The following is a 113,340-nucleotide window of genomic DNA, read 5'->3' as shown; positions in this document are numbered from 1 at the left end:
AATGACGACTTCCTGCAGGCCGCGCCCCCGCCCAGCGGCATCACTGAAGACTATCTGGGGCGGGTGATCGTTGGCATGTCCAACGATGCCTTCAGTCAGCGCCAACAGGAGATCGTCCTCAAGGCGGGCATCCTGGCGCTATTCGCCCTGCTCTTTACCTTCCTCCTGGCCCGGCGCCTGGCCGCCAGCCTGTCGGAACCCATCAGTGCCATGGGCAACGCGGTGAAGGCCATCCAACAAGGCGACTACAGCACCCCGCTGCCGATCGTCGACGATGCGGAGTTGGGCAGCCTGTCGCGGCATATCAACAACCTGGCCGATGGCCTGGAGCACGCCAGCCGTGAACAGCAGCAGGCCATGGCGCAACTGATCCAGACCCGTGAAGAGGCGGAGAAGGCCAACAGCGCCAAATCCGACTTCCTGGCGATGATGAGCCACGAACTGCGCACCCCCATGAATGGCGTGCTGGGCATGTTGCAGCTTCTGGAAACCACCCAGATGACCGACGAGCAAGTCGAGTACGCCGCATTGGCGTCGGAGTCCACCGAGCATTTGCTCAAGGTGATCAACGACATTCTGGATTTCTCGCGCATCGAACGAGCCCCCCTGGAACTGGAGCACATCCCGTTCAACCTCGCCGACCTGATCAACAGTTGCGCCCAGGCGTTCGCCCACAGTGCGCAGCAACGCGGCCTGAACCTGCAGCTGCAATTGGCCGACGGCATGCAGGCCCTGAACGTGCAGGGCGACCCGACACGTATCCGGCAGATCCTGGTCAACCTGATCGGCAATGCCCTGAAATTCACCGAGCACGGCCAGGTGTCAATCCAGGCGCAGTGGCAGTCGCTGGACCACGAACTGCTGTGGTTTACCTGCACGGTGCGCGACAGCGGTATCGGCATCTCCCCGGACAACCTGGAGCAGATGTTCAACGCCTTCCAGCAGGCCGACAGTTCGATTTCAAGGCGTTATGGCGGTACCGGCCTGGGACTGCCGATCGCCCGCACCCTGGCCGAACGCATGGGCGGCACCCTGCGCGCGCAAAGCGTGGAAGGCCAGGGCTCGGTCTTTACCCTGGAAATGCCCCTGGCCTTGTCGCGCCAGACCTTGCCCACACCGGCGCCTGCCGCGCGGGTGCCGAGCGGCAATGGCGAAGGGCGCAATGTGTTGCTGGTGGAGGACAACCCGGTCAACCAGACCGTGATCGAGGCCATGCTACGCAGCCTGGGCTTCACCGTCAGCGTCGCCACCGACGGCGCGCAGGCGGTTCGCAGCGCCGAAAGCCTGATTTTCGAGGCGATCCTGATGGATTGCCGGCTGCCGATCATCGACGGCTACGAAGCCACGCGGCAGATCCGACAACTGCCCGGCTGCAGCGAAGTACCGATCATCGCCCTGACGGCCAACGCCTTGCAGGGTGACCGCGAGGCCTGCCTGGCGGCGGGAATGAACGATTACCTGGCCAAGCCTTTCAAACGTACTGATCTGCAGCAAATTCTCCAGCGTTGGCTGCAGTAGTACCGCCTAATCGAGCATCTGCGACTGGCGCGAAAACCGAAAGTGCGGCAGTCTTAGTCACCTCGACAGGCTCGATTTTGGGCTTGAATAATAATTTCAGTGCACAAGTGTACATTCATGTCCCTTGTCCTGTGACTTTCACCACAACGCAATAGTCTATGAGTAGGCTGCCGGTTCAAGGCATGAATGCTTTGATCGGCCGGGAAGATTTGCCCCACCTGCCGCATGGGACTATTGAGGAGCTCGCATGACCAAACAAAACGCCTTTACTCGGGAAGACCTGCTGCGCTGCAGTCGCGGTGAGCTGTTCGGCCCAGGTAACGCGCAACTGCCCGCCCCGAACATGTTGATGGTGGATCGCATCACCCATATCAGCGAAGAGGGTGGCAAGTACGGCAAAGGTGAATTGGTCGCAGAGCTGGATATCACTCCGGACCTGTGGTTCTTCGCCTGCCACTTCGAAGGTGATCCGGTGATGCCGGGCTGCCTGGGCCTCGACGCCATGTGGCAACTGGTCGGCTTCTTCCTCGGCTGGCAAGGCCTGCCAGGCCGCGGCCGTGCCCTGGGTTCGGGCGAAGTGAAGTTCTTTGGCCAGGTCCTGCCGACCGCCAAGAAAGTCACCTACAACATTCAGATCAAGCGTGTACTCAAAGGCAAACTGAACCTGGCCATCGCCGATGGTTCGGTCAGCGTTGACGGCCGCGAGATCTACACCGCCGAAGGCCTTCGGGTCGGCGTTTTCACCTCCACTGACAACTTCTAAGGGTTATCCGCATGCGCCGCGTCGTTATCACTGGTCTGGGCATCGTTTCGTGCCTGGGCAATGACAAAGAGACCGTCTCCGCTAACCTGCGTGCAAGCCGCCCTGGCATCCGGTTCAACCCGGAATATGCCGAAATGGGTCTGCGTAGCCAGGTTTCCGGCTCCATTGACCTGCCCCTCGAAGAACTGATCGATCGCAAGATCTATCGCTTCGTCGGCCACGCGGCGGCTTACGCCTACCTGGCCATGAAAGACGCCATCACTGACTCCGGCCTGACCGAAGAGCAAGTGTCCAACCCGCGTACCGGCCTGATCGCCGGCTCCGGTGGCGCATCGACCCTGAACCAGATGGAAGCGCTGGATATCCTGCGCGAGAAAGGCGTCAAGCGCGTCGGCCCATACCGCGTGACGCGGACCATGAGCAGCACCGTTTCCGCGTGCCTGGCCACTCCGTTCAAGATCAAGGGCCTGAACTACTCCATCGCTTCTGCCTGCGCCACCAGTGCTCACTGCATCGGTACCGCCATGGAACAGATCCAGATGGGCAAGCAGGACATCGTGTTCGCCGGCGGCGGTGAAGAAGAGCATTGGAGCCAATCGTTCCTGTTCGACGCCATGGGCGCACTGTCCAGCCAGTACAACGAAACCCCGGAAAAAGCCTCCCGTGCCTACGACGCCAAGCGTGACGGTTTTGTCATCGCTGGCGGTGGCGGCATGGTGGTGGTTGAAGAGCTGGAACACGCTCTGGCCCGTGGCGCGAAGATCTACGCGGAAATCGTCGGCTACGGCGCGACTTCCGACGGCTACGACATGGTCGCACCAAGCGGCGAAGGCGCTATCCGCTGCATGCAGATGGCGATGTCCACCGTTGATGCACCGATCGACTACCTGAACACCCACGGCACCTCGACTCCGGTCGGCGACGTCATGGAAATGAAAGGTGTGCGTGAAGTGTTCGGCGCCAAGGCACCGGCCATCAGCTCCACCAAGAGCCTGTCGGGTCACTCCCTGGGCGCCGCCGGCGTTCACGAAGCGATCTACTGCATGCTGATGATGGAAGGCAACTTCATGGCCGGTTCGGCCAACATCGACGAGCTGGATCCGGAAGTGGCCGACATGCCAATCCTGACCAAGACCCGTGAAGACGTAGCCTTCAACACCGTGATGAGCAACAGCTTCGGCTTCGGCGGCACCAACGCCACCCTGGTCCTGCAGCGCTGGCAGGGTAAGTAATACCCCGCCGCACCGCCGCATAAAAAACGCCCCGACTGGTTCGGGGCGTTTTTTTGTCTGCGATTGCGGCTTAGCGCACGGTGAAGCTTTGCTGCGTCAGCAAACGATCACCCTGGAACACCATGAAGCGCCATTCGCCCGGCACCACTTCGTGGCTCTCGGTGAATTCATAGGCCATCACATCCTGCGGGGCACCCGGCAGCAGCTTCTGGACCACCTCCAGCTTGTCGTGACGCACGCCGTCGGGGGTGCGAATGCCCGGAGTGAAGTACAGCAACGTCAGCGGCTGCCCCTCGACCGCCTTGCCGGCCAACTGATAGCGGATACCGAACTTGGTGCCCAGCTTGGCCGGCACCGTTTCCGTCTGGCGGATCGACTCGTTGCTGCGCCGCAACACCCGCTCCCCCGACTGCAGATCAGCCTTGGCCCCTTCGAACACACCATATTCCACTGGACCTTGCACGCTGACCTCGGCGCTGGCCAGGCCGCTGAGCAGCATCAGCGCCGCCAATGCAGATAAACGAGTGAGGGACATATCGCGCTCCTTGATTGAGATGGGCGCGAGGGTATGACACCCGGGTGACAGGCTGATGACAAACCGCCACTCAGCGCGCCCCTTGCGTCACCGTACGCGGCAGGACCGCCAGGAAGTTGTCTCGCGCCACCCGACGCGCGACCTCGGGCGGCAAGGCATCAAGAAAGGGGGTAAAGCCGTGCATCTGTTTGCCCAGGGTCTTGAAGCGCCCGACCACGTCGGAACCCAGCATGAAACGCTCAGGGAAGCGCGTCACCAGGCTTACCCATTCCGGGCGAGGTTGCCCCGCCTCATCCAGCAGATAAGGCGTGAGCACGCTCCAGGACAGGTCGATGAACAGATTGGGGTACGCTTCGAGCAGCCGCGTCAGGGTCGGCAGCAGGAAATCCAGCTGGGTTTGATGCCGATGGATTTCCAGGCTGGTGCCAGCGTGCGCCCAGATAAACCGGGTATGGGGATGATTGCGCAGCGGCTCTTCGATCTCGGCCAGGTACAGCGGGTTTTTCTCGCGCTTGGAAGTGATGTTGGAATGCACCAGCACCGGCAAGTCGTTCTCCGCCGCCAAGTGGTAAATCCGCGTCATGGCCTCGTTGTTCGCTCGCGGCGTGTCGCCGGAGGTCAGTGCGGTCAAGTCGTCATGCCGGGTAAACACCTCGCCTATGCCCTGCCACAAGCCGGGATTGAGGTCGAGCATGCGTTGGATATGCGCTGCAGAGTTCTTGTCGTTGGGGTTGAAACCTGAGAGGAACGGATGAAACTGTTGGCGCTGCTCGGGGCTCAGCTTGTTCACCGCGGCGGCGACAATCACATCAGTGGCGCTGTACCAGTAGGCATCGGCATCATCCCCGGCGTAATAACGCGGGCGCTTGGGCTCGTCTTCATGCCACTTCTTCGCCACCGGGACCCCGGAAATCATCACATGCTCGATGCGATTGTCCGCCATCGCCTTGAGCAGTTTCGGCATGCCGGCGGTTTCCTGGAAAAAATCCACATAGTGCAGGTGTGCATCGCTATAGGCGTACTCACGGGCGTCCGCCAGCCCGCTGAGCAGCACCAGCAGCCAGGCAGTATTCCAGGGTTTCAAAGACACGCGCGCACTCCCCAACAGATGAACAGGATAGACCCCGCGCCACGCCCAAGGGTTCAGCCATAAAGAAAGTGGAACGCCTGATTGCGCGAATGCTCTATAACTGCAAGGTGTTTTTCCGTCGTCTCCCACTGCCAGAGAGGTAACCCATGACCATTACCGTCAATACTGAATCCAGTGAAGGTTTTCGCCACAGCGTGCAGATCGATGAGCATGAACTGTTTGCCGATGTCCCGGTATCCGCAGGCGGCGAAGGCTCCGCGCCTGAGCCCCACGACTACTTCGACGCCGCTCTCGGGGCGTGCAAGGCGCTGACCCTGAAGCTGTACGCGCAGAAAAAAGGCATCCCGCTGACCGGCGTCACGGTCGAGGTCAAGCACGACAACAGCGAAGAGCAGAAAGGCAAGTACGCCCTGCACGTCAAACTGACCCTCAAGGGCGTGCTCACCGATGCCCAGCGTGACGAACTGCACCGGGTGGCCGATCGCTGCCCGATCCACAAGCTGATGACCACCAGCGAAGTGAGCATCGAAACCCACCTTTCCGAAGGCGCCTTCAGCCAATAGCGGCAAGTGCCGGCTGTGCGGGTTATGCTCAACGGCATCTTTCGTACAGCCTGGAATACCCCATGACCGCTCCGCTCGTGATCCGCCCGCGCCCCGAAGAGGTCGAAGGCCAGCCGATCCTGCGCCCGCTGCCCTCGGCCAAATGCCGCAGTGTCGGGCCCTTCGTGTTTTTCGACCACATGCTCCACACCCGCTACCCGGCCGGCCACGGCATGAACATCCGCCAACACCCGCACATCGGTCTGTCGACCCTGACCTACCTGTTCGAAGGCCAACTCCTGCACAAGGACAGCCTGGGCTCCGAGCAACTCGTCCAGGCCGGTGACGTCAGCTGGATGACCGCCGGCAGCGCCATCGCCCACGTCGAACGCACGCCCGCCGAGCTGTGGGACCAGGACTTCACCATGCACGGCCTGCAAATCTGGCTGGCCTCGCCCAAGGAACACGAACAAGGCCCAGGCCACTACAGCCACCACCCGGCCGCCAGTCTGCCGGTCAGCGATAACCTGGGAGTAAAAATCCGCATGATCGCCGGCACCGGCTTCTGCCTTGAGTCCCCGGTCCCCGTACTCTCCCCGACCCTGTACGCGGAACTGCAACTGCAAACCGCGACCACCCTGCTGATCCCCACCGAACACACAGAACGCGCGCTCTACGTCCTCAGCGGCGACGCCCAGCTCAACGACCAGCCCATCGAACCCCACACGCTGGTGAACCTGCCAAGCGGCGAAACAATGACCCTGTTCGCCGATAGCGACTGTCACGCCATCCTCTTCGGCGGCGCCCCCATGGACGGCCCACGCCGGATCAACTGGAACTTCGTTGCCAGCGACCCGAGCGCCATCGAAGAAGCGCGCCGGCGCTGGGCAGCAGGTGACTGGCCAAGTGTTCCGGGGGAAAGCGAGAGAATTGAATTACCCAAAGGCAAAGGCTGAAGCAGGCAGGTTTTTTTGTGGGATGCACTGCGAGGACTGCGTCCTCGAACGCAGCCTCGCGGGCTCGGCAGCTGCGAGAGGATTGGGGGGTTACACCGAGAGCTTTGGTGTGGAGCAAGCCGCCATCGCGGGCAAGCCCGCTCCCACAGAGATATTCCAGCGCAGGAAAGCAGGCCGACGGGTAGGTCGCCGTGCCCTGGCTTTTGATCTTGATCCACCCGGAGGGCGATGCCCCCAATCCCCTACCCCGCAAACACCTCATCCAACAAATCATGCATCGACCTAAACGCCCGCCCCGCCACCTTGGCGTCATACATCATCATCCCCGGCACATTGGCATGCCGATCGGTAAACGAGTGAAAGGCCCCGCCATAACTCAACAACTGCCAATCCACACCCGCCGCATTCATCTCAGCCTCGAAGGCCGGCAACTGCTCCTTGGGCACTAACGGGTCAGACGCTCCATGCAGCACCAACACCGAGCCCTTGATGTTCTTCGCATCGCTGGCATCCGGCGTATCCAGCGTACCGTGGAACGACACAGCCGCCTTCACCGGCGCCCCCGTGCGGGCAAACTCCAACGCACAGCAGCCGCCAAAGCAGAAACCGAACGTCGCCAGCCGAGAGACATCGACCGCCGCCTCACCCTGGCCCTGCAACTGCTCGAACGCCACCTGCATACGCTTGCGCAGCAACGGCCGGTCATTCTTCAGCGGCATCATCGCCGCCCCCGCCTGATCGTTGTCCTGCGGTCGAACCGCCTGACCATAGAGGTCGGCAATCAGCACCACATAGCCCTTGGCCGCGACCGCCTTGGCAATCTCCTCGGCACCCGCACCAACGCCCATCCAGTTCGGCGCCATCAACAGGCCCGGACGCGGACCTGAGTGAGCGGCATCGAACGCCAGGCGACTTTCGTATGGCTGGCCATCAATCTGATAGACCACGGAACGCACAGTGATTTGACTCATGACTCACTCCCGTCAATAAACGCCAGAATGAAAAAACCCGCCGAAGCGGGTTTTTCTACAACCTGTTTACACCGACAGCTCAACCAGCAGCTTGTTCAGCCGGCGCACATAAGCGGCCGGATCCTTGAGACTGTCGCCGGCCGCCAGGGCCGCCTGATCGAACAGGATGTGCGACAGATCACCGAACCGCTCGTCACTCTGCTCCGCGTCGAGCTTCTCGATCAGCGGGTGAGCCGGGTTGAATTCGAAGATCGGCTTGGAGTCCGGAACCTTCTGCCCGCTGGCTTCAAGGATCTGACGCATCTGCAGGCCCAGGTCCTGCTCACCGATGGCCAGGATCGCCGGCGAATCGGTCAGGCGATGGGAAACCCGCACCTCGGCAACAGCGTCACCCAGCGCAGTTTTCAGACGCTCAACCAGGCCTTCCTTGGACTTGGCGACTTCTTCCGCCGCTTGCTTGTCCTCGGCCGAATCCAGGTTACCCAGGTCCAGGTCGCCACGCGCCACGTCGACAAAGCTCTTGCCGTCGAAATCGCTGAGGTAGCTCATCAACCACTCGTCGATGCGATCGGTCAGCAGCAGCACTTCGATGCCTTTCTTGCGGAAGACTTCCAGGTGCGGGCTGTTCTTGACCTGTGCGTAGGTTTCGCCGGTCAGGTAGTAGATCTTGTCCTGGCCTTCCTTGGCGCGTGCCAGGTACTCGGCCAGGGAAACCACTTGCTCGCCCTCTTCACCCTGGGTAGAGGCAAAGCGCAGCAGGCCAGCGATCTTCTCTTTGTTGGCGAAATCTTCGGCCGGGCCTTCTTTCATCACCTGGCCGAAGTTTTTCCAGAAGCCTTTGTATTGCTCAGGATCGTTCTTCGCCAGTTTTTCCAGCATATCCAGCACGCGCTTGGTCAGCGCCGACTTCATCGAATCGATGATCGGGTCTTTCTGCAGGATTTCCCGCGACACGTTCAGCGACAGGTCGTTGGAATCGACCACACCCTTGACGAAACGCAGGTACAGCGGCAGGAACGACTCCGCCTGGTCCATGACGAACACCCGCTGCACGTACAGCTTCAGGCCTTTAGGCGCTTCACGCTGGTACAGGTCGAACGGAGCACGGGCCGGCACGTAGAGCAACGAGCTGTATTCCAGCTTGCCTTCGACCTTGTTGTGGCTCCAGCTCAGCGGATTCTCGAAATCGTGGGCGATGTGTTTGTAGAACTCCTGGTATTCCTCGTCCTTAATCTCGGTACGCGGACGTGTCCACAGCGCGCTGGCACGGTTGATGGTTTCCCATTCAACCGCAGGCGGCTCTTCACCTTCGGCCGCCGTGACTTCCTTCGGCAGTTCGATCGGCAGCGCGATGTGGTCGGAGTACTTCTTGATGATGTTGCGCAGGCGCCAGCCATCGGCGAACTCGTCTTCAGCGGATTTCAGGTGCAGGACGATACGGGTACCGCGATCGGCTTTTTCAATGGTCGCGACTTCAAAATCGCCTTCGCCCTTGGACGACCAGTGCACGCCTTCGCTCGCGGCGAGGCCGGCACGACGGCTGAACACTTCAACCTGGTCGGCAACGATGAACGCGGAGTAGAAACCCACGCCGAATTGACCGATCAGGTGCGAATCTTTCTTCTGGTCGCCCGTCAGGTGTTTCATGAAATCAGCAGTGCCGGACTTGGCGATGGTGCCCAGATGCGTGATCGCATCTTCGCGGCTCATACCGATGCCGTTGTCTTCGAGGGTGACGGTCTTGGCGTCTTTGTCGAAGCTCACACGGATTTTCAGTTCCGCGCCGCCTTCCAGCAACTCAGGCTTGGACAGGGCTTCGAAACGTAATTTGTCGACAGCGTCAGAGGCGTTGGAGATGAGTTCGCGAAGGAAAATTTCCTTGTTGGAGTACAGCGAATGGATCATCAGGTGCAGCAGTTGCTTTACCTCGGTCTGGAAGCCCAGGGTTTCCTTTTGAGTTTCCACGCTCATGGTCATCAAACTCCGATTGGATGGCAGTGGCCGCGCCCTGAAGGGTGGCGGCGGGATGTCATTCAAGTTGGGGGCGCCACCGAGGATTTCAAGGGCTGGGTGTTTCCTCGATCTTGAAATGCGCCCGCGCCGTGGCAATCGGTTCGGCTTCAGTGCTCTGCCACGCGGTTATCGCCACGTTGGCGACGCGCCGCCCCTGCCGACACACCTGGCATTTGGCATAGGTATCGCGAAACTGCCCGGCACGCAGGTAGTCGAGGGAAAAGTCGATGATCTTCGGCACTCCCGGCGAGCCGGTGAACACCACCAGGTGCAGGGCTGCAGCCAGCTCCATGAAACCTGCAATCACCCCGCCGTGAATTGCCGGCAATAGCGGGTTGCCAATGTTGTCCTTGTTCGCCGGCAGGCGAAACAGCAACTCATCGCCCAGGCGCGAGCATTCGACGCCAATCAGCTTGGCGTACGGGATCAGGTGCAGCAGCGAGGCATAGTCGCCACGCTCGTGGGCCTGCTGCAATTGGGTCTTGAAGTCATCGTTCATTGTTGCCCACCACTCATCGAACCGCCGAAGCCCTTGGTACCCTTGATCCCTTTGCCCATGCGCATGAACGTCCCGACTACATGGGCGATTGGCTGCTGCGGATCGTCCTGATAGGCAAAGCCGCGGGTAAAGATCACATCGGTGGTCACCCGGTAGCACTGGGCAAAGCCGTACACATCCTTGTGGGGTTCGGCCGGGTGCATGTAGTCGATGCGCAGGTCGAGGGTCGGACACACTTCGAACTCCGGCAGCACACACAGGGTGGCCATGCCGCAGGCGGTGTCCATCAGGGAGGTAATGGCGCCACCGTGAATCACCCCGGTCTGCGGATTACCGACGATTTGCGGGCTGTAGGGCAAGGTGATGGTCATCCCTTCCTGGCTGGCGCTGTGCACATGCAAACCGAGGACCTGACAATGACGCAGGGCCGATAAAAAGCGCATCGCACGCTCAAAAATGGGGTTATCCGACATTCGCTATAGGCTCTGATTAGTGTTGTTGCTTAGCTGTTATGGACGTAAGGAAAAGTTCCCACAAGAATAAACTTATATATCTGTGGGAAACATGGAACTTAACCCCTCAGGCTGTGCTCGAAAGGCCAAGTAGATATTTTCCATAAGGAGAAACACCCCATGCGTAAGACTTTAGCTATTGCCTTGATGTTGACCGCTTCCCTCGGTCTCGCTGCCTGCGATAAAAAATCCGAGGACAAAGCTCAAGATGCTACCAAACATGCCGAGCAAGCTCAGCAGGACATGAGCAAAGCTCAGGATAAAGTGAACGACGCTGCGAAAGAAAACGCCGAAGCTGCCAAAGCTCAGGCTGAATCGAACAAAGCCGCTGCCGAAGAAGCCGCTCCAAAAACCAATTAATGGTTTTAGCGCTGCACAATAAAGCCCGCCAAGTGCGGGCTTTATTGTGCGCGTTGCAAACGTATTAGAGCAGCACGCTCTTGAATGTCGGGCTGAGCATCAGCAGCAATGAACAGACCAGGCCGATACACCACACCAGGCTGCGCTGCCAGGGAAGGTCCGCCCAGTAGCACAGCAAATAGATCACCCGGGCAATCACGAAGACCATTGCCAGCCCGTCGATCAGCCATCCCGCCGTCTGCGTGGTGTGCGCCATCAACACCCCCACCGCAAACAGGATGAACGCCTCAAAACTGTTCTGGTGGGCCGCCAGCGACCGGGCACCCAAGCCGCTCAACTGCGCCTGTTGCTGGCGCGGCAGGTGATTGTTGTAGCCGCCCTGCTCTTTCATGGCCTTGGTCACCGGCACACGCGCGACAAAAATCAGCAAGGCACTGATCAATACGCACCAGAACGCAATACTCATCAGCTCACCTCTTTATTGGCCTCGGGCAATGGCGCCTCAGTAGGGGTATAGACCATGACCTCTAGAACGTCGGAATGAAACTCCCGGCGATACAACACAAACACCACCCCGGCACTCATCGACATGAACAACCAGGGGCTGACAAACCAGGCCAGCATGGTCATGCCGAAGTAGTAAGAACGCAGGCCGAAGTTGAACTGGTTGGCGGCCATCGAAATCACCCGCGCCGCCCGCGCGGCAAATGCCTTGCGCTCCTGCTCCGAGACATGGCGCTCACCAACCATGGGCGCCGAGCCCACCAGGATCGCGGCGAAGTTGTACTGGCGCATGCACCAACTGAACGTGAAGAAGGCATAGACAAATACCAGCGCCAGGCACAGCAACTTGATCTCCGACATGCCCTGGGAGGCCTGCTGCACCATCGGAATATCTGCCAGCAACGACACCGCGCGCTCGGATGCGCCGAGTACCGTGAGAATACCGGCGAGAATAATCAGGGTGCTGGAGGCAAAGAACGACGCGTTGCGCTCCAGATTGCCAATCACGCTGGCGTCGGCAATGCGGTTGTCGCGCAGCAGCATGCGGCGCATCCAGTCTTCACGGTACAGGTGCAATACGCTGGCCAGGCACGCCGTGTCGCGCCCCTTCCAGCTGGCATAACGGGTGTAGCCACCCCAGCAGATGACAAACCAGAGCGCGGCCAGCAGATGGATCAGATTGGCATGGATGAACGACATGTAATTCCCTGGAGACGTTGATTAAACCCGCAGGAGCATGGTTTGCCCGCGATGCCGTCCTGGAGATCGTCATCGCGGGCATGCCATGTTCCTGCAAGTTAGATGTTCGACGTTAACTCAGGGAAAAAGGCACGGCTATGCGCCCATAAAAAATGCCCCGCATCGATCGATACGGGGCATTTCGGTGTTTCGCGCCAGCCCGCTTGTGACGGGCGGCGTCAGTTACGCCAGGGCTTCGTCGCGCTTGCCCAACAGGCGGTCGCAGGCCACCGCTACCACCAGGGTGAAGACGCACGGCACCAGCCATGCCAGGCCTTGCTCGGCCAGCGGCAAGTGGGTCAGTTGAGTCGGCATCCAGTCAGCCAGGCCAGCGCCCTTGAGCGCGTCGATCAGGCCGAACAGGAACGACACCAGCATCACCGGACCGAGGATGCGGCTGTGCTCGTGCCAGAAGTCTTTGCAGAAGCTCAGGGCCACCAGCACGATGCACGGCGGGTAGATCGCGGTCAGGACCGGGATCGAGAACGCAATCAACTTGGTCAGGCCCAGGTTGGACACCAGCAGGGAGAATGCCGCGAGGATGATCACCAGGGTCTTGTAGGACAGTGGCAGGACACGGCTGAAGTACTCGGCACAGGCACAGGTCAGGCCGACCGCGGTCACCAGGCACGCCAGCGAAATCAGCACCGCCAGGAAACCACTGCCCAGCGAACCGAAGGTGTGCTGCACGTAAGCGTGCAATACCGCCGCGCCATTGGTCGCGCCGACAGCCACTTCATGACTGCCGGAACCGAGACGGAACAGGCTGACATACACCAGGGCCAGGCCCACGCCGGCAATCAGCCCGGCAATGATCGCGTACCGGGTAATCAGCGCAGGCGACTCGACGCCACGGGAGCGAATGGCATTGACGATAACGATGCCGAACACCAGGGCGCCCAGGGTATCCATGGTCAGGTAACCATTGATGAAGCCCTGGGAGAACGGTGCCGCCACGTATTCTGGCGTGCCGTGCCCGATATCCCCGGCCGGCAAGGCGAACGCGGCGATCCCGAGCACTGCCAGGGCAATGATCTTCAGGGGGGCGAGGAAACGACCCACGGTGTCCAGCAGGCGACCCGGGTACAGGGAAATGAAGAACACCAGCAGGAAGTACACCGAGCTGTAGAGGAACAGTGCCAGCGGGCTTTCGCCGGTCAGTGGCGCCAGGCCCACTTCAAAGGACACGGTGGCGGTACGCGGGGTGGCAAACAGCGGGCCCACGGCGAGGTAGCAGGCAGCCGCCAGTATGCCACCAGCGACTTTACCGATCGGACTGCTCAGGGCGTCCATCGCCCCCCCGACCTTGGCCAGCGCGACAACGGTGATCACCGGCAAACCTACCGCGGTAATCAGAAAACCCAGCGCCGCCATCCAGACATGTGGTCCGGCCTGCAAACCGACGATAGGCGGGAAGATGATGTTGCCGGCCCCGACGAACAGGGCAAACGTCATAAAACCAAGTGCCAGAATGTCCTGGCCTTTCAACACTTTCATTAAGGAAATACCACACTACTGAATCGGAATTTAGAGAGGGATTTCCCTGATGGGTGAGGGAAATGCTGTCGGTCCGTATAAGACCAACCCTTTTAGCGCGTTGCCGCCTTGTGGGCAGCGGACGCAAAAATGGCACGTAGCCTAACGAATTTTGACCAGAAACGCACTGTTAGAGGGCGAACATTCCGATCTACGACATTTTCGTGTCGCGTTTTTGCATATAAATGGTTGGTGCCTGTAAGTCCGTCATCGCGAGCAAGCTCGCTCCCACAGTTTTTGCGGTGTGAATCAAATCGAATGTGCACTACAAATCCCTGTGGGAGCGAGCTTGCTCGCGATGGCGTCCGCACGGTCAACACAAATCCCGGAAATGACAAAGGCCACCCGAAGGTGGCCTTTGTCTGGTAAAGCGTCAGCTAAGCGCGAGGCTTACTTGACAGCCCAACCGGTCAGCTCGGACAAAGCCTTGCCGATGTCTGCCAGCGAACGCACGGTTTTCACGCCTGCGTCTTCCAGGGCAGCAAACTTCTCGTCTGCAGTGCCTTTGCCGCCAGAGATGATTGCGCCAGCATGGCCCATGCGCTTGCCCGGAGGAGCAGTCACACCAGCGATGTAGGAAACAACCGGCTTGGTCACGTGTGCCTTGATGTAGGCAGCCGCTTCTTCTTCAGCCGAACCGCCGATCTCGCCGATCATCACGATCGCTTCGGTCTTCGGGTCTTCCTGGAACAGCTTCAGGATGTCGATGAAGTTCGAACCCGGGATCGGGTCACCACCGATGCCGACGCAAGTCGACTGACCGAAACCGGCGTCAGTAGTCTGCTTCACAGCTTCGTAGGTCAGGGTGCCGGAACGGGAAACGATACCGACTTTGCCTGGCAAGTGAATGTGACCTGGCATGATGCCGATCTTGCATTCGCCTGGGGTGATCACGCCTGGGCAGTTAGGGCCGATCAGGACTACGCCCAGCTCGTCGCACTTAACTTTAGCGTCCAGCATGTCCAGGGTAGGAATGCCTTCGGTGATGCACACGATCAGCTTGATGCCGCCGAAAGCAGCTTCCAGGATCGAGTCCTTGCAGAAAGGAGCCGGAACGTAGATCACGCTGGCGGTAGCGCCAGTGGCAGCTACGGCGTCTTTCACGGTGTTGAACACTGGCAGACCCAGGTGCTCGGTGCCGCCTTTGCCTGGAGTTACACCACCAACCATCTTGGTGCCGTACTCGATGGCTTGCTGGGTGTGGAAACTACCTTGCGAACCGGTAATACCCTGGCAGATAACTTTGGTGTCTTTATTGATCAGGACGCTCATTACTTGCCCTCCGCAGCTTTGACAACTTGTTGAGCAGCGTCGGTCAGGCTGGTAGCAGCGATGATGTTCAAACCGCTTTCTGCCAGTACTTTAGCGCCCAGCTCAGCGTTGTTGCCTTCAAGGCGAACAACAACCGGGATTTTCACGCCGACTTCTTTCACAGCGCCGATGATGCCTTCGGCAATCATGTCGCAACGAACGATGCCGCCGAAGATGTTGACCAGTACTGCAGCGACGTTAGTGTCGGACAGGATGATCTTGAACGCTTCGGTAACGCGTTCTTTAGTAGCACCGCCGCCCACGTCGAGGAAGTTGGCTGGTTTGCCGCCATGCAGGTTGACGATGTCCATGGTACCCATGGCCAGGCCAGCACCGTTGACCATGCAACCGATGTTGCCTTCCAGCGCTACGTAGTTCAGTTCGAACTTGGCAGCGTGCGCTTCGCGCGGATCGTCTTGCGACGGATCGTGGAAAGTCTTCAGCTTAGGCTGACGGTACATGGCGTTGGCGTCGATGTTGATCTTCGCGTCCAGGCAGTGCAGATCGCCGTCAGCTTTGATCACCAGCGGGTTCACTTCCAGCAGAGCCAGGTCGTGATCCTTGAACAGTTTGGCCAGACCTACGAAGATCTTGGCAAACTGAGCAACTTGCTTGCCTTCCAGGCCCAGCTGGAATGCCAGCTCGCGACCCTGGAATGGCTGAGCGCCAACCAGTGGATCGATAGTGGCTTTCAGAATTTTTTCTGGAGTGTCGTGAGCGATTTTCTCGATGTCCACGCCACCTTCGGTGGAAGCCATGAACACGATGCGACGGCTCGAACGGTCAACGACAGCGCCCAGGTACAGCTCTTTAGCGATATCAGTGCACGATTCAACCAGGATCTTGGTGACTGGCTGACCATTGGCGTCAGTCTGGTAAGTCACCAGACGCTTGCCCAGCCACTGCTGTGCGAATGCCTTAGCGTCTTCTTTGCTGCGAACCAGCTTTACGCCGCCCGCTTTACCGCGACCACCGGCGTGGACCTGGGCTTTGACAACCCACTCGCTGCCGCCGATTTTGTCGCAAGCTTCTGCTGCTGCTTCCGGGGTGTCTACCGCGTAACCGGTGGATACTGGCAGGCCGTACTCAGCGAACAGCTGCTTACCCTGATACTCGTGAAGATTCATGCTTATTACCGTCTTCGTTAGGTACTGCGCATTCGGTGCTGCACTGTTGAGTGCCGCACCACCTGTGACTGCTGCTTGCGTAGCCTAGGCTACGCAAGACTGCGTCCAGCGGATATTCCGCGGTGAGTCTTGCATGCAAGGCTCACGACGGGCCATACCGCCGTGGTTTCTTATTGTCTTAACGCTTCTTGCGGTTGGCGATGTGAATGGCGCCGCCATTCACTGCCAGAGCTGCTTCGTGCAAGGCTTCGGACAGGGTCGGATGGGAGAAGACCATCATGCCCAGGTCTTCAGCGCTGGTGCCGAATTCCATGCCGATTGCGCCCTGCTGGACCAGTTCTGCAGCGCTTGGGCCAATCACGTGGACGCCCAATACGCGGTCAGTCTTGGCATCGGCGATCACTTTGACGAAACCGCCGGTATCGTTGGCTGCCATGGCACGGCCACTGGCTGCGAACGGGAAAGTGCCGACGTTAACTTCAACGCCTTCAGCTTTCAAGGCCTGCTCGGTTTTACCGACCCATGCAATTTCCGGGTGAGTATAAATAACCGAAGGGATCAGGTCATAGTTCATCTGGGCTTTGTGGCCCTTGATGCGCTCGACAACCATGATGCCCTCTTCCGAGGCCTTGTGAGCCAGCATCATGCCGCGAACCACGTCGCCGATCGCGTATACGCCCGGTACGGTGGTCGCGCAGTGATCGTCGACGTGCACAAAACCGCGCTCGTCGAGGGTCACGCCGCAATCAGCGGAAAGCAGATCAGTGGTCACCGGACGGCGACCAACGGCTACGATCAGCTTGTCGAAGGTGATGGTCTGTTCGCCTTTGGCGTCGGTGTAGGTCACGACTACTTCTTCGCCGTTGACCTTGGAACCGGTTACGCGAGCGCCCAGCTTGATGTCCAGACCTTGTTTGGTCAGGGTTTTCAGTGCTTCCTTGGAAACGGCGGCGTCAGCAGCCATCAGGAAGGTGTCCAGGGCTTCCAGGACAGTCACTTCAGCGCCCAGGCGCGACCATACAGAACCCAGTTCCAGGCCGATCACGCCAGCGCCGATCACGCCCAGACGTTTTGGCACAGCTTGGAATTCCAGGGCGCCAGTCGAATCGACGATCACGTTCTGGTCAACCGGAGCCGGTGGAATGTCGATTGGACGCGAACCTGGAGCCAGGATCACGTTCTCGGCTTCGATGATTTCTACCGAACCGTCAGGCTTGGTGACTTCGACTTTTTTGCCAGCCAGCAGTTTGCCGTGGCCCTGGATCGAGGTCACGCCGTTGGCCTTGAACAGGGTGGCAACACCCGAGGTCAGGCCTTTGACGATGTTGGCTTTACGGCCGACCATTGCTGGAACGTCCATGGTCACGCCAGCGTGGTTGATACCGTGGATCGCGAAGCCGTCTTGTGCTTCGTGGAATTTCCAGGAGCTGTCCAGCAGCGCCTTGGATGGAATGCAGCCGACGTTCAGGCAAGTACCGCCCAGAGCCAGTTTGCCTTCCTTGTCGGTGTACTTCTCGATGCAGGCCGTCGAAAGACCCAGTTGAGCGGCCTTGATAGCTGCTACATAGCCGCCAGGGCCGGCACCGATCACTACTACGTCAAATTTCTGCGACATTGAAAAAAATCCTCTTTAGCGAAAAGCCTGAAGCCGCGGGCCACAAGCCAGACTGCCGTTAACCAGCAGCCTGAAGCCTGCAGCTCGCGGCTGCTTCTATCAGATATCCAGCAACAGACGAGCCGGGTCTTCCAGCAGGTTCTTGATGGTCACCAGGAAAGTCACAGCTTCTTTGCCATCGATCAGACGGTGATCGTAGGACAGAGCCAGGTACATCATCGGACGGATTACCACTTGACCGTTGATCGCCATAGGACGCTGCAGGATGTTGTGCATGCCCAGGATCGCTGCTTGCGGCGGGTTGACGATCGGAGTCGACATCATCGAACCGAAAGTACCACCGTTGGTGATGGTGAACGTACCACCGGTCATTTCGTCCATCGACAGTTTGCCGTCACGGGCTTTCTTGCCGAAGGTGGCGATGCCGCCTTCGATTTCAGCCAGGCTCATCAGTTCGGCGTTACGCAGAACCGGAACCACCAGGCCGCGGTCGCTGGAAACAGCAACACCGACGTCGGCGTAGCCGTGGTAAACGATGTCTGCACCGTCGATCGAAGCGTTGACAGCCGGGAAGCGTTTCAGCGCTTCGGTAGCCGCTTTCACGAAGAACGACATGAAGCCCAGGCGTACGCCGTTGTGGGACTTCTCGAACAGATCCTTGTACTTCGAACGCAGTGCCATGACTTCGGTCATGTCGACTTCGTTGAAAGTAGTCAGCATCGCCATGTTCGACTGAGCTTCAACCAGACGCTTGGCCACGGTGGCACGCACGCGGGTCATTGGAACGCGCTTCTCGATGCGATCGCCAGCAGCGAATACAGGAGCAGCGGCGGCCGGAGCAGCAGCCTTGGCAGGCGCGGCAGCCGGAGCGGCTTTCTTGGCAGCAACGGCTGCAACCACGTCTTCCTTGGTCACACGACCGCCTTTGCCAGTACCGGCAACGGAAGCGATGTTGATGCCGTTCTCTTCAGCCAGCTTGCGCGCAGCTGGAGCAGCAACAGGATCGTCTTCGCCAGCAGCAGCCGGGGCAGCGGCTTGAGCGGCAGCAGCAGGAGCCGCGGCAGGAGCGGCAGCAACGCCGCCCGCTTCGATGGAGCCCAGGATTTCGTCGGACAGAACGGTGTCGCCTTCGTTCTTGACGATAGCGCCCAGTACGCCATCAGCGGTAGCCAACACTTCCAGTACGACTTTATCGGTTTCGATGTCGACGATCAGGTCGTCGCGCTTGACCGCGTCGCCCGGTTGCTTGTGCCAGGTGGCAACGGTGCCATCGGCAACCGATTCCGGGAAAGTGGGGGCTTTGATCTCGATAGCCATTGTCTGTGGTTCCTTAAATTCGGTTTCAGGTGCGCGAAGGCGTTAAACAGTAAAGGCGTCTTGCAGCAGTTTTTCCTGCTGCTCAGCGTGCATCGATGCATAACCACAAGCCGGTGCAGCGGAGGCCTCACGACCGGCGTACTCGAGGACGAGTGCCTTGTTGTGATTGCCAACGATGCGACGCATGTGGTGCTGGCTGCAGTACCAGGCACCCTGGTTCATCGGCTCTTCCTGACACCAAACGATATGCTTGAGGTTGGTGTAAGGCGCCAGGACTTCGTTCAAGTCGTCCTCAGGGAATGGATACAGCTGCTCGAGACGCACGACGGCGATATCGTCACGGCCTTCGGCACGGCGTTTTTCCAGCAGGTCGTAGTAGACCTTGCCGCTACACAGAACAATGCGCTCGACCTTTTTCGGGTCTTGGGCATCGATTTCCGGGATAACGGTCTGGAACGAACCTTCGGCCAGGTCTTCCAGGGTCGAGATGGCCAGCTTGTGACGCAACAGCGACTTCGGTGTCAGTACGATCAATGGCTTGCGCAGCGGGCGAATCACCTGACGGCGCAGCAAGTGGTAGATCTGAGCCGGCGTAGTCGGTACAGCTACCTGAATGTTGTGCTCGGCGCACAGTTGCAGGTAACGCTCCAGACGTGCCGAGGAGTGCTCAGGACCCTGACCTTCATAACCGTGTGGCAGCAGCATGGTCAGACCGCACAGACGGCCCCACTTGTGCTCGCCACTGGTGATGAACTGGTCGATAACCACCTGGGCACCGTTGGCGAAGTCGCCGAACTGGGCTTCCCAGATCACCAGCGCGTCAGGCGTGGTGGTCGAGTAACCGTATTCGAACGCCAGTACGGCTTCCTCGGACAGGAACGAATCGTACAGGTCGAAACGTGGCTGGCCTTCGTACAGGTTCTGCAGCGGGATGTAGGTCCCCGCGTCTTTCTGGTTGTGCAAGACAGCGTGACGGTGCGAGAACGTACCGCGACCGATGTCCTGACCCGTCATGCGGATCGGGTGACCTTCGAACGCCAGGGTCGCGTACGCCATGGTTTCGGCGTAACCCCAGTTGATCGGCAGGCCGCCGGCTTGCATCTTCTGACGGTCTTCGTAGATTTTCGCAACCTGGCGCTGAACCACGAAGCCTTCTGGAATTTCCAGCAGCTTGGCGGACAGTTCCTGCAGGGTCTTGAGGTCGAAGCGAGTGTCGTGACGCGCAGTCCAGGCATGGCCCAGATACGGACGCCAGTCCACGAACAGCTCTTTGTTCGGCTCTTTGACCAGGCTTTTTACAACATGCAGGCCGTTGTCCAGTGCGTTGCGGTATTCGTCGATTTTCGACTGCACACGCTCTGCGTCCAGCACACCGCTTTGAGTCAGGCGATCGGCATACAGCTCACGGGTGGTGCGCTGCTTGGTGATCTGCTGATACATGATCGGCTGGGTGCCGCTTGGCTCGTCGGCCTCGTTGTGGCCGCGACGACGGTAGCAGACCAGGTCGATCACCACGTCACGCTTGAACTGCATGCGGTAGTCGATGGCCAACTGGGTCACGAACAATACGGCTTCCGGATCATCACCATTCACATGGAGGATCGGCGCCTGGATCATTTTCGCAACGTCGGTAGCGTACTCGGTGGAACGCGAGTCCAGCGGGTTGCTGATGGTGAAACCGACCTGGTTGTTGATCACGATGTGCACGGTGCCGCCGGTCTTGAAACCGCGGGTCTGCGACATCTGGAAGGTTTCCATCACCACGCCTTGACCGGCGAATGCCGCATCACCGTGGATCGAGATCGGCAGAACCTTCTCACCGGTTGGGTCGTTGCGACGATCCTGACGGGCGCGAACCGAACCCTCGACCACCGGGGAAACGATTTCCAGGTGGGACGGGTTGAACGCCATGGCCAGGTGAACTTCACCGCCGGTGGTCATCACGTTGGACGAGAAGCCCTGGTGGTATTTAACGTCACCGGAACCCAGCTCGACCTTCTTCTTGCCTTCGAACTCGTCGAACAGCTCGCGCGGGTTCTTGCCGAAGGTGTTGACCAGCACGTTCAGACGGCCACGGTGGGCCATGCCAATGACGATTTCCTTGGTGCCGTAGGAACCGGAACGCTGGATCAGCTCGTCGAGCATCGGGATCAGGCTTTCGCCGCCTTCCAGACCGAAACGCTTGGTACCCGGGTATTTGGTGCCCAGGTATTTTTCCAGGCCTTCACCGGCGGTCACGCGCTCGAGCAGGTGGCCCTTGATGTCCGCGGAATAAGTCGGACGGCCACGCACGCTTTCCAGACGCTGCTGGAACCACTGGCGCTGCTCGGAATCGGTGATGTGCGTAAATTCAGCGCCGATGGTGCGGCAATATGTCTGCTGCAACGCTTCGTGAATTTCGCGTAGGCTCGCTTCCTCTTTGCCGATGAACAGGTCGCCGGCACGGAAGGTCGTATCAAGATCGGCATTGGTCAAGCCGTAATGATTGATCGACAGGTCTGCAGGTGCAGGACGCTGCCACAGCCCCAGCGGGTCAAGCTGGGCTGCCTGGTGGCCACGCATACGGTAGGCCTGGATCAATCGCAGCACTTCAACTTGCTTCTTCTCGTGCTCACTGCTCACGCTGCCGGCGGAAACCGGTTGGGCGCGGCGCTGGTTCTTTGCCAGCAGCACAAAATGGTCGCGAATTGTGGAGTGCGAAACATCGATGGCAGAGTTGCCGTCTGTCGGCAACTTCTGAAAGTAGGTGCGCCACTCTTCTGGCACAGCGTTAGGGTCGTGCAGGTAGAGCTCGTAGAGCTCTTCCACATAGGCAGCGTTACTACCGGATAGGTAGGCGCTGTTCCACATGCGCTGCATCACGCTTTCTTGCATGCTTGGTCACCCTCGGTTAGGGGAACACCATCGGCGAAGACACCGAGCGAGCTTGCAGAAGTCCGAGTGCAGCGACCAAAACAAGCCACTTAGGATCACGCTGATAGTCCGGGTACCAGCCCGGATGCCCCTGCTTGTCTCATTTCTTCAAAATAAGAGCTGCAGCTTTATGGGCTACTGCTCTGGTTATAGCCAGGGCGCGGGTTGAAGCCCGCGCCTTGGCCTCTACGGGTACAGCGGTCCTGCATTTACTACTGCTGAATCACACGCCGCTTTGCAGAAGCATGTTACGAATGTGACCGATGGCCTTAGTCGGGTTCAGGCCTTTCGGACAAACGTTGACGCAGTTCATGATGCCGCGGCAGCGGAATACGCTGAACGGATCATCCAGTGAAGCCAGACGCTCGGACGTCTTGGTGTCGCGGCTGTCTGCCAGGAAGCGGTACGCTTGCAGCAGGGCAGCTGGACCCAGGAACTTGTCCGGGTTCCACCAGAAGGACGGGCACGAAGTCGAGCAGCAAGCGCACAGGATGCACTCGTACAGACCGTCGAGCTTTTCACGCTCTTCAGGGGACTGCAGACGCTCGATGGCCGGAGCCGGCGTATCGTTCTGCAGGTAAGGCTTAACCTTCTCGTATTGCTTGTAGAAGATGCTCATATCGACGACCAGGTCACGGATAACCGGCAAACCTGGCAGAGGACGAACGATCAACTTGTTACCTTTTACGACAGCGGACAGCGGCGTAACGCACGCCAGGCCGTTTTTGCCGTTGATGTTCATGCCGTCGGAACCGCAAACACCTTCACGGCAAGAGCGACGATAGGAGAAACCCTCGTCCTGCTCTTTGATCAGGGCCAGCACGTCCAGCACCATCAGATCTTTACCACCGGTATCGACCGAAAATTCCTGCATGAACGGCGCGGCGTCCTGATCAGGGTTGTAACGATAAACGCTGACTTTCAACATGGCGGCCACCCTTAATAAGTCCGAATCTTAGGTTCAAAAGTCGGAACAGTCTTCGGCGAGAAGTTCACAGCACGCTTGGTCACGCGCTTGTCACCCGGGAAGTAGAGGGTGTGGCACAGCCAGTTTTCGTCGTCACGGTCTTCGAAGTCTTCACGGGCGTGAGCACCGCGGGACTCTTTACGTACTTCGGCAGCGATGGCGGTGGCTTCAGCCACTTCCAGCAGGTTCTGCAGTTCCAGAGCTTCGATCCGCGCAGTGTTGAACGCCTGCGACTTGTCGTTGATCTTGACGTTGGCGATGCGCACGCGCAGGTCAGCCAGCTGGGCAATACCCTTCTGCATGTATTCGCCGGTACGGAACACACCGAAGTAGTTCTGCATGCAGCTTTGCAGCTCGCGACGCAGGGTTGCCACGTCTTCGCCATCAGTACGCTCGTTCAGAGCGGACAGGCGCGCCAGGGCAGTTTCGATGTTGGCGTCGGTGGCCTCATCGTATTCGATGCCGTCGGTCAGTGCTTTTTCCAGGTGCAGGCCAGCAGCGCGGCCGAATACCACCAGGTCGAGCAGCGAGTTGCCGCCCAGGCGGTTGGCACCGTGAACCGATACGCAAGCTACTTCACCTACAGCGAACAGACCTGGAATGATCTGATCCACGCCTTCGTCGTTCTGGGTGATCGCCTGGCCGTGAATGTTGGTCGGAACGCCGCCCATCATATAGTGGCAAGTCGGAACAACCGGAACCGGAGCAACAACCGGGTCAACGTGGGCAAACGTCTTCGACAGTTCGCAGATGCCTGGCAGACGGCTGTGCAGCACTTCCTCGCCCAGGTGGTCGAGTTTGAGCATTACGTGGTCGCCATTCGGACCGCAACCGTTGCCAGCGATGATTTCCTTGACCATCGAGCGAGCAACCACGTCACGACCGGCAAGGTCCTTGGCGTTCGGAGCATAACGCTCCATGAAACGCTCGCCGTGCTTGTTGATCAGGTAACCACCTTCACCACGGCAACCTTCGGTCACCAGTACACCGGCGCCGGCGATGCCGGTCGGGTGGAACTGCCACATTTCGATGTCTTGTACCGGAACACCAGCACGCAGAGCCATGCCAACGCCGTCACCGGTGTTGATCAGGGCGTTGGTGGTGGACGCGTAGATACGACCTGCACCGCCGGTAGCCAGAACGGTGGCCTTGGCACGGATGTAGGTGGTTTCGCCGGTTTCGATGCAGATAGCGATTACGCCGACGAACTCGCCTTGACCATTCTTTACCAGGTCAACAGCGTAGTACTCGTTCAGGAACACGGTACCGGCTTTCAGGTTGCCCTGATAAAGGGTGTGCAGCAGCGCGTGACCGGTACGGTCGGAAGCGGCGCACGTACGGGCAGCCTGCCCGCCTTTGCCGTAATCCTTGGACTGACCGCCGAATGGACGCTGGTAGATACGACCCTGTTCAGTACGGGAGAACGGCATACCCATGTGGTCCAGCTCGTAGACAGCGGCCGGGCCTTCCTGACACATGTATTCGATAGCGTCCTGGTCACCGATGTAGTCGGAACCCTTGACGGTATCGTACATGTGCCAGCGCCAGTCATCGTTCGGATCCGCAGAAGCGATGGCGCAGGTGATGCCACCCTGGGCCGATACAGTGTGCGAACGCGTCGGGAAAACCTTGGTGATCACGGCAGTCTTGTGACCGCCTTGTGCCAGTTGCAGCGCTGCGCGCATGCCAGCACCGCCGCCACCAATGATGATGGCGTCGAAAGAAATCGTTGGAATGTTAGCCATGAATCAGATACCCCAGAGAATCTGCACACCCCAGACGAAGTAAGCGAACATCGCAACGCCGCATACTGCCTGGAAAAGGAAACGTACTGCAGTCGCGGACTTGCCCAGCGCCATTGGCGTCAGGTAGTCGGTCGCGATGGTCCACATGCCGACCCAGGCGTGAGCGCCCAGGGCCACCAGGGCCAACAGACTGAAGATACGCATCCAGTTGCTTGCGAACAGCTCGTGCCATTGGGCGTAGCCAATGCCAGGGTTCGCGACGAGGTACCCGATCAGGAAAATGAAATAAGCCGCGAGAACGACCGCAGACACACGTTGTGCCATCCAGTCATAGAGGCCCGAACGCGAAAGGTTCGTAACGCTGGTTACCATATCCAAACTCCTGCCAGAACGATCAACACCACGGAAACGGCGATGATAATTTTCGAGCCCAGGCGGCCGCCTTCCAGCGTCTCACCGATGCCCATATCCATGATCAAGTGGCGCACACCGGCTACCAGGTGATACAGCAGAGCGGACAGGAGGCCCCATGCTACGAACTTGGCCAGCGGGCTGGTCAAGCATGCCTTCACCTCGGCGAAACCTTCCTCGGAACCCAGGGATTTGCCCAATGCATACAGCATGAAGCCAAGGCCCAGGAAGAGGATGATGCCGGAAACACGGTGAAGAAACGACGTAACGCCGGTGATGGGGAGTTTGATGGTCCTTAGGTCTAGGTTTACAGGTCGTTGGCTATTCACGGCTTTTTTTTCACACTGAAGAGCCCCTAACAATCAGGGCAAAGTTGTTGGGGAGTGCACTGGTCAGGTAACCACCACCCAGGGATGCGACCCCCATCAAAACAGGCCCAAAAGCCCTTGGCGGTCGGCTGCCGAGTATAGACAGTTAGGTTACTAATGACAACGCAAACACCTTCCCCTAATAGCTGATTGCGCAAGCAGGATAAAAGGCGTAAATGGCAGGCAATTTCGAGGAAAAAGTGTGGTTAAAGCCTTCTGGGGCAAGACTTTAGGCAAATTGACATTCGAATTTATCTCACTATAGTGGTGCGGGCCCTGCGTGGGGGGTCTGTCTGATGATTTCAAGCATAAATAGGAGGCCACATGGCTGACAAAAAAGCGCAGTTGATCATCGAGGGCGCAGCCCCCGTCGAGCTGCCCATTTTAACCGGCACCGTTGGTCCCGATGTTATCGACGTCCGGGGCTTGACCGCCACGGGCCGCTTCACCTTTGACCCGGGTTTCATGTCGACCGCTTCTTGCGAGTCGAAGATTACCTATATTGACGGCGATAACGGCATCCTGCTGCACCGCGGCTACCCGATCGAACAACTGGCTGAAAAGTCGGACTACCTGGAAACCTGCTACCTGCTGCTCAACGGCGAACTGCCGACCGCAGAGCAAAAGGCCCAGTTCGTCGGCACCGTGAAGAACCACACCATGGTTCACGAGCAGCTGAAGACCTTCTTCAACGGCTTCCGTCGCGACGCCCACCCGATGGCGGTCATGTGCGGCGTAGTCGGCGCTCTTTCGGCCTTCTACCACGACTCCCTGGACATCAATAACCCGCAGCATCGCGAAATCTCCGCGATCCGCCTGGTTGCCAAGATGCCAACCCTGGCAGCGATGGTTTACAAGTACTCCATGGGCCAACCCATGATGTACCCGCGCAACGACCTGTCGTACGCGGAAAACTTCCTGCACATGATGTTCAACACCCCGTGCGAGATCAAACCGATCAGCCCGGTACTCGCCAAGGCCATGGACCGGATCTTCATCCTCCACGCCGACCACGAGCAGAACGCATCGACTTCCACCGTCCGCCTGGCAGGCTCCTCGGGTGCCAACCCGTTTGCCTGTATCGCTGCCGGCATCGCCGCACTCTGGGGCCCGGCTCACGGCGGCGCCAACGAAGCGGTACTGACCATGCTTGACGAAATTGGCGATGTCTCGAACATCGACAAGTTCATCGCCAAGGCCAAGGACAAGAACGATCCGTTCAAACTGATGGGCTTCGGTCACCGCGTTTACAAGAACCGCGATCCTCGCGCGACTGTAATGAAGCAGACCTGCGACGAAGTACTGAAGGAACTGGGGATCAACAACGATCCGCAACTCGAACTGGCCATGCGCCTGGAAGAGATCGCCCTGACCGACCCGTACTTCATCGAACGCTCGCTGTACCCGAACGTCGACTTCTACTCGGGGATCATCCTCAAGGCGATCGGCATTCCAACCAGCATGTTCACCGTGATCTTCGCCCTGGCACGTACTGTCGGCTGGATCTCGCACTGGAAAGAAATGCTCTCCAGCCCGTACAAGATTGGCCGCCCGCGCCAGTTGTACACCGGCTACGAGTCGCGTGACATTACCAAGCTGGAAGACCGCAAATAAGACCTGTCTTGCGATAGTGTCTTAAGTTGCACCGGGAACGGCCTCTATTTATATAGAGGCCGTTTTTGTTTGTGCACTTCCCGAGCTTTTTTGGTCGTGCCTCGCTAATGCTCGGCATGCCCTCGATGTGGCAAGAAAATCAAAAACCAAAGCGATGCGGCCTTAAAGCCGACCTGATTGCAGATCTGTCCGCGATCCAATTGTGGGAGCGAGCCTGCTCGCGATGAAAGTCCAGACAATGCGTTCATCCAGACAGCCAACGTTATCGTTGACGTCCATCGCGAGCAGGCCGCAAGCGGGCACTCGCTCCTAAAGGGGTACGAGTGCACCCACAAAAAATGCCCCGATCTTTCGACCGGGGCATTTCGTATAACGCAGCTTATGTGTAGTTCACTGAAGCCTTAGTGCGAAACCGCCCCACTCGCCCCCAGCCCAGTCTGCGACCGCACAAATTGCGGGAAGAACAGCGCCCGCTCATTGTCCGCAGCCGCCGACTTATCAGTGATCGAGAAGAACCAGATCCCGACAAACGCAATAATCATCGAGAACAACGCCGGGTACTCGTAAGGGAAGATCGCCTTCTCGTGATGCAGGATCTGCACCCAGATGGTCGGCCCAAGCACCATCAAGCCAACGGCACTGATCAGACCCAACCAGCCACCAATCATCGCCCCACGAGTCGTCAGCTTCTTCCAGTACATGGAAAGCAGCAGCACCGGGAAGTTACAGCTGGCCGCAATGGAGAAGGCCAGGCCCACCATGAACGCAATGTTCTGGCTTTCGAACAGAATACCCAGGCCAATCGCCAGCACCGCCAAAGCGATAGTGGTGATCTTCGAAACACGAATCTCATCCTTCTCGTTGGCCTTGCCCTTCTTGATCACACTGGCATACAGGTCATGGGACACCGCCGAAGCACCGGCCAGGGTCAGACCCGCCACAACCGCCAGAATGGTCGCGAACGCCACTGCCGAGATGAAGCCCAGGAAGATGCTACCGCCAACCGCGTTGGCCAAATGCACCGCCGCCATGTTGTTGCCGCCCAACAGCGCGCCAGCAGCGTCTTTGAAGGCCGGGTTGGTGCTCACCAGCAAGATCGCGCCGAAGCCGATGATGAAGGTCAGGATGTAGAAGTAACCAATGAAGCCAGTCGCGTACAGCACGCTCTTACGCGCTTCTTTTGCGTCGCTCACTGTGAAGAAACGCATCAGGATGTGCGGCAGGCCAGCAGTACCGAACATCAGAGCCAGACCCAGCGAGAACGCCGAAATCGGATCTTTCACCAGGCCGCCCGGGCTCATGATCGCTTCACCTTTAGGGTGAACCTTGATCGCCTCGGAGAACAGCATGTTGAAGTCGAAGTTGACGTGTTTCATCACCATCAGCGCCATAAATGAGGCACCGGACAGCAGTAGCACCGCCTTGATGATCTGCACCCAGGTAGTCGCCAGCATGCCGCCGAACAGCACGTACATACACATCAGCACACCGACCAGGATCACCGCAACGTGGTAGTCCAGGCCGAACAGCAACTGGATCAGCTTACCGGCACCGACCATCTGTGCGATCAGGTAGAACGCCACCACCACCAGCGAACCGCAGGCAGACAGGGTGCGGATCTGGGTTTGCCCAAGGCGGTAGGACGCCACGTCGGCAAACGTGTACTTACCCAGGTTACGCAGACGCTCGGCGATCAGGAACAGAATGATCGGCCAGCCCACCAGGAAGCCGATCGAATAGATCAGGCCGTCGTAGCCGGAGGTGAACACCAGCGCGGAAATCCCCAGGAAGGACGCTGCCGACATGTAGTCGCCGGCAATCGCCAGGCCGTTCTGAAAACCGGTGATCTTGCCGCCCGCCGCATAGTAGTCGGCCGCCGAGTTGTTTTTCTTCGAGGCCCAGTAGGTGATGCACAACGTAGCGCCGACAAAGGCCACGAACATCAGGATTGCGGGAATGTTCAGCGGCTGTTTGGCCACCTCACCGGTCAGGGCGTCAGCCGCCCAGGCACCCGGCGCGAACGCTGCAATGCTCAATAGAGCCAATAGACGCCGGATCATTGCTTGGCCTCCTTCAGAATTGCATTGTTCAGATCGTCGAACTCGCCGTTGGCGCGTCGCACGTAGATACCGGTCAGGATGAAGGCCGACACAATCAGCCCCACACCAATCGGAATGCCCCAGGTGATCGACGACTCAGGGCTGATTTTTGCCCCCAGTACGTGCGGCCCGTAAGCGATCAGAAGAATGAATCCGGAGTACAGCCCAAGCATGATCGCCGAGAGAATCCAGGCGAACTTTTCTCGTTTGCGAACCAGCTCCTTGAAGCGCGGGCTGTTTTGAATCGAGAGGTAAATGCTGTCGTTCATTGTTTTTATCCTCGCAGCACAGATTTTAGTTGGAACGTTATCCACTCTATGCGGCTCAAGGAGAGGTTCCAGACGACCTTAGTCTTAGAACCAGATGTCGCTTTCGCCAATTTGCCCCGCAGATAAAAACCACTGCTTTAGCGCCAGAAACACAAAGGCCCGCTTGGCAAAAATGCCAAACGGGCCTGGAAGATGCTGACTAGACGCGTCGAATCAAATCACTTGATCCACTCGGCGACGCGCTCAGGGTGTTTCGCGACCCAGTCCTTGGCCGCTGCGTCAGGCTTGGCACCATCCTGAATCGCCAACATTACTTCACCAATTTCGTCCTTCGAAGCCCATTGGAAGTTGTGCAGGAACTTGGCCACTTCCGGCGCCTTGGCTTCCAGGCCTTTGCTGCCGATGCTGTTGACGGTTTCCGCCGCGCCATACACGCCTTTTGGATCTTCAAGGAAACGCAGTTTCCACTTGGCGAACATCCAGTGCGGCACCCAGCCGGTCACGGCAATCGAGTCTTTCTTGTCTTCGGCGCGAGTCAGCTCGGCAATCATTGCGGCGCCGGAACTGGCTTGCAGTTTGTAATCGAGGCCGTAGTCCTTGATGGCCTGGTCGGTCTTGAGCATTACCCCTGAACCGGCATCGATGCCCACGATCTTGTTCTTGAAGGTAGTGTCGGTCTTGAGGTCGGCAATCGAGACAGCCTTGACGTACTCCGGCACGATCAGGCCGATTTTCGCGTCCTTGAAGTTGGGGCCGTAGTCGACCACCTTGTCCTTGTTCTTGGCCCAGTACTCACCATGGGTCACTGGCAACCAGGCCGAGAGCATGGCATCGAGCTTGCCGGTGGCCACACCCTGCCACATGATCCCGGTCGCCACGGCCTGCAGTTTCACGTCGTAGCCCAGCTTCTGCTTGATCACTTCCGCCGCCACATGGGTGGTCGCCACGCTGTCGGACCAACCGTCGACATAGCCGATGCTCAGGGTTTTGCTGTCGGCTGTCGCCAGAGTAGAGCCCATCGCCAATGCCAGAACGGCACCGGCGCCTAAGAGTCGTCGCATCTTCATCGTTACTTCCCCGAAAGTGCTGCGCCCGACGGATGCCGAGCGGCGTCAACGTATTGTTATGGTGCACTGCGCCCCCATCACGCTTCACCGCAAACTCGTTCGAACATCAGCGGAGTACTGATGCTTCGATCATCAACCTCGCGCCCAAGGGGACCTGCTCTGTCAGCGACCTCAAGGCAGCGAGAAACGACATCAGAAAGCCAGTAACGACAGCCATCGGTAAAACCCCGGCCGATCCCGCCCGAACCTTGCATGGCAAAACCACCTAACGCCCAGACCGCCGGTAAATGCAGGTAAGATGCGCGGCTTTGCTCCCAGACGGTCTGACCATGCCCGCCACCGCGCGTTTTCCTTTTTTAGCTTATGCATTTGCCTGCCTGCTCGGCCTGTTTGCCCTTGGCGGCTACTGGTACGGCCTTGGCCAACCGGTGCTGCTGCCGGACGTTGCCAGCGCCACGCACAAACTGCAGTGCGCCTCCTATACCCCCTTCGACAAGGACCAGTCGCCGTTCGACCAGCCGTTCAACCTGCGCCCCGAGCGCATGGACGCCGACCTGGCCCTGCTGGCAACCCGCTTCGAATGCATCCGTACCTACTCGGTGACCGGCCTGGAAGCACTGCCGGCACTGGCGCGCAAACATGGCCTGAAGCTAATGATCGGCGCCTGGGTCAACAGCAACCCGGTGGACACCGCCAAGGAAATCGAGCTGCTGATTGCCGAGGCCAATGCCAACCCGGACGTGGTTTCGGCGGTGATCGTCGGTAACGAAGCGCTGCTGCGCAAGGAAATCACCGGCCCGCAACTGGCCAAGCTGATCAAGCACGTCAAGCAGAACGTCAAGCAACCGGTGACCTACGCCGACGTCTGGGAATTCTGGCTCCAGCACCCGCAGATCGCCCCCGAAGTGGATTTTCTGACTATCCACTTGCTGCCGTACTGGGAAGATGACCCTTCCAATATCGATGCCGCCTTGCAGCATGTTGCCCAAGTGCGCCAGGTGTTCGGCAACCGCTTCGCGCCCAAGGACGTGATGATCGGCGAAACCGGCTGGCCCAGCGAAGGTCGCCAGCGTGAGACTGCCCTGCCCAGCCGCGTCAACGAAGCGCGCTTCATCCGCGGTTTTGTCGCCATGGCCGAGCAGCAAGGCTGGCACTACAACCTGATCGAAGCCTTCGACCAGCCGTGGAAACGTGGCAGCGAAGGCGCGGTGGGCGGCTATTGGGGTCTGTTCGATGCTGATCGCCAGGACAAGAATGTCCTCGCAGGCCCAGTCAGCAACCTGCCACTCTGGCCACAATGGCTGGCGGTGGGCGGGCTGATCTTCCTCGCCACGCTGTTGCTCGGTGGTCGCGTACGCAGCACCCGTGCAGCCTTGGTGCTGCCGCTGCTGGGCGCCGTGGCGGCCTGTTCTATCGGTACCTGGGGGGAACTGGCGCGAGTCACCAGCCGCTCGCTCGATGAATGGCTGTGGGCCGGTCTGCTGGTCGCGCTGAACCTGCTGGTCCTGGCCCACGCGGCGCTGAGCCTGAGCACCCGCACCGGTTGGCGCGAGCGCGCGTTTGAGGCACTGCAACGACGTGCTGGCTGGTTGCTGGCTGCTACCGGCTTTGCGGGCGCGGTAATGATGCTGGGGCTGGTGTTCGAACCCCGCTATCGCAGCTTCCCCAGCGCCGCCTTGCTGTTGCCGGCACTGGTCTACCTGATTCGCCCGGTGAGCGCACCGCGCCGCGAAATCGCCTTGCTGGCGTTCATCATCGGTGCTGGCATCGCCCCACAGCTGTACCGTGAAGGCCTGCTCAACCAGCAGGCCTGGGGCTGGGCGCTGGTCAGCGGCTTGCTGGTGGCTGCACTGTGGCGCAGCCTGCGGGTACGCCGCGGTTGATTTTCAGCAGTCCTGTGCCCGCGATTCGATTAGTCAGGCGCCACGCGGCGCCCTGACCAACCGCAACCCCGCAATCACCACCGCAAACACCGCCAGGCCGGTGTTGTACAAGGCCAATGCGGGAAAGCCCAGTACCAGCGCCAACACCGCCAGCCACCAGCCAGCACGACCCGGCAGCACAAACCCCAGCACCGCCGCCGCCAATGCGCCCCAGCCCATGACCTTGAAGTGAATCAGCAGCCCCAGGTTTGCGCGTAACTGGCATTGCCAGCGATTCGCCTCGTCGACACAAATCCCCACCCACTGGGCATCTTCCATAAAGCCATAACGCGCGCCATAACTGGCGGCCAGCCACAACGGCAGGACGATGAGCAGCAAAATCACGGGAAAACGGCTGGACATGAAGTACTCCGATAGGCAAAAACGGCGCCCAGCTTAATCCCCCCGCGAAACGGCGCAAGGAAGATCAACAGAAATCTGGTCATCAATTACTGGCAAAGTGTATCGTCCAGCTACTATTACCCACCATAAGGCCTGTTTGGTGCCGATCCATGGCACTTTGGCGCATAACCTGTGGTCATAGCCTGCGAACTTCATTAGGCACCTTCCTCTAAGGGATTTAGTCATGCTCCGTTCCTTGCGCTTCGCTGCCGTTTTCGGCGGCCTTATCCTGAGTGCGTCCGCACTGGCGGCAGATATCGATGCCGCCAGTTATGGCTACCCGCTTACCAACCCGTTTGAAGCGACTATTGCCACGACACCTCCGGACCTTAGGCCAGAGCTGCCCCTGGACGAAGACATCAACCAATCGGATCACAGCCTGACCCTGCGCCCGGAACGCCAGTTCGAACTGCCGGACAACTTCTGGGCCGTGAAGAAACTCACCTATCGCATGGCCACCCAGGATCACGCGGCACCGCTGATCTTCCTGATCGCCGGCACCGGCGCCCGCTACGACAGCAGCCTCAACGAATACCTCAAGCGCCTGTACTACAAGGCCGGCTACCACGTCGTCCAACTGTCCTCGCCCACCAGCTTCGACTTCATCAGCGCAGCGTCGCGCTTCGCCACCCCGGGCGTAACCAAGGAAGATGCCGAAGACCTGTACCGCGTGATGCAAGCGGTACGCGCGCAGAACCCGAAACTACCGGTGACCGACTATTACCTCACCGGCTACAGCCTCGGCGCCCTGGACGCGGCATTTGTTGCTCACCTGGACGAAACCCGACGCAGCTTCAACTTCAAGAAAGTCCTGCTGCTCAATCCGCCGGTCAACCTCTACACCTCCGTCACCAACCTGGACAAGTTGGTGCAAACCGAGGTCAAGGGCATCAACACCAGCACCACCTTCTATGAACTGGTGCTCAACAAGTTGACCCGCTACTTCCAGCAAAAAGGCTACATCGACCTCAACGACGCCCTGCTCTACGACTTCCAGCAATCCAAGCAGCACCTGACCAACGAACAGATGGCCATGCTGATCGGCACCTCGTTCCGCTTCTCCGCGGCCGACATCGCCTACACCTCGGACCTGGTCAACCGTCGCGGCCTGATCACTCCGCCCAAGTACCCGATCACCGAAGGCACCAGCCTCACGCCGTTCCTCAAGCGTGCACTGCAATGCGACTTCGACTGCTACCTCACCGAGCAGGTGATCCCGATGTGGCGCGCCCGCACCGACGGTGGCAGCCTGCTGCAACTGATCGACCAGGTCAGCCTCTACGCGCTCAAGGATTACCTGCAAGCCAGCCCGAAAATCGCCGTCATGCACAACGCCGACGACGTGATCCTTGGCCCTGGCGACCTCGGCTTCCTGCGCAAGACTTTTGGTGACCGCCTGACGGTCTACCCTCACGGCGGCCATTGCGGCAACCTCAACTACCGCGTCAACGCCGACGCCATGCTGGAGTTTTTCCGTGGCTAAACCTCTCCTGCTTCTCGCCGCGTTACTGTGCGCAGGCTATGCCAATGCCGACAACAGCAAGGCCAACGAACCCACAGTGGTCGATGCGGATGGCTTTACCGAGCCACTGACCAAACTCAAGTTCAACCCGGGGCTGGACCAGCGCGAATTCGAGCGCTCGACCCTCAGTGCGCTGAACGTCTATGACCCGCTGGAGTCGTGGAACCGTCGGGTCTACCACTTCAACTACCGCTTCGATCAGTGGGTATTCCTGCCCGTGGTCGACGGCTACCGCTACATCACCCCAAGCTTCCTGCGCACCGGCGTCAGCAACTTCTTCAACAACCTGGGCGACGTGCCCAACCTGGTGAACAGCCTGCTGCAACTCAAGGGCCAGCGCTCGCTGGAAACCACCGGCCGCCTGCTGCTCAACACCACCATCGGCATCGCCGGGCTGTGGGACCCGGCGACCGCCATGGGCCTGCCGCGCCAGAGCGAAGACTTCGGCCAGACCCTGGGCTTCTACGGCGTTCCGGGTGGCGCCTACTTCATGCTGCCGATCCTCGGCCCTTCCAACCTGCGCGACACCGGCGGGCTGGTGGTGGACTACAGCGCAGAGTCGGCGATCAACTTCCTCAACGTGGCTGAAGTCAGCTCCAACCACCCGGAAGTCTGGATCCTGCGCGGCGTCGACAAACGCTACCAGACCAACTTCCGCTACGGTCAGATGAACTCGCCGTTCGAGTACGAGAAGGTCCGCTACGTGTACACCGAAGCACGCAAGCTGCAGATCGCCGAGTAACGTTTGCGGTGATAAAAAAGGCCATTCGATGCAGATCGAATGGCCTTTTTGATTTTCCAGCCACAGCATCAGCTTTTGACAGATTTCCAAATCTTGCTCACCACCATCACCCCCGCCAACACCACCGCCCCCGCGACAATCCCGGCCACCGCATTGAGCAGGCTCGGCACGATCCACGACCAGCCGCCGACGCTCTGGCTCACGCCTTCGATCCAGTGATGCACGACCGGTACGCCGTGGGTCAGGATCCCGCCACCGACCAGGAACATCGCCGCAGTGCCGATCACCGACAGGCTTTTCATCATGTATGGCGCGGCCCGAAGAATCGTGCCGCCGATGCCCTTGGCAATTTGCGAAGGCTTCTGGGTCAGCCACAGGCCCAGGTCGTCGAGCTTGACGATACCCGCCACCAGGCCGTAGACGCCGATGGTCATGACCAGGGCAATGCCCGACAGCACGATCACCTGCTGGGTCAGCGGCGCATCCGCCACGGTGCCCAGAGTAATGGCGATGATCTCCGCCGAGAGAATGAAGTCGGTACGCACTGCGCCCTTGATTTTGTCCTTCTCGAACGCCACCAGGTCGACCGCCGGGTCCGCGACCGCCTCGACCAACTGCGCATGCTCGGCCTGATCCTGCGCCGGGCTGTGGAGAAACTTGTGCGCCAGCTTTTCAAAACCCTCGAAACACAGGTAGGCGCCGCCGAGCATCAACAGCGGCGTCACCAGCCAGGGCACGAACGCACTGATGGCCAGCGCCGAGGGCACCAGGATCAACTTGTTGATGAACGAGCCCTTGGCCACCGCCCAGACCACCGGGATTTCCCGCTCGGCCCGCACGCCGCTGACCTGCTGGGCATTGAGCGCCAGGTCGTCGCCAAGCACGCCCGCAGTCTTTTTCGCGGCCATCTTGGTCATCAGCGCGACGTCATCGAGCACGGCGGCGATATCGTCGATCAGCAACAACAAACTACTTCCTGCCATGGCTCATGGTTTCCTTCGGGAATGGATGTTGCGCAGCATAGCCTGCCATCGGGCTGATGGGCATTCTTGAGCGCTGCGCAAGGCCGGTGCTACCATGCGCGACCGCCAGTATCGGCAAGGAACACCTTGGTTTATGAGTACTATCCGCGAGCGCAACAAAGAACTGATCCTGCGTGCCGCCAGTGAAGAGTTTGCCGACAAAGGCTTCGCTGCGACCAAAACCAGTGACATCGCGGCCAAGGCGGGTTTGCCCAAGCCCAACGTCTATTACTACTTCAAGTCCAAGGAAAACCTCTACCGCGAGGTTCTGGAAAGCATCATCGAGCCGATCCTGCAGGCCTCGACGCCGTTCAACGCCGATGGCGTACCCAGCGAGGTGCTCAGCGGCTACATCCGCTCCAAGATCCGCATCTCCCGCGACCTGCCGTTTGCCTCCAAGGTGTTTGCCAGCGAGATCATGCACGGCGCACCGCACCTGAGCACCGATCTGGTCGAACAGCTCAACGGCCAGGCCAAGCACAATATCGAGTGCATCCAGACCTGGATCGACCGAGGCCAGATCGCCCCGATCGACCCCAACCACCTGATGTTCAGCATTTGGGCGGCAACCCAGACCTACGCCGACTTCGACTGGCAGATCTCCGCCGTCACCGGCAAGGCCAAGCTCGACGAAGAAGACTACGAAGCCGCCGCGCAGACCATCATCCGCCTGGTGCTCAAGGGCTGCGAGCCGGACTGATAGACCGCTGCGCGGCCTTCGCTGGCAAGCCAGCTCCCACAGGTTTCCCTGTAGAATTCAAATTCTGTGAGCCACACATATCCCTGTGGGAGCGGGCTTGCCCGCGATGGCGGCAACTGGGAGTGGATCAGACCCAAATCGCATCCCACAAAGGATAGTCGCCAAGACGCTTTACAAGCCCAGCGCGCAACGGGTTGGCAACGACATACCGCGCCATCTTCACCAGATCCTCATCTCGCCTCAGTGCTCGATCGTGATAGCCCTGCTGCCAGAGTGGCCCGTGCCTGGCCGTGGAAAGGTTCACCTCCCGCGTAGTCAGTGATTTGGTTTGCCGCATCAGACTACTGAGTGAGCATTTCTCCAATTCCACCAACCAGTGGAAATGGTCAGGCATGACAACCCAAGCCAATGAGTTTGCCAATCCCAGGCTTTGCGCCTTCCGAAATTGATGCACTACCAATCTGCCCAAAGCGTAATCGGCGAAAACCGGTTCTCGGCCAAGCGTATTGGTGGTCAGTAAATAGATTCGATTGGGTTCGGCATAGCGACCCGTGCGTAGACGATGTGAAGCAGGTGAATCAGGCATTCCTTTGCCACTCTCATGATGAGGTCATGAGAAGGCTAGCCCCGGAAGCGCTGGATGATCATGCGGACCTTTAGCTGGATGTGTCCCGTCGATAGCCATCGCGGGCAAGCCCGCTCCCACAGGGTCTGATGGTGTACATAAAATATGTGAGCACCTTCGACCATTGTGGGAGCAGGCTCACTCCTACAGGAGATTCTGGCATTCAGACAATCTTGTGTCCGACCACAAACCCTGTGGGAGCGGGCTTGCCCGCGATAGCGATCGATCAGCCGCCGCAGATCAAGCCGCTACCCCCGCATCCGCCCGCAACCCCAGCGCCTCGATCGCATTGATCGCGCACTGCTCGTCGATATCCGACAGATCCCCGCTGATGCCCACGGCTCCCAGCACATTGCCCTGCTGATCACGAATCAGCACCCCGCCCGGCGCCGGCACCACACTGCCCTGCCCCAGGCTATTAAGCGCGGCGATGAAGGCGGGGCGTTGCTGGGCGTCCAGTGCCAACAGGCGCGAGCCCTTGCCCAGCGCGATCGCGCCCCAGGCCTTGCCGATGGCGATCTGCGGGCGCAGCAGGCTGGCGCCGTCCTCACGCTGCAGGGTGATCAGATGCCCACCGGCATCCAGTACTGCGATGGTCAAGGGTGCTGCCGTAATGGCACGTCCCGCGGCAATGGCCTGACTGGCCAGGTTGACTGCGACTTTCAAGGTTAGAGCGCTCATGGTGCCGTCCTCATATTGTTTTTCACGAAGCCGTGGGACGCGGGTGGGTGCCCCAGTCCGATGCAACAAATAGAACACAATGAAGTATTTTTTTGTATACAATAATTTTCGAAAAGCGCCTCATGCGACGAAACGCCACAGTGTTTATGGGCTTTTGCCGAATGAAACAAGCGCTTGAGAAAATGGATTGACCTGCGCCATCCGCCGTGAATACACTCTGCGCAAAGCCACTTGTATACAATTACAAAACGTAAAGAGGCACAAAACCATGAGCAAAATGAGAGCAATCGAAGCCGCCGTTCTGGTGATGCGCCGTGAAGGGGTTGATACCGCTTTTGGCATCCCGGGAGCCGCAATCAACCCGCTGTACTCCGCCTTGCAAAAGGTCGGCGGCATCGATCACGTCCTCGCTCGCCACGTTGAAGGCGCCTCGCACATGGCCGAGGGCTACACCCGCACCAAGGCCGGCAACATCGGCGTGTGCATCGGCACCTCCGGCCCTGCCGGTACCGACATGGTCACCGGGCTCTACAGCGCCTCGGCCGACTCGATCCCGATCCTGTGCATCACCGGGCAAGCACCCCGCGCCCGCATGCACAAGGAAGACTTCCAGGCTGTCGACATCACCACCATCGTCAAGCCGGTGACCAAGTGGTCGACCACCGTCATGGAACCGGGCCAGGTGCCTTACGCGTTCCAGAAGGCCTTTTATGAAATGCGCTCCGGCCGTCCAGGCCCAGTGCTGATCGACCTGCCGTTCGACGTGCAGATGGCCGAGATCGAATTCGACATCGATGCCTACCAACCGCTGCCATTGGCCAAGCCGAGCGCGACCCGCGTGCAGGTGGAAAAAGCCCTGGCCATGCTCGATCAAGCCGAGCGTCCATTGTTGGTGGCCGGTGGTGGCATCATCAATGCCGACGCCAGCGAGCTGCTGGTGGAGTTCGCCGAGCTGACCGGTATTCCAGTCATTCCGACCCTGATGGGCTGGGGCACGATCCCCGATGATCACCCGTTGATGGTCGGCATGGTTGGCCTGCAGACGTCGCACCGCTACGGCAACGCCACCCTGCTCAAGTCCGACGTGGTGCTGGGCGTCGGTAACCGTTGGGCCAACCGCCACACCGGTTCGGTCGACGTGTACACCGAAGGTCGCAAGTTCATTCACGTCGACATCGAACCGACCCAGATCGGCCGTGTGTTCACCCCGGACCTGGGCATCGTCTCCGACGCCGCCGCCGCGCTGACCGTGTTCATCGAGGTTGCTCGTGAGTGGCACGCAGCCGGCAAACTGAAAAACCGCAGCGCCTGGCTGCAGGACTGCCAGCAGCGCAAGGCCAGCCTGCACCGCAAGACTCACTTCGACAACGTGCCGGTCAAGCCACAGCGCGTCTACGAAGAGATGAACCAGGTGTTCGGCAAAGACACCTGCTACGTCAGCACCATTGGCCTGTCGCAGATTGCCGGCGCGCAGTTCCTGCACGTCTACAAGCCGCGCCACTGGATCAACTGCGGCCAGGCCGGCCCACTGGGCTGGACCATTCCGGCGGCGCTGGGGGTGGTCAAGGCTGACCCGAGCCGCAAGGTTGTGGCACTCTCGGGCGACTACGACTTCCAGTTCATGATCGAAGAACTGGCGGTGGGCGCGCAGTTCAAACTGCCGTACATCCACGTCGTGGTGAACAACTCGTACCTGGGCCTGATCCGTCAGGCGCAGCGCGGTTTCGACATGGACTACTGCGTGCAGCTGTCCTTCGACAACCTCAACGCACCGGAGCTCAACGGCTACGGCGTAGACCACGTCGCGGTTGCCGAAGGCCTGGGTTGCAAGGCCCTGCGGGTCTTCGAACCCGCCGAAATCGCCCCTGCCCTGCGCAAGGCGCAAGCGCTGATCGAGGAGTTCAAAGTGCCGGTGATCGTCGAGATTATCCTGGAACGCGTGACCAACATTTCCATGGGCACCGAGATCAACGCCGTCAACGAATTCGAAGACCTGGCGCTGGTCGGCAACGACGCGCCGACCGCGATTTCGATGCTCGATTAATTTGTAGGATCGTTCTCGCATCCTGTGGGAGCGAGCTCGCTCGCGATTGCGGACTGCCATTCAGTATCCATGTCGACTGACACACCGCTATCGCGAGCAAGCTCGCTCCCACAGGGATCCGGGAACGCTCACCAGAGATTTACAGGAGTCCACCATGCCGCGTTTTGCAGCCAACCTGTCCATGCTGTTCACTGAACAGGATTTTCTTGCCCGCTTCGAAGCGGCCGCCAAGGCCGGTTTCAGTGGCGTCGAATACCTGTTCCCGTACGACTTCAGCTCCGCCGAAATCAAGGCCCAGCTGGAAGCCCACGGCCTGACCCAAGTGCTGTTCAACCTGCCGGCCGGTGACTGGGCCAAGGGTGAACGCGGGATCGCCTGCCACCCCGATCGCGTGGAAGAGTTCCGCGCCGGTGTCGACCTGGCCATCGCCTACGCCAAAGTGCTGGGCAACACCCAGGTCAACTGCCTGGCCGGCATTCGCCCACAAGGCGTCGACGATGCCACGGTGCAAGCAACCTTCGTCGCCAACCTCAAGTTCGCCGCCGACAAGCTGCAAGCAGCCGGCCTCAAGCTGGTGATGGAAGCCATCAACACCCGTGACATCCCGGGTTTCTACCTGAACAACACCGCGCAGGCGTTGTCGATTCGCGAACAAGTGGGCAGTGCCAACCTGTTCCTGCAATACGACATCTATCACATGCAAATCATGGAGGGCGACCTGGCCCGCACCATGGCAGCGCACCTGGGCGAGATCAACCACATCCAGCTGGCCGACAACCCGGGCCGCAACGAGCCGGGCACCGGTGAGATCAACTACCGCTTCCTGTTCGAACACCTGGACCGCATCGGCTACCAGGGTTGGGTTGGCTGTGAATACAAGCCGCTGACCACCACTGAAGCAGGCCTGGGTTGGCTGAAAACCCACAACGCAATCTAACGCTGCTCCCCATGTAGGAGCGAGGCCGCTATCGCGAGCAAGCTCGCTCCTACCTAGAGCAGCAGTTACCCATTTGTTTGCAGCAGCAATAAAAACAAGAGGATTTTCTCATGGCTAAAATCGGATTTATCGGCACCGGCATCATGGGCCACCCAATGGCGGCAAACCTGCAGAAAGCCGGGCACAGCCTGTTCCTTTCGCAACACCACGACGCCGCCCCTGCCGATCTGATCGCTGCTGGCGCCGTCGCCCTGGCGAACCCGAAAGAAGTCGCCCAGGAAGCCGAATTCATCATCGTCATGGTCCCCGATACCCCTCAGGTCGAGGACGTGCTGTTCCGTGCCGATGGCATTGCAGCCGGTGTTGGCAAAGGCAAAGTAGTGATCGACATGAGCTCGATCTCGCCCACCGCGACCAAAGCCTTCGCTGCACGAATCAATGAAAAAGGCGCGCAGTACCTCGACGCCCCGGTGTCCGGCGGTGAAGTGGGTGCCAAGGCTGCGACCCTGAGCATCATGGTCGGTGGCGATGCCGATGCCTTCGAACGCGCCCTCGCGCTGTTCCAGGCCATGGGCAAGAACATCACCCTGGTCGGCGGCAATGGCGACGGTCAAACCGCCAAGGTAGCGAACCAGATCATCGTGGCGCTGAACATCCAGGCAGTGGCCGAGGCCCTGCTGTTCGCCTCGAAGAACGGCGCCGACCCAGCCAAGGTTCGCGAAGCACTGATGGGTGGCTTTGCCTCCTCGAAGATCCTTGAGGTCCACGGCGATCGCATGATCAAGGGCACCTTCGATCCAGGCTTCCGCATCAGCCTGCACCAGAAGGACCTGAACCTGGCCCTGCAAGGCGCCAAGGAACTGAACATCAACCTGCCCAACACCGCCAATACCCAGCAAGTGTTCAGCACCTGCGCGGCCATCGGTGGCAGCAACTGGGACCACTCGGCGCTGATCAAGGGCCTGGAGCACATGGCGAATTTCTCGATTCGCGATAAATAAGCCTTTGGTGCCACCCGCTCTCCCTGTGGGAGCGGGCTTGCCCGCGATGGAATCGCCGCGGTGTACCTGATAAACCGCGTCGCCTGAATCGCAGGCAAGCCAGCTCCCACCAGGGCCCGAGTTGCCCACACGTGTTCGCTCTATCCCAATAACAAGAATTCCGGGAGCCCGCCATGTCGGTCGATCCGCAACAATTCCTGCGCGACCTGTTCGCCACCGCCATCGACGCGGCCCATCCGCAACAGGTCCTCGAAGCTCATCTACCCAAAGACCGCAGCGGTCGAGTCATCGTCATCGGTGCCGGCAAAGCCGCGGCCGCCATGGCCCAAGTGGTCGAGCGCTGCTGGCAGGGTGAAGTGTCCGGGCTGGTCGTCACCCGCTACGGTCACGGCGCGCCCTGCGAAAAAATCGAAGTGGTCGAAGCCGCCCACCCGGTGCCCGATGCCGCCGGCCTGGCCGTGGCCAAGCGTGTACTCGAACTGGTCAGCAACCTGAATGAAGACGACCGGGTGATCTTCCTGCTCTCCGGCGGCGGCTCGGCCTTGCTGGCATTGCCCGCAGCCGGCATCACCCTCGCCGACAAGCAGGCCATCAACAAGGCCCTGCTCAAGTGCGGCGCGACCATTGGCGAGATGAACTGCGTGCGCAAGCACCTTTCCGCCATCAAGGGTGGCCGCCTGGGCAAAGCCTGCTGGCCGGCCACGGTGTACACCTATGCCATTTCCGATGTCCCGGGCGACCTCGCCACCGTGATCGCCTCCGGCCCGACCGTGGCCGACCCGAGCACCTCCGGCCAGGCCCTGGACATTCTCAAGCGTTACGCCATTGAGGTTCCGGCTTCGGTGCGCAGCTGGTTGCAAAGCCCCGAATCGGAAACGGTAAAACCCGGTGATCCGAGCCTGGCCCGCAGCCATTTCCAACTGATCGCCCGCCCCCAGCAATCCCTTGAAGCCGCGGCAGTGAAAGCCCGCCAGGCCGGTTTCAGCCCACTGATCCTCGGGGACCTGGAAGGCGAGTCCCGCGAGGTGGCAAAGGTCCACGCCGGCATCGCCCGCCAAGTAGTGCTGCACGGCCAGCCGCTGGCCGCACCCTGCGTGATCCTGTCCGGCGGCGAAACTACCGTGACCGTGCGCGGCAATGGCCGTGGCGGGCGCAACGCCGAATTCCTGCTGAGCCTGACCGACAGCCTCAAGGGCCTGCCAGGCGTCTACGCACTGGCCGGTGATACCGACGGCATCGACGGCTCCGAAGACAACGCCGGCGCCCTGATGACCCCGGACAGCTACGCCCGCGCCGCCGCCCTGGGCCTGAGCGCCAGCGCCGAGCTGGACAACAACAATGGCTACGGTTACTTCGCCGCGCTCGACGCCCTGATCGTCACCGAGCCGACGCGCACCAACGTCAATGACTTCCGCGCCATCCTGATCCTCGAGAACCCAAAACATGACGCCTGACAAAAAGGTCAAAATCCTCGCCACCCTGGGGCCTGCCACCGACGGCATCGAAGACATCCGCGAACTGGTACTGGCTGGGGTCAACATCTTTCGCCTGAACTTCAGCCATGGCGATCATGCCGACCACGCCCAGCGCTACCAGTGGATCCGCGAAGTCGAGCGCCAGCTCAATTACCCACTGGGGATCCTGATGGACCTGCAAGGTCCGAAACTGCGGGTCGGCAAGTTCGCCGAAGGCAAGGTGCAACTGGTGCGAGGCCAGGCCCTGCGCCTGGATCTCGATCCGACGCCGGGCGATGCCCGCCGGGTCAACCTGCCCCACCCGGAAATCATCGCGGCGCTGGAGCCGGGCATGGACCTGCTGCTGGACGACGGCAAACTGCGCCTGCGGGTGGTCAGTAAATACGCCGACGCCATCGACACCACGGTGCTCAACGGCGGCGAGCTGTCGGATCGCAAAGGCGTCAACGTGCCGCAAGCGGTGCTCGACCTCAGCCCGCTGACCGCCAAGGACCGTCGTGACCTGAGCTTCGGCCTGGAACTGGGGGTGGACTGGGTGGCCCTGTCCTTTGTCCAGCGTCCCGAGGACATCCGCGAGGCCCGTGCCCTGATCGGCGACAAGGCGTTCCTGATGGCGAAAATCGAGAAGCCTTCGGCAGTCGAGCAACTGCGCGAAATCGCCGAGCTGAGTGACGCGATCATGGTCGCCCGCGGCGACCTGGGAGTGGAAGTGCCGGCCGAAAGCGTGCCGCAGATCCAGAAAGACATCATCAGTACCTGCCGCCAGTTGGGCAAGCCGGTGGTGGTGGCGACCCAGATGCTCGAGTCCATGCGCTTCTCCCCGGCACCGACCCGCGCCGAAGTCACCGATGTCGCGACCGCCGTGGCCGAAGGCACCGACGCGGTAATGCTGTCGGCCGAAACCGCCTCCGGCGAATACCCGCTCGAAGCCGTGCAGATGATGAGCAAGATCATCCGTCAGGTCGAAAGCGGCCCGGACTATCAGGCGCAACTCGACGTCAGCCGACCGAAAGCCGAAGCCACCACCTCGGACGCCATCAGCTGCGCCATCCGCCGCATCAGCAACATCCTGCCGGTGGCGGTGCTGGTGAACTACAGCGAGTCGGGCAGCTCGAGCTTGCGCGCGGCGCGGGAGCGGCCGGCTGTGCCGATCCTCAACCTGACCCCGAACCTGTCGACTGCACGGCGCCTGAGCGTGGCCTGGGGCGTGCACTCGGTGGTCAACGACCGCTTGCGCCAAGTCGACGAGGTCTGCTCCACCGCGCTGGAAATCGCCCAGGCCCAAGGCATGGCCCAGCGCGGCGATACCTTGTTGATCACCGCCGGTGTGCCTTTCGGCCAGCCGGGATCGACTAACTCGTTGCGTATCGAGACATTGATCTAGAGCGCCCATACCGGCCCCATCGCCAGCAGGCTGGCTCCCACATTGGTTTTGGGTCGATCTCAGAATCAAGACTGAACCAAGATTCAGTGTGGGAGCCAGCCTGCTGGCGATCAGCCGGGGTCACGCTCGACCAATTCGCTCCCTTTGACCTTGCAGAACTGCCATGCCTGCCAACCACTTCAACAGCCACTGCCCCGACTGGGCGACTGCGCTGCTCAACGGCTTCAGCCAGATCTTCCTCCAGCGCAATCCGCTGTGCGGCCTGCTGTGCCTCTGCGCCATCCTGTTTACCGCGCCGGCCTTGCTGGGCGGTGCGTTACTGGGCGGGGTCGCGGGACTGCTCACCGCGCAACGCCGCAACTATGCCAAGGCCGATCGCCAGGCCGGGCTTTTCAGTTACAACGGGGTCTTGCTCGGCTTGCTGCTGAGCCTGTATTTCCCCTGGTCGGCGCTGCTGCCACCACTGATCCTGGCCGCCGGCGGCCTGAGCGCAATGATCACGCAACAGTGGCTCAAACGCGTGCGGGTCAGCCAATACCTGCCGGCCTACACCACACCCTTCGTCGTGCTGAGCTGGCTGCTGCTGTGTTTCGCCACGCCCCCGACAACCGCGCACTTGATCGAAGTCAACTCGCTGAACATGCTCGCAGCCCCCTTCAAAGGAATCGGCCAGGTGATGTTCCTCGGGCATCCGCTGGCCGGTGCGCTGATTGCCGGCGGATTGCTGATCGCCGACCGCCGCGCCTTCTGCTGGGCATTGCTGGCCTCTGTCGCGGGCATGGGCTGGAGCATGCTGCATCACGACTTCTACAGCGCATTGCTCGGCCTCGGTGGCTACAACGCCGTGCTCGCCGCCCTCGCCCTCAGTTCGCAACGCCAGCAACCGTGGTTGCCGCTGCTCGGCATAACCTTGGCCTTGTTGCTGACACCGCTGTTTGCCGCCATCGGCCTGCCCACGCTGACCGCGCCGTTCATTGTTGCCTGCTGGCTGCTGCGCAGCGCCGTGCAAATGTTCGCGAAGACCGCTGTCGCCCATACGCCTTGCACTCTGGAGGAGAATCAACCTAGGCTGCGCTGATCATTGATTCAGGCGTTTTCCATGGACAGCAGCAAAAACTGGCGCGAAGAACTTCACGTCATCGTGTTCCAGAGCGACACCCAGGCCGGACGGCGCTTCGACGGCATCCTGCTGTTGATCATCCTCGCCAGCCTGGTGATCGTGATGCTCGACAGCATCGACAGCATCCACCGCGACTATGCCAACGTGCTGGCCTACATCGAGTGGGGCTTCACCTTGATCTTCGCCATCGAGTACGGCTTGCGCCTGTACTGCTCGCCCAAGCCGTTGCGCTATGCGTTCAGCTTCTATGGACTGGTCGACCTGCTGGCGATCGTGCCGGGGATACTCGCCCTGTACTACAGCGACGCCCAGTACCTGCTGATTATCCGCATCATCCGTATGCTGCGGATCTTCCGCGTACTCAAGCTCAGCCCCTACCTCAAGCAAGCCAACTACCTGATGGCGGCGCTGCGCGGCAGCAAGCAGAAGATCGTGGTGTTCCTGGTCAGCGTGTGCACCCTGGTGACGGTGTTCGGCACCCTCATGTACGTGATCGAAGGCCCGCAGAACGGCTTCACCAGCATCCCCAAGGGCATCTACTGGGCGATCGTCACCCTGACCACCGTGGGCTTCGGCGATATCGTGCCCAAGACACCCCTGGGCCAGGTGATCTCATCGCTGGTAATGATCACTGGTTACTCGATCATTGCCGTGCCGACGGGCATCTTTACCGCAGAACTGGCCAACGCCATGCGCGGCGAGCAACTGCAACACGACTGCCCGGTGTGCAAGAAAAACAGCCATGAGCACGGCGCAGCGTTCTGCTCACGTTGCGGTAATGCGCTATTTAAGAAAATCGAATAAGCAAAGTACTTTTTAATCTTTAAAGAGCTATAGAGCCCCGGCTATAGTCGACGGCAAAATGCCTTCACTCTCTCGAACAAAAGGAATGTGCAGTGAAAAAGATCTTTGGCGCCTCACTCCTGGCCGCTGGCCTGACCCTCGCTAGCGTGGCTCAAGCCGCACCAACCCTGCTTAACGTTTCCTACGACGTGATGCGCGATTTCTACAAGGACTACAACACTGCCTTCCAGAAACACTGGCAAGCCGAGCACAACGAAACCATCACCCTGCAGATGTCTTTCGGCGGCTCCAGCAAACAGGCACGTTCGGTGATCGACGGCCTGCCGGCTGACGTCATTACCATGAACATGGCCACCGATATCAATGCCCTGGCCGACAACGGCAAACTGGTCCCGGAAAACTGGGTTACCCGCCTGCCGAACAACAGCGCACCGTTTACCTCGGCCACCGTATTCATCGTCCGCAAGGGCAACCCCAAGGCCCTGAAAGACTGGCCCGACCTGCTCAAGGACGGCGTGCAGGTGATTGTGCCCAACCCGAAAACCTCGGGTAACGGCCGCTACACCTACCTGTCTGCCTGGGGCTACGTGCTGAAAAACGGCGGCGATGAGAACAAGGCCAAGGACTTCGTCGGCAAACTGTTCAAACAAGCCCCAGTCCTCGACACCGGCGGCCGTGCGGCCACCACCACTTTCATGACCAACCAGATCGGTGACGTGCTGGTGACCTTCGAGAACGAAGCGGAAATGATTGCCCGCGAGTTCGGTCGCGACCAGTTCGAAGTGATCTACCCAAGCGTCTCCGCCGAAGCCGAGCCACCGGTCAGCGTGGTCGACAAAGTCGTCGACAGGAAAGGCAGCCGTGCCGCTGCCGAGGAATACCTGAAGTACCTGTGGTCCCCAGAAGGTCAGGAAATTGCGGCCGCCAACTACCTGCGCCCACGTGACCCGGCGGTGCTGGCCAAGTACACCGACCGTTTCCCGAAAGTCGACTTCCTGTCGGTAGAAAAAACCTTTGGTGACTGGCGCACCGTGCAGAAGACCCACTTCAACGACGGTGGGATTTTCGACAAGATCTACAGCGGCCAATAAGCTGCACTGAAACGAAAAAAGGCGACCTGCGGGTCGCCTTTTTTTGTCGATGCCCGTTCTAGGGCAACATCGCTTCCACTTCCACTTCGATCAGCCACTGCGGCAACGAAAGCCCACTGACAATCACCCAGGAAGACGCTGGTGGATTGCTCGGGAAGCGCTCCAGCAACACCTGGGTGATCTGCTCTTGTTCATCGCGCGCGGTCTCGGCGATGTAAATCCGCATCACCACCACATGGGACAGGTCCCCGCCCGCCTCGCGCAATATCGCCTCGATGTTATCGAACGCCTTGTCAGTCTGCTCGCGCAAGCCAGGCGCTACCGTACGCTCATGCTCGTCGACACCGACCTGGCCGGACAACAGCAACCGACGCCCGCCACGAACCTCAACCGCCTGGCTGAATCCGTACTGCAGCGAGTTGAAAACACTGGAGGGATTTAACACCGACTTGTGCATGAAGACTCCTGACTCCCTGGAATGACCGGGAAATCTAAATCAACCGGCAGCAGGGTTCCAGTGACCGCAACATCCGGAAACTCAAGGATACTGATTGCCAGCGCCAAAAACCAAGTACCTATAGAAGCCCCTGACGGTTGGCCTCAGACCAAATAAAAGGAGATGTCAATTTAAGGTAGTCTGCTGGAAGCTGATACTGCAAATATTCCTGATACCGTCTGGATCTGATCTCTCGGCATATTGCGTCATCCAACCCCAAGGTTTCTATCGTTTCCTCAATCAACCTCATCGGCCGAGCAGCTATTCCTGGCTTTGGATAAATATGCCCAGTGGATAACTGCAAGTGAAAAAGATCTTTTGCCAAGTGAAATGGGTCTAGCACTGTATTGTAATCACGCTTGCGACTGTTCATGGTTGAGCACGCGAGACGATAATTGTCCCACTCATAAATATCCGCAGCACTCACAGACTTGGCTATGAAATGATCGACACTAACTCCGCCGACGCGCTCGAAATAAATACCTAAATAAGCACAAATACCTTCATAAGCCACATGAAGGTCTGTCAGGCTCTCACGCCAATAGGGACTTACCTCAGTCCCAGAAGGAAGTGGCTTGTTCAGCGCCAACCCCTTCGACGTCAAATGAGCAATGCCTTTGACTCTAACCTTGGCATTGAAGGATGCAGGCTCTGGCTGTCCTCGCACAGGAATCATTTGAGCCATCCCTGCTTTAGACCTACGTATCGCCAGCGGATCCAGAACGGATCGGTATCACCCAACAACTCTCGCAATCTCAGATCCAGGGAAATGGCCAGCCGCTCATCAATTACTTCTTCAGACAAGACCCTCGATGCCTCCTCCAGGACCCTCTCAGACTCGATGGAGCGAGCACTTCCCAAATCGAATGCATCGCTTGTCAACCACCGGGAAACTTCTCCTAAACGAACGAACTCACGCTGTTTAAACTGAACTTCCGTCTTGCCATTTTCTTTGTTCTTTGACAAATCCAAATCAAACCAGGCGTCTTGTGATCTGTCGAAACGAGGTTCTACTGAAGCCATGACGAGAGGCGAGTGGGTTACCAGAAGAATTTGTACCTGTGCACTTGGAGAAAGGGCCGTCACTACATCAAGTAAAGCTCCAACCACAGAGCGCTGCCAGCGGGGATGCAAGTGCGATTCCACTTCATCGATCAAAAATGTCAGACGTGGAGTCGTTTCTTGCCCCAAAAGAGCCGACGCCTTGACATGCTCCTGCCAACTCCAGACCAGCAGGTACGCAATCGCAAGTACGCGCTTCATTCCAGACGACGCATGAACAACGGGAACATTCTGCCCATAGGGCATCTTTAAGGTGGGAATATCTCGAGGGTCATCCAGCCCGATACGGGTCAGTGGCCCCATCACGAGTGGCTCCCCCTCTTCAGGAGATAACTTGGCTAGCGCTGCGCACAAGTGTTCATATGACTCACCTTTTTCTTTATACCAACTTGCCCAGTCCGAAATCAGCCCATTGCATAAGAGGCCTCGCTCACTGTCGACGAGACCATCCCAAATTTCACGTGAACTGAACACATAGCCCGGAACTCTATCTTGGACATCGAGATTGCCTTTTTTTAGCCAGTAATTCCTGGCAGGATCCCATGCAGCAAAACTCCCATCAGCCATGGCGTAGAGCACTAAGCCCGGATTGATAGGCCGCCCCGCCTTACCCGTCCACGCTTGATCCAACGAAGAAAAGGACGTCGAATAAGAAACGTCCTTGGTTTTTGCGGAAACTGAAAAATCAATTCTTGCCTTTGCCGAGTCGTTCGGACGGACCATATTGCCCCCCGTCAGCGCTCGATTTAAATCGCTGGGCCAACGCCGGGTCAATGCCCACCAAGCTATATCCAGCAAAAAGCTTTTACCCAAACCATTGTCACCAGTGATCAAATTTAACCGACTGGAAAATTCCACTTCCATTTCTGGAAGCGGTCCTACATGGCTAAGTTTCAAGCTCTTTAACACAACCCCACCCCTACTTTTTGTCCCGCGAATTTACCGGACAGGATAATAGACGTAGATCGCGCCTCTGTTGCAGCGCTTTCTGCAATATTCAAGTGAAGCGGCGAACATTGCCTCTCTGCGCTCAACGGTGGAGCAACCTCAGTACACAAAGCGCAGACTAAAAATTACTGATAATGCCTGCCCAACCCCGAAGGCACGCCATGGATATCGGTGTCTTCCCACGGCCCTTGGGGGCTGATGCTGCGGCTCCAGCCGTTATCCCAGCGGTAATAGGTGCGCTGGCGGTAGAAGACGTTGCTCTGGTCGTCGAGGACGTAGACCCCCAGTTTCGCATCCCAATGACTGTTGCCACCTGGTGGCGGAGCGAAACTGGCGGAGGTGCGTGGCAAGGGTTTGGCCGGCTTGTTCGGCGTCACCGGCTTGCCGGGAGCCGTCGTGGGCTTGGGCTTGGTGGTCGGGCCCGACGGCGGGATCGGTGGCAACGGGCTGGTGTCTGGAGTGGGCTGCTGGACCGTACAGGCGCTTAACCCTAGAACCAGGCTGAGCAGGGTAATTCGAGCGAGTACGGTCATAGCGGCATTTCCTGATTATTGGTCCGGGCTGTCGATGGTCAACGATTGCGGCGCGGTGGTGCTGCTGGCCATTGGTTGGCTGCGTCCGACCCACTCGCCGGCAGTCGGTTGGCCGGCGCGGGATACCCGTGCAACCAGTTGGACTTCAGGGAAGTTCGACAGTTTCAACTGCGGCATCATTGCATCCGCGTCGCCCAGTTCCACGGTCACCGGCAGGTCGGCAACCGTCAAGCGCTTGGCTGCCAGCGGGGCCGGCGGGCCGGAAACGGCGCGAGCGAAGATGAACACGCTGTCACCTGGCAGGACCTTGGCCTTGACCTCGGCCGACAGGTCGACCGAAACCTTGAGCAAGGCCACCGGCTTGGCCGCGACGGCTGGGGCCTTGGCGACAGTCACGCCGCTTTCCTGGAGTTTTTCCGTGGCCCGCTGAATGCCGCCTTGCAGCGCGGCACGGGAAGCGTCCTCGGTCGGCAGTTGGGCCAACAGGCGGTTCCAGTAGTCGATAGCGTCCTGGTAGCGCTCGCTTTCGAAGGCGGCGATACCCAGCAGGCCCAGGCTGGTGACTTCCTTTGGATCGGCCTTGAGTGCTTCGTCGGTCAGCGCCTGGACCTTGTCCGACCATTTCTTGTTGTCGGCAAAGTACTGGGCCTGGGCCCATTGACCCAGCAGTTCGGGCTGGCGACCCGCCAGGGCCACGGTTCGCTCGAAGATCTTCGCCGCGTCGGCTGGACGGTCCTGGGCCATGTAGGTACGACCAAGGAAGTACAGGCCCTCGGCGGAATCCGGTTGTGCCGCTACGGCACGCTCCAGGCGCAAGGTCATTTCTTCCATCGATTGCGGCGCCTGGGCGAACTCGCGGGTCAACTCAACCTTGTCGCTGGCACCAAAGTGCAGGTACAGGCCCAGGCCCAGCACCGGCACCAGGATTGCCGCCAGCAGCGGCAACGGCTTGCCCAGGCGGGATACCCGGCCGACGTCGGCGCCTTCGGTGTCGGCCAGCAGCTCACGAGCGGCTTCGTCGCGCCCTGCGGTCATTTGTGTAGCATCGAGCACGCCTTCAGCCTGCTGCGTCTGCAACTCGGCCACGCGCTCTTGATAAAGCGCCACGTTCAGCGCGGTACGATCCTCTTCACGTTGGGCACGACGGCCACGCAGAACCGGGATCAACAGAAAACTCAGGGCAACCAGGAGCAGCAGACCTGCGGCAAGCCAGAAATCAATCATCAGTGTTTTTGTCCAGCAGTTGGTCGAGGCGCTCGCGCTCCTCGGCAGAAAGCGTGTCCTTGCCAGCCGCGCGTTCAACGCGCCGACGACGGACGATCAGGGCAATCACCACCACGCCACCCAGCAACAGCCCGGCCGGGCCAAACCACAACAGGGCGGTCTTGCCGGTCAGGGCGGGCTTGTAGCGGACGAAGTCGCCATAACGGTCGACCATGAAGTCGATGATCTGCTGGTTGTCCTTGCCCTCGCCGAGCATGCGGAAAATCTCTTTGCGCAGATCGGCGGCAATCGGTGCATTGGAATCGGCAATGTCCTGATTCTGGCACTTGGGGCAACGCAGTTCCTTGGTCAGTTCGCGAAAACGCTCGCGATCCCCGTCCTTGGCGAACTCGTAGGTGTCGATGGCGGCATGCGCCACGCCGGCCAGGCTCAAGCCCAGGACCACAGCGGCAAACCAGCGCTTCATGGCTTGGCCTCATCCACCAGCGCCTGATACTTGGCCGCCAGTTGTTCACGCCAGACCACCTCGTCGATCACCCCCACGTACTTGTCGCGGATGATCCCCTTGGCGTCGATGAAGAAGGTTTCCGGCGCCCCGTAGACGCCCAGGTTCAGGCCCAGGGAGCCCTCCTCGTCACGGATGTCCAGCAGGTACGGATTGTGGAACTCGGCCAGCCACTTCAAGGCATCGGCATTCACGTCCTTGTAGTTCACCCCGTAGATCACCACGCCCTGCTCGGCCAGCTTGTTCAACACCGGGTGCTCGACCCGGCAGGAAATGCACCAGGTGCCCCAGACGTTGACCAGCGCCGGCTTGCCCAGCAGATCAGCGCGGGTCAGGGTCTTGTCACCCTGCACGTTGACCAGGCTGAACTCCGGGAACGGCTTGCCGATCATTGCCGAAGGCAACTCGGACGGATTGAGGTACAACCCGCGGTACAGAAACACCGCCACCAGCAGAAACAGCGCCAGTGGCAACACCATCAACCAACGTCTCATGCAGCCGCTCCCGACATGCCCAGCGCTTCACGCACCCGGCTTTTCACCTTGACCCGATAGCGCCGATCCATCGCTGCCAGCAACCCGCCAAAGCCGGTCAGCAGGCCGCCGAACCAGATCCAGCGCACGAACGGCTTGACGTGCACCCGCACGGCCCAGGCACCTTCGCCCAATGGCTCGCCAAGGGCGACGTAGATATCACGGGTGAAACCAGCGTCGATCCCGGCCTCGGTCATCACCGAGTTCTGCACGGTGTACAGGCGTTTTTCCGGGTGCAGCACGCTGACTTCCTTGCCGCCCTTGATCACCCGCACGGTGCCCTTGTCGGAGGTGAAGTTCGGCCCTTCGTAATGCTTGGCCCCCTCGAACACAAAGTGATAGCCGGCCAGTTCCATCGACTCGCCCGGCTCCAGACGCAGGTCGCGCTCAGCGCTGTTCTGGCTGGAAAGGACCACGCCCAGGGCGCACACGGCAATCCCCAGGTGCGCGACCTGCATGCCCCAGTAACTGCGGGTCAGAGTCGGCAGGCCCTTGATCAGGCCTTTGTGGCGGGTCTTGTCGAGGATGTCGCGGACCCCGGCCAACAGCACCCAGGCGGCGAGCATGAAGGTCGCCAGCACGGCCCAGTTGAAGTCGCCATAGGCGATCCCGGCCACCACTGCCAGCGCAGCACTGCCCAGCAAGACCGGCGTGAGCATGCCCACCAGCCACTTCACCGGGGTGTCCTTCCAGCGCACCAGCACGCCGACGGCCATCACCACCATCAACAACGCCATCAACGGAATGAACAGGGCGTTGAAGTACGGCGGGCCGACCGACAGCTTGGCCCCGGTCATGGCGTCGAGAATCAGCGGGTACAGGGTACCGAGCAGGATCATCGAGGCCGCCACCACCAGCACCAGGTTGTTGCCCAGCAGCAGGGTTTCCCGCGACCACAGGTTGAAGCCCACATGGCTCTTGACCACCGGCGCGCGCAGGGCGAACAGGGTCAGCGAGCCGCCCACCACAAACAGCAGGAAGATCAGGATGAACACGCCACGCTCAGGGTCCGAGGCAAAGGCGTGGACCGACGTCAGGACCCCGGAACGCACGAGGAAGGTCCCCAGCAGGCTCAGCGAGAAGGCAGCGATCGCCAGCAGTACGGTCCAGCTTTTGAACACGCCACGTTTTTCGGTCACGGCCAGGGAGTGAATCAGCGCCGTGCCGACCAGCCAAGGCATGAACGAGGCATTTTCTACCGGGTCCCAGAACCACCAGCCGCCCCAGCCGAGTTCGTAGTAGGCCCACCACGAACCGAGGGTGATGCCGATGCCCAGGAACGCCCAGGCGACGATGGTCCACGGACGTGACCAACGAGCCCATGCGGCATCCAGGCGACCGCCCATCAAGGCGGCAATGGCGAAGGCGAAGGCCACCGAGAAGCCGACGTAGCCCATGTACAGCATCGGCGGGTGAACGATCAGGCCGATGTCCTGCAGCAACGGGTTGAGGTCGGCGCCATCGGTAGGCATCTGCGGCAGGATGCGCTCGAACGGGTTCGAGGTGAGGATCAGGAACAGCAGGAAGCCGATGCTGATCATCCCCATGACCGACAGCACCCGCGCCAGCATGATCTGCGGCAATTGCCGCGAGAACACCGACACGGCGAAGGTCCAGCCACCCAGAATCATCGCCCACAACAGCAGCGAACCTTCGTGGGCGCCCCACACGGCGCTGAACTTGTAATACCACGGCAAGGCGCTGTTGGAGTTGTTGGCCACATAGGCGACGGAGAAGTCGTCGACCATGAAGGCGTAGGTCAGGCAGCCGAAGGAGAATGCCAGAAAGGCGAACTGCCCCCAGGCGGCAGGTTGGGCCAGGCCCATCCACATGCGGTCACCGCGCCAGGCACCGAACAACGGCACGATCGCCTGGACGATGGCAAAACACAGGGCGAGGATCATCGCCAGGTGGCCCAACTCGGGAATAAAGATGCCGGACGTCATGGATCAACCCTCCTTCACGGGTGTCGGGGCGGATTGACCACTGTCTTTGAGCGCCTTGGTCACTTCCGGCGGCATGTACTTCTCGTCGTGCTTGGCCAGCACTTCGTCAGCCACCACCACGCCCTCGGCATTCAACTTGCCCAGGGCGACGATGCCCTGCCCTTCGCGGAACAGGTCCGGAAGGATGCCACGGTAGGTGATGGTCACGGATTTGTTGAAGTCGGTGACGACGAATTTCACGTCCAGCGAATCGCCGGAACGTTTCAGGGAACCGGCCTCGACCATGCCACCGGCGCGGATGCGCGTATCTTGCGGGGCTTCGCCATTGGCGATCTGGGTCGGGGTGTAGAACAGGTTGATGTTTTGCTGCAAGGCACTCAAGGCCAGGCCGACAGCAGCGCCAACCCCCACCAGGATCGCGAGAATGATGAGCAGACGTTTTTTACGCAGCGGATTCACTTGCTGTTCTCCCGGCGCAGACGACGCGCCTCTTGTTGCAGATAACGCTTGCGGGCCAGGATCGGCGCGACCACGTTGAGGGCCAGTACCGCCAGGCAGATGCCATAGGCCGACCAGACATATAGACCGTGATGGCCCATGGCGAGGAAGTCGCCCAATGAAGCAAAACTCATGAGGCGGCCTCCAGGCTGTTTTGCACTTCGGCTTTGACCCAACTGGCCCGGGCTTCGCGCTTGAGCACTTCAAGGCGCATGCGCAGCAACAGCACCGCGCCGAAGAAACAGTAGAAACCCAACACCGTCAGCAGCAATGGCAGCCACATCTCCACCGGCATCGCCGGTTTTTCGGTGAGGGTGAAGGTCGCGCCCTGGTGCAGGGTGTTCCACCACTCCACCGAATACTTGATGATCGGGATGTTGATCACCCCGACAATCGCCAGCACCGCGCACGCCTTGGCGGCGCTGTCACGATTGCTGATGGCGTTGCCCAGCGCAATGAGACCGAAGTACAGGAACAGCAGGATCAGCATCGACGTTAGTCGCGCATCCCAGACCCACCACGAACCCCAGGTCGGCTTGCCCCAGATCGCCCCGGTGACCAGCGCCACGGCGGTCATCCAGGCACCAATTGGAGCCGCGCATTGCAGGGCGACGTCGGCCAGCTTCATCTTCCACACCAGCCCGACGATGCCGCAGACCGCCAGCATCACATACACCGACTGCGCCAGCATGGCCGCCGGCACGTGGATGTAGATGATCCTGAAGCTGTTGCCTTGCTGGTAGTCCGGCGGTGCGAACGCCAGGCCCCAGACCACTCCAATGCCGATCAGCAACACGGCGGCGATACTCAGCCAGGGCAGCACTTTGCCGCTGATGCCGTAAAACCACTTGGGCGAGCCGAGCTTGTGAAACCAGGTCCAGTTCATTGCTGTTTCCATCACGGTTGCTTTTCGTCAACACGAAAAGCCAGGGTCTTTACTGGTCGTTTTTTGACCAGACCTCATTATTCGCCGACGCTGATCTTCAGGCCAGCAGCTATTGCAAAGGGTGTCAGGGTAACTGCCAGGGCGGTCAGGCTCCCAAGCCACAGCAGATACCCGGTCGCCGGCATGCCCTGAAGTGCCGCCTGCAAGGCGCCACTGCCCAGGATCAACACCGGGATATACAACGGCAGAATCAACAGCGCCAGCAGCAAGCCGCCACGCTTCAAACCCACCGTCAGCGCCGCGCCGACCGCACCGAGCAGGCTCAGCACCGGTGTACCCAGCAACAGCGACAAGAGCAAAACCGGCAGACAGGCGGCAGGCAAACCGAGCATCAAGGCCAGCAACGGCGCAAGCAATACCAATGCCAGGCCGGAAAACGCCCAGTGTGCCAGTACCTTGGCCAAAACCAGAAGAGCCAGGGGGTGCGACGAAAGGACCCACTGCTCAAGGGATCCGTCCTCGAAATCACTGCGGAAAAGCCCGTCCAGCGAGAGCAAAACCGATAAAAGGGCAGCTACCCAGACCAGGCCCGGAGACAAGGTTTGCAACAATTGAGTCTCAGGTCCCACTGCCAATGGAAACAATGCGACAACAATTGCGAAAAATACCAAGGGGTTGGCCAGCTCCGCCGGACGGCGACACAACAACCGGGCCTCGCGGGCCACCAACAGCGCAAAAACACTCATACGGCCCACTGCCCCAGGTCGATATCACGGTAACCGGCCGGCATCCGGGTCATGGTGTGGTGGGTGGTCAGGATCACCATGCCGCCCTGTTCACAATGGGCGGCCAGGTGCTCTTCCAACTGGGCGACACCTTGCTTGTCCAGGGCGGTGAACGGCTCGTCGAGGATCCACAGCGCCGGACTCTCGAGGTACAACCGCGCCAGGGCGACCCGGCGTTGCTGGCCGGCGGACAGGGTATGGCACGGCACATCTTCAAAACCACGCAGCCCGACAGCCGCCAGCGCCTGCCAGATGGCCTCGCGGTTGGCCGGCTGGTGCAGGGCGCAGAGCCAACTGAGGTTCTCTTCGGCGCTCAGCAGGTCCTTGATGCCGGCGGCATGGCCGATCCACAACAAATTGTGGGCCAACTCTATCCGTTGGCTGTGCAGCGGCTCGCCATTGAGCAACACCTGGCCGCTGGTCGGCTGCATCAGGCCGGCCAGCAGGCGCAGCAGGCTGGTCTTGCCGCTGCCGTTGGGGCCGCTGATCTGCAGCATGTCGCCGCGATCCAGACGCAATGCGAGGTTTTCGAAGAGCATCCGCCAGTCTCGCTCACAGGCGAGCGCTACGGCTTCTAGTAGAGGGATGGTCAAGAGATCGCGGGCCTTTACGGTTCAAGTCGGCAGTGGATCGGCCGTTAAAGTGGTGCAGCATAGATGCATTGACGGCCTGTTCCAGAGAGCTGGGTCAATATTTATGCTGGTTTTGCTGCGCGATGGCGCCGCGCGTCCTTGGAGACGGGCGGCATTATACATGTCATGTCCTACTCTCAAGAGGGCAATTTCGACAGGGTGTGACCGATGACCGCTGAGATCAACCTTCCTCCCCTGCCCCCCGCGGCACCTGCCACGCCGCGCGTGCAGGCCAGTGGCGAGTTGCTCAAGCTGCTGACCCCGGTGGACGGCCTGATCGGTGCCGGGCAGAGCGCCAAGGCCGAAGTCCTGTCACTCAAGCAGGACCAGCAGATGTTCCAGCTGCTGCTCAAGATCACCCTGGCGGGCGGGCGCCAGACCACCGTATCGGCCACCAGCAGCCTGCCATTGGCCCTGGGTGCCAGCCTGGCCATTACCCAGCCCTCGGCCGGCAGCCTGGCGATCAGTCCGCAATCCAGCCTGGCTGGCAACGCCGCAGCCCTGTCGCGCATTGACACCACACAACTGCCGGTCGGCACGCTGTTGCAGAGCAAGGTGCTGACCACCCAGTTACAGCCGCAGGCACCGGGGCAACCGGCGGTGTACCGCTCGATGGTCAGCCTGCTCAACAGCGCGCTCAGCGGCACCGCTCTGAACATCGACAGCCCGCAGCCACTGCGCATCGGCACCCTGCTCAGTGCCCAGGTCCAGGACGCGCACACCCTCAGCTTCGTGCCCCTGAGCACTCGCCAGGAACAATTGGCGATCAGCCAACAATTGCACACCCAGCAGAGTCGCCAGGGTTCCCTGGACGCGGTGTTCAAGGCCTTGCAGAACCTGCCGGCCGATGGGCAATCCCCTGAGGTTCGCGCCAGCGTCGACAAACTGCTTGCCAGCCTGCCCGAGGTCCAGCACCTGAGCAGCGCCAAGGGGCTGGCGCAAGCGCTGGCCAACAGCGGGCTGTTTCTCGAAAGCCGATTGCTCGCCGGACAGAATCCGGCGCCGGCAGACGACCTCAAGGGCAACCTGTTGCGTCTGATCGCCCAACTGGCCCCCGGCCTGCCGGCCAATCCCAGCTTCAATGCCGCGTTGGCCGCCAACACCCTGGCCCAGGCCCTGCCGAGCTTTGTGCGCAATGCCCTCGGCACCCTTGGCCAGGTCAGCGCCAAACCGGCCCCGGGTGGCTTTCCCCTGCCCTCGCGGCTGCTGCAGAAGCTGACCGAGGAAGGCGACCTGGAACACCTGCTGCGCCTGGCCGCCGCCGCGATCTCGCGCCTGCAAAGCCACCAATTGTCGAGCCTGGAACAGACCGGCATGACCGAGGACGGCCGCCTGCAAACCACCTGGCAGTTGGAAATCCCCATGCGCAACCTGCAAGACATCGTGCCACTGCAGGTCAAGGTGCAGCGCGAAGACCCTCCGCCCAGGGATCCCAAGGAAAAACCCACCGAACGCGAAGCCCGCCAACACTTGTGGCGGGTCGACCTGGCATTCGACCTTGAGCCCCTGGGGCCACTGCAGGTACAGGCACAACTGGTACGCGGCAGCCTGTCCAGCCAACTTTGGGCCGAACGCCCCTATACCGCCAGCCTGATTGAACAACACCTGGACCATTTGCGCGCGCAACTGCATGCCTGCGGCCTGAACGTCGGCGACCTCGACTGTCACCTCGGCATTCCCCCCCAAGGCCCACAAACCCGTCTCGAACAACGCTGGGTGGACGACACCGCATGAACCACCACAACCTGCCCCGCCAGGCCATCGCCCTCAAATACGACGGCCAGCACGCCCCCACGCTCACCGGCAAAGGCGACGATGCCCTGGCCGAAGCCATCCTGAAAATCGCCCGTGAGCATGAGGTACCGATCTACGAGAACGCCGAGCTGGTGCGGCTGCTGGCGCGGATGGAATTGGGCGATAGCATCCCCGAAGAGCTGTATCGGACCATTGCCGAGATCATTGCGTTTGCCTGGAACCTGAAGGGCAAGTTTGCCCAGACACAGGACCTGGACACGACGCAGCTGGAGAAAGACATCACCCATCGCGGGGATGATTACTGAAGTGACAGCGCCCACAGGTTGGATGGGTGCCGATACCCAACAGCGCCTCAGGCCATTCGCGGGCAAGCCCGCTCCCACAGGTTCAGTGGGTGTATCCAAGATCTGCAAGCACCGAAAATTACTGTGGGAGCGGGCTTGCCCGCGATAGTCGTCAACGATGACGCATACAGCCTGATACCCAACAGCGCCTCAGGCCTTTCGCGGGCAAGCCCGCTCCCACAGGTTCAGTGGGTGTATCCAAGATCTGCACGCACCGCAAATTACTGTGGGAGCGGGCTTGCCCGCGATGGTCGTCAACGATGACGCATACAGCCTGACACCCAGCAGCGCCCTCAGGCCTTTCGCGGGCAAGCCCGCTCCCACAGGTTCAGTGGGTGTATCCAAGATCTGCAAGCACCGAAAATTACTGTGGGAGCGGGCTTGCCCGCGATAGTCGTCAACGATGACGCATACAGCCTGATACCCAACAGCGCCTCAGGCCTTTCGCGGGCAAGCCCGCTCCCACAGGTTCAGTGGGTGTATCCAAGATCTGCACGCACCGCAAATTACTGTGGGAGCGGGCTTGCCCGCGATGGTCGTCAACGATGACGCATACAGCCTGACACCCAGCAGCGCCCTCAGGCCTTTCGCGGGCAAGCCCGCTCCCACAGGTTCAGTCGGTGTATGCGAGATCTGCACGCACCGCAAATTACTGTGGGAGCGGGCTTGCCCGCGATAGTCGTCAACGATGACGCATACAGCCTGATACCCAACAGTGCCTCAGGCCTTTCGCGGGCAAGCCCGCTCCCACAGGTTCAGTCGGTGTATGCGAGATCTGCACGCACCGCAAATTACTGTGGGAGCGGGCTGCCCGCGATAGTCGTCAACGATGACGCATACAGCCTGATACCCAACAGTGCCTCAGGCCTTTCGCGGGCAAGCCCGCTCCCACAGGTTCAGTGGGTGTATCCAAGATCTGCAAGCACCGCAAATTACTGTGGGAGCGGGCTTGCCCGCGATGGTCGTCAACGATGACGCATACAGCCTGACACCCAGCAGCGCCCTCAGGCCTTTCGCGGGCAAGCCCGCTCCCACAGGTTCAGTGGGTGTATGCGAGATCTGCACGCACCGCAAATTACTGTGGGAGCGGGCTTGCCCGCGATGGTCGTCAACGATGACGCATACAGCCTGATACCCAGCAGCGCCCTCAGGCCTTTCGCGGGCAAGCCCGCTCCCACAGGTTCAGTGGGTGTATCCAAGATCTGCAAGCACCGCAAATTACTGTGGGAGCGGGCTTGCCCGCGATGGTCGTCAACGATGACGCATACAGCCTGATACCCAGCAGCGTCCTCAGGCCTTTCGCGGGCAAGCCCGCTCCCACAGGTTCAGTCGGTGTATGCGAGATCTGCAAACACCGCAAATTACTGTGGGAGCGGGCTTGCCCGCGATGGTCGTCAACGATGACGCATACAGCCTGACACCCAGCAGCGCCCTCAGGCCTTTCGCGGGCAAGCCCGCTCCCACAGGTTCAGTGGGTGTATCCAAGATCTGCAAGCACCGCAAATTACTGTGGGAGCGGGCTTGCCCGCGATGGTCGTCAACGATGACGCATACAGCCTGACACCCAGCAGCGCCTCAGGCCTTTCGCGGGCAAGCCCGCTCCCACAGGCTCAGTGGGTGTATCCAAGATCTGCAGGCACCGCAAATTACTGTGGGAGCGGGCTTGCCCGCGATGGTCGTCAACGATGACGCATACAGCCTGACACCCAGCAGCGCCCTCAGGCCTTTCGCGGGCAAGCCCGCTCCCAAAGGTTCAGTGGGTGTATCCAAGATCTGCAGGCACCGCAAATTACTGTGGGAGCGGGCTTGCCCGCGATGGGGCCGGGGCCGGCAACATGCATAGCGCCTGGCAATCAGCCCTTGTGCATCTTGCTCATCAACTCCGCCTCGGCCTGGGTCAAGCCGCAGGAGTGGGTCAGTTCGTCGACGCTGGCGCCCATGCCCACCAGGCGCGCGGCCTGGGCGAATGACAGGCTGGTCGGGTCGCGCTGTTCGATCCGGGTCAGTTTGTCCGGCAACGGCTCGACCAGCACGCGCAACTCTTGCAGTTCTTCACCCATGCGCACCGTACCGTCCTGGTAATGATCGACGCGCCGGGCCAGTTCCTTGATCCGCTGGTCACGCTGCGCATCGGCTTGTGCCGCGACCACGGCCAGTGCTCGCTGGTTGCGGGTATAGGCGAGGAAAATCGCCAGGCTGCCGATCCACAGCAGCCCCAGGACAGTAACAGCCGCTTCGAGAATCAATCAGATACTCTCCAGGTCCGACCACTCTTCCTCGCTCATCATCTTGTCCAGCTCGACCAGGATCAGCAGTTCGTTGTTCTTGTTGCACACGCCCTGGATGAACTTGGCCGACTCGTCGTTGCCGACGTTGGGCGCGGTCTCGATTTCCGACTGACGCAGGTAAACCACTTCCGCCACGCTGTCGACCATGATCCCGACCACTTGCTTGTCGGCCTCGATGATCACGATCCGGGTGTTGTCGCTGATCTCGGCATTCATCAGACCGAAGCGCTGGCGGGTGTCGATCACGGTGACTACGTTGCCGCGCAGGTTGATGATGCCCAGCACGTAGCTGGGTGCACCCGGCACCGGCGCGATCTCGGTGTAGCGCAGGACTTCCTGGACGCGCATCACGTTGATCCCGTAGGTTTCATTGTCCAGCTTGAAGGTTACCCATTGCAGGATCGGATCTTCGGAACCCTTTGCTGACGACGCCTTATCATTCATACCCTGACCCCTTAAAAAAACCGCCGATGGCGGTGTGTGTTCTGCCTGGCCGCCACGACGGGCGGCCAGTGGCTTGTTATGTCAGTGAGTGCAGCGGCTTGCGCGTGCCCATGTGTTTGGCCCCGCCGCTGGCGATCAACTCGGCCAGTTGCGCGACATCGAGCAAGGCGCACATGTGTTCGATCACGGTGCCGGCCAACCATGGCCGTTGCCCGCGATGACTGCGCCATTTGATTTCGTTGGGGTTCAGGCGCAACGAGCGGCTGACCTGATGCACCGCCAGCCCCCACTCGTAGCCCTGCACCGAGATCACGTATTGCAGGCCCTGGCGAAAGTCGTCGCGGTAGCGATCGGGCATCACCCAGCGTGCGGTATCCAGCACCTTGAGGTTGCCGGCCTGGCTCGGCAGGATCCCCAGGAACCACTCCGGCTGGCCGAACAAAGGCGTCAGCTCATGCCCGGCCAGGGGATAGATCGAACCCAGGCACACCAGCGGCACCGCCAGGGTCAAACCTGCGACATCGAACAACAGGCATTCGAACGGCTCGGCGGCCCAGCTCGGCCGACCATCGCTGTCCACGGGCGGTGGTGTGGTGCTCGGCGGCAGGTGTACGTCGGCCACCGGCTCGACCAGCGTGTGCAGCAACGGCAACACCGGGGCAGCCGGTGCCGGGACCACCGCCTCGACCAAGCTCACTTGCGGCAACTCGACCACAGGAGGCTGGGCATCGCGCGCCTGCTCTTGCAGCACCGCCGCCTGGAACTCGTCCAGCGCCCCCTGGGTTTCGATGACCTCGAGCACTTCGATGACCTCGCTCACCGCCACCGGCTGCTCTTCGGTGGCGTCCTGCAGCAAGGCGTCGAGGTAGGATTGCAGCGCCAGTTGCGGGCGTGAGGTGGTTTTCAGCGGCCGGTTCATCTCAAGCCACCTGCGCGACAAGTTGTTGCGCCAGCAGGTGCTTGAGCAACGAACGATAGGCCAGCACGCCACGGCTCTTGCCGTCGAACTGCGAAGGCGTAAGACCGGCGCGGCTGGCATCGCGCAGCCTTGTGTCGACCGGGATATAGCCCTGCCAGATGTCATCCGGGTACATATCGCGCAGCACCCGCAAAGTGCTCAGGGAGGCCTGGGTGCGACGGTCGAACAGGGTCGGCACGATGCTGAACGGCAACGCCTGCTTGCGCGAGCGATTGATCATCGCCAGGGTGTTGACCATGCGCTCCAGGCCCTTGACCGCCAGGTGCTCGGTCTGCACCGGGATCACCAGTTGCTGGCTTGCCGCCAAGGCATTGACCATCAGCACGCCGAGCAACGGCGGGCTGTCGATCAGGGCGTAATCGAAATCCTGCCACAACTGCGCCAGGCTCTTGGCAATCACCAGGCCCAGGCCGCTCTTGCCCGGCGACTGGCGCTCCAGGGTGGCCAGCGCGGTGCTCGACGGCAACAGGGAAATACGTTCGTCGCTGGTGGGCAATAACAACTGCCCGGGCAGGCCTTGCGGCACGCTACCGCCATGCAAAAACAGGTCGTAACAGCTGTGTTCCAGGCTGTCCGGGTCGTAACCGAAGTAACTGGTCATGGAGCCGTGGGGGTCGAGATCGACCACGACCACGCGCTTGCCCGCCTCAGCCAGCAACCCGGCTAAAGCGATGGAGGAAGTGGTTTTACCAACACCACCCTTTTGATTGGCAACTGCCCAGACTCTCATTCAGTTCGTTCCTCCCGGTCGTATGGGGCAACCGAGAAATAGCTCAACGTGGCAAGCCGGGTGACGGAGAATTGACGGCACTCTGCGGTCCCGGCGACTTGACCTGGGTCGGTGCAGTTTGTGTGCCAGCCCGCTTCAATGCCGCATCCGGTTGTGCATGGGCGGTACCCGTACCGGTCAGGCTGCGTCGCACATCGAGGTTACGCGAGATCACCAGCACCACCCGCCGGTTGCGCGCCCGTCCCTCGGCGGTGGCGTTATTGGCCACTGGCTGGAACTCGCCATACCCCACCGACGCCAGGCGCTGCGGGTTGACGCCCTGCATCGCGAGCATGCGCACGATACTCGCCGAGCGGGCCGAGGACAGCTCCCAGTTGGTCGGGTACTGCGCGGTGCGGATCGGCAGATCGTCGGTAAAACCTTCGACGTGAATCGGGTTATCGAACGGCTTGAGGATGGCCGCGACCTTATCGATGATGTTGAACGCGATGTCGCTGGGCATGGCATCGCCGCTGCCAAACAACAGGCTGGAGTTGAGCTCGATCTCGACCCACAACTCGTTGCCGCGGATCGTCATCTGGTTGGCACTGAGCAGGTCACCGAAAGCCGCGCTGATGTCATCGGCGATGCGCTTGAGCGGGTCGTCAGCGGCCTGGGCAATGCCCGCGTCGAGCTGCTCGCTGTCCTTGACCAGCGGCTTGGCCGGGGTCACGGTCTGTGGCCGTTCATCGCCGATGGGAATCGGCTTGAGCGCCCGATCGGAGTCGGTGAACACGCCGATCAGCGCCTCGGAGATCACCTTGTACTTGCCTTCGTTGATCGAGGAAATCGAATACATCACCACAAAAAAGGCGAACAGCAAGGTAATGAAGTCGGCGTAGGACACCAGCCAGCGTTCATGGTTGACGGGTTCTTCAGTGTAGCGCCGACGTGCCATGCTCCATGCCCCCCATCAGTCCATGAAGCCCTGAAGCTTGAGTTCGATGGAACGAGGGTTTTCACCTTCGGCGATCGACAGGATGCCTTCGAGCAACATTTCCCGGTACCGCGACTGACGCAAGGCAATAGCCTTGAGTTTGCTGGCGATGGGCAGCAGCACCAGGTTGGCACTGGCCACCCCGTAGATCGTCGCGACGAAGGCCACGGCAATGCCGCTGCCCAGTTGCGACGGATCGGCCAGGTTGCCCATGACGTGAATCAGGCCCATCACCGCGCCGATGATGCCGATGGTCGGGGCGTAGCCGCCCATGCTTTCAAAGACCTTGGCGGCTTCGATGTCGCGGCTTTCCTGAGTGTAGAAATCCACTTCGAGGATGCTGCGGATCGCTTCCGGCTCGGCGCCATCGACCAGCAATTGCAGGCCCTTGCGCGAATAGTTGTCGGGCTCCGCATCCGCCACGCCTTCGAGGCCCAGCAGGCCTTCCTTGCGCGCGGTCAGGCTCCAGTTGACCACCCGATCAATCCCGCCAGCCAGGTCGACCCGTGGCGGAAACAGAATCCATACCAGAATCTGCATGGCACGTTTGAAGGCACTCATCGGCGACTGCAGCAACGCCGCACCGACGGTTCCGCCGAGCACGATCAGGGCGGCCGGGCCGTTGGCCAGGGCGCCCAGGTGGCCGCCTTCCAGGTAGTTGCCGCCGATAATGGCGACAAACGCCATGATGATCCCGATAAGACTCAGCACATCCATCAGAGGCACGCCTCGGCCAGGTGTTTGCCGATCTCGTCGAGGTCGTAGATGGCATCGGCCAGGTTGGCTTTGACGATGGCCATCGGCATGCCGTAGATCACGCAGCTGGCTTCATCCTGGGCCCAGATGGCACTGCCGCTCTGCTTGAGCAGGCGCGCACCTTCCCGACCATCGGCGCCCATGCCGGTGAGTACCACCGCCAGAACTTTGTCGCCGTAGGACTTGGCCGCCGAACCGAAAGTGATATCCACGCACGGCTTGTAGTTCAAACGTTCGTCGCCCGGGAGGATTTTCACCGCGCCACGGCCGTCGATCATCATCTGTTTGCCACCCGGCGCCAGCAAGGCCAGGCCCGGACGCAGGATGTCGCCGTCCTCGGCTTCCTTGACTCTGATCCGGCACAGCTTGTCCAGGCGCTCGGCGAATGCCTTGGTAAAGGCCGCCGGCATGTGCTGGACCAGCACGATGGGTGCCGGGAAGTTGGCCGGCAATTGGGTCAGCACGCGCTGCAGGGCGACCGGGCCGCCCGTGGAGGTACCGATGGCGACCAGCTTGTAGGCCTTGCGCTTGGGTGCCGGCGAGGACGGCGCAGCACGGGTTGGCACAGGTGCCACCGCCGGACGTGGTGCCGGGCTGCTGCCGGTAAAATTGCTGACCGGTGCAGCGGCTGGGGTCGGGGTCGGCGCCGCTGCCGGCGCCGGTGCCCGATAGGCACTAAAACGCCGGTTACTGCGCGAAATGCTGTGGACCTTCTCGCACAGCAGTTGCTTGACCTTCTCCGGGTTGCGCGAGATGTCTTCGAAATTCTTCGGCAGGAAGTCCACCGCACCGGCGTCCAGCGCGTCGAGGGTGACCCGCGCGCCTTCATGAGTCAGCGAGGAGAACATCAACACCGGGGTCGGGCAGCGCTGCATGATATGCCGCACCGCCGTGATGCCATCCATCATCGGCATCTCGTAGTCCATGGTGATCACGTCGGGCTTGAGGGCCAGCGCCTGATCAATCGCCTCCTTGCCATTGGTCGCGGTCCCGACCACCTGGATATTCGGGTCCGCCGAAAGGATTTCCGAGACGCGGCGGCGGAAAAAACCGGAATCATCCACCACCAGGACTTTGACTGCCATAAACACTCCATATAGGCGCAACAGGGCGCCAGGCGCCCCGCTCCACCAGAATCAAATACGCCGCGTGGCGTAACGCTTGAGCATGCTCGGGACATCGAGAATCAACGCGATGCGACCGTCACCGGTAATGGTGGCGCCCGACATGCCCGGCGTTCCCTGGAGCATTTTGCCCAATGGCTTGATGACCACTTCTTCCTGGCCAACCAGTTGATCGACGACAAAGCCGATCCGCTGGGTGCCCACCGAAAGGATCACCACATGGCCCTCGCGCTGCTCTTCATGAGCGGCGGAGGCGACCAGCCAGCGCTTGAGATAAAACAGCGGCAAGGCCTTGTCCCGCACGATCACCACTTCCTGGCCGTCGACCACATTGGTGCGCGACAGGTCGAGGTGGAAGATCTCGTTGACGTTGACCAGTGGGAACGCAAAGGCCTGGTTGCCCAGCATCACCATCAGGGTCGGCATGATCGCCAGGGTCAACGGCACCTTGATCACGATCTTCGAACCCTGGCCCTTGGTCGAGTAGATGTTGATCGAGCCATTGAGCTGGGAAATCTTGGTTTTCACCACGTCCATGCCCACGCCACGCCCGGACACATCGGAGATCTCGGTCTTGGTCGAGAAACCCGGAGCGAAGATCAGGTTGTAGCATTCGGTGTCGCTCAGGCGCTCGGCTGCATCCTTGTCCATCACCCCGCGTTTCACCGCGATGGCGCGCAGGACGTTGGGGTCCATGCCTTTGCCGTCATCGGAAATCGACAGCAGGATGTGATCACCCTCCTGTTCGGCCGCCAGCACCACTTTGCCGCCCCGGGACTTGCCCGCGTCTTCGCGCTCCTGCGGCGATTCGATGCCGTGGTCGACCGCGTTGCGCACCAAGTGCACCAGCGGGTCGGCCAGGGCCTCGACGAGGTTCTTGTCCAGATCGGTTTCTTCGCCGACCAGCTCCAGGTTGATCTCTTTCTTGAGCTGGCGGGCCAGGTCGCGAACCAGGCGCGGGAAGCGCCCGAAGACCTTCTTGATCGGCTGCATGCGGGTCTTCATGACCGCGGTCTGCAGGTCCGCGGTGACCACGTCGAGGTTCGACACGGCCTTGGACATGGCCTCGTCACCGCTGTTGAGCCCCAGGCGTACCAGGCGGTTACGCACCAGTACCAGCTCGCCCACCATGTTCATGATTTCGTCCAGGCGCGCGGTGTCTACCCGTACGGTGGTCTCGGCTTCACTGGCCGGTTTTTCCGCTGGTGGCGCCGACTGGGCACGGGCCGGGGCCGGGACCGGTTTGGCGACAGCCGGCTTGGCGACCGGGGCCACGGCTTTGGCCGCGACTGGCGCGGCGCTGGCCGCAGCGGTCTCGGCATTGCCGGCGACGTGGCTGAACTTGCCCTTGCCGTGCAGCTCGTCGAGCAGCGATTCGAACTCGTGATCGGAGATCAGGTCGCCGCCAACCGCCGCCGCTTCGGCAACGATGGCGGCCGGTACCGAGGCAATCGCCGACTCGAGCGCTTCAACGGCAAAGTTGCCCTTGCCGTGCAACTGGTCGAGCAAGGCTTCGAATTCGTCGTCGGTTATGTCGCTGCTTTCAGCCGCGACCACCGCAGCAACCGGCTCGACCGGGGCCGCCAGGTTGTCCACGGCGAACTGGCCTTTGCCGTGCAACTGATCGAGCAACGACTCGAACTCGGCATCGCTGATTTCATCACTGCCGTTCGCCGCCGCTGGCGCCTGGATCACAGGTGCCTCGGCTTGCGCCTTGACCGCATTCAGCGAGTCGAGCAGCAGTTCAAATTCGTTATCGGTGATATCGCCGCTGTCGCTGGCGACAACCGGCGCCGCGGGTGCTGGCGCAAGCGCTGCCACCTCGTCGGCCGATTGCGGTTCCGCCAGGCGCGCCAGGGCCGCCAGCAGCTCGGCCGTGGCAGCAGTGACCGGTGCGCGCTCGCGCACTTCGGTGAACATGCCGTTGACCGCATCCAACGCTTCGAGCACCACGTCCATCAGCTCCGAGTCGACGCGCCGCTCACCCTTGCGCAGGATGTCGAAGACGTTCTCGGCGATGTGGCAGCACTCCACCAGTTCGTTGAGCTGGAGGAAGCCGGCGCCCCCTTTTACAGTGTGAAAACCGCGAAAAATTGCATTGAGCAGGTCCGCATCATCCGGTCGGCTTTCCAGCTCGACCAGTTGTTCGGACAGTTGCTCCAGAATCTCGCCGGCCTCAACCAGAAAATCCTGAAGGATCTCTTCATCGGCGCCGAAGCTCATGTGTAGGGGTGCTCCTAGAATCCAAGGCTGGAAAGCAAATCGTCGACATCGTCCTGACCGGACATCACGTCATCACGTTTATCGGCATGAATCTGCGGACCTTCACCCTGCGCCAGATGTTTTTGCGGATTTTTTTCCGCGAGGATCGCTGCACGGTCATGTTCGATGCCGGCAAAGCGGTCGACCTGGCTGGCCATCAGCACCAGTTTCAGCAGATTGCTTTCCACTTCCGTGACCAGTTGCGTCACGCGCTTGATCACCTGGCCGGTCAGGTCCTGGTAATCCTGGGCCAGCAGAATGTCGTTGAGGTTGCCCGCCACGACCTGGCTGTGGCTGGCGCTGCGGCTCAGGAAACCATCGACGCGCCGGGCCAGCTCACGGAACTCTTCAGCCCCGACTTCACGGCGCATGAAACGCCCCCAGTCTGCGCTCAACGCCTGGGCATCGGTCCCCAGGGCATTGACCAGCGGCGTGCTGTTCTCCACCAGGTCCATGGTGCGATTGGCCGCCGCCTCGGTCAGCTTGACCACATACCCCAGGCGCTCGGTGGCGTCGGTGATCTGCGAGACTTCCTCGGCTTGCGGCATGTTCGGGTCAATCTGGAAATTGACGATCGCGCTATGCAGCTCACGGGTGAGCTTGCCCACTTCCTGGTACAGGCCACGGTCACGGGTCTGGTTGAGCTCATGGATCAGTTGCACGGCCTCGCCGAACTTGCCCTTTTCCAGGCTGTCGACCAATTCGACCGCGTGTTTTTTCAGGGTCGATTCAAAATCGCCCTGTGAAATCTCTCGTTGTTCCATAGCTCCCCCGTGGCGCCAGACATCAACCGATGCGTTCGAAGATCTTCTCGATCTTTTCTTTCAACGCCTGGGCGGTGAACGGCTTGACCACATAGCCGTTGACGCCGGCCTGGGCCGCTTCGATGATCTGCTCGCGCTTGGCTTCAGCGGTCACCATCAACACTGGCAAGTGCTTGAGCTTTTCGTTGGCGCGCACGTGGCGCAGCAGATCGATACCGGTCATGCCCGGCATGTTCCAGTCCGTGACCAGAAAATCGATGCTGCCACTGTTGAGCATTGGGATGGCTGTAGTGCCGTCGTCTGCCTCGACCGTGTTGGTGAACCCGAGGTCACGCAACAGGTTTTTGATGATCCGCCGCATCGTTGAGAAGTCATCAACGATGAGGATTTTCATGTTCTTGTCCAATTCGACCTCCAAGCAGTCTTAAACGCGCCCAGCACCTGGGCACGCCATTCAATCAACAGGCAGAGCACTCAACGACGGTTTGGAGCACAACGGATGATGACCGCGCCAGCGCGAGGCTGTAGCGGTGTCGTTCGCAGTGTCCCCACACTGCTGTCAGCGCGCTCGCCACTCTCCCAAACGCCCCCGCAAACGGGCTGCGCACTGGCTGTGTAACTGGCTGACCCGCGATTCGCTGACCCCCAGGACCTCACCGATTTCCTTGAGGTTCAGCTCCTCGTCGTAGTACAGCGCCAAGACCAGTCGCTCACGCTCCGGCAAATTGGCAATCGCGTCCGCCAGCGCAGCCTGGAAGCGTTCATCCTCCAGGTCACGCGACGGCTCGAGATGAGCACTCGCGCCATCCTCATGCAGCCCTTCATGCTCGCCGTCCTGCAACAGGTCGTCGAAACTGAACAGGCGACTGCCCAAGGTGTCATTCAAAATCCCGTAATAATCGTCGAGACTCAATTGGAGTTCGGCCGCAACCTCGTGATCTTTAGCGTCACGTCCGGTTTTAGCTTCAATTGAGCGAATCGCGTCGCTGACCATGCGGGTATTGCGGTGCACCGAGCGTGGCGCCCAGTCACCTTTACGGACCTCGTCGAGCATTGCCCCGCGGATGCGGATCCCGGCGTAGGTTTCGAAACTCGCGCCTTTGCTGGCGTCGTACTTGGTCGAGACTTCCAGCAGGCCGATCATCCCGGCCTGGATCAGGTCTTCGACCTGGACACTGGCCGGCAGACGCGCCAGCAAGTGATAGGCAATGCGTTTTACCAGTGGCGCGTAACGCTCGATCAGCTCGTACTGCGCGTCACGCGCCGATTGCTTGTACAGGTTGTAACCGCTGGCTGTCATAGCACCGGACCCGCAGTCTGTTGCACCAGGCGCTCCACAAAAAACTCCAGATGCCCACGCGGATTGGCGGGCAATGGCCAGGTATCGACTTTCTGCGCAATGGCGCGGAAGGCCAGGGCGCACTTGGAACGAGGAAAGGCTTCGTACACCGCGCGCTGCTTCTGCACTGCCTTGCGTACGCTTTCGTCGTAGGGCACCGCACCGACGTATTGTAGGGCGACATCCAGGAAGCGGTCCGTGACCTTGGTCAACTTGGCGAACAGGTTGCGCCCTTCCTGCGGGCTTTGCGCCATGTTGGCCAGCACGCGGAAGCGGTTCATGCCGTAGTCACGGTTGAGCAGCTTGATCAGGGCGTAGGCGTCGGTGATCGAAGTCGGCTCGTCGCAGACCACCAGCAGCACTTCCTGCGCGGCGCGGACAAAACTGACCACCGACTCGCCGATCCCGGCCGCGGTGTCGATCACCAGCACATCGAGGTTGTCGCCGATATCGCTGAACGCCTGGATCAGGCCCGCGTGCTGGGCCGGGCTCAAGTGCACCATGCTCTGGGTACCGGAGGCGGCCGGCACGATACGAATCCCGCCGGGCCCCTGCAGCAGCACGTCGCGCAATTCGCAGCGGCCCTCGATCACGTCGGCCAGGGTGCGCTTGGGCGTCAGCCCCAGCAACACATCGACGTTCGCCAGCCCCAGGTCGGCGTCCAGCAACATAACGCGCCGGCCGAGCTCTGCCAGAGCCAGGGACAAGTTCACTGAAACGTTAGTCTTACCGACGCCACCCTTGCCGCCGGTCACCGCGATCACCTGTACGGGATGCATGCTGCCCATGTGCTTTCTATACCTTGTCTTGCTTAGACGCGGGCTACATGACTGGCTGCGCGTTCCCTGGGGAACAATGCACGGCAGGCCATCGATGTAGATACAAATCTAGTCATTAATACCTCAGCCGACCCGTTTGGTCGGGCTGTGGTAGAGATCAGCGAACATATCAGCCATGGCTTCTTCGCTGGGTTCTTCCTGCATTTGTACACTCACGGCGCGACTGACCAACTGATGGCGGCGCGGCAGATGCAGGTCATCCGGGATACGCGGTCCATCGGTTAGATAGGCCACCGGTAATTCGTGACTGATCGCCAGGCTCAAGACCTCGCCCAGACTTGCCGTTTCATCCAGTTTAGTCAGGATGCAGCCGGCCAGCCCGCAACGTTTATAACTGTGATAGGCGGCCGTCAGCACCTGCTTCTGGCTGGTGGTGGCCAGGACCAGATAATTCTTCGATTTGATCCCGCGTCCCGCCAGGCTTTCCAGCTGCATGCGCAAGGCCGGGTCGCTGGCCTGCAGGCCAGCGGTGTCGATCAGCACCACACGCTTGCGCAGCAGTGGGTCCAGGGCCTGGGCCAGGGACTGACCCGGATCCAGGTGTGTCACCGACACGTTGAGGATCCGCCCCAGGGTCTTGAGTTGCTCCTGGGCGCCGATGCGGTAGCTGTCCATGCTCACCAGGGCGATGTTCTGCGCGCCGTACTTGAGCACATAACGTGCCGCCAGCTTGGCCAGGGTGGTGGTCTTGCCCATGCCGGCCGGGCCGACCATGGCAATCACTCCGCCCTCTTCCAGGGGTTCGATCTCGGGGGTGACGATCATCCGCGCCAGGTGCGCCAACAGCATGCGCCAGGCCTGGCGGGGTTCTTCAATACTGGTGGTCAGCTCCAGCAGGTCGCGGGACAACGGACCGGACAAGCCGATGCGTTGCAGCCGGCGCCAGAGGTTGGCCTGCTGCGGATGGCGGCCCTGCAGCTGGTTCCAGGCCAGGGAGCCGAGTTGCACTTCGAGCAGCTCGCGCAAGCCATTGAGCTCCGAGCGCATCGAATCATAGGCACGCGGGTCGATGGCGGCCGCCGGTGCTGGTGCCGGGGCAGGACGCGGCGGCTCGGACAGGGTCGGTTCGATCAAGGGTTCGGCGGCAGTCAGTGGCAGGCCGGCAAACAGCTGGCGACTGGCGTGTTCGCCCGCCTCGCCTTCGCCACGCAAGCTCAGTTCGGCCTGGGCGGTGACAATGCGCGACTGGGTCTTGCGCAGCTCGTCCTCGAGCTCAATGTTCGGCACCCGCGGCGCCAGGGCCGACAGCTTGTAATCCAGGGCCGCCATCAGCTCGACACCGCCGGCGATGCGGCGGTTGCCGATGATCGCGGCATCGGCGCCCAGCTCATCACGAACCAGCTTCATGGCCTGACGCATATCGGCGGCGAAAAAACGCTTAACTTGCATAAACCACTACCTCAGCCGTTGGGCCCTACTGTCGCAACGATGGTCACTTGCTTGTTGTCAGGAATTTCCTGATAGGCCAACACATGCAACCCCGGGACTGCCAGGCGGCCGAACCGCGAGAGCATCGCGCGGACCGGACTTGCGACCAGCAGAATCACCGGGTGACCTTGCATTTCCTGACGCTGGGCCGCGTCGATCAACGAACGCTGCAGCTTCTCGGCCATGCTTGGCTCAAGCAAGACACCCTCATCGGCGCCCTGCCCGGCCTTTTGAATACTATTGAGCAATATTTGTTCCAACCTTGGCTCCAAGGTGATCACAGGCAGCTCGGACTCAGTGCCTACAATGCTTTGCACGATAGCTCGGGACAAGCCGACGCGCACGGCCGCGACCAAAGCGGCAGTATCTTGACTCTTGGCGGCATTGTTGGCGATCGCCTCGGCGATGCTGCGGATGTCGCGTACCGGCACCTGTTCGGCCAGCAGCGCCTGCAGCACCTTGAGCAATTGCGACAGCGACAGCACACCTGGCACCAGCTCCTCAGCCAGTTTTGGCGAGCTTTTGGCCAGCAATTGCATGAGTTGCTGGACTTCCTCGTGACCGATCAGCTCACTGGAGTGCTTGTACAGAATCTGGTTCAGGTGCGTTGCCACCACCGTACTGGCATCGACCACGGTGTAACCCAGCGATTGCGCCTGGGAACGCTGGCTGACTTCGATCCACACCGCCTCCAGGCCAAAGGCCGGATCTTTGGCGGTAATCCCGTTGAGGGTACCGAACACCTGCCCCGGGTTGATCGCCAGCTCGCGGTCCGGATAAATCTCCGCCTCGGCCAGGATCACCCCCATCAGCGTCAGGCGATAGGCGCTGGGCGCCAGGTCGAGGTTGTCGCGGATGTGCACGGTGGGCATCAGGAAGCCCAGGTCCTGGGACAACTTCTTGCGCACGCCCTTGATCCGCGCCAGCAACTGCCCACCCTGGTTGCGATCCACCAGGGGAATCAGGCGGTAGCCGACTTCCAGGCCAATCATGTCGATCGGCGTCACGTCGTCCCAGCCCAGCTCCTTGGTTTCCATGGCCCGCGCCGGCGAAGGCAGCAGCTCCTGCTGGCGCTGGACCTCTTCCAGGGCCTTGACCTTGAGGGTGTTCTGCTTCTTCCAGAACAGGTAGGCGCCGCCCGCGGCGAGGGCCGCCATGCTGAGGAAGGCGAAGTGTGGCATGCCCGGGACAATACCCATCACCGCCATCAGGCCGGCCGAAACGGCCAGGGCCTTGGGCGAGGCGAACATCTGCCGATTGATCTGCTTGCCCATGTCTTCGGAGCCCGAGGCACGGGTCACCATGATCGCCGCAGCGGTGGACAACAGCAGTGATGGCAATTGCGCCACCAAACCGTCACCGATGGTCAACAAGGCGTATACCCGGCCGGCATCGCCGAAGGTCATGCCGTGCTGGAAAATCCCCACCGCCATGCCGCCGATCAGGTTGATAAACAAGATCAACAGGCCAGCGATGGCGTCGCCGCGCACAAACTTGCTGGCACCGTCCATCGAGCCGTAGAACTCGGCTTCCTGGGCGACTTCGGTACGACGGGTCTTGGCCTGGCCCTGGTCGATCAGGCCGGCGTTAAGGTCGGCGTCGATCGCCATCTGCTTACCGGGCATCGCATCGAGGGTGAAACGTGCGCTGACCTCGGAAATCCGCCCGGCGCCCTTGGTCACCACCACGAAGTTGATGATCATCAGGATCGCAAACACCACGATACCAACCACGTAGTTACCGCCGATCACCACCTCGCCAAAGGCCTGGATCACCTTGCCGGCGGCGGCGTGCCCGTCCTGGCCGTGGAGCATCACCACCCGCGTCGACGCCACGTTGAGCGCCAGGCGCAGCAGCGTCGCCACCAGCAGGATGGTCGGGAACACCGCAAAATCCAGCGGCCGCAACGCGTACACACAGACCAGCAGCACCACGATCGACAGGGCAATGTTGAAGGTAAAGAACACGTCGAGCAGGAACGGCGGGATCGGCAACATCATCATTGCCAACATGACCAGCAGCAACAGCGGCACGCCCAGATTGCCTCGACTGAGGTCTGCCATGTTGCTGCGGGCATTGTTGATAAATTGAGAGCGATCCACCGGTATTCCCCGTTCCTTTGAAGCAAACTTTTGACGCCAGAAGCGGGCGCAGGGCGGCTACTGCAAGAAGCCTTCCAACTTTTGCCGAGGCTGGGAACAGAGGGTGCAGCGGTTGGCTGTGTGGCGCGAGGAGATCCCTGTGGGAGCGGGCTTGCCCGCGATGACGTCGGCACAGCAACCATTGATGTTGGCCAACCCACCGCTTTCGCGGGCAAGCCCGCTCCCACAGGGTTTGCGGTGCTTAGACTCGTACCTGACCGAGCCGTACAGGCTGCCGAACCTAGCAGTTCTGCTAGTACCTGCCTGCGACAAAACCGCCGATACTCAAGCGCTCAATCCGAATTAGCTGGAGCGCCTGCCATGGGGACTCAACAACTTGTAATACTTTGCAGCTATGGGTACGACCCACTGGATCGTCTGATCAGTCAGCTTCAACCGGACGCATCCGCTCACCAGCGTTTTTACTGCAAAAGCCGCTTGGCCACCGAAATACAGGGGGCGATTGGATTCAGTGTCTTTCAGAATAACGACCTCCTGCTGGCGCAACACAAGAACCAGGGCGGCGCCGTTGAAAGCACATTGCTGGCGACTGACCAGCAGCGCTCGGTGCTGCACACCTTCACAGCCGATCAACAGCAACACCCCATCGCCTACTCGCCTTACGGCCATCGCCAGGCCGAAAGTGGATTGACGAGTCTTCTGGGCTTTAACGGCGAACGTCCGGACCCGGTGACTGGGCATTATTTATTGGGGAATGGGTATCGGGCGTTTAACCCTGTGTTGATGAGGTTTAATAGCCCGGATAGTTGGAGTCCATTTGGAAAAGGGGGATTGAATGCTTATGCCTATTGTATGGGCGATCCAATTAACTTCCATGACCCTAGTGGACACATCCGCGTACAGCCTACTCCTCGCCCTGCAGGGCGCAGACCACTTGGACCCACCTTCAAGAGCGGACCCGAAAAAGTATTCACTCAATTCACCGAAGAATCATTTGTAGAAACGTTAACAACCAACAACCGCAAGCTGAACGGAGAATGGACAGAATTAACCTCGATGAAAGTCGGCGCTAAAAATCACGAAGAAATAAATTTCGTGAGCTATGAAGGAAAAATCATAAGCAAACAAGAAAGAAAGCTCGGACAAAATACCCCTTGGGCATACACAAAACACAATGCCAGCCTCCAAGAACTAAGCTACGCCCAAGTAGCACCCGAACAACTAAAGCAACTCCCTCGAAAACTTTACAACTCGATAGACATCGACGTCGATAAAATTAATATGTATAACGCCGCTTCGAAAATGATCCCCGAACTAATGGAACGCCATAAAATGTCGCTCAGCTCTGCCGGTATGATAAGCCACAAAATTGTAGGATTCGAAGCAGTAGCAGGGGAAATCAGAGGCGTTCATCCAGACAAAGCCAGCCAATTAATCAGAGAGCGTCACTATTAATTGATTAAGCCCCCCTCCTATCACCACACCAAAATCAAGAATCCCGCCGCAACTCCGGCGGAATCGGCACATCATCCTTGAACGGCTCCGGACGTTTGCCTTTGCCCGCGCGGAACTGGCGGATCTGGTAGACGTAGGCCAGCACCTGGGCCACTGCCAGGTACAACCCGCCAGGAATCTCCTGGTCCATCTCGGTGGAGTAGTAGATCGAACGCGCCAGGGCCGGCGATTCGAGCAGCAATACATTGTTGCTGACCGCAATTTCGCGGATTTTCAAGGCCAGGAAGTCGCTGCCCTTGGCGACGAGCATTGGCGCGCCGCCTTTGTCCGGATCGTACTTGAGCGCCACCGCATAGTGGGTCGGGTTGGTGATGACCACGTCGGCGTCGGGAATGGCCGCCATCATCCGTCGCTGGGACATGTCGTGCTGCAACTGGCGGATGCGTTGCTTGACCTCGGGGCGGCCTTCCTGGTCCTTGTGCTCGTCGCGGATTTCCTGCTTGGTCATCAGCAACTTCTTGTGGCTCTGGTACAACTGCACCGGCACGTCGACGGCGGCAATCAGGATTAGCCCGCAAGCCATCCACAGTGTGCTCCAGCCCACCAACTGCACGCTGTGGATAATCGCCTGCTCCAGCGGTTCATGGGCGATGCGCAGCAGGTCGTCGATGTCTGACTTCAACACCGTCAACGCGACGAACAGGATCAACAGGAACTTGGCCAGCGCCTTGAGCAGCTCGATCACCGCGGTCGAGGAGAACATGCGCTTGAGGCCATTGGCCGGGTTCATCCGGCTGAATTTGGGTGCCAGGCTACTGCCGGCAAACAACCAACCACCCAGGGAAATCGGGCCGATCAGCGCGGCCAGGAGCAAGGTGATCAACACCGGTTGCACGGCGATGATCGCAATCTTGCCCGAGTGCAACAGGTACTGGCCCATGGCACCGGGGCTGAGCAGTACCTCGCGGGGCAAGCTGAAATTCAGCCGCATGATGTCCAGCAGATCCAGGGCCAGGCCACCGCCATAGACCAGCAAGCCGCCGGCCCCGGCGAGCATCACCGCCAGGGTGTTGAGCTCCTTGGAGCGGGCGATTTCACCCTTCTCGCGGGCGTCCTTTTTCTTTTTGTCCGTGGGCTCTTCGGTCTTGTCCTGGCCACTCTCGCTTTCGGCCATGGCTTAGCGCGCCTGAGCCATATCGCGCAGCAACTGCAAAGCCTCGGTGGCCAGCGGTTGATACTGATTGAGAATGTCACCCAGGCTGATCCAGAAGATCACCAGGCCCAGCACCAGGGTCAGCGGAAAGCCGATGGAGAAAATGTTCAGTTGCGGCGCCGCGCGAGTCATGATGCCGAAGGCAATGTTGACCACCAGCAGTGCGGTGATCGCCGGCAGCACCAGCAGCATGGCCGCACCCAGCACCCAGCCGAGCTTGTTGGCGATATCCCAGAAGTGATTGACCAACATGGCGCTGCCCACCGGCAAGGTGGTGAAGCTCTCGGTGAGCACTTCGAACACCACCAGGTGGCCGTTCATCCCGAGAAACAACAGGGTCACCAGCATGGTCAGGAACTGCCCGATCACCGCCGCCGACACGCCATTGGTGGGGTCGACCATGGAGGCGAAACCCATGCCCATCTGGATCGAAACAATCTGCCCGGCAATCACAAAGGCCTGGAAAAACAGCTGCAGGGAGAAACCCAACAACCCGCCAATCAGGATCTGCTCGGCAATCAGCAGCAGGCCGCTCAAGTCCAGCGCGTTGACCGTGGGCATCGGCGGCAGGCTGGGGGTGATCACCACGGTGATCGCCAGGGCGAAGTACAGGCGAATGCGCTTGGACACCAGGGTGGTGCCGATGATCGGCATGGTCATCAGCAGTGCCGTCACCCGGAACAGCGGCAGCATGAAGCTGGCCACCCAGGTACTGATCTGCGCGTCGGTCAGCGCCAGCAGCGACATGGCCTAGCCGATCAACTGCGGAATACTGCCGTACAGGCGCAGGATGTATTCCATGAAGGTCTGCACCAGCCACGGGCCGGCAACGATCAGCGTGACCAGCATCACCAAAAGGCGCGGCAGGAAGCTGAGGGTCTGTTCGTTGATCTGGGTCGCCGCCTGGAACATCGCCACCAACAGGCCGACCAACAGGCTCGGCACCACCAGCACCGCGACCATCACGGTGGTCAGCCAGAGCGCTTCACGGAACAGGTCTACCGCTACTTCAGGCGTCATATCGGGCCACTCGCTCGCACCAGGCTAAACACCGCCGAAACTGCCGGCCAGGGTGCCGATGATCAGCGCCCAGCCGTCCACCAGCACAAACAGCATGATCTTGAACGGCAGCGAAATGATCAGCGGCGAGAGCATCATCATGCCCATCGCCATCAGCACACTCGCCACCACCAGGTCGATGATCAGGAACGGGATGAAGATCATGAAACCAATCTGGAACGCGGTCTTGAGCTCCGAGGTGACGAAGGCCGGCACCAGGATGGTCAAAGGGGCCTGATCCGGCGACGCGATGTCAGTGCGCTTGGACAGGCGCATGAACAGCTCCAGGTCACTGCTGCGAGTCTGGGCCAGCATGAAGTCCTTGATCGGCACCTGGGCCTTGGCCACCGCATCCTGGGCGGTCATTTTTTCCGCGAGATACGGCTGCAAGGCGTCCTGGTTCACCCGGTCGAACACCGGCGCCATGATGAACAGGGTCAGGAACAGCGCCATGCCGGTGAGGATCTGGTTCGACGGCGTCTGCTGCAGGCCCAGGGCTTGGCGCAGAATCGAGAAGACAATGATGATCCGGGTGAAGCTGGTCATCAGCATGACGAACGCCGGGATGAAACTCAGCGCGGTCATGATCAGCAGGATCTGCAGGCTGACCGAATATTCCTGGGCGCCGTCGGCGTTGGTGCCCAAGGTGATCGCCGGGATCGACAGCGGGTCGGCGGCCAGCGCCAGAGGCGCCGCCAGCAGCAGGAGCAGCGTCAGGAGGAAACGCAACGGCATTACTTCTTATCCTTGTCTTTACCCAGCAACTCCATCAGGCGCTGGGCAAACTCGGGGGTAGCCTGCTCGGTGCCGGGCACCTGCACCGGCTCTTTGAGGACATGCAGCGCGCTGATGGTGCCCGGCGTCAGGCCCAGCAGAATCTGCTCGTTGCCGACCTGCACCAGGACCAGCCGGTCCCGCGGGCCGAGGGCACGCGAGCCGATCAACTCGATCACCTGGCCTTTGCCCGCAGGCCCTGCCTGCTGCACCCGGCGCAACAGCCAGGCGAGGAAAAAGATCAGGCCCAGCACCAGCAGCAGGCCCAGCACCAGTTGCGTCAACTGCCCGGCCACCCCGCTACCGACCGCCGGCGCAGCGACTGCTGCCACCGGCTCGGCTGCCATCACGCTGCCAGGCAAGGCCAGCAACCCACCGAGGAACCTGTTCACTTAGCGCAGCTTCTTGATGCGTTCGCTTGGGCTGATCACGTCCGTCAGGCGGATGCCAAACTTCTCGTTGACCACCACCACTTCGCCATGGGCGATCAACGTGCCGTTGACCAGCACGTCGAGGGGCTCACCCGCCAGGCGATCGAGCTCGATCACCGACCCCTGGTTGAGCTGCAACAGGTTACGGATGTTGATGTCGGTACTGCCGACTTCCATCGAGATCGACACCGGGATGTCGAGGATCACGTCCAGGTTCGGACCGTCCAGTGTCACCGGGCCGTTGTTTTTCGGCACACTGCCGAACTCTTCCATCGGCAGACGGTTGGACGGCGAGCTGGCCGCATCGGCCGCCAGCAGGGCATCGATATCGTCCTGTCCGACATCACCGGATTCTTCCAGCGCGGCGGCCCATTCATCAGCCAGGGCCTGGTCGTCCTGGGCATTCATATCGTTAACCATCATTTGTCCTCGGCGGGCAGCAAGCATTTAAAAACGGGGGGAGAGCAACGCCGCTCAGCGGCGCTCGATGGGTTCGATCACTTGCAACGCCAGGTTACCCTTGTGGGACCCCATCTTGACCTTGAAAGCCGGCACGCCGTTGGCGCGCATGATCATGTCTTCAGGCATGTCCACCGGGATCACGTCGCCCGGCTGCATGTGCAGGATGTCGCGCAGGCGAAGTTGGCGGCGGGCGACGGTGGCACTCAAGGGCACATCGACGTCCATCACGTCCTGGCGCAGGGCGTTGACCCAACGCTCGTCCTGGTCGTCGAGGTCGGACTGGAAACCGGCGTCGAGCATTTCCCGCACCGGCTCGATCATCGAGTACGGCATGGTCACGTGCAGATCGCCGCCGCCACCGTCGAGTTCGATGTGGAAAGTGGACACCACCACCGCCTCACTGGGGCCAACGATGTTGGCCATGGCCGGGTTCACTTCCGAGTTGATGTACTCGAAATTGACTTCCATGATCGCCTGCCAGGCTTCCTTCAAGTCAGTGAAGGCCTGCTCCAGCACCATGCGCACCACGCGCAATTCGGTAGGGGTGAATTCACGCCCTTCGATCTTGGCGTGACGTCCGTCGCCGCCGAAGAAGTTATCCACCAGCTTGAACACCAGCTTGGCGTCGAGAATGAACAGGGCGGTGCCGCGCAGGGGTTTGATCTTGACCAGATTGAGGCTGGTAGGCACGTACAGCGAATGCACGTACTCGCCGAACTTCATCACCTGCACCCCGCCCACGGCCACATCGGCCGAACGCCTAAGCATGTTGAACATGCTGATGCGGGTATAGCGGGCGAAACGCTCGTTGATCATTTCCAGGGTCGGCATGCGCCCCCGGACAATCCGGTCCTGACTGGTCAGGTCATAGCTTTTGACGCTGCCCGGTTCGGCAGCGGTGTCGGTCTGTACCAGACCATCGTCGACGCCATGCAGCAGCGCATCGATCTCATCCTGGGACAGCAGGTCCTGCACGGCCATGTCGTGTTCCTACTGCAGTACGAAATTAGTAAAGAGCAACTGCTCGACTACAACTTTGCCGACTTCTTTCTGCGCTACTTCCTGCACGCTGGCAGTGGCTTTCTGGCGCAGCATTTCCTGGCCGACCGGGGTGGCCAGGTTGTCGAAAGTCTGCCCGGAGAACAGCATCACCAGGTTGTTGCGGATCACCGGCATGTGCACTTTCAAAGCGTCCAGATCGGCCTGGTTGCGGGCCTGCAGGGTAATGCTCACCTGCATGTAGCGCTGGCGGCCGTTCTGGTTGTAATTGGCGATAAAGGCCGGGGCCATGGCTTCGTAGATGGCCGCAGGCTTGGCATTGCCAGCCGCATCGGCCGCAGGCTCAGGCTTGCTCTGGGCACTGTGCATGAAGTACCAGGTCGCCCCCACGGACAAGCCGATCGCCAGCAACAAGGCCGCGGCAATCACCAGGATCAGCTTGAGTTTGCCTTTGCCGGCGGGATCTTTTACTGCTGCGTCGCTCTTCGCCATGCCAATAATCCGTCACTATTCGGGTTTTCACAGTCGCACGGCAAGGCAAGAGCAAGTGTTATGCCAGAAGTGTCGGGGGTCGCTGACTTCACTGAGGGAGCAAGTCAGGCGTAATAGTCGACCACGCTGGAACCCATCACGCGGACGGCGCTGGCGCTCACTTCGGCGAGGCTGGCCGGCGATTCATCGACCATCGGTTCCAATCGGCTGCCAGTGGCCGAGGTGCGGGCGCCCTGCCCCTGCTGCGCCTGTTCCTGGGAGCCACGGGACTGGTCGGAGACGTTGACGTCGACCTGACCCATACCCTGCTGCGCGAACATCTCGCGCAGGCGGTGCATCTGCCCGTCCAGCGCTTCGCGCACACCAACGTGGGCGCTCATGAAGGTGACCTGGGTTTGCTGGTCGGGAATCATGTTGACGCGGATATCCAGGCGTCCCAGCTCAGCCGGCTGCAACTGAATGTCCGCCGCCTTGAGGTTGGCGCTCGACAGGTACATGACCCGGTTGACCACCTCTTCGGTCCAGCCACTCTGGTGCATGGCGATCGGCTGATTGACCGGCAGCGCATTGGCGGTTTTTGCCGTGGCAGCCTGGGTCAGCGCGGCCAGGCGGTCGGCAAAACCTTCAACGCGGGTGTCGCTGCTGGCAGCCTTGAGGTCCTTGAGGCCTTCGTCGATCAAGCCACTGAAGGCCTTCTCGCCGCCCTCACTGGTACCGTCCTGCTCCGCTTGCAGACCGAGCATGCTGGCCATGCCCGCGGCGAAGGTCTGCGTCGCGTTCGGTTCGCCGTCGACCTGGGCGGCCGCTGGCGGAGTCTTGGCTTGAGCCTGACTGGAGGCGGACAGATGGCCACTTTGCTCCATCGCCAGGCGCACCGCCGGCAAGCCATCCAGTGGATCGGCCTCAGGATCGAACGCCGGATCGCTGATCGCCTGCGTGGTGGCCAGCAGCGCCGCCTCAATGGCCGGATCCACGCTGGCTGGCGTCTCGACCACGGTAACCGGGGCCGGCAGGGTCGCTGCCTGAGCCTGCGCTGGATCTACCGTGGCGTCTTCAGCCACTGCGCCAGGCTCGGTGTCGGTTACCTCTTCAGGCGCCACTTTTTCGGCGGGCAAGGTTTTGCCGCTAGCGGCAACCGCTGGCGCCTGGGTGGCAGGTTTGTCCGCACGGACCGGGTGGTCCGGGGTTTTGTCACGCAACGGCTTGGCCGCCATATCGGCCGCTGCCAAGGACTTGCCTGCACCCTGGCCAGCAAACACCCGGGCGAAGCCGGACGCCTTGTCCACAGGCGCCGCCGGGGCATTGGCCGACGCGGACTGAGTCTTGGCCTGCGCGCCAGCCTGAAGCAGGATGTTGGGGGAAAGGGGCATAGCGGTCTCCGCTGCACTGGAATCGTCGATACAGTTGAGCAAGAGACTGCAAGGGTCGAGCCAGATTGCCCGAGAGAAGGCTAACAGCTGCGATTGGAAGATTCAGACGCCAGCGAGCGCTGCCGTTCGGCTTCGTACAAGGGGCGCACCAAGGCAAATTCGCCATCGATTTCACCCACCAGCTTGGCCAGGCCCTTGGGGGCTTTTTCCTTGGCGCGCTGTTCCAGCTCGTGGCACAGCCTGGCCAGGCGAAACGCCCCCATGTTGCTGCTGCTGCCCTTGAAACTATGGGCCGCGCTGATCAGCTGCGCCGCATCGTGCGCCTCGCGCAGGATTTGCAGACGCTCTTCGGAATCCGCCAGGAAGGTGTCCAGCAACACCGGGTAATCCCCTTCCATGACTTCCTGCAACGCACTGAGTACGTCGCGATCCAGATGTGTATCGGTCACTTGTTCGCTCCTTGATCAAGAATGCACGGGATTATGCCAGAGCCTCCCAGGAAAACTCCACGCGCGCCCGTCGGCCATCGTCGGACCAACTGGCATTACGGCTCAATTGACGGATCAGGCTGACGCCGCGACCCGATAAACGCCCGATGTCCAGCGGCCGATCCATCACACGCTGCACATCAAAGCCATGCCCACTGTCTTCCACTTCAATCACCAGGCAACCGCCCGAGCCTTGCGGCGCGACCTGCACGTGCACCCGCAGGTAGCCCTCCTCCAATTGCTCCAGGCGGGCGTTGCGCAACTGATAGTAGCGCGCAAATCCGCGGACATCGCGCTTGAGGCTCGAATCCAGGCCCAGCACGCCATGCTCCAGGGCATTGGAGTACAACTCGGCCAGCACACTGTGCAGCGCCGCGCTTTGCGCCCGCAGGCCATGCACCTCCAGCAACAACTGCAGCAGATAGGGCAGCGGGTCGAAGCGCTTGAGCGACTCGGCGCGAAATTCGAAGCTCAACGACCAGTCCAGCGGGCTCGACTGGCCACTGTCGGAATAGACCAGGGCTGGCGGGGTGAGCTGGGCCGGCTCCACCAGACTGATTTCCAGCAGGCTCACGTCATCCCGGGCCTGACCGCCAAAATCGCGCAGCGCTTGTTCGATCTCCTCGAACAACTGCTCGGGCTCAAGGTTATCGGCAAACACCTGCAACAAACGCTCGACGCCAAACAACTGCTCGGCACTGTCGCAGGTATCGATCACCCCATCCGTCAACAGCATTACCCGGTCGCCCAGGGCCATAGGGAACACTTCCGTGCGGTCGTCGAACGCCTGGGCACTCAACACGCCCAGCGGCAAATGCCGTGACTTCAGCGGCCGGCGCTCGCCACTGGCGATGTCATGCAGGTAGCCGTCGGGCATCCCGCCATTCCAGACCTCGGCCGAACGGCGCTGGAAACTCAGGGACAGCAGGGTCGCGCAGCAAAACATGTCCACCGGCAGGATGCGCTTGAGCTTGGCATTCATCTCTCGCAGGATCTGCGCCAGGCCAAACCCCTTGGCCGTCATCCCGTAGAACACCTCGGCCAGGGGCATGGCGCCCACGGCCGCCGGCAGGCCGTGACCGGTGAAGTCACCGAGCAGCACATGCATGTCGCCAGCCGGAGTGAACGCCGCCAGCAGCAGATCGCCGTTGAACAGCGCATAGGGCGATTGCCGGTAGCGGATGTTCGGCGCGCTCAGGCAGCCCGAGTGGGCGACCTTGTCGAACACCGCCTTGGCCACACGCTGCTCGTTAAGCAAGTACTGATGGTGGCGGACGATCTGGTCGCGCTGCTCCAGCACCGTTGCCTGCAAACGCCGCAGGCGATCCATGGCCTTGATCTTGGCCGCCAGCACCACCTGGTTATACGGCTTGGCCAGAAAGTCATCACCGCCCGCCTCCAGGCAGCGGGCCAGGCCTTCGTCCTCGCTCAGGGACGTGAGGAAGATGATCGGTACCAGGGTTTCCCCGGCCAACTGCTTGATCTGTCGCGCCGCGTCAAAGCCGTCCATCACCGGCATCAGAGCGTCCATCAACACCAGGTGCGGGCATGCCTGACGGTACAGCTCCACCGCTTCGGCGCCGTTCGCCGCCAGCAGCACCGCGTGGCCCTGGCGCCGGACGATCCCCGACAGCAGCAGGCGATCAGCCGCACTGTCTTCGGCGATCAGCACCGTCAGGGGCTCGAACGACGGGATCAGGTCGCTCAACTGATGTCGAACAGCTTGTCGAAATTGGAGATGGCGAGGATTTTTCGCACGTCCGAACTGCTGTTGACCAGCCGCACATCGGAATCGTCGCCGCCGGCATGATCGCGCAGCAACAGCAGCATGCCCAACGCCGAACTGTCGAGGTAGGTGACCTCCTTGAGATCGACCACTATCGCGTTGAGTCGCTGATTGTCGACCTGCCCGAAGGAATCGCGAAATGCCTGGTGCTTGGCAAAGTCGAAGCGACCCTTGATCGAGATCGTCAGCTTTTGCCCATCCGCTGAGACTTGCGTATTGACTGACATGCTAGAGCTTCCTTGTCTTTGGCAATCGTGTACAAGGTTTAGCACCTGTACAGGGCATCAGCAAGGCAGCCCATCGGCCTAATGCCAGCCGGCTCAGAACGCCAACCCTTGCGAGCTTGCGATGGACGTGAACAATCACGCGTGAATCCGATGAACACGCGGTGCCGTCAAGTTCATCGCGAGCAGGGGAGAGAAGAACATCAAAAAAAACAGGCCGGCCGGTAGGCCGCCTCGCCCGCTTTTACCACTCAGGCCGACTGTCAGGTCGCCGTGCTCTTGCTCTTGATCTTGATCCACCTGCCCCTTCGGCAGGCTGAGCGAAGGTGTCCATCAGGGGGAAGGCGCGTAGCGCCGTGCGGCGAAGCCGCATACATCGAGAGGAGGTGCAGCGAAGCAAACCGTAGGCGATGCCCCCTGATGGATACCGTAGCGAAGGGACCCCGAGCCTAAGCGAGGGGCCGAACGCAGGGGCAAAGCGTTTTGCTTCCTTTTGGGCGTCTGCAAAAGGGAGTCGCCGTAAAGGCGAAACCATAAGCCGCCGCTACCGCAGCAACGGATATGCCCACAAAGCCAAGATCAAAAGATCACAGCCTGCGGCAGCTCCCATTCGCCCATCGGCCCACCCCCCTCAACGATACGGACTCTCCCGGGGCAGGCGCTGGGACAACTCATCGAGCAGCTTCTGCTCACGCTTGTCTTCCAGTTGCCGGGCCTCGTCAATGTAGCGCTGCACCAGCTTGCGCAAGCCTTCGACCCGAGCGTAGGCCTGTTGCCAGCCGTCGCGCGCCTGGTTGAGGTTGTTCTGATGCCAGGCCAGGCTTTGCCGCTGCTGGTCGATGGCCGTACCCAGTTGCGCGAGGAAGCCCTGGTAACCCAGCAGCCATTGTCCGGACACCCCTTCGCGGCCGCGCTCGACCCAGCGTTCCAGGTATTCGAGGCGAAATCCGTCGAGGTCAGCCAGCTTGTTTTCGGCGAGCCGCACTTGGCCCTGGAAGTAGCCCAGGCGCTGGGCGGCGGTCTTCTCGGCCTTTTCCGCCATGTCGACCACCGGCGCCAGGCGCGCTGCTCGGCTCTGGGCCATGGCCGCTTAGCCTCCGGCTGCCGGAGCGAAGATGGTTTCCAGGTGGGCGTGGCTTTCGCCCAGGCTGATGTTGTCGTTGAGGCCCTGGCGCAGGTAGCTGACCATGGTCGGCTGCAGGGCAATGGCCGTGTCGGTCTCGCGATCGCCCCCGGCCACATAGGCGCCGACGCTGATCAGGTCGCGACTCTGTTGATAACGCGACCAGAGCTGCTTGAAGTATTGGGCGCGGCGCATGTGCTCCGGCGAGACCACCGAGGGCATGACCCGGCTGATGGACGCTTCGATGTCGATGGCCGGGTAGTGCCCCTCCTCGGCCAGGCGCCGGGACAACACGATGTGCCCGTCGAGCACACCCCGCGCCGAATCGGCGATCGGGTCCTGCTGGTCGTCGCCTTCCGACAGTACGGTATAGAACGCAGTGATCGAACCGCCGCCGGCCTCGGCATTGCCCGCGCGCTCCACCAGTTTCGGCAACTTGGCGAATACCGAGGGTGGATAACCCTTGGTCGCTGGCGGTTCGCCGATGGCCAGGGCGATTTCCCGCTGGGCCTGGGCAAAACGGGTCAGCGAGTCCATCAGCAACAGGACATTCTTGCCCTTGTCGCGAAAATATTCGGCGATGCGCGTGCAGTACATCGCCGCACGCATACGCATCAGCGGCGCATCGTCGGCCGGCGATGCCACCACCACCGAGCGCTTGAGGCCCTCTTCACCGAGGATGTGCTCGATGAACTCCTTGACCTCCCGGCCCCGCTCCCCGATCAGCCCGACCACGATGATGTCGGCTTCGGTGAAGCGGGTCATCATGCCCAGCAGCACACTCTTACCCACCCCGGTCCCGGCGAACAGACCCAGGCGCTGGCCGCGACCGACCGTGAGCAAGCCGTTGATCGAACGAATGCCGACGTCCAGCGGCACGCTGATGGGGTCGCGGTTGAGCGGGTTGATGGTCGGGCCGTCCATTGGCACCCAGTCTTCGGCCTTCATCCCGCCCTTGCCGTCCAGCGCCCGACCGGCACCGTCGAGCACCCGCCCGAGCATGCTCATGCCCATCGGCAGGCGGCCATTGTCCGCCAGCGGCACGACCCGCGCGCCCGGAGCGATCCCGGCGACGCTGCCCACTGGCATCAGGAATACTTTGTTGCCGGAAAACCCCATGACCTCGGCTTCGACTTCGACCGGGTGATAGCTGTCGTCGTTGATCACCCGGCAGCGGCTGCCCATGGCTGCGCGCAAGCCTTCGGCCTCGAGCGTCAGGCCGACCATGCGCAACAGGCGCCCTTCGAGGACCGGCTGGCCCGGCAACTCCACCGCAGCGGCGTAGCTGCCCAGGCGCTTGGCAAAGCTGGTGCGATCAAGGCGCATCAGGGCTGACCGGCGGCGCAACGACTGACAGGTCCAACTGCAAATCCGCTGGCGCCGGGTGCAGCGCCTGCTCGTGCAACTGGTCGAGCAACTGGGCCGTGGCCTGGGCGATGCGGGTTTCCACCGTCGCGTCGATCCGGCTGTGCTCGGTCTCGACCCGGCAACCACCGGGCAACAGCGCCTCGTCCTCGACGATGCGCCAGGTTTCCTCATGGCGTTCGCGCAGGGCTTTGACCTGGGCAAAATCCTGCGGGTTGACGTACAGGCGCACGTTCGCAACCCCCAGCGGCAGCAGCTTGAGGGCTTCGCGCATGACGTGTTCCAGCTGGCTCGAGTCGATGGCCAGCTCGCGCTGGATCACCTGCCGGGTAACGTGCTGGACCAGCGCTACCAGGCTCTTTTCAATCTGCGTGTCCTGCTCGGCGATGGGCTCGAACAGGTTGACCATCAGCCGTTCCAGGCTGGCCAACTTGCCATTGAGGGCCACTTCGGCTTCCTGGCGAACTTTGAGGGTGGTGCTGTGAAAGCCCTCTTTTTCGCCGGTGGCAAACCCTTCGTTCCAGGCTTCCTGGCGAATGCTCTCGAGCTCTTCCAGGGTCAGTGGCTGGACTTCCTCCAGCGGCACTTCCTCCATCTCCGGCGGCTCTGGCTCGGGCTCAGGCTCGGGTTCCGGGACGTACGGGTCAAAACTGGGCAGCGCCCAGATGTCGAGCCCGCTGACATCACGCGCACGAATCAGGTCGCTGGGCGACTCATCACTCTTGGCAGCCATAGGGTCAGATCATTTCTTCGCCGCCCTTCCCGCCGAGAACGATTTCTCCGGCTTCGGCCATACGGCGGGCAATGGTGAGGATTTCCTTTTGTGCCGTCTCGACATCGCTGACGCGCACCGGGCCCTTGGCCTCGAGGTCGTCGCGCAGCAGTTCGGCAGCGCGCTTGGACATGTTCTTGAAGATCTTCTCCTTGACCCCTTCGTCCGAGCCCTTGAGGGCCAGCACCAGCACGTCGGAGGAGACTTCGCGCAGCAACGCCTGGATCCCGCGGTCGTCGACATCGGCCAGGTTGTTGAACACGAACATCAGGTCTTCGATCTGGCCGGACAGGTCTTCGTCGACTTCGCGGATCGAGTCCATGAGCTGGCCTTCGATCGAACTGTCGAGGAAGTTCATGATGTCGGCGGCACGCTTGATCCCACCCAGGGTGGTGCGCGAGGCGTTGGAATTGCCGGAGAACTGTTTCTCGAGAATCTGGTTGAGTTCCTTGAGCGCCGCCGGTTGCACGGTGTTCAACGACGACACGCGCAGGATGATGTCCAGGCGCACCTTGTGGTCGAAGTTGCCCAGCACTTCACCGGCCTGGTCGGGGTCCAGGTACGCCACCACAATGGCCTGGATCTGCGGGTGCTCGTAGCGGATCACATCCGCCACCGCGCGCGGCTCCATCCACTTGAGGCTGTCCAGGCCGCTGGTGTTGCCGCCCAGCAGGATCCGGTCGATCAGGCCATTGGCCTTGTCTTCACCCAGGGCCTGGGTGAGCATTTTGCGGATGTAGCCATCGGAGCCCACGCCCAGGCTGGTCTGGTCGCCGACGATGTCGACGAACTCGCTCATCACCTGCTCGACCTGCTCGCGGTGCACGTTGCCCATCTGCGCCATGGCCACGCCGACGCGCTGGACCTCTTTCGGGCCCATGTGGCGCAGCACTTGCGCGGCGTCGGTTTCGCCCAGGGACAGCAGCAGGATCGCGGCTTTGTCGACCCGGCTGAGTTTGGCGATCGAGGCTCGGTTATCACTCATCTGCGTTAATCCACTCTTTCACGACCTGAGCCACACGGCCCGGATCTTCGGCCACCAGGCTCTTGATTGCGTTCAACTGGGCGTCATAGCCTTCGCTCGGGCTTGGCAGCAGGATGCTTTGCGGGCCGCCGAGGCTGACCCGGTCATTGCCCAGCTCGCCATCCAGCCCACCCATGCCGCCGAGCTCGGCATCGCTGCCGATCCCCGCCAGTTGCCGGCCTTTGCCGCCACCGGTGATGTTGTTGAGTACCGGACGCAGCACGCCGAATACCAGCACCAGGATGAACAGCACGCCGACCACTTGTTTCACCACATCCCAGAACCAGGGCTGGGAATAGAACGGAATCTCGGCAATCACTTCGCCGCGTTCGGCCGAGAACGGCACGTTGATCACGCTGACGCTGTCGCCACGGCTGGCGTCGAAGCCGACGGCGTCCTGCACCAGGCGGGTGAAGCGCGCCAACTCATCAGCGGTCCACGGCGCGCGGGAGGTTTCGCCATTGGCGGGATTGACCTTGACCTGGTCATCGACCACCACCGCCACCGACAACCGGTTCAAGCGGCCTTGCTGCTGCTTGGTGTGGCTGATGGAGCGGTCGAGTTCGAAGTTCCTGGTCGATTGCTGACGCTTGTCCGCCGGGTATGGGGCGAGCATCGGCTGGCCGGTGGCCGGGTCCATGATCTGCTGGCCGTTGGCATCCAGCAGAGGCTGGCCGGGCTGCACCATGCCGGCCGAGGCCGTGGCATTGCCGGTGCTCTGCGGTGCCGAAGCCGGTGCCGGCGGCTGGTTGCTCAGGGCCCCCGGTACGCCTTGCGGGCCATTGCTGGCGGTACGCTGCTCGGAGGTCGATTGCTCGCTGCGCAGGGCCGGTTGATCCGGGTTGAACTGCTCGGAGGTCGACTCGACCGCACTGAAGTCGACGTCGGCGGACACTTCGGCCTTGTAGCGGTCATTGCCCAGCACCGGCTGCAGGATGTTGTGCACGCGCTGGGTGAGCATGCTTTCCATGCGGCGGCTGTAGTCGAACTGCTTGCCGGCCATGGTCAGTGCGGAGTTCTCCGCCTGATCGGACAGCAGGGTGCCCTTCTGGTCGACCACGGTAATCTGCGACTTGCTCAGCTCCGGGACGCTAGTCGCCACCAGGTTGACGATGGCCACCACCTGGCTCGGCTCCAGCGAACGGCCGGAGTACAGTTCCACCAGCACCGAGGCGCTAGGCTTGCGTTCGTCACGCACGAACACCGAGCTTTTCGGAATGGCCAGGTGCACGCGGGCACCCTTGACGTTGTTCAGGCTGGCAATGGTTCGCGCCAGCTCGCCTTCGAGGCCGCGACGGTACCGAGTCGCTTCCATGAACTGACTGGTGCCCAGGCCCTGGTCCTTGTCGAGAATCTCAAAACCGATGTTGCCGTCGGTCGGGGTTACCCCGGCGGCGGCCAGCTTGAGCCGCGCACGCGACAGGTCATCGGCCTTGACCAACAAGGCGCCGGAATTGGGTTCGACGGTGTAGGGAATGTCGGCGGTGGCCAGGGTCTCCATCACCTGCTTGGCGTCCATTCCGGCCAGGCTGCCGTACAACGGCCGGTAGTCCGGTTGCTGCGACCAGAGGACCACGGCAAAACCAATCGCCACACTCGCAGCCAGGCCAACCAGCAGGCCCACCTGCCGCAGCATGGTCATCTCGGAGAGGTTTTCCAGGAAGGACAGGCCGAACAGCGGCGGTTTGCCATCTGCAGCGGCGGCCTTGGCCGGAACGTTATTGGCGACTGCTTCTGCCATGACTCAATGTGTCCTTAAACCGGCATCTGCATGATGTCTTGGTAAGCCTGAACCAGCTTGTTGCGCACCTGGGTCAGTGCCTGGAAGGAGACGCCGGCTTTTTCCTTGGCGATCATCACGTCGGTCAGGTCGACTCCGCTTTTGCCGATTTCGAACGCGGTGGACAGCTGGGTCGACGCCTGTTGGGTGTCGTTGACCTTGTTCACGGCCTGGCCCAGCATGTCGGCAAAGCTGCTGCCGGCTTCCTGCGGCGCGGCAACGGCCTTGGGTGCGGCCATGGCGTCCATTTGCATGGCGCGCATGTCCAGCATCAACCGGTTAAATTCAATTCCTTGGCTCATGACTGCTCTCTCTGACGACCCGCAATTTTTTGACGCTCATTCGGCGGATAGACTGGTGTTAGCAACAAGGGTGCCAGCTCCGCCCGGGCCCACTGATAAAAGCCCCCCGCAACAATTGCCGAGCAAGCATTGCTCAGGTGGCGAACAGGTGTCCTTCCACGTCCATCCCGGCATCGCGCATTTGCGCCAGTTTGTAACGCAGGGTGCGGGGGCTGATGCCCAGGCGTTCGGCGGCTTCCTTGCGGCGACCGCGTTCGGCGCGCAGGGTGTCGATGATCATCTGGAATTCCCGGCGACGCAGGTCGTCACCCAGGGCGCCGGCCGACTCGCCGGGCGCAGTCTCGACCTCCACCGCGCGCGGAGCCTGGGCCTTTGGCGCCAGGCTCGGCAGCGGTGCGCAGGCCACTGGTCCCGACAAGCAGAAGTCCTGCGGCTCGATGACCCCGCCCTGCTGCAGGATCAGCGCACGCTGGATCGCGTTGTCCAGTTCGCGCACGTTACCCGGCCACGGATACCCCACCAGACAGGCCTGGGCCTGTGGCGATAACCGCGCAGCCGCGTGGTGCATTTTATTGACGTGCTTGGCCAGCAGGCGCTCGGCCAGCGGCAGAATATCGGCAGTGCGTTCGCGCAGCGGACGCCAGGCCAGGGGGAATACCGACAGCCGATAGTACAAGTCTTCGCGAAACCGCCCCGCCGCCACCTCCCCAGCCAGGTCGCGGTTGGTGGTGGCTACCACTCGGATATCCAGCACGATCGACTTGCGCGCGCCGACCCGCTCGACTTCACGCTCCTGCAGCACCCGCAGCAGCTTGGCCTGCAGTCCCAGGGGCATTTCGGAAATCTCGTCGAGCAGGATGGTGCCGCCATCCGCTTGCTCGAACTTGCCCGCCTGGGCGGCAATCGCCCCGGTGAAGGCGCCCTTCTCATGACCGAACAGCGTGGCCTCAAGCATGTTGTCCGGGATCGCCGCGCAGTTGATCGCAATGAACGGTTGGCTGGCACGCCGCGAATGCTGATGGATGTAGCGCGCCAGCACTTCCTTGCCGGTGCCCGACTCACCGGAAATCAATACCGTCGAATCACTGCGCGCCACCCGTGCCGCCAGTTCCAGCAACTGGGCACTGGCCGGTTCGAACGCCACCGGCCCTTCGCCTTCGCCACCGCCCAGGCACCCCTGGGCATGGCGTGCCACCAGATCCAGCAGGGCCTTGGGCTCGAACGGCTTGACCAGATAGTCCGCCGCACCCTGGCGCATCGCATCCACTGCGCGCTCCACCGCCCCATGGGCCGTCATCAGCAACACCGGTAACTGGGGATGGCGCACCCGCAACAGACTCAACAACTGATGACCGTCCATGCCGGGCATGTTGACGTCGCTGACCACCAGGTTGAACGGCTCCCGCGCCGCCACCTCCAGCGCCTCTTCGGCGCTACCGACGGCACGGTAGTCGTGACCGGCCAGCAGCAGCGTATCGGCCAGCGCTTCGCGCAACGCACGATCGTCTTCAACCAGCAGAACCTTGATTAGCATTGACCTCACTCCGTTTCCTGCGCGCTGCCAAACAACGGCAGCTCAAGCACCGCGCAGGTGCCACGGCCCGGGCGCGAGCGCAGTTGCAAGTGTCCCTGATGGGCCCGTGCCACCGCCTTGACCACGGTCAGGCCCAGGCCAGTGCCGTTGGTCTTGGTGGTGAAAAAAGGTTCGCCCAGGCGCTCCAGCACCGCGGCCTCGATCCCGGCACCGCTGTCACTGACGCACAGGCGCAAGGTGTTCTGCCGGGCATACAGGTGCACTTTCAGGCGCACTGCGCCGGCACTGGCCTGGATCGCGTTTTCAATCAGGTTCAGCAGCGCCCCCACCAGGGTGTCGCGGTTGCACAACAACTCACCGGCATGGGCATCGCACTGCCAACGGATCGGCACGTCCTGGACATGGGTCTGCGCCGCCGCTTGCAGCGATTGCAGCAGCAGCCTGGGGCTGACCCGATCGGTCAGCGGCAACTCGCCACGGGCGAACACCAGCATGTCGCGCACCTGATGCTCAAGCTCGTGCAGGCGCTCCTTCAGGCGTCCGGCAAATCGCTGTTGGGTCGCCACCGGCAACGCCTGCTCAGTCAGGTGACTGGCGTAGAGCAAGGCCGCGGACAAGGGCGTGCGGATCTGATGGGCCAGGGACGCGACCATCCGCCCCAGGGACGACAGGCGCTCGTGGCGCGCCAGTTGATCCTGCAGGTGGCGGGTTTCGGTGAGGTCGTTGAGCAGCACCAACTGCCCCGGCTCGGCATCCAGCGAACGGGTGGCAATCGACAGGCGCCGACCATCCTTCAGGGAAATTTCATGACCGTCGTCTTCACGGGGCGCAAAGCAGCGACCGATGACCTGGCGCCACAGCTCACCTTGCAGCGGCAGCCCCAGCAGTTCGCATGCCGCCGGGTTGGCATCGCTGACGATGCCCTGGGCGTCGATGACGATGACACCACCCGGCAACAGGTCGAGCAGGTTCTGCAGGCGATTGGCCAAGCGTTCTTTTTCCGCCAGCTCTTGCAGGCGCTGGGCACTGACCACTTCCAGCTCACCCTTGAGTTCACAGACCCGGGCTTCGAGACGGCTGTAGGAGTCAGTAAGTTGGCTCGACATCTGATTGAACAGGGCGAACGCCTGCTCAAGGCCAGGCCGGTTGGCCGGCTCTACGCCGGGCGCATCGGGGGCTGGAGACATCTGGGCGGCGTGGGGCATCGTGCACTCTCGCTTGGCTGACCGTCAGTTAAACGGAACGTTGCGAGGGATGTAGCAATACCCGTGCCTAAAAAAAACCGCCCATTATTCAAGGGCTTGAAAAACAGGCGTCAATCGTCCGCCTGTTCGTCGCCTTCGCGCCGGCTCATGCCGTACTTGCGCATCTTCTCCACCAGGGTGGTACGGCGAATGCGCAGGCGCTCGGCCGCACGGGCGACGATGCCGTTGGCATCATCCAGGGCCTGCTGGATCAAGCCCTGCTCCAGGCCACCGAGGTAGTCCTTGAGGTCCAGGCCTTCAGGCGGCAACAAGGCATTGGCGGTGAAGTCCGGGGTATGGCCGTTGATGGCCACCCGCTCTTCGAGGTCACTGCGCAGGCTGTCGACCAGTTGTTCGTCTTCGTCGTCGACGTAGCGGAATTTCTTCGGCAGCTCGACCACGCCGATCACCCCGTACGGGTGCATGATCGCCATGCGCTCCACCAGGTTGGCCAGCTCGCGGACGTTGCCCGGCCAGCCGTGGCGACACAGCGACATGATCGCCGCCGAGTTGAAGCGGATCGAACCGCGTTTTTCGTGCTCCATGCGCGAGATCAGCTCGTTCATCAGCAACGGGATATCTTCGACGCGCTCACGCAGCGGTGCCATTTCGATCGGGAACACGTTCAAGCGGTAGTACAGGTCTTCGCGGAAGCTGCCGACCTCAATCATGCTTTCGAGGTTCTTGTGGGTCGCGGCAATGATCCGCACGTCGACGCTCTGGGTCTTGTTGCTGCCCACGCGTTCGAAGGTGCGCTCCTGCAATACCCGCAGCAGCTTGACCTGCATCGGCAGCGGCATGTCGCCGATCTCGTCGAGGAACAGGGTGCCGCCGTTGGCCAGCTCAAAACGCCCGGCACGGCTGGTGATCGCGCCAGTAAAGGCGCCCTTCTCATGGCCGAACAATTCGCTTTCCAGCAACTCGGCCGGGATCGCGCCACAGTTGACCGGCACGAACGGCGCGTCACGGCGCTTGGAGTGATAGTGCAGGTTGCGCGCAACCACTTCCTTGCCAGTGCCCGACTCGCCGAGGATCAGTACGCTGGCGTCGGTGTCGGCCACTTGCTGCATCATCTGGCGCACGTGCTGGATCGCCCGGCTGGTGCCGACGAGGCTGCGGAACAGATTGGGTTCACGATGGCGACCGCGCTCGCGGGCCTGGTCGTACATCTCGCGATAGACCTGGGCACGGTGCAGCGAATCGAGCAATTTGCTGTAGCTGGGGGGCATTTCCAGGGTCGACAACACCCGGCGACGCTGGTCGTCGGGCAGATCCTGGGCACAATTATCGCCCATCAGCAAAACGGGAAGGAACTCATCCCAGGTTGCGAGTGTCTTTAACAGAGCCGACAACGAACCAGGTGCATTGACCGTCCCGATCAGGACACAGATGACTTCACGACTAGACGATAAAGAGCCGACAGCCTGCTGCCAGTCATAGCTTGCGCAGGGTAAGTTTTCTTCACCGAGAAAATTTAAAATCACCGCCAGGTCGCGGCGGCGGACGCTATCGTCATCAATCAGCAGAATTTTGGTTTCACGCCACATGCAATAGCAACTTCCCTAGTCAACTCAGTGCCCGAAAGAAAAAGGCAAGCTAGACGCCTGCAGGCACGTTAAGCCTGATAGACGTCTGAAATCTGCAAACAGCCACTAGTTAAGTCAAAAAACCGTGCATAGTCAAATTTATGGCGCATATACCCGGACAAGCTGATTAACCAAAGCGTCAACCGAACAGATGGTAAACCTTTGCCGCACCCTTCGCTTGCCTGATCTGAGCCATCTCGTTGACTATCGCCTGACGCTCGTCCATCGCCACGTCCAGCAGCCGCTTGTAGACCACCAGCAGGCTCTGCAGGTTCTCGCGCAGCGCCTGCTCATCCACCGGCACCTCACTGAGCACATCGTCGACACAGGTGCGGCAGGCGACGTCGAGCTCGCCGATGGCCTCCCAGTTGCGCTCAGCCAGCGCCTCGACCAGGGCCTCGCGGGTTTGCTCGATGCGTTGCAGGGCTTGGCTCATGACATCATCCTCAGGCCCACGGGCCTATTGCGCTAGCTCTTGTGAGGCGATCGCGTCCCAGCCGCTTTTCAGGGTGATCAGCAGGCGGGCGACTTCGTCGATCATCTCGACATCATTGGTACCGTTGGCCTCTACCAAGCGGTTACCCATGTACGCATACAAAGCATCCAGGCGTTGCACCGCAGCTGGATCCTCGGCCTTCTCTGGCTCCAAGCCATCTCGCAGACCGGAGATAATTTCAATCGCCTTGCCCAGCATCAACCCCTTCTGGGCAATATCACCCCGGCTCAATGCACCTTTGGCCTGCGCCATGCGATCAAGGCCGCCTTCCATCAGCATCTGCACCAGACGGTGCGGGCTGGCTTCGGAGATCTGCGCGTGAGAATTGACTTTCTGGTACGCACGCAGGGCTTTCATAGGATTCATGTTGCTACCTCGGTACAGGCCACAGGCGAATAGGTTTGCTCTAATCAGCTTTTCGACTGTGTCGACAAAAACTTTAATCCACGACCGGTTGCCCGGACCCTTTTCGAGGGCCCTCGGCGCACCGTTTATCAGCTCGACTTTGGATTGTTCAGCGAGTTGAGGGTGGTCATGATGCTGGAGCTGCTGGCGTTGATCTGGGCGATCATGGTGTCCATGGCCGTGTACTTGGCGGACAAGGACTTCTGCAAGGCCTCCATGCGCCGGTCCAGTTCAGCCTGCTGGGTGGTCAGGTCGGTCAACTTGGTATTGAGGTCCGTCGCACGAGTGGCCAGCGTGCCAGTGGAACCCACATAGCTAGAGGTCGCTTTGTTCATGCGAGAAATCAAACCGGTGTCACCGGTGAACATCTTGGCGATGTCCCCTGCCCCCTTGACTACAGCCTTGTCCCACGCTTTGTCGTCCAGGCTCAGCAAACCGGTTTTCTGGTCAGTGGTGATGCCCATCTGGGCCAGGCTGGTCATGCTGCCGGCCCCCGAACCGTTGACCAGTTCGGAGCGCAGGCTGGTCACCAGCTGTCGCATCGACGCATCGCCGGTCAATGCGCCCGCGGTGGTAGTGGAGGCATCGCCGGTCGCAGTGACCTTGGTCTGGGCGTTGATGGCGGTCATCAGCGCGTTGTAAGCGGTAACGAATGACTGCACCGAGGTCTTCAGAGTGTCGGTGTTGCTGGCAACAGTGATGGTCACCGGCTTTTTGTCGTCGGCAGCCAGCAGATCCAAGGTCACGCCACTGATAGCGGACGTCACTTTGTTGCTGGTGGACTCCATGGCAATACCGTCGATGGAGTACTTGGCGTTTTGCGCAGGCTGGCCGGCATCGTAACCCGCCGCCAGCTCTGAATCGCCGCTGAGGGTTATATCGGTACCGACACCACTGGTGGTGGAGCCGATAACCAAGCGTGCACCGTTAGCATCACTCAATACGTTGGCGCTGATGCCTTGGGCAGACAATTGGGTATTGATCGATTCGCGCACCTCTTTCAGGGTCGCTCCACCGGGAACCAATACGTCATAACTTTTACCCGACTGGGTAATGGTCAAGGTCTGGTCTTCATCGCTGGAGTTAGCTTTGCCCGACGCACCATCTGCAATCACTTTGCTGGTGACTTTCGAGGACGTCGCCAGCTCATCCACCACCAGGGTATATTTTCCGCTGGACGCGCCATCACCCAGCGTGACCTTGACGTTTTTCTCTTCGGAGGTAGTGGCGGCCAGGCCATTGAAGGAGGCCACGTTGTTCAACTTGGTGATCGCCGACTGGTAGGTCTCCAATGCCGTCTTCACCGTGCCGACAGCCGACAGCTTAATGGTCGTGTCTTTTTGCTGATCGGTGATCTGGGTTTGCTTGGGCGCTTTTTCAGCCCCCACCAAAGCCTTGACGATTGCTTGCGTGTCGTAGCCCGAACCCGGGCCGGAAATCGTTGAACTCGCCATTTACACTATCTCCTTGTCCTGCATCTGCCGCTTTATTGGCGTACACACCCCTGAGCAGCAGTCAGAAACACATTTCGTGCCAGCTCAAGCCTGAGTCTGGAACAGCAGGCTGCTGGCATCGTTCAAATTCTGCGCCAACTTCAGCGCGGTCTCCGATGGCAGCTGTCGAATCACTTCACCACTGTCGGTGGCGATTACCTTGACGACCACCTGGCCGGTGGAGTCATCGATGGAAAAATCCAGGTTACGCTGGGAAGCTTGCACAAACTCACGCATATCGGTTACTGCTTTTTCCAGCGCCACGCGCTGCGGCTCTTCAGCAGCCGGCGTATCAGCCGGCGCAACAGGCTTGGCCTGCGTCACGGAAACACCTGAAGCCTGGGCTACGTTAGCTGGATAAGACGTGTTCAGCTTGACGCTCATGTCCATGTCATCACCTCAAAACTGAAAAAACGGAAGGGCACGAATACGCGCCCTTCCGTTGATCAACCGCTAGCCGAGATTACTGAAGCAGCTTCAGTACAGCGGATGGCAGTTGGTTGGCCTGGGACAGGATTGCAGTGGAAGCCTGTTGCAGGGTTTGTTGCTTGGTCAGTTCAGCAGCTTCGGAAGCGAAGTCAGCGTCTTCTACACGGCCTTTGGCAGCCGAGGAGTTCTGCGAAATGCTCTGCAGGTTGGCCACGGTGCTGGCGAAACGGTTTTGCACCGCACCCAACTGCGAACGCTGGCTGTCGATCTGCTGCATGGCGTCATCCAGAGCCTGGATGGCCTGCTGGGAAGAAGCGGCGCTCAGGATGCTCAGGTCAGAAACGGTGGTTTCCATGGTCACGGCGGTTTTGGTGCCAGCATCGGAAACATCTTTCAGACCCAGCGCCTTCAAGCCAGTACCGGCGCTGCCATCCTTGATGGTGATGTCTTTGTCGGCGAACAGGTTCAAGGTGCCGTCAGCGTTTTTGCTGGCTTGTACACCGGTGCTTGCGCTGTTGATCGACGCCACGATCGAGTCGGTGGTATCACCTTTCTTGAACTTGACTTCAACGCCGTTCACGTCGATCGAAGTGTCTTCCTTGAGCTTCGCCTGGGAGGTCCCAGCGGACAGACCCAACTGCGACAGCGAACCGCTGGCGGTGTTGGCCAGCTTGATGTCCTTGCCGTCGCCGGAAGTCAGAACAACACGACCGTCGGTGAATTCTGCGGTGGCACCGGTCCCTGCTTGTGCTTTAACCAGGTCCAGAACTTCGGAGATTTTTTTAGTATCGTCCCAAGTCACAGCGGTACCATTGACAGTGATACTGCCGGCAGTACCCAGAACGGTATCTTTATCGATAGCTTCAGCTTCAACTGGCGCCGTAGCATCTGCGACAACCAAGCCAATCGACGCCAATGCGGTGCCACCGGCTTCCTCAACAGTAAAGTCAGATTTCGAAGTTAGGGTCAGCTTGCCGTCGGCAGCCGCTGTAGCTGTTACACCGGTTTTTGCCGTTAGCTTATTGATCTCTGTTGCAGCAGACGCACCAGCAGCCGCAGCATCAGCAGTCGCTTTCAGTGTAATTTCAACACCATTGATGCTGATTTTATCGCCCGCAGTAGACCCCGCCGGAGGCGTACCACCAGTCACGGAAGCTTTCATCCCACCAATGTTGGTACCGGTAGCAGTAGCCGCCAGGCCTTCCATTGCAGTGCCATCTACAGAGGCTTCTCTGTAGTTGCCTTTCAGCGCGGTAGAACCGATGTCAGTCATACCGAAGGAAATGGTTTCGTTGGCGCTGGCGCCGATCTGGAACTGAATGTTCTGGAACGAACCGTCCAGCAGGTTACGACCACCGAAGGTGGTGGTGCTGGCGATACGGTTCAGCTCACCCACTTTAGCGGTGAACTCTTGTTGCAGGGAAACACGGTCAGCGTCGCTTTTATCACCGTTCGCTGCTTGCAGGGCCAGCTCACGCAGACGTTGCAGGGTGTTGGTGGATTCTTGCATCGCGCCTTCAGCGGTCTGGGCGATGGAAACACCGTTGTTGGCGTTGGCGATCGCAACGTTCAGGCCTTTGACCTGATTGTTCAGACGGTTGGCGATCTGCATGCCAGCGGCGTCGTCTTTGGCGCTGTTGATTTTCAGGCCGGAAGACAGACGGTTCATCGACTGGCTCAAAGCGTCGGAAGCTTTGTTCAGGTTCTTCTGGACGCCCAGAGAAGTGATGTTGGTGTTTACGGACATTGCCATGACGAAATCCTCGTGAGTTGGATACTGCGGCTTCCGGCCCTGGCAACCGCCGGGTGTGGCCTAGAGAACCTTCGTAATAGTTATCGTCGTCAATGCAGGTTGCTTGAGGGCTTTTTTCAAATTTTTTACTAGCAACGTGCCACCCCCCAATGTTTCAAGGCCTTAGGCCGCCTGGCACGAGTCATACCTGGCATTGAGGCGGGCCTCGACAGCGGTAAACCCCAGGCAATAAAAAACGCCCATGACCTCTCGGCCATGGGCGTTTTTTTAGCGGGCGCTAGCGGGTCACGGGCGGTGGATAATCGCCGAGCCCCACGACAGGCCTACGCCAAAACCACTGATCGCCACACGCTTCCAGGTGGAGTCGAGCATGTGTTTTTCCAGCAGCAGCGGGATGCTCGACGACACGGTGTTGCCGGTCTCGACCATGTCCTTGATGAACTTCTCCGGCTCGCCTTCGAAACGCCGCGCCACGGCATCGACAATCGCCGCGCTACCCTGGTGGATGCAGAAGGCGTCGATGTCTTCGGACTTGAGGCCCGAGTCATCCAGCAGTTCGTGCAAGTGCGCCGGGACCTTGAGCAAGGCGAAGTTGAACACCTGGCGACCGTTCATGTAGAACACGCCGTCGCTGACCTTCAGGTGCGGCGCGCCGGAACCGTCGGTGCCGAACTTGGCCTTGCCCAGTTGCCAGGCAGCGTCTTCGCCCATCCAGGTGGCGGTGGCCGCGTCGCCGAACAGCATGGTGGTGTTGCGGTCTTCCGGGTCGACGATCTTCGAGTAGGGATCAGCGGTGATCAGCAGGCCGTTCTTCAAGCCCGCCGCCTCCATGAAGCCCTTGATCGCGTACAGGCCATACACGTAGCCGGAACAGCCCAGGGAGACGTCGAACGCGGCAACCCGGGTCGACAGGCCCAGCTTGTCCTGGACGATGGCCGAGGTGTGGGGCAAACCTTCTTCGTCGCCGTTCTGCGTGACCACAATCAGCACGTCGATGGCTTGACGGTCCAGTTGCGGGTTGTTGGCGAACAACGCATTGGCAGCCTCCACGCACAGATCGGAGGTTTCCTGGCCGGCATCCATGCGCGGCAGAAAGGCCGAGCCAATCTTGCCCAAAATGAACTCTTCATCCTTGGCGAATTTCGCGCCCTGAGCGTAGTTATCAAGCCCGCTCACTGGCACGTAACTGGCGATGCTTTTTATGCCAATCATTGTGGCTTCCCAAAACAGAATAACTGGAGATCACCGCTCGCAGGATCGAGAGGCACTGATAACAAAGGGGTTTGGCCGACAAAACTGCGCCAGACACGGGTGCCAAAATCATCAAAATAAACCCAGCGAACAGCGGGCACCCATCCCACCCTTTTCACACGATACAGTGAAGATGCGCTTTATGACTCATAGGTCACTCTATTTTGTGTGCATTGACCAAAACAATCCGCCACGCAAAAAACCGCGCGCAGCGCGTTAGCCAGGCGAACGCCGGCAAACAGGTGGGGATGAGGCGGCAAAAAGCGCGGAATTCAAGCAGCACCGGCCCACTCCCGAAATCAGGGTGGGCCGGCATTCAGGCGGGGATCAAAGCTTGTTGAACAGGCTCAACTGGGAGATTTTCACAAAGGCCAGCTGGGAAGCTTCGAGCATGGCTTTCTGGAAGCTCAGCTCAATCGAGGCGCTGGCCATGTCGGTGTTGCCAATGGCGGCCATGGTCGAGTCGTTGGCCAGGCCCATGCTGACGTTTTCGCCGGCCTGGATGTCGATCGCCTTCAGGCGTGCACCGATGGAGCCGCGGGCGTTGTCGATCCCGGCACTGGCGTTCTGCAGGTTGCCGATGGCCGAGTTGATCGCATTCTTCTGCTTCTGCTGGGCAACCAGGTCGCCATCGCTCGGGGTTGCCAGGGCCTGGCGCAACTGGCTGATGGTGTCCAGCGCGCTCTGGGTCTGATGGTTGTTGGCGCCGACCACGAACTGATCGCCGGACTTCACCGCACCACTGAGATCGAACTTGACCCCCACCGCCGTCAGCGAGTCGCCAGCGGCGTTCAGGCTGCCCTTGCCAATGGACTTGCTGTTGGCACTCAACGGCTGGGCATAGACCTCGTACTCGGTATCGCTGGTGAACTTGATCACCGCACCATTGCCCGGAAAGCTGTCGCCGTAGGCCTTGGCATCGGTCACGGTGGCGCCGGTGACCTGGGCCGTCGACGGGTTACCGGGGCTGCGGGAGGCATTGAAGCTGTCCGGCTTGGCTTGCAGGGTGAACACGTGACCCTTGACCGCCGCATCCAGGTCGGCCGCGGGCACGTCCGCCAGGTTCAGGTTGATGTCGAACTTCACCCCGCGCAGGTTGACGCTGTGGGCGCCCTCCTTCGTCGAGTCGAATTGGCCATTGCCCGGCACTTCTGCAGTCACATCCTTGCCGGTCGCGTCCTTGAGGATGTACTGGGTGCTGCTGGTGAACTCCAGCGTGTACGGCTGGCCTTCGGCGAAACTCTTGTTGTAGGTCTGGTTGGAGCTGATCAGGCCATCGGAGACCGCAACCTTGCCATCGTTGACCGACGGTGGCTGCAGGACCGCCTGGGTGCGACCGGTATTCACCGACCCTTCCATGATGCTCTTGGCGGTGTTGCTGGCCGCCAGGCTCAGGGTGTCCGAGACCTGCAGGTTGAGCTGGGTATCGTCACCCTGGTAGGTGTAGGTGCCGTCGTTGTTGCGCACATAAGGCGGGACGTCGGTCTTGGAGCCGGAGAACATATAGTTGCCCGACTCGTCCTTGCTGTTGAGCAGGCTGAACACTTGTTCTTCGATATTGCCCAGCTCGTCGGCGATCGACTTGCGGTCCGCGTCGCTGATAACCCCGCCACCCGACTGCAAGGCCAACTCGCTGACTTTCTGCAAGGCCGTGTTGATGCTGTCGAGCACGCTTTCCTGGTTAGTCAGCGACGACTTGATGCTGTTCATGTTGCCGGCGTACTGCAGCAGCATGTCTTTCTGCTGCTGCAATTGCAGCAAGCGGCCAGCCCCGACAGGATCATCCGCGGCGGTCTGGATCCGCACACCGGAGTCGATCTGCTCCTGGGTCTTGACCACTGAGGTGAAGTTGTTCTGGTACTTGGCCGTGCTGGTCTCAAAGAACTGAGCGGTAGAAATACGCATCGTCAAGGACTCCCTTAAAGACTGTTGATCAGTGTCGAGAACGTGTCCTGCGCGACCTTGATGATCTGCGACGACGCGGTGTAGTACTGCTGGAACTTGATCAGGTCGCTGGCTTCTTCATCCAGGTTGACCTGCGAAACCGAACTGCGGCTGGACTTGGCGTAGGCCAGCGCAGCATTGTTGGCCGTGCCGTCGACGCTGGCCTGGCTGGCCTTGCCCCCGACCGTGGAGACCAACTGGCTGTAGGCCTGCCCCATACTGACGCCGGCATTGCCGCCCCCGACGCCAACGGTGGCCTTGGTCTGCAGGGCGAGCATTTCATTGGCGTTGCGGTTGTCCGCCTTGCCGTCCTGGTTGAACTTGATATCGAAGCTGTCACCCTTGCCCGGCGAGCCGCTGACCGTGGTATTGAAACCAACGGTCTTGGCCGTGCCATCGGCGTTCTTCACAGGATTGCCGGCCGCATCGAGTACCGGCACGTTGATCGTCAGCTTGTTGTCCTGGCCCGGCACAATGCTGCCCTTGCCGATTTCGGCGCCCGCCTCGTTCAGCACGCGATAGGTCTGGGTCCCGTCCTTGGCTTCGTCGAAGGCGATGCGCACCGGCATCGCGCCTTCGATCTGGCTCTGCAACTGGCCCAGCTCGGCGCCGCCGTAGATATCCAGCATCGATGACAGGTTCGGGCTGCTCAAGGCGCCCGTGCCGGAGTTGGAGCTGCCTTTGTCCGCGAGCAACGGCCCGGCGAACGCCAGTTTGTTGGGATCTTTCAACTGCACGCTGAGGTCGCTGGCGCCGGAGCGGGTCGGGCTGACCTTGAAGCTGTCACCGGCACTCAGCCCACCACCGTTGAGCTTGAGGGTGAAGCCATCAATCATGTCCGGTGGAGTCTTGGTGACGTCGAACGGTCCCAGGGTGGTGCCGTCGGAACGCTTGACGCTGTAGTTCTTGTCGCTGGTGAACGTCACTTGATAGTCATACGCGGTCAACGCGCTGCTGTCGCCAATGGTCACGTCCAGGTTGCCGGAACCGGCGCTGTTACCGGTGGTGGCCAGGCTGCGCTGGCTGATGGCCTGCGGGCTGTTGATATTGTTGAACAACGACGAACCGAACTCGCCATTGGCATCCAGGCCCTGGCCCAGTTGTTTGTTGAACGCATCGGAGACCACCAGCGCGGTGCGCCCCAGGTCGTTGATGGCCGGCGCCAGCACGTCGTTGCGATAGCGGAGCAGACCGCCCATCTTGCCGCCCGTGACAACCGAGGTCACCTCGATGCTCGATTGCGGGTAGTCGATCTGCAGGCTGTACTGGCTTTTGTCAGTCTTGCCCGGGACCGCCGACAAAGTGTTGGCGGTGTTGCCCGTGACCAGCGTCTGGCCGGTGCCCAGCGAGATGTCGTAGACCCCGTCGTGCTCCTGCACCTTGACCCCCACCAGCTCGTTCAACGAACGCACCGCTTCGTTGCGCGCATCCAGCAGGTTGTTCGGGGTGCTGCCGGAAGTGCTTGCCTGGGTGATCTGCTGGTTGAGCGAGGCAATGGTTGCGGTGTGCTGGTTGACCATCGAGGCCAGGGTGGTCAACTGGCTGTTGATGCCGTCATTCTGCTGCGTGAGCTGGCTGGAGATCGCATTGAAGCGATTGCTCAGGGTCTGCGCATTGGTCAGCAGCAGTTGCCGCGCCGACATGTCGCCGGGGGCGCCGGCTGCGGTCTGCAGCGAGGCGAAGAAGCTGCCGAGGGCGGCCGAAACCCCGGTGTTTTTGTCCGACAGCAACTTGTCGACCGCACCGATCTGATCGAGATAGGCCTGGGCGTCACCATTGAGCGAGGTGGTGGTCTGCAACTGCGCATCGATGTAGGCGTTGTACACCCGGCGCACATCGGCCAGGGTGGTGCCGGTCCCGATGAACACGCCACCGACCTGCTGCGAGCCTGCACTAGTCTGGATGAGTTGTTGACGCGAGTAGCCCGCAGCGTTGGCGTTGGCAATGTTATTGCCGACCGTGGCCAACGCCGCCTGGCTCGCATTCAGACCCGACATCCCGATATTGATCAAGCTCATGGTTCAGACCTTATAAATTCGTGGAAGAGCCCGCCGAGGCGTAGTTCTCATAGCTCTTCATTTGTTTGGCAATCTGCGAAATCTTGCTGGCGTAGTTCGGGTCGGTGGCGTACCCGGCCTTTTGCAGCTCACGCACAAACTGTTCGGGGTTATCGGCCGACTTCAGCACTTCTTGATAACGATTGTTGCTCTGCAGCAGGGTCACCAGGTCATGGAAACTGTCCTGGTAGGACGCGTACGAACGGAACTCGGCCGTCTCCTTGACCATCTCGCCATTGCGGAATTCGCTGGTGATGGCGCGGGCCTGCGCGCCCTTCCAGGTGCTGCCGGTCTTGATCCCGAACAGGTTGTGGCTGCTGCTGCCATCGGCGGCGCGCATCACCGACTTGCCGTAGCCAGTTTCCAGGGCGGCCTGGGCCACCAGGTAACGCGGATCGACGCCGATACGGTCGGCCGCCTGCTGCGCCATCGGCAGCATGGTGGTGATGAACTGGTCTGGCGAGTTGAAGGCTTTTGGCGCCGGCGCCAGGGGCGGCTGCGCCATCGCACGACCATAGACCTGCAGGCGCCCGCGCTCGGCGGAATAGCTCTGCGCCGGCTGCCAGTCACCCTTGACCAGCGCGTTGCCGTCGCGGGTCGCACGGTTGGGCAAGGTGCTGGTAGCGGTGGTGGCCGCCGTCCCGCTGGCCGAAGGCACCAGGCCTGCCAACAAGCGGTCCGCCAGTTTCGGCGGCAGCGCCAGGCGCCGCTGGTTGATCAGCGCCATGTCATTGCCGTGCACGCCCTGCTCCGCTGCCTGCGGTGGATTGATCGAGCGCGAGGCCCACAACGGACGCTGGCCATTGAGGCGCGACAACGGCCCATCAGTGGCCACCGTGCCAGCGGCAATCGGTGTCTGCACCGCTGCTTTCGCGGCCTCCTGCTTAGCCGCCGACAACGCGGCCGCCTCGCCGGGGGCCAGTGGTTTGTTCTTCGACATCTGGCGCATCAGCACATCGGCCAGGCCAATGCCGCCGCCCTCGCGGGACATGGAAACCGCCAGTTGCTGATCGTACATTTCCTGGTACTGCTTGGCCGCCGCGGTGTTCAGCGGATTGTCCTGGCCCAGCGCGTCGGTGGCCGAGCGCATCGACTTGAGCATTTCATTGAGGAACAGCGATTCGAACTCCTGCGCCACCTTGCGCATGTTGCCGTCGCTGTTCTTGTCGCCGACCTTGAGCTGGTTCAGCCGGTTGAGGTCCGAGTAGGCCGCCGAATCGCTGCTGCTGACCAGGCCGCTCTTACGCATGTCCATGTTCGTCACCTTAGATCACGATCAGGTCGGCTTGCAGCGCGCCGGCCTGTTTCAAGGCTTCGAGGATCGCCATCAGGTCACCCGGTGCCGCGCCGACCTGGTTCACCGCACGCACGATTTCGTCGAGGGTGGTGCCCGGGCCGAACTTGAACATCGGCTTGGCTTCCTGCTGTGCGTTGACATTGGAGCGCGGCACCACCGCCGTCTGGCCGTTGGAGAACGCCCCCGGCTGGCTGACGATCGGGTCTTCGGTAATGGTCACGGTCAGGCTGCCGTGGGTCACCGCCGCCGGCGACACCTTGACGTTCTGGCCGATCACGATGGTGCCGGTGCGCGAGTTGATAATGACCTTGGCCACCGCCTGGCCGGGGTCGACTTCGAGGTTTTCGAGGATCGACAGGTAGTCGACCCGCTGGCTCGGATCCAGTGGCGCGCTGACCCGAACCGAACCGCCATCGATGGCCTGAGCGACACCCGGGCCGAGCAGGCTGTTGATCTTGTCGACGATGCGCTTGGCCGTGGTGAAGTCCGAACGGTTGAGGTTGAGGGTCAGGCTGTTGCCTTGGTTGAACCCGCTCGGGACCGCGCGCTCCACCGAGGCACCGCCAGGGATACGACCGGCCGACGGCACGTTGACGGTGATCTTCGAACCGTCACGACCTTCAGCGTCAAAACCACCGACCACCAGGTTGCCCTGGGCCACCGCGTAGACGTTGCCATCGATACCCTTGAGCGGCGTCAGCAGCAAGGTGCCGCCACGCAGGCTCTTGGAGTTGCCGATAGAAGACACGGTGATGTCGACCTGCTGCCCCGGCTTGGCAAACGCCGGCAAATCGGCACTGATCGACACGGCAGCGACGTTCTTCAACTGCACGTTGCCCGAGCCCGGCGGCACCTTGATGCCGAACTGCGAGAGCATGTTGTTGAAGGTCTGCAGGGTGAACGGGGTCTGGGTGGTCTGGTCACCCGTGCCATTGAGACCGACGACCAGGCCATAGCCGATCAACTGGTTGGAACGCACGCCGGAGATACTGGCGATGTCCTTCAACCGCTCGGCCTGCACGCCCAGGGAGGTGCCCAGCAACAACGCGGCCGCCAGCAGGTGCTTGAAGTTCAGCATGGAGAGAGTCATCACCTAGAAAGGGAACAGCGGGCTTAGGAAAAAACGGTCGAACCAGCCTGGCTGACTCGCATCGGCAAACGAGCCGGTGCCCGAGTAGGTAATGCGCGCGTCGGCGACCCGGGTCGAAGACACGGTGTTGTCGGTGGAGATATCGTCGGCGCGCACCAGGCCGGCAATGCGCACCAATTCGTCACCGGTGTTGAGGGTCATCCACTTCTCGCCGCGCACGGCGATGATGCCGTTGGGCAACACGTCGGCCACGGTCACCGTGATCGAGCCGGTCAGGCTGTTGCCCTGCCCGGCCTTGCTGTCACCCTTGGTCGCGCGGTCACCGCTGTAGCCGGCGTCCAGGCTCAGGTCGCCACTGCCGAACGGATTATTGGTGTTGGGCACCGCACCGAACAACGAGGTCAGGCCGATGTTGGCCTTGCTGGTCTTGCCCACTTGCGAGTTGGCGTTTTTGCTGGCCTGGGTTTTTTCGTTGAGGGTGATGGTGATGATGTCACCGACCCGGAACGCCTTGCGGTCGCTGTATAGGTTCTGCTCGAAGCCGGCCTGGTAGATCGAGCCATTGTTGGCTGCCGCCGGCAAGGGCGTGCGTGGCAACACCGGGGCGTAGTAAGGGTCATTGGGTTTTGGCGTCGGCCCGACGCAGCCCGCGAGCACGGCGATCCCACTCAATGCGAGAACAGATACAAAGCGATTCATGACCCTAACCTCACGGTGTTGCAGGCGGCCTCAAGCCGCCCCATAGACTTGATTACAGATTCTGCGTGACGAACGAAAGCATCTGGTCGGCGGTGGAGATGACTTTGGAGTTCATCTCGTAGGCACGTTGCGTGGTGATCATGTTGACCATCTCTTCCACGGTGCTGACGTTGGAGGTTTCCAGGGTGCTTTGCAGGGTGGTACCAAAACCGTTCAGGCCTGGGGTGCCGATCTGTGGCGCACCACTGGCGGCAGTTTCCAGGAACAGGTTGTTGCCGGTGGCCTGCAGGCCGGCCGGGTTGATGAAGTCGGCGGTTTGCAGGTTGCCGATCACCTGGGCGGCCGGGTTGCCGGCAATGGTGATCGACACGGTGCCATCGCGACCCACGGTGAAGGTCTGGGCTTCGGCGGGGATGACAATGGCCGGCTCCAGGGCGTAACCACTGGCGGTCACGATCTGGCCGTTGGAGTCCAGGTGAAAGGTCCCGTCACGGGTGTAGGACGTAGTCCCGTCCGGCTGCAGGACCTGGAAAAAACCACGACCGTCGATGGCCATGTCCAGCGGCTGCTCGGTGGTTTGCAGGCTGCCGGCGGTGAAGTTTTTCTGGGTGCCGACGATGCGCACACCGGTACCCAGTTGCAGGCCCGACGGCAGTTCGCTGTCCTGGGTCGACTGGGCACCCGGCTGGCGCTTGATCTGGTACAGCAGGTCCTGGAACTCGGCACGGTCACGCTTGAAACCCGTGGTCGAGACGTTGGCCAGGTTGTTGGAAATGGTCGTCAGGTTGGTGTCCTGGGCGGACAGGCCTGTTTTGGCAACCCATAGAGCCGGAAGCATTCGATTCTCCTCGTGCGCCTGTTTTACGGCGCGACGTTCTGATAATTAGCTGATCTGCAAGACCCGAGCCATGGCCTGGTCGTCTTCTTTGGCGGTGTTCATCATCTTGACGTGCAGCTCGAACTGCTTGGCCAGGGCCAGCACCGAGGTCATTTCTTCCACCGCGTTGACGTTGCTCGACTCGAGGAAACCCGAGACCAGTTGCACGTTGGCATCGGCCGGCGCGGGCTGGCCGTCCTTGGTGTGGATCGAACCGTCGAGGCCCTTGGTCATGTTCTTCAGGTCCGGGTTGACCAGCTTGATGCGGTCAACTTGCGCCATCACGCGCGGGCCTTCACCCATGGCGCGGATACTGATGGTGCCGTCCTGGCCGACTTCGATCTTCTGCTCGGGCGGCACGGCAATCGGCCCGCCATTGCCCATCACCGGCATGCCATTGCCGGCACGCAGCACACCCAGGGCGTCGACATTCAGGCTGCCGGTGCGCACGTAACTTTCCTTGCCGTCGGGGTTCTGCACGGCAATCCAGCCGTTGCCGCTGACCGCCACGTCGAGGTCACGCCCGGTTTCCACCAGCGAGCCCGGACTGAAGTCGGTGGCCGGACGTTCGGACAGGGCAAAGGCCCGCGCCGGAAAGCTGTCGCCAAACACCGGCATCGACCGCGCCTGCTCCAGGTCTTTCTGGAAACCGTTGGTGGAGATGTTGGCCAGGTTGTTGGCATGGGCCTTTTGCGCCAGCGCGTTCTGGCTGGCGCCGGTCATGGCCACATAAAGGTACTTGTCCACAGTCTTTCCTCTGCATGCCGGACGTTTGCCGCCCACTGCTGTACTGGCAAGGCTTTAGCAATTTGCAGACCAACTTGCGCGCAAAGGCCCCAGGTCCTTTAAACACAGGACTTGGGACAATTCAGAGGAGAGAGGTGGAGGATGGCAGAGACGAAAAACCGGCGCGCTTATGCCGCTTTACGGCAATCGGCCGGACAGCACGGCTACCAGCCCTTGACGCCGCTCATGTCGGGCAGCTTGTGGGCGATGCCTTTGTGGCAGTCGATGCAGGTCGCCTCGCCGTTGGCCAGGGAAGTCGAGTGCATGTTGGCGGCGCGCTTGCCCTGGCGGGTGAAATCCATGAACTCGAAGTTGTGACAATTACGGCACTCGCGAGAGTCGTTGGCCTTGAGCCGGGCCCACTCGTGCTCCGCCAGTTCACGGCGCATGCCGAGAAACTTCTCGCGGGTATTGATGGTGCCGAACACCTTGCCCCAGACCTCTTTGGACGCCTGCATCTTGCGCGCGATCTTGTGGGTCCACTCATGCGGTACGTGGCAATCGGGACAGGTTGCGCGCACCCCCGAGCGGTTGGTGTAGTGGATGGTTTCCTGCAATTCGACAAACACGTTGTCGCGCATTTCATGGCAGGAGATGCAGAACTTTTCGGTATTGGTCGCTTCCAGCGCCGTGTTGAATCCACCCCAGAAAATCACCCCGGCAATGAACCCGCCGAGCGTCAGAAAACCCAGGCTGTAGTGGACACTGGGGCGACGCAAGATCTGCCAGTAGTCTTTGAACACTACCCACAATGACTTCATGACCACTCCTCAGGGTTTCTGCTTGCGGTTGATTTCGTCTTGCAGCACCTGGTCAATATTCTTGAAGTCGTTGTTGACCAACGGCTTCACGTCTCGCTGCGGTACGTGGCACTGATTACAGAAGTAGCGCCGTGGCGAAACGGCGGCCAGCGCCTGGCCGTCGCGGTCCATGTAGTGGGTGATGCTGATCATCGGCGCCTGGGTCAACGCGCTGTTGGCCCGACTGTGGCAGGACAGGCATTTGTTGCTGTTCTTGTCGATGTGATAACCGCGGATG

General features: G+C 60.8%; 110 protein-coding genes (2 of these 110 only partly in view). 22 read left to right on the top strand and 88 right to left on the bottom strand.

Annotation, left to right across the window (positions count from 1 at the left end):
• The 3 genes from QMK50_RS21905 to fabB form a co-directional block, all read left to right on the top strand.
• On the top strand, positions 1-1,518 hold the 3' portion of the coding sequence (locus QMK50_RS21905; protein WP_320333929.1) for an ATP-binding protein. 381 nt of this gene lie to the left of the window's left edge; 1,518 of the gene's 1,899 nt are visible here — the last part of the coding sequence; the start codon falls outside the window, past its left edge; it ends in the stop codon at positions 1,516-1,518.
• Positions 1,519-1,765: 247 nt separating this feature from the next.
• Positions 1,766-2,281 (top strand): 3-hydroxyacyl-[acyl-carrier-protein] dehydratase FabA, encoded by a 516-nt coding sequence (gene fabA / locus QMK50_RS21900; RefSeq protein WP_010211704.1) that lies wholly within the window; start codon positions 1,766-1,768, stop codon positions 2,279-2,281.
• An 11-nt stretch (positions 2,282-2,292) separates the two neighbouring features.
• Positions 2,293-3,513: a beta-ketoacyl-ACP synthase I gene (fabB, locus tag QMK50_RS21895; protein WP_095167556.1), complete on the top strand. Its 1,221-nt coding sequence runs from the start codon at positions 2,293-2,295 to the stop codon at positions 3,511-3,513.
• Positions 3,514-3,583: 70 nt separating this feature from the next.
• On the opposite strand, the gene QMK50_RS21890 is transcribed toward fabB, so the two are convergent.
• The gene (locus QMK50_RS21890; protein ID WP_095167555.1) at positions 3,584-4,048 is read right to left on the bottom strand and encodes a DUF3859 domain-containing protein; all 465 of its coding nucleotides are present in this window, start codon (positions 4,046-4,048) and stop codon (positions 3,584-3,586) included.
• A gap of 70 nt (positions 4,049-4,118) precedes the next feature.
• Positions 4,119-5,138: an amidohydrolase family protein gene (locus tag QMK50_RS21885; RefSeq protein ID WP_320333928.1), complete on the bottom strand. Its 1,020-nt coding sequence runs from the start codon at positions 5,136-5,138 to the stop codon at positions 4,119-4,121.
• A 146-nt stretch (positions 5,139-5,284) separates the two neighbouring features.
• Between QMK50_RS21885 and QMK50_RS21880 the strand changes: the two genes are divergently transcribed.
• Both QMK50_RS21880 and QMK50_RS21875 read left to right on the top strand, forming a co-directional pair.
• On the top strand, positions 5,285-5,701 hold the full coding sequence (locus tag QMK50_RS21880) for an OsmC family protein (protein ID WP_095167553.1): 417 nt from the start codon (positions 5,285-5,287) through the stop codon (positions 5,699-5,701).
• Positions 5,702-5,763: 62 nt separating this feature from the next.
• Positions 5,764-6,636: a pirin family protein gene (locus QMK50_RS21875; protein WP_320333927.1), complete on the top strand. Its 873-nt coding sequence runs from the start codon at positions 5,764-5,766 to the stop codon at positions 6,634-6,636.
• A gap of 242 nt (positions 6,637-6,878) precedes the next feature.
• On the opposite strand, the gene QMK50_RS21870 is transcribed toward QMK50_RS21875, so the two are convergent.
• The 4 genes from QMK50_RS21870 to QMK50_RS21855 form a co-directional block, all read right to left on the bottom strand.
• On the bottom strand, positions 6,879-7,607 hold the full coding sequence (locus tag QMK50_RS21870; protein WP_320333926.1) for a dienelactone hydrolase family protein: 729 nt from the start codon (positions 7,605-7,607) through the stop codon (positions 6,879-6,881).
• Positions 7,608-7,673: 66 nt separating this feature from the next.
• Positions 7,674-9,578: a molecular chaperone HtpG gene (gene htpG, locus QMK50_RS21865; RefSeq protein WP_159994452.1), complete on the bottom strand. Its 1,905-nt coding sequence runs from the start codon at positions 9,576-9,578 to the stop codon at positions 7,674-7,676.
• 88 nt (positions 9,579-9,666) lie between these two features.
• On the bottom strand, positions 9,667-10,119 hold the full coding sequence (locus tag QMK50_RS21860; protein ID WP_095167548.1) for a PaaI family thioesterase: 453 nt from the start codon (positions 10,117-10,119) through the stop codon (positions 9,667-9,669).
• On the bottom strand, positions 10,116-10,592 hold the full coding sequence (locus QMK50_RS21855; protein ID WP_095167546.1) for a PaaI family thioesterase: 477 nt from the start codon (positions 10,590-10,592) through the stop codon (positions 10,116-10,118). Before QMK50_RS21855 ends, QMK50_RS21860 begins: the two co-directional genes overlap by 4 nt.
• Positions 10,593-10,751: 159 nt before the next feature.
• Between QMK50_RS21855 and QMK50_RS21850 the strand changes: the two genes are divergently transcribed.
• Positions 10,752-10,991, top strand: a complete 240-nt coding sequence (locus tag QMK50_RS21850) for a hypothetical protein (RefSeq protein WP_095167544.1) — start codon at positions 10,752-10,754, stop codon at positions 10,989-10,991.
• 64 nt (positions 10,992-11,055) lie between these two features.
• Here the strand turns inward: QMK50_RS21850 and QMK50_RS21845 are convergent, their stop codons facing one another.
• From QMK50_RS21845 to sdhC, 12 genes are all read right to left on the bottom strand, one after another.
• Positions 11,056-11,457, bottom strand: coding sequence for an MAPEG family protein (locus tag QMK50_RS21845; protein ID WP_095167543.1), 402 nt, complete (start codon positions 11,455-11,457; stop codon positions 11,056-11,058).
• A complete protein-coding gene (locus QMK50_RS21840) occupies positions 11,457-12,194 on the bottom strand; it encodes a DUF599 domain-containing protein (RefSeq protein WP_095167541.1) in 738 nt (245 codons plus the stop codon). The genes QMK50_RS21845 and QMK50_RS21840 overlap by 1 nt, the downstream gene beginning before the upstream one ends.
• A gap of 222 nt (positions 12,195-12,416) precedes the next feature.
• Positions 12,417-13,730 carry a branched-chain amino acid transport system II carrier protein gene (gene brnQ, locus QMK50_RS21835; protein ID WP_095167539.1) on the bottom strand — a complete coding sequence of 438 codons (1,314 nt, stop codon included), beginning with the start codon at positions 13,728-13,730 and terminating at the stop codon, positions 12,417-12,419.
• 429 nt (positions 13,731-14,159) lie between these two features.
• Entirely contained in the window at positions 14,160-15,041 is an 882-nt protein-coding gene (sucD, locus tag QMK50_RS21830; RefSeq protein WP_053156820.1) for a succinate--CoA ligase subunit alpha, read from the bottom strand.
• Positions 15,041-16,207 (bottom strand): ADP-forming succinate--CoA ligase subunit beta, encoded by a 1,167-nt coding sequence (gene sucC, locus QMK50_RS21825; RefSeq protein ID WP_007919879.1) that lies wholly within the window; start codon positions 16,205-16,207, stop codon positions 15,041-15,043. The genes sucD and sucC overlap by 1 nt, the downstream gene beginning before the upstream one ends.
• 178 nt (positions 16,208-16,385) lie before the next feature.
• Positions 16,386-17,822, bottom strand: coding sequence for a dihydrolipoyl dehydrogenase (gene lpdA / locus QMK50_RS21820; protein WP_095167538.1), 1,437 nt, complete (start codon positions 17,820-17,822; stop codon positions 16,386-16,388).
• Positions 17,823-17,921: 99 nt separating this feature from the next.
• Positions 17,922-19,139, bottom strand: coding sequence for a 2-oxoglutarate dehydrogenase complex dihydrolipoyllysine-residue succinyltransferase (gene odhB, locus QMK50_RS21815; RefSeq protein ID WP_095167536.1), 1,218 nt, complete (start codon positions 19,137-19,139; stop codon positions 17,922-17,924).
• Between the two features lie 42 nt (positions 19,140-19,181).
• A complete protein-coding gene (locus QMK50_RS21810; protein WP_095167535.1) occupies positions 19,182-22,013 on the bottom strand; it encodes a 2-oxoglutarate dehydrogenase E1 component in 2,832 nt (943 codons plus the stop codon).
• Positions 22,014-22,275: 262 nt separating this feature from the next.
• Positions 22,276-22,980, bottom strand: a complete 705-nt coding sequence (locus QMK50_RS21805) for a succinate dehydrogenase iron-sulfur subunit (RefSeq protein WP_046032887.1) — start codon at positions 22,978-22,980, stop codon at positions 22,276-22,278.
• An 11-nt stretch (positions 22,981-22,991) separates the two neighbouring features.
• Entirely contained in the window at positions 22,992-24,764 is a 1,773-nt protein-coding gene (gene sdhA, locus QMK50_RS21800; RefSeq protein WP_095167533.1) for a succinate dehydrogenase flavoprotein subunit, read from the bottom strand.
• Positions 24,765-24,767: 3 nt separating this feature from the next.
• Positions 24,768-25,136, bottom strand: coding sequence for a succinate dehydrogenase, hydrophobic membrane anchor protein (sdhD, locus tag QMK50_RS21795; protein WP_003446906.1), 369 nt, complete (start codon positions 25,134-25,136; stop codon positions 24,768-24,770).
• Positions 25,130-25,504: a succinate dehydrogenase, cytochrome b556 subunit gene (gene sdhC, locus QMK50_RS21790; protein ID WP_095167532.1), complete on the bottom strand. Its 375-nt coding sequence runs from the start codon at positions 25,502-25,504 to the stop codon at positions 25,130-25,132. Before sdhC ends, sdhD begins: the two co-directional genes overlap by 7 nt.
• A gap of 363 nt (positions 25,505-25,867) precedes the next feature.
• Between sdhC and gltA the strand changes: the two genes are divergently transcribed.
• A complete protein-coding gene (gltA, locus tag QMK50_RS21785; RefSeq protein ID WP_095167530.1) occupies positions 25,868-27,157 on the top strand; it encodes a citrate synthase in 1,290 nt (429 codons plus the stop codon).
• Between the two features lie 401 nt (positions 27,158-27,558).
• On the opposite strand, the gene QMK50_RS21780 is transcribed toward gltA, so the two are convergent.
• The 3 genes from QMK50_RS21780 to QMK50_RS21770 form a co-directional block, all read right to left on the bottom strand.
• On the bottom strand, positions 27,559-29,217 hold the full coding sequence (locus QMK50_RS21780) for a cation acetate symporter (RefSeq protein ID WP_320333925.1): 1,659 nt from the start codon (positions 29,215-29,217) through the stop codon (positions 27,559-27,561).
• Positions 29,214-29,525, bottom strand: a complete 312-nt coding sequence (locus tag QMK50_RS21775; protein ID WP_095143815.1) for a DUF485 domain-containing protein — start codon at positions 29,523-29,525, stop codon at positions 29,214-29,216. The genes QMK50_RS21780 and QMK50_RS21775 overlap by 4 nt, the downstream gene beginning before the upstream one ends.
• Before the next feature lie 218 nt (positions 29,526-29,743).
• Positions 29,744-30,592: a glycine betaine ABC transporter substrate-binding protein gene (locus QMK50_RS21770; protein ID WP_095172027.1), complete on the bottom strand. Its 849-nt coding sequence runs from the start codon at positions 30,590-30,592 to the stop codon at positions 29,744-29,746.
• A gap of 287 nt (positions 30,593-30,879) precedes the next feature.
• Between QMK50_RS21770 and QMK50_RS21765 the strand changes: the two genes are divergently transcribed.
• Positions 30,880-32,475 (top strand): glycosyl hydrolase family 17 protein, encoded by a 1,596-nt coding sequence (locus QMK50_RS21765; RefSeq protein WP_095172025.1) that lies wholly within the window; start codon positions 30,880-30,882, stop codon positions 32,473-32,475.
• Positions 32,476-32,508: 33 nt separating this feature from the next.
• On the opposite strand, the gene QMK50_RS21760 is transcribed toward QMK50_RS21765, so the two are convergent.
• Positions 32,509-32,877: a hypothetical protein gene (locus tag QMK50_RS21760; RefSeq protein WP_159994444.1), complete on the bottom strand. Its 369-nt coding sequence runs from the start codon at positions 32,875-32,877 to the stop codon at positions 32,509-32,511.
• A gap of 223 nt (positions 32,878-33,100) precedes the next feature.
• Between QMK50_RS21760 and QMK50_RS21755 the strand changes: the two genes are divergently transcribed.
• Positions 33,101-34,399, top strand: a complete 1,299-nt coding sequence (locus QMK50_RS21755) for a serine/threonine protein kinase (protein WP_095172021.1) — start codon at positions 33,101-33,103, stop codon at positions 34,397-34,399.
• Positions 34,392-35,180 (top strand): VacJ family lipoprotein, encoded by a 789-nt coding sequence (locus QMK50_RS21750; protein ID WP_413787304.1) that lies wholly within the window; start codon positions 34,392-34,394, stop codon positions 35,178-35,180. The genes QMK50_RS21755 and QMK50_RS21750 overlap by 8 nt, the downstream gene beginning before the upstream one ends.
• A 68-nt stretch (positions 35,181-35,248) precedes the next feature.
• Here QMK50_RS21750 and QMK50_RS21745 read toward each other — a convergent pair whose 3' ends face one another.
• Entirely contained in the window at positions 35,249-36,163 is a 915-nt protein-coding gene (locus tag QMK50_RS21745; protein ID WP_320333924.1) for a DUF808 domain-containing protein, read from the bottom strand.
• 133 nt (positions 36,164-36,296) lie between these two features.
• Here QMK50_RS21745 and QMK50_RS21740 point away from each other — a divergent pair, with 133 nt between their 5' ends.
• Positions 36,297-36,902, top strand: coding sequence for a TetR/AcrR family transcriptional regulator (locus QMK50_RS21740; protein WP_320333923.1), 606 nt, complete (start codon positions 36,297-36,299; stop codon positions 36,900-36,902).
• A 127-nt stretch (positions 36,903-37,029) separates the two neighbouring features.
• Here QMK50_RS21740 and QMK50_RS21735 read toward each other — a convergent pair whose 3' ends face one another.
• Both QMK50_RS21735 and QMK50_RS21730 read right to left on the bottom strand, forming a co-directional pair.
• On the bottom strand, positions 37,030-37,488 hold the full coding sequence (locus tag QMK50_RS21735; protein WP_166590871.1) for an REP-associated tyrosine transposase: 459 nt from the start codon (positions 37,486-37,488) through the stop codon (positions 37,030-37,032).
• Positions 37,489-37,767: 279 nt separating this feature from the next.
• Positions 37,768-38,208, bottom strand: coding sequence for a GlcG/HbpS family heme-binding protein (locus tag QMK50_RS21730; RefSeq protein WP_095169937.1), 441 nt, complete (start codon positions 38,206-38,208; stop codon positions 37,768-37,770).
• A 268-nt stretch (positions 38,209-38,476) separates the two neighbouring features.
• On the opposite strand from QMK50_RS21730, the gene gcl reads away from it, so the two are divergent.
• The 8 genes from gcl to QMK50_RS21690 all read left to right on the top strand — a co-directional run bounded on the left by gcl (position 38,477) and on the right by QMK50_RS21690 (position 48,064).
• Entirely contained in the window at positions 38,477-40,252 is a 1,776-nt protein-coding gene (gcl, locus tag QMK50_RS21725) for a glyoxylate carboligase (RefSeq protein ID WP_095169938.1), read from the top strand.
• A gap of 154 nt (positions 40,253-40,406) precedes the next feature.
• The gene (hyi, locus tag QMK50_RS21720) at positions 40,407-41,189 is read left to right on the top strand and encodes a hydroxypyruvate isomerase (protein WP_182343913.1); all 783 of its coding nucleotides are present in this window, start codon (positions 40,407-40,409) and stop codon (positions 41,187-41,189) included.
• Positions 41,190-41,299: 110 nt separating this feature from the next.
• Positions 41,300-42,190 carry a 2-hydroxy-3-oxopropionate reductase gene (locus QMK50_RS21715; RefSeq protein WP_320333922.1) on the top strand — a complete coding sequence of 297 codons (891 nt, stop codon included), beginning with the start codon at positions 41,300-41,302 and terminating at the stop codon, positions 42,188-42,190.
• Between the two features lie 173 nt (positions 42,191-42,363).
• Positions 42,364-43,644 carry a glycerate kinase gene (locus QMK50_RS21710; protein WP_095169941.1) on the top strand — a complete coding sequence of 427 codons (1,281 nt, stop codon included), beginning with the start codon at positions 42,364-42,366 and terminating at the stop codon, positions 43,642-43,644.
• A complete protein-coding gene (gene pyk / locus QMK50_RS21705; RefSeq protein ID WP_159994432.1) occupies positions 43,634-45,049 on the top strand; it encodes a pyruvate kinase in 1,416 nt (471 codons plus the stop codon). Before QMK50_RS21710 ends, pyk begins: the two co-directional genes overlap by 11 nt.
• A gap of 163 nt (positions 45,050-45,212) precedes the next feature.
• Positions 45,213-46,127: an urea transporter gene (locus QMK50_RS21700; protein ID WP_159994430.1), complete on the top strand. Its 915-nt coding sequence runs from the start codon at positions 45,213-45,215 to the stop codon at positions 46,125-46,127.
• Between the two features lie 21 nt (positions 46,128-46,148).
• Positions 46,149-46,973, top strand: a complete 825-nt coding sequence (locus tag QMK50_RS21695) for an ion transporter (RefSeq protein ID WP_095169944.1) — start codon at positions 46,149-46,151, stop codon at positions 46,971-46,973.
• A 92-nt stretch (positions 46,974-47,065) separates the two neighbouring features.
• Entirely contained in the window at positions 47,066-48,064 is a 999-nt protein-coding gene (locus tag QMK50_RS21690) for a sulfate ABC transporter substrate-binding protein (RefSeq protein WP_095169945.1), read from the top strand.
• 58 nt (positions 48,065-48,122) lie between these two features.
• On the opposite strand, the gene QMK50_RS21685 is transcribed toward QMK50_RS21690, so the two are convergent.
• The 13 genes from QMK50_RS21685 to ccmA all read right to left on the bottom strand — a co-directional run bounded on the left by QMK50_RS21685 (position 48,123) and on the right by ccmA (position 58,019).
• On the bottom strand, positions 48,123-48,521 hold the full coding sequence (locus QMK50_RS21685) for a RidA family protein (protein WP_320333921.1): 399 nt from the start codon (positions 48,519-48,521) through the stop codon (positions 48,123-48,125).
• A gap of 118 nt (positions 48,522-48,639) precedes the next feature.
• Positions 48,640-49,245 (bottom strand): hypothetical protein, encoded by a 606-nt coding sequence (locus QMK50_RS21680; RefSeq protein WP_320333920.1) that lies wholly within the window; start codon positions 49,243-49,245, stop codon positions 48,640-48,642.
• Entirely contained in the window at positions 49,233-50,531 is a 1,299-nt protein-coding gene (locus QMK50_RS21675; protein WP_320333919.1) for an AAA family ATPase, read from the bottom strand. Before QMK50_RS21675 ends, QMK50_RS21680 begins: the two co-directional genes overlap by 13 nt.
• 164 nt (positions 50,532-50,695) lie before the next feature.
• Positions 50,696-51,103, bottom strand: coding sequence for a hypothetical protein (locus QMK50_RS21670; protein WP_320333918.1), 408 nt, complete (start codon positions 51,101-51,103; stop codon positions 50,696-50,698).
• Between the two features lie 15 nt (positions 51,104-51,118).
• Entirely contained in the window at positions 51,119-52,327 is a 1,209-nt protein-coding gene (gene ccmI, locus QMK50_RS21665) for a c-type cytochrome biogenesis protein CcmI (protein WP_320333917.1), read from the bottom strand.
• Positions 52,320-52,793, bottom strand: coding sequence for a cytochrome c-type biogenesis protein (locus QMK50_RS21660; RefSeq protein ID WP_095169949.1), 474 nt, complete (start codon positions 52,791-52,793; stop codon positions 52,320-52,322). Before QMK50_RS21660 ends, ccmI begins: the two co-directional genes overlap by 8 nt.
• On the bottom strand, positions 52,790-53,326 hold the full coding sequence (locus QMK50_RS21655) for a DsbE family thiol:disulfide interchange protein (protein ID WP_095169950.1): 537 nt from the start codon (positions 53,324-53,326) through the stop codon (positions 52,790-52,792). Before QMK50_RS21655 ends, QMK50_RS21660 begins: the two co-directional genes overlap by 4 nt.
• Positions 53,323-55,311: a heme lyase CcmF/NrfE family subunit gene (locus tag QMK50_RS21650; protein WP_320333916.1), complete on the bottom strand. Its 1,989-nt coding sequence runs from the start codon at positions 55,309-55,311 to the stop codon at positions 53,323-53,325. Before QMK50_RS21650 ends, QMK50_RS21655 begins: the two co-directional genes overlap by 4 nt.
• A gap of 3 nt (positions 55,312-55,314) precedes the next feature.
• Positions 55,315-55,770, bottom strand: a complete 456-nt coding sequence (gene ccmE / locus QMK50_RS21645; protein WP_095169952.1) for a cytochrome c maturation protein CcmE — start codon at positions 55,768-55,770, stop codon at positions 55,315-55,317.
• On the bottom strand, positions 55,767-55,943 hold the full coding sequence (gene ccmD, locus QMK50_RS21640; protein ID WP_095169953.1) for a heme exporter protein CcmD: 177 nt from the start codon (positions 55,941-55,943) through the stop codon (positions 55,767-55,769). The genes ccmE and ccmD overlap by 4 nt, the downstream gene beginning before the upstream one ends.
• Positions 55,940-56,695 (bottom strand): heme ABC transporter permease, encoded by a 756-nt coding sequence (locus QMK50_RS21635; protein WP_320333915.1) that lies wholly within the window; start codon positions 56,693-56,695, stop codon positions 55,940-55,942. The genes ccmD and QMK50_RS21635 overlap by 4 nt, the downstream gene beginning before the upstream one ends.
• 77 nt (positions 56,696-56,772) lie before the next feature.
• Entirely contained in the window at positions 56,773-57,441 is a 669-nt protein-coding gene (gene ccmB, locus QMK50_RS21630; protein WP_095169955.1) for a heme exporter protein CcmB, read from the bottom strand.
• Positions 57,438-58,019 (bottom strand): cytochrome c biogenesis heme-transporting ATPase CcmA, encoded by a 582-nt coding sequence (gene ccmA, locus QMK50_RS21625; protein ID WP_237234965.1) that lies wholly within the window; start codon positions 58,017-58,019, stop codon positions 57,438-57,440. Before ccmA ends, ccmB begins: the two co-directional genes overlap by 4 nt.
• Positions 58,020-58,280: 261 nt before the next feature.
• On the opposite strand from ccmA, the gene QMK50_RS21620 reads away from it, so the two are divergent.
• Positions 58,281-59,846, top strand: coding sequence for a flagellar hook-length control protein FliK (locus tag QMK50_RS21620; RefSeq protein WP_320333914.1), 1,566 nt, complete (start codon positions 58,281-58,283; stop codon positions 59,844-59,846).
• Complete coding sequence (locus QMK50_RS21615) at positions 59,843-60,172, top strand: EscU/YscU/HrcU family type III secretion system export apparatus switch protein (protein ID WP_095169958.1); 330 nt, start codon at positions 59,843-59,845, stop codon at positions 60,170-60,172. The genes QMK50_RS21620 and QMK50_RS21615 overlap by 4 nt, the downstream gene beginning before the upstream one ends.
• A 1,892-nt stretch (positions 60,173-62,064) precedes the next feature.
• On the opposite strand, the gene QMK50_RS21610 is transcribed toward QMK50_RS21615, so the two are convergent.
• The 14 genes from QMK50_RS21610 to flhA form a co-directional block, all read right to left on the bottom strand.
• On the bottom strand, positions 62,065-62,457 hold the full coding sequence (locus QMK50_RS21610; RefSeq protein ID WP_320333913.1) for a DUF2802 domain-containing protein: 393 nt from the start codon (positions 62,455-62,457) through the stop codon (positions 62,065-62,067).
• Positions 62,458-62,943 (bottom strand): chemotaxis protein CheW, encoded by a 486-nt coding sequence (locus QMK50_RS21605; RefSeq protein ID WP_095169961.1) that lies wholly within the window; start codon positions 62,941-62,943, stop codon positions 62,458-62,460.
• A 76-nt stretch (positions 62,944-63,019) separates the two neighbouring features.
• Positions 63,020-63,862, bottom strand: a complete 843-nt coding sequence (locus QMK50_RS21600) for a CheW domain-containing protein (RefSeq protein WP_320333912.1) — start codon at positions 63,860-63,862, stop codon at positions 63,020-63,022.
• A 1-nt stretch (position 63,863) separates the two neighbouring features.
• Positions 63,864-64,652, bottom strand: coding sequence for a ParA family protein (locus tag QMK50_RS21595; protein ID WP_095169963.1), 789 nt, complete (start codon positions 64,650-64,652; stop codon positions 63,864-63,866).
• A gap of 43 nt (positions 64,653-64,695) precedes the next feature.
• Entirely contained in the window at positions 64,696-65,589 is an 894-nt protein-coding gene (gene motD, locus QMK50_RS21590; RefSeq protein WP_159994414.1) for a flagellar motor protein MotD, read from the bottom strand.
• Between the two features lie 15 nt (positions 65,590-65,604).
• Positions 65,605-66,345, bottom strand: a complete 741-nt coding sequence (locus QMK50_RS21585; protein WP_320333911.1) for a flagellar motor protein — start codon at positions 66,343-66,345, stop codon at positions 65,605-65,607.
• Entirely contained in the window at positions 66,345-67,469 is a 1,125-nt protein-coding gene (locus QMK50_RS21580) for a chemotaxis response regulator protein-glutamate methylesterase (RefSeq protein WP_320333910.1), read from the bottom strand. Before QMK50_RS21580 ends, QMK50_RS21585 begins: the two co-directional genes overlap by 1 nt.
• Positions 67,470-67,520: 51 nt before the next feature.
• Positions 67,521-69,731: a chemotaxis protein CheA gene (locus QMK50_RS21575; RefSeq protein ID WP_320333909.1), complete on the bottom strand. Its 2,211-nt coding sequence runs from the start codon at positions 69,729-69,731 to the stop codon at positions 67,521-67,523.
• Between the two features lie 14 nt (positions 69,732-69,745).
• Complete coding sequence (locus QMK50_RS21570; protein ID WP_095169968.1) at positions 69,746-70,534, bottom strand: protein phosphatase CheZ; 789 nt, start codon at positions 70,532-70,534, stop codon at positions 69,746-69,748.
• 22 nt (positions 70,535-70,556) lie between these two features.
• Positions 70,557-70,928 carry a chemotaxis response regulator CheY gene (locus QMK50_RS21565; protein WP_162530195.1) on the bottom strand — a complete coding sequence of 124 codons (372 nt, stop codon included), beginning with the start codon at positions 70,926-70,928 and terminating at the stop codon, positions 70,557-70,559.
• 165 nt (positions 70,929-71,093) lie between these two features.
• A complete protein-coding gene (gene fliA / locus QMK50_RS21560; RefSeq protein WP_018925059.1) occupies positions 71,094-71,834 on the bottom strand; it encodes an RNA polymerase sigma factor FliA in 741 nt (246 codons plus the stop codon).
• The gene (fleN, locus tag QMK50_RS21555; RefSeq protein WP_027621027.1) at positions 71,831-72,661 is read right to left on the bottom strand and encodes a flagellar synthesis regulator FleN; all 831 of its coding nucleotides are present in this window, start codon (positions 72,659-72,661) and stop codon (positions 71,831-71,833) included. The genes fliA and fleN overlap by 4 nt, the downstream gene beginning before the upstream one ends.
• A gap of 114 nt (positions 72,662-72,775) precedes the next feature.
• Complete coding sequence (gene flhF / locus QMK50_RS21550) at positions 72,776-74,101, bottom strand: flagellar biosynthesis protein FlhF (protein ID WP_095169969.1); 1,326 nt, start codon at positions 74,099-74,101, stop codon at positions 72,776-72,778.
• An 11-nt stretch (positions 74,102-74,112) separates the two neighbouring features.
• Positions 74,113-76,242, bottom strand: coding sequence for a flagellar biosynthesis protein FlhA (gene flhA / locus QMK50_RS21545; RefSeq protein ID WP_095169970.1), 2,130 nt, complete (start codon positions 76,240-76,242; stop codon positions 74,113-74,115).
• Between the two features lie 360 nt (positions 76,243-76,602).
• Here flhA and QMK50_RS21540 point away from each other — a divergent pair, with 360 nt between their 5' ends.
• Entirely contained in the window at positions 76,603-77,697 is a 1,095-nt protein-coding gene (locus tag QMK50_RS21540) for an RHS repeat-associated core domain-containing protein (RefSeq protein WP_320333908.1), read from the top strand.
• A 34-nt stretch (positions 77,698-77,731) separates the two neighbouring features.
• On the opposite strand, the gene flhB is transcribed toward QMK50_RS21540, so the two are convergent.
• From flhB to QMK50_RS21360, 36 genes are all read right to left on the bottom strand, one after another.
• Positions 77,732-78,871: a flagellar biosynthesis protein FlhB gene (gene flhB / locus QMK50_RS21535; RefSeq protein WP_320333907.1), complete on the bottom strand. Its 1,140-nt coding sequence runs from the start codon at positions 78,869-78,871 to the stop codon at positions 77,732-77,734.
• A 3-nt stretch (positions 78,872-78,874) separates the two neighbouring features.
• The gene (gene fliR, locus QMK50_RS21530; RefSeq protein ID WP_095169974.1) at positions 78,875-79,657 is read right to left on the bottom strand and encodes a flagellar biosynthetic protein FliR; all 783 of its coding nucleotides are present in this window, start codon (positions 79,655-79,657) and stop codon (positions 78,875-78,877) included.
• A 3-nt stretch (positions 79,658-79,660) separates the two neighbouring features.
• On the bottom strand, positions 79,661-79,930 hold the full coding sequence (gene fliQ, locus QMK50_RS21525) for a flagellar biosynthesis protein FliQ (RefSeq protein ID WP_027621022.1): 270 nt from the start codon (positions 79,928-79,930) through the stop codon (positions 79,661-79,663).
• A gap of 24 nt (positions 79,931-79,954) precedes the next feature.
• Complete coding sequence (gene fliP / locus QMK50_RS21520) at positions 79,955-80,704, bottom strand: flagellar type III secretion system pore protein FliP (RefSeq protein WP_159994396.1); 750 nt, start codon at positions 80,702-80,704, stop codon at positions 79,955-79,957.
• A complete protein-coding gene (fliO, locus tag QMK50_RS21515) occupies positions 80,704-81,090 on the bottom strand; it encodes a flagellar biosynthetic protein FliO (protein WP_095170025.1) in 387 nt (128 codons plus the stop codon). The genes fliP and fliO overlap by 1 nt, the downstream gene beginning before the upstream one ends.
• 45 nt (positions 81,091-81,135) lie before the next feature.
• Positions 81,136-81,594, bottom strand: a complete 459-nt coding sequence (gene fliN / locus QMK50_RS21510; protein WP_095169976.1) for a flagellar motor switch protein FliN — start codon at positions 81,592-81,594, stop codon at positions 81,136-81,138.
• Between the two features lie 54 nt (positions 81,595-81,648).
• Positions 81,649-82,617: a flagellar motor switch protein FliM gene (fliM, locus tag QMK50_RS21505; RefSeq protein WP_095169977.1), complete on the bottom strand. Its 969-nt coding sequence runs from the start codon at positions 82,615-82,617 to the stop codon at positions 81,649-81,651.
• A gap of 9 nt (positions 82,618-82,626) precedes the next feature.
• A complete protein-coding gene (fliL, locus tag QMK50_RS21500) occupies positions 82,627-83,127 on the bottom strand; it encodes a flagellar basal body-associated protein FliL (protein WP_095169978.1) in 501 nt (166 codons plus the stop codon).
• 104 nt (positions 83,128-83,231) lie between these two features.
• A complete protein-coding gene (locus QMK50_RS21495) occupies positions 83,232-84,497 on the bottom strand; it encodes a flagellar hook-length control protein FliK (protein WP_320333906.1) in 1,266 nt (421 codons plus the stop codon).
• An 80-nt stretch (positions 84,498-84,577) separates the two neighbouring features.
• Positions 84,578-84,946, bottom strand: coding sequence for an Hpt domain-containing protein (locus tag QMK50_RS21490; RefSeq protein WP_159994392.1), 369 nt, complete (start codon positions 84,944-84,946; stop codon positions 84,578-84,580).
• A gap of 31 nt (positions 84,947-84,977) precedes the next feature.
• Positions 84,978-86,681, bottom strand: coding sequence for a fused response regulator/phosphatase (locus tag QMK50_RS21485; protein ID WP_320334536.1), 1,704 nt, complete (start codon positions 86,679-86,681; stop codon positions 84,978-84,980).
• A gap of 8 nt (positions 86,682-86,689) precedes the next feature.
• A complete protein-coding gene (locus QMK50_RS21480) occupies positions 86,690-86,998 on the bottom strand; it encodes an STAS domain-containing protein (RefSeq protein WP_320333905.1) in 309 nt (102 codons plus the stop codon).
• A gap of 628 nt (positions 86,999-87,626) precedes the next feature.
• Entirely contained in the window at positions 87,627-88,079 is a 453-nt protein-coding gene (gene fliJ, locus QMK50_RS21475; protein WP_095169982.1) for a flagellar export protein FliJ, read from the bottom strand.
• Positions 88,080-88,085: 6 nt separating this feature from the next.
• Positions 88,086-89,444, bottom strand: a complete 1,359-nt coding sequence (gene fliI, locus QMK50_RS21470) for a flagellar protein export ATPase FliI (protein ID WP_095169983.1) — start codon at positions 89,442-89,444, stop codon at positions 88,086-88,088.
• On the bottom strand, positions 89,434-90,216 hold the full coding sequence (fliH, locus tag QMK50_RS21465; protein WP_320333904.1) for a flagellar assembly protein FliH: 783 nt from the start codon (positions 90,214-90,216) through the stop codon (positions 89,434-89,436). The genes fliI and fliH overlap by 11 nt, the downstream gene beginning before the upstream one ends.
• 4 nt (positions 90,217-90,220) lie before the next feature.
• Positions 90,221-91,240: a flagellar motor switch protein FliG gene (fliG, locus tag QMK50_RS21460; RefSeq protein ID WP_095169985.1), complete on the bottom strand. Its 1,020-nt coding sequence runs from the start codon at positions 91,238-91,240 to the stop codon at positions 90,221-90,223.
• Entirely contained in the window at positions 91,233-93,020 is a 1,788-nt protein-coding gene (fliF, locus tag QMK50_RS21455) for a flagellar basal-body MS-ring/collar protein FliF (protein ID WP_320333903.1), read from the bottom strand. Before fliF ends, fliG begins: the two co-directional genes overlap by 8 nt.
• 14 nt (positions 93,021-93,034) lie before the next feature.
• Positions 93,035-93,361 (bottom strand): flagellar hook-basal body complex protein FliE, encoded by a 327-nt coding sequence (fliE, locus tag QMK50_RS21450; RefSeq protein ID WP_095169987.1) that lies wholly within the window; start codon positions 93,359-93,361, stop codon positions 93,035-93,037.
• 133 nt (positions 93,362-93,494) lie between these two features.
• Positions 93,495-94,895: a sigma-54 dependent transcriptional regulator gene (locus QMK50_RS21445; RefSeq protein WP_320333902.1), complete on the bottom strand. Its 1,401-nt coding sequence runs from the start codon at positions 94,893-94,895 to the stop codon at positions 93,495-93,497.
• Between the two features lie 5 nt (positions 94,896-94,900).
• Positions 94,901-96,082 (bottom strand): sensor histidine kinase, encoded by a 1,182-nt coding sequence (locus QMK50_RS21440; protein ID WP_320334535.1) that lies wholly within the window; start codon positions 96,080-96,082, stop codon positions 94,901-94,903.
• A 128-nt stretch (positions 96,083-96,210) separates the two neighbouring features.
• Positions 96,211-97,686 (bottom strand): sigma-54 dependent transcriptional regulator, encoded by a 1,476-nt coding sequence (locus QMK50_RS21435; RefSeq protein WP_095169990.1) that lies wholly within the window; start codon positions 97,684-97,686, stop codon positions 96,211-96,213.
• A gap of 178 nt (positions 97,687-97,864) precedes the next feature.
• Complete coding sequence (gene fliT, locus QMK50_RS21430; RefSeq protein ID WP_159994382.1) at positions 97,865-98,161, bottom strand: flagellar protein FliT; 297 nt, start codon at positions 98,159-98,161, stop codon at positions 97,865-97,867.
• A 24-nt stretch (positions 98,162-98,185) separates the two neighbouring features.
• On the bottom strand, positions 98,186-98,587 hold the full coding sequence (fliS, locus tag QMK50_RS21425) for a flagellar export chaperone FliS (protein WP_320333901.1): 402 nt from the start codon (positions 98,585-98,587) through the stop codon (positions 98,186-98,188).
• A gap of 128 nt (positions 98,588-98,715) precedes the next feature.
• Positions 98,716-100,080: a flagellar filament capping protein FliD gene (gene fliD, locus QMK50_RS21420; RefSeq protein WP_320333900.1), complete on the bottom strand. Its 1,365-nt coding sequence runs from the start codon at positions 100,078-100,080 to the stop codon at positions 98,716-98,718.
• An 84-nt stretch (positions 100,081-100,164) separates the two neighbouring features.
• Complete coding sequence (locus QMK50_RS21415; protein ID WP_095169994.1) at positions 100,165-100,509, bottom strand: flagellar protein FlaG; 345 nt, start codon at positions 100,507-100,509, stop codon at positions 100,165-100,167.
• Between the two features lie 73 nt (positions 100,510-100,582).
• A complete protein-coding gene (locus QMK50_RS21410; RefSeq protein WP_320333899.1) occupies positions 100,583-102,301 on the bottom strand; it encodes a flagellin in 1,719 nt (572 codons plus the stop codon).
• A 285-nt stretch (positions 102,302-102,586) separates the two neighbouring features.
• Positions 102,587-103,513 carry a ketoacyl-ACP synthase III gene (locus QMK50_RS21405; protein WP_095169996.1) on the bottom strand — a complete coding sequence of 309 codons (927 nt, stop codon included), beginning with the start codon at positions 103,511-103,513 and terminating at the stop codon, positions 102,587-102,589.
• Between the two features lie 366 nt (positions 103,514-103,879).
• Positions 103,880-105,457, bottom strand: coding sequence for a flagellar hook-associated protein 3 (locus tag QMK50_RS21400; protein ID WP_095169997.1), 1,578 nt, complete (start codon positions 105,455-105,457; stop codon positions 103,880-103,882).
• A 14-nt stretch (positions 105,458-105,471) separates the two neighbouring features.
• Positions 105,472-107,514, bottom strand: a complete 2,043-nt coding sequence (gene flgK, locus QMK50_RS21395) for a flagellar hook-associated protein FlgK (protein WP_320333898.1) — start codon at positions 107,512-107,514, stop codon at positions 105,472-105,474.
• A 10-nt stretch (positions 107,515-107,524) separates the two neighbouring features.
• Positions 107,525-108,808, bottom strand: a complete 1,284-nt coding sequence (gene flgJ, locus QMK50_RS21390) for a flagellar assembly peptidoglycan hydrolase FlgJ (RefSeq protein WP_320333897.1) — start codon at positions 108,806-108,808, stop codon at positions 107,525-107,527.
• 10 nt (positions 108,809-108,818) lie between these two features.
• Positions 108,819-109,928 carry a flagellar basal body P-ring protein FlgI gene (locus QMK50_RS21385; protein WP_095170000.1) on the bottom strand — a complete coding sequence of 370 codons (1,110 nt, stop codon included), beginning with the start codon at positions 109,926-109,928 and terminating at the stop codon, positions 108,819-108,821.
• Positions 109,929-109,943: 15 nt separating this feature from the next.
• Positions 109,944-110,639 (bottom strand): flagellar basal body L-ring protein FlgH, encoded by a 696-nt coding sequence (gene flgH, locus QMK50_RS21380; protein ID WP_095170001.1) that lies wholly within the window; start codon positions 110,637-110,639, stop codon positions 109,944-109,946.
• 52 nt (positions 110,640-110,691) lie between these two features.
• Positions 110,692-111,477 carry a flagellar basal-body rod protein FlgG gene (gene flgG, locus QMK50_RS21375; RefSeq protein ID WP_027620992.1) on the bottom strand — a complete coding sequence of 262 codons (786 nt, stop codon included), beginning with the start codon at positions 111,475-111,477 and terminating at the stop codon, positions 110,692-110,694.
• Positions 111,478-111,522: 45 nt separating this feature from the next.
• Positions 111,523-112,263, bottom strand: a complete 741-nt coding sequence (locus QMK50_RS21370) for a flagellar basal body rod protein FlgF (RefSeq protein WP_320333896.1) — start codon at positions 112,261-112,263, stop codon at positions 111,523-111,525.
• A 203-nt stretch (positions 112,264-112,466) separates the two neighbouring features.
• Entirely contained in the window at positions 112,467-113,063 is a 597-nt protein-coding gene (locus QMK50_RS21365) for a cytochrome c3 family protein (RefSeq protein ID WP_095170003.1), read from the bottom strand.
• A 9-nt stretch (positions 113,064-113,072) separates the two neighbouring features.
• On the bottom strand, positions 113,073-113,340 hold the 3' portion of the coding sequence (locus QMK50_RS21360) for a nitrate reductase cytochrome c-type subunit (RefSeq protein WP_095170004.1). It continues 224 nt past the right edge of the window; 268 of the gene's 492 nt are visible here — the last part of the coding sequence; its start codon lies beyond the right edge, outside the window — the gene reads right to left on this strand; its stop codon occupies positions 113,073-113,075.

Source organism: Pseudomonas sp. P5_152, assembly GCF_033989915.1.
Lineage (GTDB): Bacteria > Pseudomonadota > Gammaproteobacteria > Pseudomonadales > Pseudomonadaceae > Aquipseudomonas.
Note: the sequence above shows the minus strand (reverse complement) of the source record. Positions and strands in the feature narration are given on the sequence as shown.

Excerpts from the sequence above, each read along its gene's own strand:
- fabA (WP_010211704.1), top strand. The coding sequence starts at position 1,766 with ATGACCAAACAAAACGCCTTTACTCGGGAAGACCTGCTGCGCTGCAGT.
- fabB (WP_095167556.1), top strand. The coding sequence starts at position 2,293 with ATGCGCCGCGTCGTTATCACTGGTCTGGGCATCGTTTCGTGCCTGGGC.
- QMK50_RS21890 (WP_095167555.1), bottom strand. The coding sequence starts at position 4,048 with ATGTCCCTCACTCGTTTATCTGCATTGGCGGCGCTGATGCTGCTCAGC.
- QMK50_RS21880 (WP_095167553.1), top strand. The coding sequence starts at position 5,285 with ATGACCATTACCGTCAATACTGAATCCAGTGAAGGTTTTCGCCACAGC.
- QMK50_RS21875 (WP_320333927.1), top strand. The coding sequence starts at position 5,764 with ATGACCGCTCCGCTCGTGATCCGCCCGCGCCCCGAAGAGGTCGAAGGC.
- QMK50_RS21870 (WP_320333926.1), bottom strand. The coding sequence starts at position 7,607 with ATGAGTCAAATCACTGTGCGTTCCGTGGTCTATCAGATTGATGGCCAG.
- htpG (WP_159994452.1), bottom strand. The coding sequence starts at position 9,578 with ATGAGCGTGGAAACTCAAAAGGAAACCCTGGGCTTCCAGACCGAGGTA.
- QMK50_RS21860 (WP_095167548.1), bottom strand. The coding sequence starts at position 10,119 with ATGAACGATGACTTCAAGACCCAATTGCAGCAGGCCCACGAGCGTGGC.
- QMK50_RS21855 (WP_095167546.1), bottom strand. The coding sequence starts at position 10,592 with ATGTCGGATAACCCCATTTTTGAGCGTGCGATGCGCTTTTTATCGGCC.
- QMK50_RS21850 (WP_095167544.1), top strand. The coding sequence starts at position 10,752 with ATGCGTAAGACTTTAGCTATTGCCTTGATGTTGACCGCTTCCCTCGGT.
- QMK50_RS21845 (WP_095167543.1), bottom strand. The coding sequence starts at position 11,457 with ATGAGTATTGCGTTCTGGTGCGTATTGATCAGTGCCTTGCTGATTTTT.
- QMK50_RS21840 (WP_095167541.1), bottom strand. The coding sequence starts at position 12,194 with ATGTCGTTCATCCATGCCAATCTGATCCATCTGCTGGCCGCGCTCTGG.
- brnQ (WP_095167539.1), bottom strand. The coding sequence starts at position 13,730 with ATGAAAGTGTTGAAAGGCCAGGACATTCTGGCACTTGGTTTTATGACG.
- sucD (WP_053156820.1), bottom strand. The coding sequence starts at position 15,041 with ATGAGCGTCCTGATCAATAAAGACACCAAAGTTATCTGCCAGGGTATT.
- sucC (WP_007919879.1), bottom strand. The coding sequence starts at position 16,207 with ATGAATCTTCACGAGTATCAGGGTAAGCAGCTGTTCGCTGAGTACGGC.
- lpdA (WP_095167538.1), bottom strand. The coding sequence starts at position 17,822 with ATGTCGCAGAAATTTGACGTAGTAGTGATCGGTGCCGGCCCTGGCGGC.
- odhB (WP_095167536.1), bottom strand. The coding sequence starts at position 19,139 with ATGGCTATCGAGATCAAAGCCCCCACTTTCCCGGAATCGGTTGCCGAT.
- QMK50_RS21810 (WP_095167535.1), bottom strand. The coding sequence starts at position 22,013 with ATGCAAGAAAGCGTGATGCAGCGCATGTGGAACAGCGCCTACCTATCC.
- QMK50_RS21805 (WP_046032887.1), bottom strand. The coding sequence starts at position 22,980 with ATGTTGAAAGTCAGCGTTTATCGTTACAACCCTGATCAGGACGCCGCG.
- sdhA (WP_095167533.1), bottom strand. The coding sequence starts at position 24,764 with ATGGCTAACATTCCAACGATTTCTTTCGACGCCATCATCATTGGTGGC.
- sdhD (WP_003446906.1), bottom strand. The coding sequence starts at position 25,136 with ATGGTAACCAGCGTTACGAACCTTTCGCGTTCGGGCCTCTATGACTGG.
- gltA (WP_095167530.1), top strand. The coding sequence starts at position 25,868 with ATGGCTGACAAAAAAGCGCAGTTGATCATCGAGGGCGCAGCCCCCGTC.
- QMK50_RS21780 (WP_320333925.1), bottom strand. The coding sequence starts at position 29,217 with ATGATCCGGCGTCTATTGGCTCTATTGAGCATTGCAGCGTTCGCGCCG.
- QMK50_RS21775 (WP_095143815.1), bottom strand. The coding sequence starts at position 29,525 with ATGAACGACAGCATTTACCTCTCGATTCAAAACAGCCCGCGCTTCAAG.
- QMK50_RS21770 (WP_095172027.1), bottom strand. The coding sequence starts at position 30,592 with ATGAAGATGCGACGACTCTTAGGCGCCGGTGCCGTTCTGGCATTGGCG.
- QMK50_RS21765 (WP_095172025.1), top strand. The coding sequence starts at position 30,880 with ATGCAGGTAAGATGCGCGGCTTTGCTCCCAGACGGTCTGACCATGCCC.
- QMK50_RS21760 (WP_159994444.1), bottom strand. The coding sequence starts at position 32,877 with ATGTCCAGCCGTTTTCCCGTGATTTTGCTGCTCATCGTCCTGCCGTTG.
- QMK50_RS21755 (WP_095172021.1), top strand. The coding sequence starts at position 33,101 with ATGCTCCGTTCCTTGCGCTTCGCTGCCGTTTTCGGCGGCCTTATCCTG.
- QMK50_RS21745 (WP_320333924.1), bottom strand. The coding sequence starts at position 36,163 with ATGGCAGGAAGTAGTTTGTTGTTGCTGATCGACGATATCGCCGCCGTG.
- QMK50_RS21740 (WP_320333923.1), top strand. The coding sequence starts at position 36,297 with ATGAGTACTATCCGCGAGCGCAACAAAGAACTGATCCTGCGTGCCGCC.
- QMK50_RS21735 (WP_166590871.1), bottom strand. The coding sequence starts at position 37,488 with ATGCCTGATTCACCTGCTTCACATCGTCTACGCACGGGTCGCTATGCC.
- QMK50_RS21730 (WP_095169937.1), bottom strand. The coding sequence starts at position 38,208 with ATGAGCGCTCTAACCTTGAAAGTCGCAGTCAACCTGGCCAGTCAGGCC.
- gcl (WP_095169938.1), top strand. The coding sequence starts at position 38,477 with ATGAGCAAAATGAGAGCAATCGAAGCCGCCGTTCTGGTGATGCGCCGT.
- hyi (WP_182343913.1), top strand. The coding sequence starts at position 40,407 with ATGCCGCGTTTTGCAGCCAACCTGTCCATGCTGTTCACTGAACAGGAT.
- QMK50_RS21715 (WP_320333922.1), top strand. The coding sequence starts at position 41,300 with ATGGCTAAAATCGGATTTATCGGCACCGGCATCATGGGCCACCCAATG.
- QMK50_RS21710 (WP_095169941.1), top strand. The coding sequence starts at position 42,364 with ATGTCGGTCGATCCGCAACAATTCCTGCGCGACCTGTTCGCCACCGCC.
- pyk (WP_159994432.1), top strand. The coding sequence starts at position 43,634 with ATGACGCCTGACAAAAAGGTCAAAATCCTCGCCACCCTGGGGCCTGCC.
- QMK50_RS21700 (WP_159994430.1), top strand. The coding sequence starts at position 45,213 with ATGCCTGCCAACCACTTCAACAGCCACTGCCCCGACTGGGCGACTGCG.
- QMK50_RS21695 (WP_095169944.1), top strand. The coding sequence starts at position 46,149 with ATGGACAGCAGCAAAAACTGGCGCGAAGAACTTCACGTCATCGTGTTC.
- QMK50_RS21685 (WP_320333921.1), bottom strand. The coding sequence starts at position 48,521 with ATGCACAAGTCGGTGTTAAATCCCTCCAGTGTTTTCAACTCGCTGCAG.
- QMK50_RS21680 (WP_320333920.1), bottom strand. The coding sequence starts at position 49,245 with ATGGCTCAAATGATTCCTGTGCGAGGACAGCCAGAGCCTGCATCCTTC.
- QMK50_RS21670 (WP_320333918.1), bottom strand. The coding sequence starts at position 51,103 with ATGACCGTACTCGCTCGAATTACCCTGCTCAGCCTGGTTCTAGGGTTA.
- ccmI (WP_320333917.1), bottom strand. The coding sequence starts at position 52,327 with ATGATTGATTTCTGGCTTGCCGCAGGTCTGCTGCTCCTGGTTGCCCTG.
- QMK50_RS21660 (WP_095169949.1), bottom strand. The coding sequence starts at position 52,793 with ATGAAGCGCTGGTTTGCCGCTGTGGTCCTGGGCTTGAGCCTGGCCGGC.
- QMK50_RS21655 (WP_095169950.1), bottom strand. The coding sequence starts at position 53,326 with ATGAGACGTTGGTTGATGGTGTTGCCACTGGCGCTGTTTCTGCTGGTG.
- QMK50_RS21650 (WP_320333916.1), bottom strand. The coding sequence starts at position 55,311 with ATGACGTCCGGCATCTTTATTCCCGAGTTGGGCCACCTGGCGATGATC.
- ccmD (WP_095169953.1), bottom strand. The coding sequence starts at position 55,943 with ATGAGTTTTGCTTCATTGGGCGACTTCCTCGCCATGGGCCATCACGGT.
- QMK50_RS21635 (WP_320333915.1), bottom strand. The coding sequence starts at position 56,695 with ATGAACTGGACCTGGTTTCACAAGCTCGGCTCGCCCAAGTGGTTTTAC.
- ccmB (WP_095169955.1), bottom strand. The coding sequence starts at position 57,441 with ATGAGTGTTTTTGCGCTGTTGGTGGCCCGCGAGGCCCGGTTGTTGTGT.
- ccmA (WP_237234965.1), bottom strand. The coding sequence starts at position 58,019 with ATGCTCTTCGAAAACCTCGCATTGCGTCTGGATCGCGGCGACATGCTG.
- QMK50_RS21620 (WP_320333914.1), top strand. The coding sequence starts at position 58,281 with ATGACCGCTGAGATCAACCTTCCTCCCCTGCCCCCCGCGGCACCTGCC.
- QMK50_RS21615 (WP_095169958.1), top strand. The coding sequence starts at position 59,843 with ATGAACCACCACAACCTGCCCCGCCAGGCCATCGCCCTCAAATACGAC.
- QMK50_RS21605 (WP_095169961.1), bottom strand. The coding sequence starts at position 62,943 with ATGAATGATAAGGCGTCGTCAGCAAAGGGTTCCGAAGATCCGATCCTG.
- QMK50_RS21600 (WP_320333912.1), bottom strand. The coding sequence starts at position 63,862 with ATGAACCGGCCGCTGAAAACCACCTCACGCCCGCAACTGGCGCTGCAA.
- QMK50_RS21595 (WP_095169963.1), bottom strand. The coding sequence starts at position 64,652 with ATGAGAGTCTGGGCAGTTGCCAATCAAAAGGGTGGTGTTGGTAAAACC.
- motD (WP_159994414.1), bottom strand. The coding sequence starts at position 65,589 with ATGGCACGTCGGCGCTACACTGAAGAACCCGTCAACCATGAACGCTGG.
- QMK50_RS21585 (WP_320333911.1), bottom strand. The coding sequence starts at position 66,345 with ATGGATGTGCTGAGTCTTATCGGGATCATCATGGCGTTTGTCGCCATT.
- QMK50_RS21580 (WP_320333910.1), bottom strand. The coding sequence starts at position 67,469 with ATGGCAGTCAAAGTCCTGGTGGTGGATGATTCCGGTTTTTTCCGCCGC.
- QMK50_RS21575 (WP_320333909.1), bottom strand. The coding sequence starts at position 69,731 with ATGAGCTTCGGCGCCGATGAAGAGATCCTTCAGGATTTTCTGGTTGAG.
- QMK50_RS21570 (WP_095169968.1), bottom strand. The coding sequence starts at position 70,534 with ATGGAACAACGAGAGATTTCACAGGGCGATTTTGAATCGACCCTGAAA.
- QMK50_RS21565 (WP_162530195.1), bottom strand. The coding sequence starts at position 70,928 with ATGAAAATCCTCATCGTTGATGACTTCTCAACGATGCGGCGGATCATC.
- fliA (WP_018925059.1), bottom strand. The coding sequence starts at position 71,834 with ATGACAGCCAGCGGTTACAACCTGTACAAGCAATCGGCGCGTGACGCG.
- fleN (WP_027621027.1), bottom strand. The coding sequence starts at position 72,661 with ATGGGCAGCATGCATCCCGTACAGGTGATCGCGGTGACCGGCGGCAAG.
- flhF (WP_095169969.1), bottom strand. The coding sequence starts at position 74,101 with ATGCAAGTTAAGCGTTTTTTCGCCGCCGATATGCGTCAGGCCATGAAG.
- QMK50_RS21540 (WP_320333908.1), top strand. The coding sequence starts at position 76,603 with ATGGGGACTCAACAACTTGTAATACTTTGCAGCTATGGGTACGACCCA.
- flhB (WP_320333907.1), bottom strand. The coding sequence starts at position 78,871 with ATGGCCGAAAGCGAGAGTGGCCAGGACAAGACCGAAGAGCCCACGGAC.
- fliR (WP_095169974.1), bottom strand. The coding sequence starts at position 79,657 with ATGTCGCTGCTGGCGCTGACCGACGCGCAGATCAGTACCTGGGTGGCC.
- fliQ (WP_027621022.1), bottom strand. The coding sequence starts at position 79,930 with ATGACGCCTGAAGTAGCGGTAGACCTGTTCCGTGAAGCGCTCTGGCTG.
- fliP (WP_159994396.1), bottom strand. The coding sequence starts at position 80,704 with ATGCCGTTGCGTTTCCTCCTGACGCTGCTCCTGCTGCTGGCGGCGCCT.
- fliO (WP_095170025.1), bottom strand. The coding sequence starts at position 81,090 with ATGGCAGCCGAGCCGGTGGCAGCAGTCGCTGCGCCGGCGGTCGGTAGC.
- fliN (WP_095169976.1), bottom strand. The coding sequence starts at position 81,594 with ATGGTTAACGATATGAATGCCCAGGACGACCAGGCCCTGGCTGATGAA.
- fliM (WP_095169977.1), bottom strand. The coding sequence starts at position 82,617 with ATGGCCGTGCAGGACCTGCTGTCCCAGGATGAGATCGATGCGCTGCTG.
- fliL (WP_095169978.1), bottom strand. The coding sequence starts at position 83,127 with ATGGCGAAGAGCGACGCAGCAGTAAAAGATCCCGCCGGCAAAGGCAAA.
- QMK50_RS21495 (WP_320333906.1), bottom strand. The coding sequence starts at position 84,497 with ATGCCCCTTTCCCCCAACATCCTGCTTCAGGCTGGCGCGCAGGCCAAG.
- QMK50_RS21480 (WP_320333905.1), bottom strand. The coding sequence starts at position 86,998 with ATGTCAGTCAATACGCAAGTCTCAGCGGATGGGCAAAAGCTGACGATC.
- fliJ (WP_095169982.1), bottom strand. The coding sequence starts at position 88,079 with ATGGCCCAGAGCCGAGCAGCGCGCCTGGCGCCGGTGGTCGACATGGCG.
- fliI (WP_095169983.1), bottom strand. The coding sequence starts at position 89,444 with ATGCGCCTTGATCGCACCAGCTTTGCCAAGCGCCTGGGCAGCTACGCC.
- fliH (WP_320333904.1), bottom strand. The coding sequence starts at position 90,216 with ATGGCTGCCAAGAGTGATGAGTCGCCCAGCGACCTGATTCGTGCGCGT.
- fliG (WP_095169985.1), bottom strand. The coding sequence starts at position 91,240 with ATGAGTGATAACCGAGCCTCGATCGCCAAACTCAGCCGGGTCGACAAA.
- fliF (WP_320333903.1), bottom strand. The coding sequence starts at position 93,020 with ATGGCAGAAGCAGTCGCCAATAACGTTCCGGCCAAGGCCGCCGCTGCA.
- fliE (WP_095169987.1), bottom strand. The coding sequence starts at position 93,361 with ATGAGCCAAGGAATTGAATTTAACCGGTTGATGCTGGACATGCGCGCC.
- QMK50_RS21445 (WP_320333902.1), bottom strand. The coding sequence starts at position 94,895 with ATGCTAATCAAGGTTCTGCTGGTTGAAGACGATCGTGCGTTGCGCGAA.
- QMK50_RS21440 (WP_320334535.1), bottom strand. The coding sequence starts at position 96,082 with ATGTCTCCAGCCCCCGATGCGCCCGGCGTAGAGCCGGCCAACCGGCCT.
- QMK50_RS21435 (WP_095169990.1), bottom strand. The coding sequence starts at position 97,686 with ATGTGGCGTGAAACCAAAATTCTGCTGATTGATGACGATAGCGTCCGC.
- fliT (WP_159994382.1), bottom strand. The coding sequence starts at position 98,161 with ATGAGCCAAGCCCTGCAACGCATCGAGCAAACCCGCGAGGCCCTGGTC.
- fliS (WP_320333901.1), bottom strand. The coding sequence starts at position 98,587 with ATGAATCCTATGAAAGCCCTGCGTGCGTACCAGAAAGTCAATTCTCAC.
- fliD (WP_320333900.1), bottom strand. The coding sequence starts at position 100,080 with ATGGCGAGTTCAACGATTTCCGGCCCGGGTTCGGGCTACGACACGCAA.
- QMK50_RS21415 (WP_095169994.1), bottom strand. The coding sequence starts at position 100,509 with ATGGACATGAGCGTCAAGCTGAACACGTCTTATCCAGCTAACGTAGCC.
- QMK50_RS21410 (WP_320333899.1), bottom strand. The coding sequence starts at position 102,301 with ATGGCAATGTCCGTAAACACCAACATCACTTCTCTGGGCGTCCAGAAG.
- QMK50_RS21405 (WP_095169996.1), bottom strand. The coding sequence starts at position 103,513 with ATGATTGGCATAAAAAGCATCGCCAGTTACGTGCCAGTGAGCGGGCTT.
- QMK50_RS21400 (WP_095169997.1), bottom strand. The coding sequence starts at position 105,457 with ATGCGTATTTCTACCGCTCAGTTCTTTGAGACCAGCACGGCCAAGTAC.
- flgK (WP_320333898.1), bottom strand. The coding sequence starts at position 107,514 with ATGAGCTTGATCAATATCGGGATGTCGGGTCTGAATGCGAGCCAGGCG.
- flgJ (WP_320333897.1), bottom strand. The coding sequence starts at position 108,808 with ATGGACATGCGTAAGAGCGGCCTGGTCAGCAGCAGCGATTCGGCGGCC.
- QMK50_RS21385 (WP_095170000.1), bottom strand. The coding sequence starts at position 109,928 with ATGCTGAACTTCAAGCACCTGCTGGCGGCCGCGTTGTTGCTGGGCACC.
- flgH (WP_095170001.1), bottom strand. The coding sequence starts at position 110,639 with ATGAATCGCTTTGTATCTGTTCTCGCATTGAGTGGGATCGCCGTGCTC.
- flgG (WP_027620992.1), bottom strand. The coding sequence starts at position 111,477 with ATGCTTCCGGCTCTATGGGTTGCCAAAACAGGCCTGTCCGCCCAGGAC.
- QMK50_RS21365 (WP_095170003.1), bottom strand. The coding sequence starts at position 113,063 with ATGAAGTCATTGTGGGTAGTGTTCAAAGACTACTGGCAGATCTTGCGT.